The organism is Arthrobacter sp. 'calajunan' (genome assembly GCF_046940185.1).
Lineage (GTDB): Bacteria > Actinomycetota > Actinomycetes > Actinomycetales > Micrococcaceae > Glutamicibacter > Glutamicibacter soli.
The window spans coordinates 226,906-340,205 of sequence record NZ_JBKZDY010000002.1; the positions used below are offsets into that span (position 1 = coordinate 226,906).

Genomic DNA, 113,300 nt, shown 5'->3' on the forward strand with positions numbered 1-113,300 from the left:
TCGAAGGGGCCTGCCGGCACCTCGCCCTCCTGCGCCTTGCGGCCGAAGCGGTGCTCCAGCTCCGCCTCGGAACGGTAGGTCAGGTGGGCCAGCCGGCGGGCCAGTCCCAGCCCCTCGTCCGGGCGCGCCTGGTTCAGGTAGTAGTCTCCCCCGGCGAAATGCGGATCAAGCCGGATGGATTGGGTCTGCACCTGCGCGAACGCTATCTGTTCTGCGCTGGCTTGGCCGGTGGAAGCCATGACCACCAGGTTCGCGACCTGCTCAGGGAATTCAACCGCGTATTCCAGGGCCCGGGCTCCGCCCATGGACCCGCCGAGCACGGTATGCCAGCGCTCAATTCCCAGCTGCGTAGCCAGCCTTTGCTCCAGCCGTACCGAATCCTTGATGGTGACGAACGGGAAACGCGAACCCCACGGCACACCTTGCTCATCCAGCGATGCGGGGCCGGTGGATCCATTGCAACCGCCGACCATGTTCACCGAGACCACGAAGAAGCGGTCGGTGTCCACTGTCAGGCCGGGGCCGACGAAGTCCTCCCACCAGCCGTCGGTCTGCGAATCGCCCCGGGAGACGTGGGCGTCTCCGGTCAGGGCGTGCATCACCAGCACTGCGTTGCTGCGCTCGGCATTCAGCTCCCCCCAGGTTTCGTAGGCCAGGGCCACCTGCGGCAGGTAGCCGCCGAACTCGAAGGAGTACTCGCCCACGGACGCACGGCGCAAAATGCCGTGGGTCCCTTCGGCGAGCTCTTCGGTGCCGATGGTGTCTTCGGTAGTCACAATGGATGCCATGCCTAGCGGGTTTCCTGCAGTTCCTTGCCCTCAAGGGCTGCGACCGCCTGGAACCCAAGCTCGAGGTCGGCCAGGATGTCGTTGATGTTCTCCAGCCCGACGCTCAGGCGCACCAGTCCCGGGCGCACCCCGGCGGCCAGGCGCTCCGCGTCGGAGAGCTGGGCGTGGGTGGTGGAGGCCGGGTGGATGACCAGCGAGCGGACGTCACCCAGGTTCGCCACATGGGAGTGCAGCTGCAATGCGTCCACAAAAGCCTTGCCGGCTTCGACTCCACCGGGCAGGTCGAAGGCCAGCACCGAGCCGGCGCCCTTCGGGCTGTACTTGCGTCCGCGCTCGAACCACGGCGAGGATTCCAAGCCGGCGTAGGCCACAGCTTCCACATCCGCGCGGGCTTCGAGCCAGTTCGCGACAGCGGAGGCGTTCTCCACATGGCGTTCGATGCGCAGGGACAGGGTCTCCAGACCCTGGGCGATCAAGAACGCGTTGAACGGCGCCGGGGCCGAACCCAGGTCGCGCAGCAGCTGTACGCGGGCCTTGAGGATGTAGGCCAGGTTGGCGCCGAGGATGCCGTTGACGCCCAAGTCGCGGGCGTAGACCAGGCCGTTGTAGGACTCGTCCGGGGTGTTGAAGCTCGGGAAGCGCTCGGGATCCTTGGAGAAGTCGAAGTTGCCCGAATCCACGATCACGCCGGCGATCGCGGTGCCGTGGCCGCCGAGGAACTTGGTGGCCGAATGGATCACGATGTCCGCACCCCATTCGATGGGACGGATCAGGTACGGGGTGGCCAGGGTGCTGTCAACCAGCAGCGGCACGCCGACCTCGTGGGCGATCGCGGAAATGCCCTCGATGTCCAGCACATCCTGGCGCGGATTGGAGATGGTCTCGCCGAAGAACGCCTTGGTGTTCGGCTGGACGGCGTCGCGCCATTCCTGCAGGTTGTCCGGGTCGGAAACGAAAGTGACCTCGACGCCCAGCTTCTTCAGCGTGTGCTTGAGCAGGTTCTGGGTTCCGCCGTAGAGGCTCGGGCTGGCCACCAGGTGGTCGCCGGCCTCGGCGATGTTCAGGATCGCGAAGGTGGTTGCCGCCTGGCCAGAGGACAGCAGCAGTGCGCCCACGCCGCCTTCGAGGTCGGCGATGCGCGTTTCCACGGCCTCGGTGGTCGGGTTGCCGATGCGGGTGTAGATCGGCTCCAGCTCCTGCAGGGCGAAGCGCGCTGCGGCGCTTTCGGCGCTCGGGAAGACGAAGGACGTGGTCTGGAAGATCGGCAGGGAGCGAGCACCGGTAACCGGGTCAGGGCTCTGTCCTGCGTGGATCTGACGGGTTTCAAACGACCAATTGTTGCTCATGGCAGCCTCCAAAAGTTCTGTAACTATGGGGGTACACCACTGAACACACACCACCGGGAAGAACCTCAACGAGGTGCTGCCAGAGGGGTAACCCGCGCTTGTCCTTGACGCCGAGCGGCTCAAGGGCCAGGTCTTCACCCGGGGCACCCCACCGCGGTTGGAGGGTTGCCGCCCAGTAAGCCGGGGCTTGTTACTGGGACTCATGACCTGCGTCCAGTGTGCCCGAAAATCGAATATCTTGGCAACCCGAGGCCGGATCCAGAGTCTCAATCGGTCATATTCGCGTCCGAGCGACGTCTTATTGCACAGAATTCGACAAGAGTCCAGATCTTAGGATCACCTAAGTAGAGACTGGGATCACATTGTTGTCATGATTGGCACATGATGAGGCTAGATCACGTTACGTACGCATGCGGCCCGGATGGGCTGATGCCAACCGCTGAAAGAATTGCAGAGTCCCTGGGCCTGGAATTCGTCAAGGGAGGCGTGCATCCACGGTTTGGAACTCGCAATGTAATTTTCCCGCTGAAGCACAACCAGTACCTTGAGGTCGTCGAGGTACTGAACCATCCGGCCAGCCTCAAGGCACCTTTCGGACAGGCCGTGCGCGCGCGCTCCGAGCTGGGCGGCGGCTGGATGGGTTGGTGCGTGTCATTGGACGACCTGAGCGGAGCGGAAGAACGCCTGGAACGCAAGGCAGTTCCCGGGAACCGCAAGTTCCCCGACGGCCGCGAACTGACCTGGCAGCAGATCGGCATCAAGGGCCTGATCGCGGATCCGCAGGTGCCCTACCTGCTGCGCTGGGACGATGGCACCGAGGACCTGCATCCGTCGCGCGCGCTGGAGCCTACCGGTGAAATCAGCGAGATCAACATTGCAGGATCCCGCGAGCGCGTGCTTGAATGGCTGGGGCAGCCGGAGAACGTGAATCTCGGACCGGTGACCACCAAGTACCAGGCTCCCAACGGGACGCCGGGCATCCTGTCGGTAACTTTCAATACCGCCAAGGGCACGGTCGTTCTCTAGGAACATCGAGGAGCACAGCACAAGGTAGGCGGGGACAATGGAGTCTCCACCTACCTTTGCTTGTTAATTGGACGGTTGGTGCAGCCCTAGGATCCGGGTAGCGGCACCAGCTGGCAGTTTTCGACTCCCGCGGCCGCCCGCTTTACCCAGCTGATTTGGGACTGCTCGTCCAGCGCGTTCAACGCGTCGAGCTGCTCAGACTCGGCCGAGTCGAAAAAGTCCCGGTCTGCCTTTGTAGTCCACCATTGGTACAGCAGGTTGGACTGCGCCCACATGTGCTGCTGCGCTTCGGTTTCGGCACTCGAGGTGCCAACAATGCCGTGGCTCGCCGCAAGGCTGCCCAAACATTGCTCAGTGGGGTTGACCGACATTTTCATGGCCAGGTCCCACTTGACGGTTTCCGGGGAATAACGGTCCTCGAAGCCCAGCAGCAGACCGCCGGTTGCCTCGGCATGGGCCTTGCTGCTGGTGATGATGCGCGGCTGCTGGATTCCTGTGGCCTGTTCCAACTGGCCGACACCCGCGGTGATGTTAGACCTCCACTCGTTCCAGTGCTCCGCTTCCCCGGGCCAGAAACAGTACTCGTGCCCGTCGCCGGGTTCTTCGCAGCGCAGCTCGGAGGTGCGGCTGAGCTGCTGCTCTTCGCCGGCATCCTGCGCCGCCAGCGCCCCGCCGCCCCAGAGCACTGTCAGCGACAATGCTCCGGCCACGGCCAGCGCGCGACGCGCAATTCGGTTCATGTTCTGCGCCTTGACGCAGATGGCCAGCACGCCCAACATCGACCAGCCCAGATAGCACAGGGCGACTGCCTGGATGACTATGGGATTCGGTGCCGAATCCCGGGTGCAGCACCCTGAAAGCCCTGCCATGTTGCTCAGCATGGGGCCAGGGGCCACCAGGGAAAGCAGTTGCAGTCCGGAGAACAACACGATGCTCAGCCCGATGGCCAGCTTCGGGGCGAACAGCAGTCCCAGCCCCAAACCGCCCAGGCACAGGCCCAGCATCATGAGCATGGAGAGCAGGAATAGTCCGGGGTCGGGGACGAACACTTCGCCCATCCGGTACATAACCGTCGCGTAGCCCAGCAGGTAGGCGCTGGCACCGACAACCAGCGGGGGCGCCAGCAGCTGCAGGGCGGTTGCCGCGATGCGGTGCGGTCCGCGTACCCGGCGCAGGGCCGCGATGCCGAAGCGGCCGCCCACCCATGCGGCGTAGGTGCCCAGCACGACGCCGCAGAAGAGCATGCCGAAGGAGGAGGCGACGCTCAGGCCTTCCCTGCTGGTATGTTCGGTCTCCACCGGAACCAGCAGCGCCAAGAGCTCGGTGAGGATCAGCATCGCCATCAGCGCGAGGCAGGCCCGCGACTTGCTCCAGAGTTCGGCGAACTGCATGTTTTCCCTTCGAGTTCCCGACGGATGCTCTCATCAGGAAGGCTTTCATCAGATTGGCGGATATTTTGTACCGGAGTAACTTTATCCGCTTTTTCTGGACGTCCGCTTCAAATACCCTGCTGGTTAGGGAACCAGCCGTTTGCCCAGCACTGCGACGTCCAGGCGTTCGAAACCGAGTTTTTCGTAGAACTGCGTAACCGAGTCATTGCCGGCGCGGACCATCAGCTGGACCTTGACGGTTCCCCGGGCGCGCAGCCATTCTGCCGCCGCTTCGACGATGCGCCGCCCGCAGCCTTGGTCCTGCAAGTCGGGGTCGACGGCGACGTAGTAAAGCCAGCCGCGATGCCCGTCATCTCCGGCCATGGCGGTGGCGGCCAGCCGCTCCCCCTGGACGAGCGCCAGGATGGTGGACTCAGGGCCCGCAAGGGCCTTGCGGGCGTCGGCGTGCGGATCGTTCCACGGCCGGGTCAGCCCGGTGTGTTCCCACAGCGCGACGGCGCGCTCGACCCAGGCCTCGGAAAGTTCGATTAATTCCATGTCAGAAGGCTATGGGAAGGCTACGCGCCGATGCCAATCGCCGGTCCGAGCAGCAGGTAGCCGACGAAGCCGATGGCATCGAGCAGGAAGTGCGCGATCACCAGGGGCATGACTCGGCCGTAGCGGTGGTAGACCCAGCCGAACACCACACCCATGACCACGTTGCCGATCATCGGCCCGATGCCTTGGTAGAGGTGGTAGCTGCCGCGGATCAGCGCCGAAGCGAGGATCGTGGTCCACAGTCCCAGCTTGAGTTTGCGGGCGTAGGTGAACAGGAAGCCGAGCATGATCACTTCCTCCAGCACCGCGTGGCGTGCGGCCGAGAGCATGAGCACCGGGACGCTCCACCAGTAGTCCCCGAGGTTCGCGGTGGACAGCGCCGTGGTGATGCCCAGGGCCCTGCCCGCAGCGTAGACTCCGAGGGTTCCCAGCCCCATGGCCAGGAACAGCCCGGCACCCAGTAGGGTGTCCCGTCCTGGTTTGCGCAAGTCGAAGCCGATCATCGACGCGGTGGTGCCGGTGCTGTGTTTCATGAGATACAAGGCCAGCAGCACCGGGACCAAGGCGAAAACGATGTCCAGCAGCTGGTAGGTGAGGTCGAAGTACTCGCGCGTATTCAGCGGATTGTTCATCGAGGTCGTTTGCTCGGACAGCGGAGCCTTGGTGACCTTGTCGGCGAAGCTGATGATCGAGTACACCGCGCTCTGGCCCAGGCACAGAGCCATCACCAGCGCGATCTCGATCTTCAGCGTGCGCCGGTCCGCGGTCTGGGTGCTGGTCTGTGCATTCACGTCTTTGATCATAGACCGCGCATGCTGTGCGGACGCCCAGCGAACGGCCGCCGTGCGATAGCCTGAAGAGGCTGTTTTCCCTGATCCGCGAAGCGAGTTGCCTGTGTCCCGTCCCGCCACCGAAGCCGAGATGAACCTGGGCACGATGCTGCGCCCGGACCTGCTATGGGAAGGAGGGGTCGTCAACGAGGGTGGACAGTTCCACACCGTGCTGCTGGCCAACGAGCAAGCTGTCATCCGCATGGCCCGTACACCCCAAGCCAGTTCCCAGATGCCGCGCAGCGTCCGGCTCCACCGGCTCCTTGCCGAGCAGCTGGATTACCTGCTTCCCACTGACTGCAGCGACATCCTGTCCATCGACGGGCTATCTTCGGTGGCCACCGTATTCGTACCGGGGAGCGCCCACGAACCGCATAGCGGAGACCCTGCGCCACTTCGCCGCTTGGTTCGGGAGCTGGCCGAGGTGCACCTGCAGCCGCTGGAAGATGAACTGGCCGAGCCCTTTGCATTTCGAGGTCCGTGGACGCCGGCGCGCCAGCAGAAATGCTTCGATGCGCTTCCGGAAGAGCTCCGCTCGGCGTCCGCGCTCCTGTGGGATCAGTTGGATTACCTGGCGCAAAGCCCAACCGGCTTGGTCCACGGCGATCTCGCTGGCCACAACATGCACTGGGTGGACGGGAAGCTGGTCGGAATCCTGGACTGGGATCTTGCCTGCGCCTGGGACCCTGCGTTGAATACGGCCTACCTGTCCTTGTGGCATGGGCAGGACCTGATCGAGCAGATTGCCCCGGATGCCGAGCAGGCCCGCAGGGCCAGGATCTGGCTGGGCCTGATGAGCCTTGAACGGCTCTCCGACACGCTCACGCGCAGCGACAGTCCCCGGCTGGACAAGCTCATGCGCAAGATCGGCCCGCGCATCCTGTCCGCGGCCGAGGCGGCGGGCTCCCGCCCGCGTTAATCTGCCGGGCTTCCGGTCGGGTCCTGCCGTGCGGGTGCGGCTAGCCGAGGACAGGCATGCCCCCGGCGGCCAGGGCCTTGCGTTGGGCCGCGGTGATTTTGGCGTCGGTGATGATCCCGGTGAGGTGTTCGGTGTCCAGGATGACAAACGAGCGTTGGCCGATCTTGGATGAATCCACCACCACGAAGCTGCGGGCGGACTGCCGGATCAGCTGTTCGTTGACCGCCGCTTCCATCTCGTCGCCGACCATCGGGCCGGTGTCCGCATCCAGTCCATTGACCCCCACGAAGGACAGGTCGAGGGTGATCTTCGCGAGCGAGGACTGCGCCATGGGGCCGACCAGCTCGTAGGAGCGGTCGTTGAGCACCCCGCCGGTGACCATGACCCGGATGTGCGGGCGCACCGCCAGCAGCGAGGCGATGTTCACGGCGTTGGTGACCACTGTCAGGGTGACCCGCCCCGGCTCCCCCACCAGTTCCTGGCGCAAGCCCAGCTCGGTGGCGATGGCCTTGGTGGTGGTACCTCCGGACAAGCCGACCACCATGTCCTTGCGCACCAGCGCGGCGGCGGCCTTGGCCACCTGCGCCTTCTCTTCGTCGTGCTCCTCGCGCTGGTAGCGCGAGGGCAGCTCGTAGGCCACGGAGTTGGAGACCGCTCCGCCGTGGGTGCGGGTCAGCAGCGAGGCCGCGGCCAGTGAATCCAGGTCCCGGCGGGCGGTTGCCGGGCTGGTGTCCAGCTGCTGCACGATCTCATCGACGTCGATCTGGCCGCGGCTGGCCAGCAGGTCGAGGATGTGGTTAAGCCGCTCCTCGCGTTTCATGGATCCTGCCCCTTACTTGGTCAGTGCGTTCAGCGTGCTGCGCAGCTGGCGCACCTGTTGCTCCGACACCCTGATGGTGCCGGCATAGTGTGTCTTGGCGGAGAAATGCACGGCAGCCGCACCGGCGCCGCGCGCCGGGCCGATGTCCTGCGCCCTCATGCCGCCGCCGGCCATGATCTGGATCCTGCCGTCGGCCGCCTGCGCCATCCGGGCAATGACCTCCAGGCCCTCGCCGGCGGCGTCTCGTCCTCCACTAGTCAACACTCGGTGGATGCCAAGTGCCAAAAGCTGTGTCACGGAAGCCACCGGATCCGTGCTGGCGTCGATGGCCCGGTGCATGGTGATTTCAAGCTCCGGATTCACCTCCAGGCCGGCCGCGGCCATCCGTGCCACGGCTTCCAGGTCCACCGCGCCTCCGGCGTCCAGCGCCCCGAGCACCAGCCCGTCCACGCCGGAGCGGGCCAGCCGCCTCGCCTGCCGTTCCATGACCCGCAACTCCGCATCCTCGTAGTGGAAGTCGCCGGGCCGGCTGCGCAGCAGCGCGTGCACCCCCAGCGCCGGGCGGTGTTCCAGGATGTCGTCCAGGACTTCGGGTCCCGGGGTGATGCCGCCCAGTTCCAGGGCTTCGCAGGCCTCGATGCGGTCAGCCCCGGCGGCCGTGGCCGTCCGGGAGCACCGCCCGCTGGTGGCGACGATTTCCAGGGCCGTGCTCGGTTCCATTACTTCACCGCTCCGGCGGCCAGGCCGCCGATCAGGCGCTTCTCGATGAGCGCGAAGAGGACGATGACCGGGACGATGGCCACGATGGAGACGCCGAAGACGTACTGCCAGGCGGTGGCGTACTGGCCGACGAACTTGGTCAGCGCCACGCTCAGCGGCTGGTTCTCGGCGGTGGACAGGATCACCAGCGAGGCGGCGAATTCATTCCAGCAGGACACGAAGGTGAAGATCACCGCGGTGACGATGCCCGGCCAGACCAGCGGCAGGTTGATGGTGAACAGCACACGCAGCTTGCCGGCGCCGTCGATCTGCGCCGCCTCGTCGATGCTGCGCGGCACCCCGGCGAAGAAGGAGTGCATGATCCACACCGCGAAGGCCAGGTTGAAGGCCGCGTTGATCAGAATCATGGCCAGCCAGGTGTCGTTCAGGTCCCAGGCCAGCATCTGCTTGAACAGGCCGGCGGTGAGCACCGCCGGCTGCAGCATCTGGGTGACGATCACCAGGAACATGAACACCATCTTGCCCGGGAACTTGAAGCGCGCGGTGAAGTAGGCGGCCGGGGTGGCCACCAGCAGCACCAGCAGGGTTGCGAACACGGAGATCACGATGGTGGAGATGAGGTTGTAGGGCACCGGGGTTTCCGGGGTGTCCCACATGCTGACGTAGTTGGACCACTGCAGCCCGTCCTGCGGCATGAAGCTCGGCGGGATCTGCAGGATTTCGGCTTGGGTCTTCAGCGAGCCGATCATCATGGTGCCGTACGGGATCAGGAAGACGATAACGACCACCAGGCCGATGATCATGCGGCCGATTACTGTCTTGCGGCTGGCGCGGTCTTCGGTATCGAGGAAAGCCACGATCACACCTCCTGCATCGGCTTGACGGTTTTGACGTAGATGGCGACGATGACCAGCACAATCGCGAAGTTCACGACCGACAGGGCCGAGGACAAATCCAGCCGGCGGTCGAACTGCAGGACCTTGAAGATGTAGGTCATCAGCGTGTCGGCGCTGTTGCCCGGGATGGATCCGGTCATGACCTTCAGGATCGGCAGGTTGTTGAAGACGTTGATGATGTTGATCAGCACCGCCACCGCCAGCGCGGAGCGCAGCTGCGGCAGCACCACGAACAGGTAGGTCTTCCAGCGGCCGGCCCCGTCCATGCGGGCGGCTTCCAGGGTGTCGCCCGGCACGGCCTGCAGGCCTGCGAGCAGCGTGTAGGTCGTGAACGGGATCGAGACGAAGATTGCCACGACCACCGAGACCGCCATGGCCGGGATTGCGTTCTTGGTCCAGCCGAAGCCTTCGTCCATGAAGCCGATCTGCACGAAGAAGTGGTTGAAGATGCCGTAGTTCGGGTCCAGGCCATAGTAGAACACGGTGGTGGTCATGACGACGGAGGCGGCCCAGGGGACGATCACCGCCATGCGCACGATGGTGCGTCCGGGGAATGGCTTGGAGAGGAACTGCGCCAGCGCCAGGGAGATGACGACGGTGATCAGCACGACCGAGACCACCCAGAAGAAGGTGTTGGCCAGGATCCGCGGCAGCGCCGGATCGGCGAAGATCGTGGAGAAGTTGGCCAGGCCCACCGAGTGCAGGTCGGTGCCGACCGAGGAGATCTTCCGGGTGGAGTTGTAGATCATGTAGCCGGCTGGGAACACCACGATGGCCAAGATCAGCAACAGCGCCGGGCCGATCCACGGCAGCGAGGAGATGAATGACTGGGTATCGGTGCTGCGCCGGAGCTTGCGTCCGGCCGGTGCTTTGACTGGCACTGGGGAGCTCATGGAAGGCTCGCTTTCATTGCATGCTGTTCGGGAGGGGACCGGAAAATCATGTGCCGATCCAGCAGGAAAGGCCCGGCGTGGCGACGTCGGGCCTCCCCTGCGAACTAGGTCGCCTGCCGTTTACTTGGCGGCGTCGGCCTTCGCCTGGATTGCGTCCAGCACTTCCTGGGCGGACTTGCCGGTGGCGATTTCACCCATCAGCGACTTGAACGCGCCGTCGGTGGCGTTCCAGGCCGGGTTGGTGGTCGGGTAGAACACCGCGTTCGGCAGCAGGTCCAGGAACGGCTTGAGGGTTTCGTCCCCGGCCAGCTTCTCGGAACCCGACTTGGTGGTCGGCAGGAAGCCCTCGGTGGACACCCAGTCGGTGTAGACGTCGGCGGAGAAGAAGTAGTCGAAGAACTCCTTGACCGCGACCGACTTGCTGCCGTCGTTCTTGAAGGACATCAGGCGGTCGGCGACACCCAGCGTGGCCGGCGAGCCGGTCTTGGTGGCCACGGCGGCGATGCCGTAGTTCAGGTCCGGGTTTTCCTTCTTGATCTGGCCCACGGTCTGCGGCAGCGCGTAGGCGAAGCCGAGCTTGCCCTGGATGAAGGTGTTCAGCATCGGGGTGCGCTGGGTGGCTCCCGGGTCGTTCTGGGTGACGCCGTCGTCGATCATCTTCTTCATGAATTCGGCGGCTTCGAGGTTGGCCGGGGTGTTCACCGCGATCTTCTCCGCGTCGCCGAAGTTGCCGCCGTTGCCGGCGAACCAGATCAGGGACTCGCCCTGGGCTTCCTCGCTGCCCAGCGGCATGCCGTAGCCGTCGGCCTTGGTCTTGTCGCTGATGGCCTTGGAAGCGTCATGCAGCTGGTCCCAGGTGGTCGGGACGTTCTTGACCCCGGCTTCCTCCATCAGGTCCTTGTTGTAGAACAGGGCGCGGGCGGAGGCGATCAGCGGCAGGCCGTACTGGGTGTCCTGGTACTTCTCCGCGTCGGCGAAGGTGGTCTGGAAGTCGGCCAGGGTCTCGGCCGAGGCGACGTCGCTGGCAGGGGCCAGCAGGTCTTCCGCGGCGAATTCCGCGAAGGCGCCGCCGTTGTAGATGTCCGGCGCCTGGTTGCCCTGCAGCTTGGTCTTCAGGACGTTCTCGATGTTCTCCCACGACTGGACTTCGAGGTTCACCTTGATGTTCGGGTGCTCGGTCTCGAAGTCGTCGATGACGCCTTCCCACAGCGCCTTGGTGCCGGTGGAGTAGGTCGGGACGAGCATTTCCAAGGTCGTCTGTGCGCCTTCGGACTCGGCCGATCCGCCACTGTCATTGCCGCCGGAGAACCCGCAGCTGGTCAGGAGCAGTGCTGCTGCGGCCGAGAGAGCCAGTACCGCGGAGCGCTTGGTTCGTTTCATGGTGTTCCTCAGGGTTCGTGATGCCGCAGCACCAAAGCGAGTGATTCTTTTATGATTTTTTCGGGAACATTCAATCAAGAAAAATCATGTTCACCTCGAGTATGAAGTGCGCCACACCAGGCGTCAAGGGTGTGACTGATATTTTTCGACCAGGAAACAATCCAAGAAATCAGAAACGCTCACAGGCTGCCTGCTAGGCGCGGCTCCGTCCCGCGGAGGCGAACAACTCAAGCATCCGGGCGGCCTCTGCGGCCATGGCTGTGCGCCCCGCCCCCAGGTACTTGCGGGAGTCCACCGCCTGCTCATTAGCCGCCAGCCACTGGCGCACGGCGCGAGTGAAGAACCCGTTCAGGTGGGTGGAGACGTTGATCTTGCGCATGCCCGCCTCGATGCCCGCGACCAGGGTCGCATCCGGAACGCCCGAGGAGCCGTGCAGCACCAGCGGGACCTCCAGCGCCCGGTGCAGCCGGGAAATCAGGTCCAGGTCCAGCGATGCGCCGCGTTCCAGCATCGCGTGCGAGGAGCCCACCGCCACAGCCAGCGAATCGATGCCGGTCAACTCGACGAACTGCACGGCCTCGTCCGGGTCCGTGCGCACGCCAGGGGCGTGGGCTCCGTCCTTGCCGCCGATTTCGCCCAGCTCGGCTTCCACCGTGGCTGATGCGGCCCGTGCCGCGGCGACCACGCGCTGCGTGGCGGCCACGTTCTCTCCGAAGGGCAGTTTGGCCCCGTCGTACATGACCGAGCCGAAACCCAGGTCGAGGGCCCGGTACACCAGTTCCTCGTCCTCGGCGTGGTCCAGGTGCAGCGAGACCGGCACGCTGGCTTCCTCGGCCAACGCGAGCGAGGCGGCGGCGATGGGGCGCAGTCCCCCGTGGTACTTCACGCAGTTCTCGCTGATCTGCAGGATCACCGGCAATCCGGCCTGCTCGGCGCCGGACACCAGCGCCTGGGCGGTCTCCAGGTGGATGACGTTGAACGCCCCCTGGCCGTAGCCCCCGGCAACGGCGGCCTGCATGATCTGACTTGTTGGAACCAACGGCATGGGAGTCTTCTCCTTTAGATGTCCTCGCCCTCGGGCAGGATGCGGTAGGTAACGTCGGCGAGCAGCGCTTCGTGCTTCGGGGACAGCGCGCCGGCGGTGGGCATGAGCACCGTGGAGGCGGACCAGGCCACGGCCCGGCGCAAGGTGGACTCGCGGTCCAGCGACGCCACGCTGCTGGACAGCAGCGCGGCCACGGCCGAGTCCCCGGCGCCGGTGGGGTTGCCGGTCAGCTTGCGCGGCAGCTTGGCATGGGCCACCAGCGGGGTCTCCCCGGTGAAGTGGTACAGCCCGTTTTCGCCGGCGCTGAGATAGATTTCCGCCGCGCCCCGCTCCAGCAGGTCCGCGGCCCCTTCGGCCAGCGAGTTCGCGCCGGTGGCGGCGAGCAGTTCGTGGTGGTTGGGTTTGAGCACCGCGCCGCAGGCCGCGGCGTCCAGCAGCAGCGGGCCGCTGGTGTCCACCACGGTGTAGACCTCCCGTTGCACGGCGGCCTTGATCAGCGCGCGCATGGTTTCGCGTTCGGTCCCCGGAGGCCAGGATCCGCAGATCGCCACCGCCCGGGCGCGCTCCAGCAGCCCCTGGTAGGCCTGCGTCAGCGACTCCCATTCGGCGGCATCCAGGGCGGATCCGGCCTCGTTGAAGATGGTGGTGGTGTCGGCCTCCGGGTCCACGAAGGCCATGGAGCGCCGGGTCGCCCCAGCCACGGGGACCGCGGTGAATACGATGCCGGCGGCGGACAGCTCGGCGGTGAGCTCCCGGCCCGAGGCGCCTCCGGCGGGGAACAGCGCGTGGACGGCGAAGTCCTGCGAGTGCAGCACCCTGGCGACGTTCAGGCCCTTGCCTCCGGCCTGGCTGTGGCTGCGCACCACCTTGTGGCTGGAGTCCACCGCGACCCCGGGGGCGCTGTAGGTTTCATCGATGGCCGGGTTCGGCGTCAGCGTGAGGATCATAGGGCGATGCGGGTCGAGCGTCCGGCCGCGTCCCGGGCGAGGATCATCGCGCCCTGCAGGCCGGCGTCGGCGCCCAGGTGCGCGGGGATCAGCCGCGGTTCGCGGTGGAAGGACAGCCTGCGGTGCAGGGATTCGCGCAGTTCGGCGAAGAACGACGGCCCGGCCTGGGCCATCCCTCCGCCCAGCACGATGCCCTCCGGGGCGACCGAGGAGCACAGCTGCGCCATGGTGAAGGTCAGCGCCTCGATGGCATCGTGGATGATGCCGGCGGCGATCTCGTCCCCGGCGGCCCGGGCGGCGAACACTTCCCTTGCTCCCCCGCGCTTGCCGGTGGCGGCGAGGTAGCGCTTGGCGATGGCGCCGGCGGAGCCCAGGGTTTCCAGGCAGCCGGTGGCGCCGCAGGCGCACGGCAGCCCGCCGGGCACCTGGGCGTGGCCCAGTTCCCCGGCGTATCCCCCGGCGCTGACCAGCCGTCCGTCGACCATCAGCGCGGTGGCGATGCCGGTGCCGATGACCATGACCACGGCGTTGCGGCGCAGCGCCGCGTCCTTGGCCCCGCTGCCCAGTTCCAGCTCGGCGCGCGCGGCCATGGCCACGTCGTGCCCAAAGCCGACCGGGATGCCAAGCGCCTTGGAGGCCATCGCCTGCAGCGGCGCGTCGCGCCAGCCCAGGTTGGCGGAGAAGATGCCGGTGCCGGTCTCCGGGTCGACCAGGCCGCAGACGGCCAGGCCCGCGGAAACCGGGGTGGTGCCGGAGTCGGCCGTCAGGCGGCGCGAGATTTCGCCGAGCTGGGTGACCAGTTCGGCGGCGGATTCCTCCGGTGCTGTTTTGCGGGTTGGTTCGCGCAGCACCTGGAGGATTTCGCCGTTGGTGTTGGCCAGCCCCGCCTTGATGTCGGTGCCTCCGACGTCAAAGAGCAGGAAATGTTCACTCATGGCCTTTAGCCTTCCAGGATGACCGATCGGGTCAGGTTGCGTGGGCTATCCGGATCGAGATTGCGCGCGCGAGCCCGGTCCAGGGTCACCCGGTGGATGTATGCGAGGTCGGCCAGCGGATGGCGGTCCTCGTTCACGTAGATCGCGCCGGTGCGAGTCACGTCGGCGTCCAGGCCTTCGGGCTGGGCGCCAAGCATCCACGTTACCCGGTTTGGCGCGGCGATGGAGATCGGGCCGTGGCGGTAGTCCATGGCCGGGTAGGCCTCGGTCCAGCCCTGCACGGCTTCGCGCATCTTCAGCGCGGCCTCGTGGGCCAGTCCCACGGACAGCCCGCGGCCCAGGAAGGTGAACTGCTCGGCGTCCAGCAGTTCCTGCGGGGTGGCGGAGTTCACCAGCTGTTGCGCCTGCGCGATGGCCGGCTCCAGGTCCTCGCCGACGCTTGAAAGCAGGTAGGCCAGCGCGGTGGTGGCGAAGCGGGTCTGCACCACCGACTGCTCGTCCGCGTAGGGCAGCTCCACCACTGCGTCGACCTGCTGCACGATCGGCGAGCTGGTGTCGCCGATTACGGCGACGGTGCGGAGGCTGCCGTCCAGCTCGGTCAGCAGTTGCAGCACCTCGGAGGTGGTGCCGGAGCGGGTGATGGCCACCAGCACGTCGTAGTCGCGGGTGGCGATGCGCGCCTCGGAGGCGGCGAAGGAGTCGGTGATGCCGTGGCCGGCGGCTTCGCGGGCGGCGGCGTAGGCTTCGGCCATAAACCAGGAAGTGCCGCAGCCGACGACCGCGACCTTGGCGCCCTTGGTCGGAAGCAGGTCTTCGGACTGCTGCTGGGCGATGGCGCGGCGCCACATCTCTGGCTGGGAAACCAGCTCCCGCTCCATGTGCGCACCCAGGACTGACTGCTCGCTCATCGATAATCTCCCTTGCTCATTCACAGTGAAACCGTTTGACTACTCAGTGAAACGTGACTGATGTTTTGTGATTCTTTTTCGCTCATAACAATCATAAGCAATCTACAAAGAGTATAGGGATAGAAGTGCGTCTTGAGAATCCCCTGACGCAAAGTCGTTGGGGAATCTTGGACAGCGGGTCCGGGCGAATACAAAAATGGCGTCTTCGCCGACCACAGGTCGGCAAAGACGCCATTGGGCAATCACCTCAGCGGCGCACGGCCGCCGGCTGATTGCTAGTTCAGGACTGCGATAGCTGCATCGTAGTCAGGTTCGGTGGTGATCTCCGGGACCACCTGGGTGTAGATGACCTTGCCCGACTCGTCCAGCACGACAACCGAGCGTGCCAGCAGGCCGGCCAGCGGGCCGTCGATCTGGGTGACACCGTAGTCGGAGCCGAAGTCCGAGCGGAACACGGAGCCGGATACGACGTTCTCGATGCCTTCGGCACCGCAGAAGCGGGCCATGGCGAATGGCAGGTCGGCGGAGACGCACACCACGGTGGTGTTCTCCAGGCCGGCGGCTAGTTCATTGAAGCGGCGGACGCTGGCTGCGCACACACCGGTGTCAACCGATGGGAAGATGTTCAGCACCACGCGGCGGCCGGCCAGCGACTCGCTGGTGACGTCGGCCAAGCCGGTGTCGGTCAGGGTGAAGGCGGGAGCCTGCGAGCCTACGGCCGGCAGGTCGCCAATGGTCTGGACAGGGGTACCTTTGAATGCAGTGTTAGCCATACACCTTGTTTACCACGAAGGTGCCCGGCATCACTAGCTGGCGCGCTAGAACCTGCCCGAGGCAAGCTCGCCGGCGCGGAAAACCGGACCGGAGAGGTTCATGCCGGGGCGGTAGGCCAGGTGCGCCACGGACGGGGCGTTCAGCAGCTGGATGTCAGCCCGCTTGCCCACCTCCAGGCTTCCCACCCGGTCCTGCACGCCCAGCGCCAGCGCACCGCCGTAGGTGGCTGCCACGATGGCTTCCTCGATGCTCAGGTGCATCTGTAGCACCGCGGTGCTGACGCAGAAGGCCATGGATGAGGTGTAGGAGGTTCCCGGGTTGCAGTTCGACGCCAAGGCGATCTGCACCCCGGCGTCGATCAACTCGCGGCCCGGGGCGAAGGGCATACGCGTGGACAGGTCGCAGGCTGGCAGGCAGGTGGCCACGGTTCCCGCGGTACCGGCACGGGACTGGGCATCCCAGTCCGCCCAGGATCCGGCGAGCGCCGCGACGTCCTGTTCGTCCAGGAAGTTCACGTGGTCGACGCTGGCCGCGCCGAATTCAACGGCCAGCTTGGTACCGGGGCCCGGGCCCAGCTGGTTGCCGTGCACGCGCAGGCCGAGCCCGGCGTCCTTCCCGGCGGCGAGCACCTGGCGCGACTGGGCCTCGTTGAACGCGCCGCGTTCGCAGAACACGTCAGCGAACTGCACAAAGGGCAGCACGCGTTCCAGCATCTCTCCGCAGACCAGGTCCGTGTATTCCTGGGCATCCATGTCCGCGGGAACCAGGTGGGCGCCAAGGAATGTCACCTGGTCGACAACCGTGGAGGCGATACGCGCATGGCGCGCTTCCTCCTCGACGTTCAACCCGTAGCCGGTTTTGGTTTCCAGGTAGGTGGTGCCTCCGGCCAGGGCTTCGGCGGCCCGTCCCATGACCAGCCGGGTCAGGTCGTAGTCAGTGGTGGCGCGGGTTGCCTTGGTGGTCACCGCGATGCCGCCGGCGGCGTAGTCCTGGCCCGCCATGCGGGCCACGAACTCGCGGCTGCGGTCCCCGGCGAACACCAGGTGGCTGTGCGAATCCACCCAGCCCGGCAGCGCTGCGCGCTGACCGGCGTTGATGACGGTGTCGGCTTCCGGGGCCTGCCCGGCTTCGCCAATCCAGGCGATGTCCTGGCCCTCGATGAGGATGGCGGCGTTCTCGACCAGGGTGTGCGCCGCGTCCGAGATGAAGGCCTCGGAGATGTTGGTGATCAGTGTGCTGCTCATGAAAACTCCGGATACTTGTCGAAGAATGCCGCGTACAGGTCCGCCGGGTCCCCCAGCGTGGTGTGCAGGCCATTGCTGGCTACCAGCTTGCCATTGACGTGGACCTGCGCGATATCTGCGGCGGTGGCGCTCAGCGGCAGCTGGGCGGTGCGCGACCCGGAGGTGCGCATGGTGTCGGTGCGCACCACGAGGTGGTCCTCGTTCTCCGCCAGACCCAGTGAGCGCAGACCGCCCTCGCGGGCGGCGGCGGAGATTTCCGCCGGGGAGAAGCGCCCGCGTTGCCCGCTGCGCAGCCGCTCGCCGTGTTCAAGGGCGCGCTGCTCCAGATAGGGGTCCAGCACCGCGTGCTGGTCGCTGCCCAGTGAAATCACGGCGCCGGCGTCCGCCAGTTCGCGGGCCGGTCCGATCCCGTCGCCCAGGTCCGCCTCGGTGGTGGGGCACATGACGATGCCCGCGCCGGCGGCGCCCAGCGCGGCGATGTCCGCATCGCTCAGGTGGGTGGCGTGCACTGCCGAGAGCCGCGGGGCCAGCAGGCCGTGGCGTTCAAGCAGCCCGGTCGGGCTCAGCCCGAAGGCCGCCTGGCAGGACGCGTTCTCGGCCGGCTGCTCGGACAGGTGCACATGCAGCGGCAAGGCAGGGTCCAGCCCGGCGGCGATGGCTTCCAGCTGGGCCGGCGGCACCGCGCGCACCGAGTGGATGGCGGCTCCCAGGCTCAGCAGCCCTTCCCCTGCGTCCAGCTCGGCCAGGGCCTCGCGCAGCCGCGCGTGGCGGGCCAGCCAGCCGGCGGCGTCCCCGTCGGTGAAGCGCCGCTGGGTTTTGTTCAGCTCGATGGCGTTGCCCAGGGCGTCCAGCCCGCCCTGCAGGTAGCAGGTGTCCAGCAGGACCAGGCGGATGCCCGCGGCCTTCGCCGCGCGGCCCAGCGCGAGCTCCATGCCGTGCTCATCTGTCCCGGCGTAGGGTGCACCGGTCGCGTCGTGGTGCAGGTAGTGGAACTCCCCCACCGCGCTGTAGCCGTTGACGACCATTTCCGCGAAGACCGCGGTGGCCAGCTGCTCGTAGCCGGCCGGGGTGAGCCCGGCGGCGGCGGCGTACATCTGTTCGCGCCAGGTCCAGAAGTTCCCGGCTCCGCCGTTTTCCCCCTGGTGGGTGCGGCCGCGCAGGATCCGGTGGAAGGCGTGCGAGTGCGCGTTGACCGGCGCCGGAACGGTAGTGGTTTTTCCGCTCACAGCAGGTCCTCCAGGGCATCGGCCAGGGCCAGCACGCCGGCCTCGGCATCGGCGTCTTCCACGTATTCTTCCGGCGAGTGGCTGATGCCCGAAGGGTTGCGCACGTACAGCATGCCGGTGGGCAGGTAGGCGGCCAGCACGCCGGCGTCGTGGCCGGCGCCGGTGGGCAGCGCCGGGGCGTCGGGGACCAGTCGGTGCACGGAGCGTTCCAGCGAGGCGCTCAGCGCGGCGTCGAAGTGCACGGTGCCGGAGAGCGATTCCTCGGTCAGCACCACGGAGCAGCCCTCGAAGGCGGCGATCTTCTGCGCCTGGCCGTGGATCTTCTCCACCAGCAGGGCGGTGACCGCGTCGTCCGGGTGGCGCACGTCCAGCCAGATGTCCACGCGGGAGGCGATCACGTTGGTGCCGCCGGGCACCGGCTCCAGCCGGCCCACCGTGGCGCGGGCGTCGGGCTGCGCCGTGGCGATCTCACGGACCTTCAGCACCAGCTGGGCTGCGGCCACCATCGGATCGGCGCGGTCGATCATCAAGGTGGTGCCGGCGTGGTTGCCCTGGCCGCTGAAGCTCAGCCGCCAGCGGCCGTGGCCAAGGATGGAGCTGCCCACCGCGACGGCCGGCCCGCGGCCGGCGGCGTCGGTGTATTGTTCGGTGTTCAGCCCGCGGCCCTGCTCCACATGCAGCTCGATGAAGTCGCCGATCCGGGCCAGGGCCTTCTCGTCGCGGCCCATGCGCGCCGGGTCCAGCCCGTTGGCGGCGGCGATGTCAGCGAAGGTATTGCCCTCCGCGTCGCGCAGGTTCAGTGCCTTCACCGGGTCGATGGCGCCGCTGAGCAGCCGGGAACCCAGGCAGGCCACTCCGAAGCGCGAGCCTTCCTCCTCCGGGAAGACGGCCAGCGCCAGGGCACGGTTTCGCACCAGTTCGCCGGAGGCTTCCCGGTCGGCCAGCACGTCATAGGCGGCCAGCGCGCTGGCCACGCCCAGCGGGCCGTCGAAGGCGCCGCCGCCGGGCACGGAGTCCAGGTGGGAGCCGGTGACCAGCGAACCCTTGCGCGAGGCGTCGTCCCCGGCGGACCCAGGAAGATCCCACCAAGCCCAGATGATGCCGTTGGCATCCGTGGACACCTCCAGCCCACGCACGGAGGCTTCGGCAATGAACCACTGGCGCAGCGTAATCTCGGCGTCCGAGTAGACTGGGCGCGAGTAGCCGCCGCGCTTGGCGTCGCGGCCCTCGCCGCTGATCGCGGCTAGCAGGGAATTTACGCCGTGTGTAGGCATCGTCATGGTCCTATCTGCCCACCATCAGGTAGGCGATCGGGGTGGTGATCAGCAGGGTCAGGGCGACACGCTGCGCCCAGATGACCAGCAGATGCCATACCTTGATGGGAATGCGGGTTGCGAGGATGCAGGGCACCAGGGCGGAGAAGAAAATGATCGCCGACACGCAGACTACCGCAATGACCAGGCGCAGCGCGTCGGATTCGTGCCCGGCGACGATGGTCGCCGGAAGGAACATCTCCGCGATGCCCACCGAGGAGGCCTTGGCCGCCAGCAGCGGGTCGGGCAGGCCCAGCGCCCAGGTGATCGGCAGGAACAGGTAGCCCAGCCAGTCGAAAACCGGGGTGAAGCGGGCCAGCACCAGGCCGATCAGGCCCACGGAGAGGATGGAGGGAAGGATGGCCATGGCCATCAGGATCCCGTCCTTGAAATTCTCGCGGATGTTCGCCCCGAGTTTCGGGGCGTTGCCCAGCATGCCCATCGCTTCCTTCCACGCCGTGGCGAAGCGCCGGCTGGTGACCTTGGCTTCCGGCTGCGGCGTGGATACCGGGAAGTACTCATCCGGGATGCGGCTGAGCGGCGGGATGCGCACGGCAATCGCGGTCACCAGGAAGGTGACTCCGAAGGCCAGGAAGAAGTACGGCAGCCACAGGTGCATGATGTCCAGGGTCTTGGCCACGATCACCATGAATGTCACCGAGACGGTGGAGAAGCCCGTGGCGATGATGGCCGCCTCGCGCCCGGTGTACCGGCCGGCCTGGTACATGCGGTCGGTGATCAGCAGGCCCAGCGAATAGCTGCCTACGAAGGAGGCCACCGCGTCGATGGCCGAGCGGCCCGGGGTCCGCCAGACGGGGCGCATGACCGGTTGTACCAGCACCCCAACGAACTCCATCAGGCCGTAGCCCACCAGCAGGGCCAGGAAGACGGCGCCGATTGGAACGATCATCCCTACCGGGATCACCAGCTTGTTGAACAGGAAGGGTCCCATGTCCGGGTCGAAGAGCCAGGCCGGGCCCACGTTGAACACCAACGCGATGCCCGTGGCCAGTCCCAGCACGTTCAGGAACGCGAACAGCGTCTTGAGCCGTGATTCCTTCCACCGTCCGGTCGCGAAGGGATAGATGGTCCCTGCGAGGATCACTCCCAGGATCAGGTACTTCACGGCCGGACCCAGCAGGCCGGTAATCCAGCCCACCAGGTGGTCCAGCGGAATGGTCTCCTTGCCCCCGATATTCACGGGGATGAAGAACATGAAGATCCCGATCAGGGAGTAGACGAAGAATCGCCAGGCTCCGCGCGGGCCCCCGTCCTTGCGTTCGCGTTCTACAAGCCGTCCAATGGCGCCGTCGTTCGACATGTCGCTACTCCGCCATCGGGATGCGCACGCCGCGCTCGTTGGCAACCTCGACCGCGCGCTCGTAGCCTGCATCCACGTGCCGGATGACACCCATGCCCGGGTCGTTGGTCAGCAGCGCTTCGAGCTTGGCCGCTGCCAGCTCGGTGCCATCGGCCACCGAGACCTGGCCGGCGTGGATGGAGCGGCCAATGCCGACTCCGCCGCCGTGGTGCAGCGAAACCCAGCTGGCGCCGGAGGACACCGCGGTCATGGCGTTGAGCAGCGGCCAGTCGGCAATCGCGTCTGAGCCGTCCTTCATGGCTTCGGTTTCGCGGTACGGGGAGGCTACCGAACCGGAATCCAGATGGTCGCGGCCGATCACGATCGGTGCGGAGATTTTGCCCTCGGCGACCAGCTTGTTGAACAGCAGGCCGGCCTTGTGGCGCTCGCCGTAGCCCAGCCAGCAGATGCGGGCGGGAAGACCCTCGAATTCAACGTGCTCGGCGGCCGCATCGAGCCAGCGGCGCAGGTGCTCGTTCTGGGGGAAGAGCTCCTTGAGCGCCTCGTCGGTGACGCGGATATCCTCCGGATCGCCGGACAGGGCCACCCAGCGGAACGGGCCAAGGCCCTCGCAGAACAGCGGGCGGATGTAAGCCGGAACGAAGCCCGGGAATTCGAAGGCCCGCATGTAGCCGCCCTTGCGTGCCTCGTCGCGGATCGAGTTGCCGTAGTCGAAGACCTCGGCGCCGATGTCCTGGAAGCCGACCATGGCTTCGACTTGGGCGGCCATGGCGGCCTGGGCCTTCTTGGTGAAGCCGATTTCGTCGGCCTTCGCCTCGGCGTCCCACTGCTCCACGGTGTATTCCACCGGAAGGTAGGACAGCGGGTCGTGGGCCGAGGTCTGGTCGGTGACGATGTCGATGGAGATCTCGTCGGCCTTCTGGCGGCGCAGCAGTTCAGGGAAGACCTCGGCGGCGTTGCCGACGTAGCCCACGGACAGTGCGCGGCCTTCGTTCTTGGCTGCGGTGACCTTGGCGACGGCCGCGTCCAGGTCCAGCTCCACGTCGTCCAGGTAGCGCTTGCCCATGCGGCGGCGCAGGCGGTCCTCGGAGACGTCAACGATCAGGCAGGCGCCGCCGTTGAGGGTGACGGCCAGCGGCTGGGCGCCGCCCATGCCGCCGCAGCCGCCGGTCAGGGTCAAGGTGCCGGCCAGGGTGCCGTTGAATCGCTTGACACCGATGGCGGCGAAGGTCTCGTAGGTGCCTTGCAGGATGCCCTGGGTGCCGATGTAGATCCAGGAACCGGCGGTCATCTGGCCGTACATCATCAGGCCCTCGGCCTCGAGCTTGCGGAACTCGGGCCAGGTGGCCCAGTCGCCCACCAGGTTCGAGTTGGCGATCAGCACGCGCGGCGCCCACTTGTTGGTCTTGAACACGCCGACCGGCTTGCCGGACTGGACCAGCAGGGTCTCATCCTCTTCAAGATCGGTCAGGGTCTTGATAATGGCGTCGTAGGCTTCCCAGGAGCGGGCGGCGCGGCCGGTGCCGCCGTAGACCACTAGGTCTTCGGGACGCTCGGCGACCTCCGGGTCGAGGTTGTTCATCAGCATGCGCAGCGGGGCTTCGGTGGCCCAGGACTTGGCGGTGAGGGTGGTGCCGCGAGGTGCGCGGATGACCCGTGACGGGTCGTGCTGGGTGAAGCTCATCGAAATTCCTTCGTTCGTAATAATGAAGACGCAGGTTGGTGTTCTGCGGCCCGTTGCTTGATTTCCATCCAAGCATTCATACGAGCGGAAATGTGCCCTGAGGCACACTAATCAGTCTGGGATACGAGACTTTGATGCGATGTGGGCAGGAATCTTCTGATTTGCCGGACGGGGCGGTCCTTGCGCGGGGCGTCACCGCTGACAAGTTCGTCTTAACTGGCCGGACGTAGGCGGCGGGAAATTTCGGTTGCTGTTCTGGTCACCTCGGGAAGCCACTGGGACACCAGGTCTTCCAAGTGCACCGTTCTCTCTGCCGCGAGCCCGGGCGATGCGCTGCGGGCCGAAACCGCTTTGCCGGCTTTCGCCCTGTTGGCGATGGTCAGAGTCACGCTGGCAACTGCGTGCCCCGCGTGGTCCTTTACGGGGACGGCGATGGACGAGAACCCTTCGGTCACTTCGTCCTGTTCCCAGGAGTAACCCACCTCGCGAATTTGGGCCAGAAGTTCTTTGAGCGCTTCGACGGAATGAACTCCGGTCTCGTATCTCGTGGGAAAGGCTTCCGGGCCCGGGTACAGGGCCGCCAGCTGATCCGCAGAAAATGTCGCCAGCATGGCTCGCCCGCTGGCGGTGAGATGGGCCGGCAGCCTCACCCCGGGGTTGGTGACAAGTTCAGCTTGTCTTTTGGCACGCTCCTCAATGACGTAGATGACGTCGCGGCCGTGCATGATGGCCAGGTGCGCCGTGCGCTTGGTCCGTTCAACAAGCCGCTGCATCGGGAACCGCGCGATCCGTTGCAATGGTGCTTGCCTGGAATACCCCGTACCCAGTTCATGGGCGGTCACACCCAGCGCGTATTTGCGTTCCTCGGGCAGGTGGACTACAAATCCGTCATCGATTAATGCGGCCAGCAGGTGGTAGGTCGTCGACCGGGGCAATCCGACATCCCTGATGATCGTGCCCGCGCCGACAGGGCCCGCCTGTGCCGCGATATAACGCAGCACCGAGAGAACATTTTTTGCGGCCGGCACCTGCGGATGGTTGTTTTTCCCCATGCGCTGATCCTATGCGCATAGAAGGGGCTCCGCGCCTCCCCTGGCCTTGGGGCCCACCGGCGAGCGGCTCGGCGTCCCATTGGTTGTTCCAGTTGGTTCCAGCGGCGGCAGCGCACGGTGTTGCTCCCGTGCACGGCAAATTGTAGCTAGCTCAATAAGTGTCAGGGCCCGCATTCACGAGTCCGGACGATTAGGCTCGAACCATGAGCCAAAGCAATGCCTCGCTGTCCACCGGAACTCAGATCCAGCTTTCTTCAAGCCCCAAGAAACCGTGGGGAGCAGCCCAGGGGCAGATCCGGGAAATCGCCAAGGGCATCCTGGCCGATGACGGATCACTGGCCACTGCTCCGGAAGGCGGTTGGGACTGGCGGATTTCGGTCGCATCCATCGAGAAAGCCGGGGACTTCACGCCCTACGACGGTTGCGAACGCACCCTCACGGTCATCGCCGGGGAGCTGCTTGAACTCACCGTCGACGACGCCTCGCAGGCGCTGGAGATCTACCGTCCCTTCAAGTTCCCCGGCGCGGCGGCCACCTCCGCGGCGCTGCCCACCGGGGAGATCCTGGCGCTGAACCTCATCACCCGCAACGGCAAGGTACGCGGCAACGTGCGCATCGTGGAGCTGTCGAAGAAACGTGAACAGCACCTGTTCGGCTCCCAGTTCGGGGTGCTGCTGCAGGGCAAGGCCAGCGTCCTGCGCGAGAACTCCGAGTCGGCGCTGGAGCTTCGCGACACCGTGATCGGCGGCGAAGAGGATTCGCCGCGCATCAGCGGCCGCGGCTTCATGGCGGTCATCTCACTGGATCTCACAGATGAATAAGTCCTCATACCCCGGACCTGAGCAAAGCCCCTTGAGCAGAACAAAAATCTGGTCGCGGGGCCTTTTAAAGCTTGGATCAAAAAAAGAGCACCGGTCTGATTTGTCCCCCAAAGTTGGAACGAGCACCGTGAAAACAAACCGATGAGGGAACAAACCGGGTAGACGAGATGACTTGGCAGAGACCCCGGCACTCCGACCGGGGTGAATGGCTTGGAATCGAAGCCGGTCCCATGGCCATCTTTGGAGCCCCGACCCGCGACGAGGCCCTAGCTGTGGTCAAAGCCCGGGCATTGGCGAAGCTGCACAAAACTCGGGACTGCCGCGAAGGATCCCACCGGTCCTCGAATCTTCACGTACGTTCATTCGCGAAATCGCCCGGGGAAACCTGGCCATTGCAGCCGCAGGAGACTTCATGGGTTTTGCCTTCTGATCCCTGCGGTTCCGGGCAGACCCATGCCCACTGACAAATCAGAATGCGAAGTTCACCGTTACCGAGCTAGCTGGTTTTCGATCGGGTCAATGCAAGGCCACCAGTCCCGTAGTACTTTCCGGACAAACGCCTCGCGGCTTCCGCGGCGTGATCCGCACCGAGTGCCAGGCGCTAGCAAGAATCGGGCAATGTGGTGAGGCGAGTCGGCACTGGAATCACGCAGTTTCCCAGAACAGTTCCGATTGCGTCGTCAATCAGAAGCTACGCGTTATTCGGAAAGCGCATCCATTGTCAGATCCTGCTGCGCTCCGGGATTCCAGACGCAGCTTGCCAGCATCCGGCTAATTGACCAATGCCTAGCTCCCCGGGCAAATGCCAAATGCATCGGGGAGCCGAGGGCCGAGTGCGCTGATGCAATCCACGTTGTCTCAACCCTTGGTGGCGCCAGCCAACAATCCGCGCACGAAGAACCGCTGCAGCGCGAAGAAAACGGCCAGCGGAATGATCATCGAGATGAAAGCGCCTGCGGTGAGCAGCTCCCATGATTGCCCGTAGGTACCCGAGAGGTCCTGGAGCGCCTTGGTAATCGGCAATTCTCCACCCGAGGTGAAGACCGTTGCCACCAGCAGGTCATTCCATACCCAGAGGAACTGGAATATTCCGAAGGAAGCTATGGCCGGCATCGACAAGGGCAGGACGATTTTCGAGAAGATCTTCCCGTGCCCGGCGCCGTCTACGCGCGCGGCCTCGATAACCTCATCCGGGATCTCCGAAATGAAGTTGTGCAACATGAAGATCGCCAAAGGCAAGGCGAAGATCGTGTGGGCGATCCAGACCTTGGCGTAGGCGCCGTCCAATCCGTTGACTCCCAAACCGGGCAGGATGTATAGCCCGCCAATTTTCACGCCGTCCGAGAAGAGCTGGAGCAGCGGAACCAGCGCCATCTGGATTGGAACGATCTGCAGTGCGAAAACCAGCACGAAGAGCGTATTGCGTCCCTTGAAGTTGATCCAGGCAAAAGCGTAGGCTGCCAAGCTGGCAATCAGGATCGGCACAATGGCCGCCGGGATGGTGATGACCAGCGAATTCAGGAAGGCCTTGGACAGCGGAAGGCTGTCACCGGAGGCAAAGGCCTGCGCGTAGTTATCCAGCGTGAACGACGGGTTGGACAGGGCCGTCCACCAGCCCGAGGTCTTGATGTCGTCAGCCTGCCTGAAGGAGGAGACGAACAGCCCAAAGGTGGGGACGGTCCACACTGCGGCAATGATGAACGCCGCAATCGTGGCTCCGCGGGAGGTGGTGGCTTTACGCAGTTTCCCGCTGGTTCTCTCGGTGGCAGCCATCAGGCGCCGAGAGGATTCGCCCACGGTGCTCATCGCATTACCCCTTGCTTCCTATGCTGTCGGACGTTGTAGATGATGATCGGCAGTACCAAGATGAACAGGATGACGGCCAGGGCCGAGCTGTATCCGGTGCGTGCCCCAAGCTGGAACTGGCGCACCATTTCGTAGGCCAGGACGGTCGTATCCGAGCGGCCGCCGGTCATCGATGAGACGATGTCGAAGACCTTGAGCGAGGCAATGGAAATGGTGGTCAATACGACGATAACCGTGGAACGAATCCCCGGCAGGGTGACATTGGCGAAGCGCTGCCATGGGCTGGCTCCGTCAAGGGCCGCTGCTTCCAATTGCTCAGCGGGCACGCCCTTGATGGCCGCGGACAGGATGACCATGGCGAATCCCGCCTGTGTCCAGATCAAGATGACCACCAGGAACAACGTGTTCCACGGTTCAAGCCCGAGCCAGTCGACCGGCTTGGCGCCGAATGCCGTGATGATCGCGTTGAGCACGCCGATTTGATCGCCCTGGCGAACGTCGTAGAAGAATTTGAAGATAATCGAAGCGCCCACGAAGGAAATCGCCATGGGCATGAATACCAGAAGCTTGAAGTACTTCTCGCCGCGGCTCTTGTCGATGAAGACCGCATAGGCCAATCCGATGATGGTGGAGACCACGGGCGCCACCAGAACCCAGATCAGGGTGTTGAGCAGTGCGGTCAGGCCATCGGGGCTGGTGAACACCCAGCGGAAATTGCCCAGGCCCACGAAGCCCGACCCGTCATTGGCCATGAAGGCGCTGATGGCGGTGCGGATCGTGGGGTAGATCAATCCGATCGCGAGCAGCAGCATGGCCGGAGCCAGGAAGCCGGACAGCTGCAGCAGCGAGCCGGCTCCGGATCGCGAGCGCCGGTCCACGAAGAACAGCACCGCGCCGAGCACCGCGGCCAGCGCGGCCACCCACATCACCGAGTTGTACAGGCCCAGTACCAGCAGGATCGCCACAGGAACCACGACCGCGGCGAGAAAACGCACCACGGTAAATGCTCGTCCGCCATTGGTCGCTACCTCGACAAAGCCGAGGATCGCCCCGATCAGGATCGCGAAGGCAAGCAGCACCACCGGCACCTGGATCAGCGGCGGGACGCCGGCAAGCCATTGGAAGAATTCGGACATGGCCTCAGGCTCCTGTAATCTCGCCAACGGCCGGGGTTCCCGGCCGTTGGCGGCTGGCAAGGTGGTGACTAGGAGTCATAACCGGACTGGATGTTTTCAAGCACTTCCTTGGTCGGTTTGCCGTCGATCCAGTCCACCAGGCCCTTCCAGAAGGAGTCGGAGCCGACGCTCTTGGGCATCAGATCAGAACCGTCGAAGCGGAAGGTGGTGTTCGGATCCTGTAGCAGTTCAACGGCGGAGCGCAGCAGGTCGCTGCTGGCGTTCGCTGGATCAAGTCCGGAGTTGGCGGAGATCACGCCGCCGAGTGAGACTCGGCTATTGGCCCAATCCGCGCTGGCCAAGTATTCCTGGACCTTGGCGGTCTCTTCATCGTTGGAGAAGGCTGCCACGAATTCGCCGCCGCCGACGATGGATACCGGGTCATCGGCCTTGACTGGCGGGGCGACGAAGGCCCAGACATCTCCGTCAGGTGCCACGGTGGCCTTCTCGCCATCGGCGTTCTTGGAATCCAGTACATATCCTTCCAGGAAGGAGGCCTGGTGGGTCAGCGGGCAGGTTCCCTTGGCCACTGCAGTACCGACATCGCCGAAGGCGGTGGCGTTGATCGACTTCACATCGCCATATCCGGCGTTGACCTGCTCGGGGTCAAGCAGGATCTTTCCAACGGAATCGAAGGCGCTGGCAATTTCTGGCGAGGTGAATTCCAGCTCGCCGGCTACCCACTTGTCATAGGCCTCGGGTCCGGACTGGCGCAGCACCGCGTCTTCAATCCAGTCGGTGCCCGGCCATCCCGATGCCTCGCCCGAAGCGAATCCGGCGCACCAGGCCGGCTCATCGGTCTTCTTTGAGATTTCGGCGCCCAGTGCGGTCATCTCATCCCAGGTCTGAGGCACGCTCACACCCCACTGCTCGAACTGCTTGGGCGAGTACCAGATGTAGCCCTTGACGCTGGCCATCAGCGGCACGCCGTACTGCACACCATCGACCTTGCCGTAGTTCTGCCAATCCTCGGACCAGTTGTTCTGCAGCTGGGACTGCACTGCTTCGGGCAGCTGCTGCACCTTGCCCTGGGCCACGGTGGCCTGCAGCAGGCCGGGCTGCGGGAAGACTGCCAAATCCGGGGTGTCGCCGCCTTGGACCTTGATCCCGATCTGGGATTCGAAGTTCTTGTCGCCGGTGTAGCGGATCTTGATGCCGTTCTCCTCGGACCACTTGGCCCACGACTTTTCCAGCAATTCCGCTTCAAGGCCGGTGACCGGACCATAGATGTCGACGACCCCGTCGGCTTGGCCCACCTGGGCGGCCGCGCCGCCGGAGGCGTTGGGGTCATTGGGGTCTGCTCCGCCCGAGCAACCGGCCAGGAGCATGCCGATGGCTGCCATCGAGATAACCGGCGCGAGCTTCAGCCTGCGTTGTGCTTTCTTCATGATGCCCTCCACGTTGACTAGTACCTTGCCGAGTGAAGCGGCCTGGCACGAATGATCCCCTCAATAGTGACGCAGGTCATCGACGCGCGTCAACACCTATGCGGGAACAGCGTGGAGAATTTGGCGTGGAACTGTCAGCGCGGTGCCGGGCCGGTGCTGTCGCGGACCGTCATCAGCGGCGCGATGAGCTGTTGCACGGTGCCCTGGGAACTGCCTTCGATTTTCTGCACCAGTGCGTCGACCGCCGCATGGGAAACGACCTCCCCCGGCGGTGCCACCGTGGTCAGTGCCGGGGCAACCATTTCGGCCGATCGATCACCGACACCCAGTGCAATCACCGAGAGGTTTTCGGGGATGCGCAACGATGCCATGCCCGCGGCGTTGACGAATCCAGCGGTGGCGAATTCCTTGAGCGCCAGCACCGCAGTAGGGCGCGGGTGCAGGTCCAGATAGGCGTCCAGCGCCGCGCGGCCGCCGCGCGCGTTGTTTTCCACCGGCACCTCCCGCATCGACATGCCTTGGACGCGCACGGCATCCGAGATGGCACGGGCCGTGCGGATGGCCGGGCCGTTGCCGGCGTCCTGGTCTTCCACGGAGACGTTGATGTACATGATGGATTGGTGGCCGAGGCCTGCCAGGTAGTCCACCGCCATGCGCCCGGCCTCGGCAAAATCATTATCGACATAGGACAGGTCAGCGCTGTCATCGGGCCGGCCAATGGAAGCGAAAGGTATGCCCGCGCGCCGCAAGACATCGAAGCGCGGGTCATTGATCGACACTTCCATGAGCAGCACCCCGGCCACCAGCTTCTGCCCGACCAAGCTTTCCAATCCCATGACATCGGTCATCGGATTGGACCACAACAGCATGTGGTAGCCCAGCGCGCGGGCACGCTCCATGGCGGCGGTGACGTATTCGAACTCGGTGGAAGAATAGCCGTCCACGCTGGTAGGAAAGTGCAGGGCAAGGATCCCCCGGCGCGACCCGGCCAGGCCCTGGGCAAAGGCATCCGGGGTGTAGCTCAGCTCCCGCATGGCCGCCAGGACCCTGGCCTTGGTCGCCTCGGAAATGGTGCGCCGGCCGCTGATCACGTAGGACACGGTACTGGGAGATACGCCGGCCAAGCGCGCCACCTCATCCCTGGTAGCCATGAGCCCTCCGCCTTTGGTTATGCCAACTCGTCATCCCTATTGAAACACGGCGCCGGGCCAACCGAGCTGGTCAGCGGCTGGCGACGAAGGCCTGCACGCAAGCCTCGATGTCCTCGGCCGAGTGGGCGGCGGAGAGCTGCACGCGGATGCGCGCTGCGCCCTTCGGAACCACCGGGAAGCTGAAGGCGGTCACGTAGACGCCGTGCTCCAGCATCTTGCCTGCCACCTCTGCGGCCTTGACCGCATCCCCGAACATGACCGGGACGATGGCGTGCTCCCCGTCCAGCAGGTCGAAGCCTTCCTCGCTCATGCGGCGGCGGAAGAGCGCTGCGTTGGCGAAGAGCTTCTCGCGCAGCTCGCCGGAGCCCTCCACGAGCTCCAGCGCCTTCAACGTCGCCGCCACGATGGCCGGGGCCAGCGAGTTGGAGAACAGGTACGGGCGGGCCTTCTGGCGCAGCATCGCAACGATTTCGCCGCGGCCGGACACGTAGCCGCCCGAGGCGCCGCCCAGCGCCTTGCCGAAGGTGCCTGTGTAGATGTCCACGCGGTCCGAAACCCCGGCATGCTCCGGGGTGCCGGCGCCGGTGGCGCCCATGAAGCCCACGGCGTGCGAGTCGTCCACCATGACCAGCGCGTTGTACTGCTCGGCCAAGTCGCAGATGGCTTCCAGCGGGGCGATGTAGCCGTCCATGGAGAAGATGCCGTCGGTGACGATGATGGTGCGCCGTGCCCCGGCCCCGTCGTTCATGGCGGCCGCGGCCTGCAGCTGGACTTCCAGGTCTGCCATGTCCTGGTTGGCGTAGCGGAAGCGGGCGGCCTTGGACAGGCGGATGCCGTCAATGATCGAGGCGTGGTTCAGCGCATCGGAGATAATGGCGTCTTCCGGGCCGAACAGCGACTCGAAGACGCCGCCGTTGGCGTCGAAGCAGCTGGAGAACAAGATGGTGTCCTCGGTGCCCAGGAATTTGGAGACGGCGGACTCCAGTTCCAGGTGCAGGTCCTGGGTGCCGCAGATGAAGCGGACCGAAGCCATGCCGAAGCCGCGCTCGTCCATGGCCTGCTTGGCGGCCTCGATGATGCGCGGGTCGTCGGCCAGCCCCAGGTAGTTGTTGGCGCAGAAGTTCAGCACCTTGCGGGAGTCCTGGCCCAGCGAGCCGGCCAGGATGGACGCGGACTGCGCCGAGTCGATGTGGCGTTCGGCCTTGAACAGGCCCGCGGTGCGCAGCTCATCCAGTTCCCCGGCAAGCTGTTCCTTGAGGTCGGTATACATTCCCAATTACTCCTTGTTGATCCGAGCGATTCTTAGCTGCTGAAGACTGTCCAGTCCAGCACGACCTTGCCTCCGTGGCCGCCACGGGCTGCCTCGAAGCCCTGCCGCCATTCGCTGGCCGGCAGGAAATCGGTGACGACCGAGGAGATGCGCTCGCGCATCAGCTCGGAGCTGGTGAGCATGGCGCTCATGGCATACCAGGTTTCGAACATTTCGCGGCCGTAGATGCCGCGCAGGGTCAGCATGTGGGTGACGACCTTGCCCCAGTTGATGTCGATGGACTCGCTGGGCAGGCCGAGCATGCAGATCTTGCCGCCGTGGTTCATGTTCTCGATCATTTCCGGCAGCGCGGTCTTGTGACCGGACATCTCCATGCCGTAGTCGAAGCCTTCGATCATGCCCAGCTCGCCCTGGGCGTCCTTGATACGCTGCTTGGCGACGTTGACCGCCAGGTCCACGCCCATGGTCTTGGCCAGCTCCAGACGCTGCTCGGAGATGTCGGTGATGGCGATCTTGCGGGCGCCGATGTGGCGGGCCACTGCGGCGGCCATCAGGCCGATCGGTCCGGCGCCGGTGATCAGTACGTCTTCGCCGACCATCGGGAACTGCAAGGCGGTGTGCACGGCATTGCCGAAGGGGTCGAAGATGGCGCCCAGCAGCGGGGTGATGCGTTCGTCGCGGTGCACGTAGACGTTGCTCTCCGGGATGGAGACGAATTCTGCGAAGGCGCCGTCGCGCTGCACGCCGACGGAGCTGACGTTGATGCACATGTGCTTGCGGCCGGCGCGGCAGTTGCGGCAAAGCCCGCACACCACGTGGCCTTCGCCGGAGACGCGGTCCCCGACCTTGACGTTATGCACGAAGTCGCCCACCTCGACAACCTCGCCGTAGAACTCGTGGCCCGGGACCAGCGGGGTGTTGATCATGGCCTTGGCGGCTTCGTCATAGGCTTCGATGTGCAGGTCGGTGCCGCAGATGCCGGTGGTCATGACGCGGATCTTGACGTCGTGGACGCCTACTTCCGGCTCCGGACGTTCAACGAGTTCCAAACCGGCGTGTGGTCCGGACTTGTACAAGGCTTTCATCAGGGATTCCTTTGATCAAGAAGCTGCGTCATGAGCACGAATGGTGGGATCAGTTCAAGTGTCGCACCGACCAAGCACGGATGACACCTTAGTTGATCATCGAAATACTGATCTGACGATTTAGTATTTACTTCATGGAATTACATCAGCTGAGAATCCTGCGCGAATTGGAGGACCTGGGAAGCGTCAACGCCGTAGCCAAGGCACTCTACGTCTCCCCCTCGGCCGTTTCCCAGCATCTGGCCCAGCTCCAGCGCAATTTCGCGGCACCATTGACCATGAAGGACGGCCGGCGCCTGGTTCTGACCGCCGAAGGCAGGCTGCTGGCTTCGGCCGCGGCGCAGGTCGCCTCGACCCTGGCCGAGGCTTCGGCGAAGATCCAGGCGCAGGATCAGGACCGGCAGACCCCCGTCAAGGTCGCAGGATTCCATTCCATCGGCCAGACGATCTTCGCCCCGCTGCTGACGTGGACGGAGCGCTCGCTGCCACCCCTGAGGTTTTCCGACGAAGATGTCTCGCAACAGGACTTCCCTGCGCTGACATCCGCCTACGACCTGGTGCTGGCGCACCGCATGCCCCACACCGCGCCGTGGCCGCAAAACCATGTGGCAGTCATCCCGCTGGCCTTCGAGCCCTTGGATATCGCGCTGCACCGGGATCACCCGCTGGCAGCGTTCGAAGAGCTCTCTCCGGAACAGGTGATCGGCGAGCGCTGGGTTGTGTCGAGATCCGGCTACTCCCCTGCCGACGTCTTGGAAACGATTGCCGCCCTGGCCGGCCGTGCACCGACGGTCGAGCATCGGGTCAACGACTACGCCACCGCAGGGTCGCTGATCGAGGCCAGCGGCTGCCTCGGGATCCTGCCTCGCTATACCGCGCGGAAATCCCTGGACGACACGGTGACTTTACGACCAATCAAAGACCTTTCAGCAGGTCGACAAATCGACGTCTTGATCCGCGCGGAGCATCTTTATCGAGAGCCCGTCGTGGCTGTCGTTGAAGCGATCCGGCAGACCATCCAAGAGCTTGTCGGAGGATAGCTTCACGCGTACATGCAGCCCGAGGTGAATGCACATGTTCAAGAGCTCCTCGCGCTCTGGATTCGACGAATTCAGCGCGCGCTGGGGGCTCTGAGGAAATCCACTGCGACGGACCTGCTTGGCGAACGCCGCCGATGGCCCGTGCCACGCCGATTTCCTTCGCGTAACGTGCCAAGAATTCATCCGTTTCCTCTCGTCCACGCCAATCCACCATGGTTACGCTGGGTGCGTGGTTGATCAGAAGGGCGGATTGGGTCCGCTGTACTTGGCGGGATTCACGACGGCATTCGGCGCCCACGGCGTTGCTGCTGCGCTGGGCACCGAAACGGAGAATCTCGGGCTGGCCTTTGCCACGCTCGGCTTGATCCTGGCGACATATGACATCGCCGAGGTGATCCTGAAACCCGTCTTCGGCACGCTAAGCGACCGGGTCGGCGTGAAGCCGGTAATCGTGGGAGGACTGCTGGTTTTCGCGGCGGCCTCGCTGCTCGGCGTCTTCGCCGCATCACCGTTGCTGCTCGCCCTAGCGAGGCTGGCCCAAGGTGCGGCCGCCGCAGGCTTCTCCCCCGCTTCTTCCTCGGCCGTTGCCCGGCTGGTGGGGCCTTTTCTCGCTGGACGCTACTTTGGCAAATACGGTTCGTGGAAGGGGCTCGGGTATGCCGGCGGCCCGCTGCTCGGAGCGGCCCTCATCACGTGGGCGGGCTTGCCGGCACTGTTCCTGGTGCTGGCTGGGCTCTCACTGGTCGCATCCCTGTGGACGGCCATCTCAATGCCTTCCGTGCCGGTCCTGCCGAAACACTGTTCCACGCTGGCAGATATTGTGAAACAATCCACGGCGCCGGCATTCCTCGGACCAGTACTCCTGTTGGCCGTTGCCACCGCGGTTTTGGGCGTCGCGGTGGGTTTCATCCCGTTGCTAGCAGCCCGACTCGGTGCTGACCCGATCATCGGCATGGGCGCTGTCAGCATCCTCGCCGTCATATCTGCCCTCGTGCAACCTCTGACCGGACGGATCCACGATTCTGCCCCGCAACGGGTCAATACCCTGATATCCGCCGGCGCAGCACTGCTGCTTGCCGCAGTAGCTCTGCTCGCGGTGGTCCCGTCCCTGCCGGTGATTCTGCTTGGCGCCGCGGCAATCGGCCTCGGGGTCGGGCTGATTACGCCACTAGGATTTGCCCGACTCGCCGCAACCACGCCGCCAGAACGCATGGGGCGCACCATGGGCAGCGCCGAGCTCGGGCGGGAGGTCGGAGATGCCGGGGGCCCGATCCTCGTGGGGCTGGTGGCCGGGGCGGCGACGCTGCCCTTGGGCCTGGGCGCACTAGCAGTCGCCTGCGCGGTGGCGGCGGCAGGCGGGGCAATAATGATGCGCTCACCGGCTTCGTCTGCGGATCATCCGAAGGGCACCGAATGAACCGGTCCCCGGTCCGGCGTTTGCCTTCCGCCCGGGAGAACGTAGACGCGCAGGGGTGCCGCAGAGATTTCTCAGCACGTACAGTATTCGCATGAAAATCCTTGACCCCGTCACCCTGCGCGGCACCCATGTCACCCTCGAGCCGCTGTCCATGGACCACCATGACGATCTGGTACAGGCAGCCAGCGACGGCGAACTGTGGAACCTCTGGTATACCTCGGTACCGCGTCCCGGAGACATGCGCGAAGAAATCCGCAAGCGCCTGGCGAGGCAGTCGGAAGGCTCAATGCTGGCCTTCACCACCCGACTCAATGATCCCGCTACCGGATTGCCCGGCAGGATTATAGGCATGACCACCTACTGCGGCATCGACCTCGGACTGCCCCGCGTGGAGATCGGCTACACCTGGAACGCCGCCAGCACCCACGGTTCAGGGGCCAATGCCGAGAGCAAGCGCCTGTTGCTGGGCTACGCCTTTGAAACGCTGGGCTGCGAAGTCGTGGTGTTCTGCACGCACTGGATGAATTTCCAGTCGCGCATGGCCATCAGCCGCTTGGGCGCCAAGCAGGACGGAGTGTTGCGGGCCCATTGTCGGATGCCGGACGGATCGCTGCGCGACACCGTGGTCTTCTCGATCTTGAAGACGGAGTGGCCGCAGGTGCGCAACGAACTGGACCGCCGAATCGCCGCCTATTCGTAAGGTTCCGCTCCATCCATCGCAGGCCGGAACAAAACAGCGGCCGGAGCGGAGGCAAGTGGGCTGGCGCTGATGGAACAGCGTGGTGCCCGGGAACAAACTAATCTTGTTCTAGGCGGCGGCGAATGCCCGCTGCCCCAGTGTTGCTCCTGCAATCCGCGGTCAAACACTCTCCACGTCTTCTAATCGAATGGGAATCCCACGCCTTGCAGCAGAAATTCTCCGCCGTCCTCTTCGACTGCGACGGGGTCCTGGTGGACTCCGAGCTCATCACCAACTCCGTCCTGCGGGACATCCTGCGGGAAAACTGCTGGGAGATCAGCATGGAAGAGAGCATCAAGATCTTCATCGGCAAGGCGCTGAAGGACCAGTGGGAACCGATCTACCAGCACACAGGGGTACGCATCGACGATGCCTGGCTGGCGCAGTTCCGGGCCCGGCGCGACCAGGCGCTGCGCACGCAGCTGCGCCCGGTGGAAGGGTCCGCCCAGGCCGTGGCGGCGGTCGCCAGCGTCTACGGCTCGAAGATCGCCTGCGTCACCGGCGCGGACCGCGCCAAGGTGGAAATGCAGCTGGAACTGACCGGGCTCGACCAGTATTTCGGCGACCGGGTGTTCAGCGGCATGGAGTTCCCGCGCAGCAAGCCGGCCCCGGACGTGTACCTCGCGGCCGCCACAGCGCTGGGCATAGATCCCCGAGAGGCGCTGGTCATCGAGGACACCGCCACGGGCGTGACTGCCGGAGTCGGCGCCGGGGCGACGGTCTACGGATATTCCTCCGGCGGTCCGACCAGCACCGACCCCGAGTCACTGCGCCAGGCCGGTGCCAGCAGGATCTTCACCCACATGGACCAGCTGGCGGAACTGGCCATAGAGGTCGAGTAGCACGACGGGCCAAAACGACAACGCAGGGCTCGGTGAACCGTCCGGTTCACCGAGCCCTGCGGTCATTTTCCGGCTATTTGACTGCTTCGGCCTGCTGGCCGGCTTCGAAGTAGCGCACCACGTCCTGGTCCGGGGAAGGGATCTGCAGCGTCTGCCCCTGATCGCGCAGCGAGCGGGCGCCCAGGTCCCCCACGGCCACCGCTGCGCGGGCCGCCAGCGGTGAGGTCTCGGTGGCTCCCCCTTCACGGGCGAAACGCAGGAATTCGGCGATCAGGTTCGGGTCCGCGCCGCCGTGCCCTTCCTCGTCGCCGTGAATTTCCACCTTCACATCCGGTTCGGCGAAACCGTGGGTGGTGCGGGTGTTCCAGACATGGATGAAGTCTCCCGGTCCGTCGCCGAAATTCTCCAGCCGCCCCTCGGTGCCGATCACCGTGTAGTTGCGCCAGTAGTCGGGGGTGAAGTGGCACTGCTGGTAGGAGGCGAGCACTCCGTTGTCCAGCTTCATTTGCACCATGGATAGGTCTTCAACGTCCAGGTTCGGGTTCAGGTCGCGCTGTTCGGCAGGAGGCCAGTTCTCCAGGGAGAACCAGTCGCGCATGCGCCGGTCGGCATTGTCCCGGCGGTCCTGTACCCCGCCGTAGACGGCAAGTGCCCCGACTCCGGAGACCTGGGTGCTGTAGCCCCCGGCCAGCCAGTGGATCACGTCGATGTCATGGGCGCCCTTCTGCAGCAGCAGGGTGTTGGCGTAGCGGCGTTCGGCGTGCCAGTCCTTGAAGTAGTAGTCCCCGCCGTTGCCCACGAAGTGCCGGCACCACACGGCCTTGACCTCGCCGATGGCACCCGAGTCGATCAGCTGCTTCATCTGCCAGATCACGGGCATGTGGCGCATGTTGTGGCCCACGTACAACCGGGTTCCGGTGCGCTGCGCGGTGGCCAGGATGTCATCTGCCGCCTCCAACGTGATGTCCAGCGGCTTTTCCACGAAGGTGGGGATGCCCGCCTCCAGGGTGCGGACCGCCACCTCGCGGTGCGTGAAATCAGGGGTGAGCACCAGGACCGCGTCGAGGTCAGCTGCCAGCAGCTCGTCCAGCTCGGCGGTGATCAGCGCCTCGGGCAGGGCCTGCGCGGCATCGGCACGGCCGCGTTCGCTGATGTCGCACACCATGCTCACCACGCTGCCCTCGCCGGGGCGCTGCAGATAGCGGTGCAGGGAAGCACGCAGGCCGAAGCCTACGATTCCAACTTTAAGATCCATGGGAATTCTCCTTGTCGTCACCTGTCGGTGCGCTCTGACTAATTGTTGGTCGGGCCAATAGGCCCGGGGAAAAAGCACCGTGCCGCATGGCCCTCGCCCACCGGGTCGAGGCCCGGCTCGGCGGTGGCGCAGGATGGGCGGGCCACGGGGCAGCGGGTGTGGAAACGGCAGCCGCTGGGCGGATCGATCGGAGACGGCGGGTCGCCCTGCAGCATGATCAGCTGCCGGGACTTGCCTGGCTCCTGGCGAAGCTCCGGCGCGGCGGACAGCAGCGCCTGCGTGTAGGGGTGCGCGCTGCGGTCGTAGACCTGGTCGTAGGTGCCGGTTTCAATGACGCGTCCCAGGTACATGGCGGCCACCGTGTCGGAAATATGCCGCACGATCTGCAGGTCATGGGCGATGAACACGTAGCTCAACCCCAGTTCCTGCTGCAGCGAGGCCAGCAGGTTCACCACCTGCGCGCGCACCGAAACGTCCAGGGCGGAGACCGCCTCGTCGCAGATGAGCACCTTGGGATTCAGCGCGATGCCGCGGGCGATGCCGATGCGTTGCTGCTGCCCGCCGGAAAAGTTGTGCGGATAGCGTTCCAGATGGTCAGGATTCAGCCCCACCAGTTCCATCAGTTCGGCGATCTTGGCCCGCCTCCCGGACCGCGGCACGGCGTCGGGGTGGATTTCGAAGGGTTCCATGAGGATCTGCTCGATCGTCATGCGCGGATTGAGCGAGGCGTAGGGGTCCTGGAAGATCAGCTGGATGTTCCGGCGCATCTGCGCCCGTTCAGCTCCGTGCAGGGTGTTGATGTCCTGGCCTTCGAACAGGACCTGTCCCTCGGTGGGCTTCTCCAGTCCACTCAGCACGCGGGCCAGCGTGGACTTGCCGCAGCCGCTTTCCCCGATGATGCCAAGGGTTTCGCCCTGCCGGATTTCCAGGTCCACCCCGTCCAGGGCCTTGACGGTCTTGCGCGGGCCGAAGGGCATCGCCCGGGCCACCGGGTAGTGCATCTTGACGCCGCGAAGCTCCATGAGCGGGCCTTGGACTGAATCCTTCGGCTGTTGTTCAAGCTGGGTATTAAGCATGGACCAGCACCTCCTCGGATTTGAAGCACGCGGTGTCGCGCTGCAGCGCAACTGGCTGCAGGACGGGAATCGTGGCCGTGCATGCCTGGTCGGCCAGCGGACAGCGGGCGGCGAAGGAGCAGCCCTGCGGAAGGCGCAGCAGATCCGGCGGGCTGCCCGGGATGGCAGGCAGCTGCTGCCCCTTGAGCTCTTCGCTAGCGATGGACGCGGCCAGGCCCCGGGTGTAGGGGTGCGCCGGATGCGCCAGCACCTCGGCGGTCGGGCCACGCTCGATGATGCGTCCTGCATACATGACTGCCACCTCGTCGGTCACCTCGCGGACCACCGAAATGTCGTGGGTGATCAGGATCAGCCCCATGTTGTTTTCCGATTGCTGTTCCTTGAGCAGTTCAAGGATCTGTGCCTGGACCGTGACGTCCAGCGCGGTGGTCGGCTCGTCGGCGATCAGCAGTTCCGGATCCAGGGCCAAGGCCATGGCGATCACGATGCGCTGGCGCATGCCGCCGGAGAACTGGTGCGGATAGTCGTTCACGCGCTTGGCCGCGGCCGGGATGCGCACGCGGTCCATCATCTCGATGGCCGCCCGCTTGGCCGCCGCCCGGCTGTAGCCACGATGCACCCGGTACAGCTCGCCGATCTGGCGTCCCACCGGATGCACCGGGTTCAGCGCGCTGAGCGCATCCTGGAACACCATGGCCACGCTGGCGCCGTTCAGGCTGCGCCGGCGCTTGGCGCTGACCGCCAACAGGTCTTCCCCGTTGAGCAGGATCTGCCCATGGGTCACCCGCGCCGGAGGAGTATCCAGCAGGCCCATGATGGTTCGGGCGGTCACCGACTTGCCGGAACCCGACTCGCCCAGGATTCCCAGCGAGCGCCCGCGCTGCAGCGAGAGGTTGACCCCGTTGATCGCGGTCGCCACCCCCTGGCGGGTTGCGAATTCCACCCGGAGGTCCTTGATCTCCAGCAATGACGGTGCTGCTTCATGCGGCTTGTTCATCACTTGCCCTTCGGGTCGAATTCATCGCGCATGGCCTCGCCGAAGAGGACGAAACCGAGCACGGTAATGGTCAGGAAGATCGCCGGGAACATCAGCAGGTGCGGCGCCGCATCGATATACTCACGGGCTGCCGCCAGCTGCAGGCCCCAGGAGACCGCCGGCGGGGTCAGGCCGATGCCGATGAAGGTCAGACCGGCCTCGGCGGAAATCATGCCGCCCACACCAAGGGTCTGCAACACCAGCAGCGGGGTGATCGCGTTGGGCACAATGTGCTTGCGCAGGATACGGCCGTTGCCGGCGCCGAGCAGGCGGGCGGCCTGCACGTATTCGCGGTTGCGCACCTCCAGCACGGAAGAGCGCATGAAGCGCACGCCGCCGGGCCAGCTGAACAGGGCAAGCGCGAAAATCACGGTCCAGACATTGCGTTCGCCGAACAGCTGCAGCACCACGATGGCGGCGAGGATGAAGGGCAGGCCGAAGGCCATGTCGCAGATGCGGGAAATCACCGCATCCACCCAGCCGCCGAAGTAGCCGGCCAGGGCGCCAACGAGGGCGGCGATGCCGAAGGCGATGGCCGAGACCACGATGCCCACCAGGATCGAGGCGCGGGCGCCGTAGATGACGTTGGTGTAGTAGTCGCAGCCCTGGATGTCTATGCCGAACAGGTGCTCGGCACTGGGTGGCTGGTTGGACTTGAGGATGTCGCAGTTCTCGGTTGGACCCGGACCGAATCCGGTGAACAGCTGAGGGAACGCGGCCATCACGATCATCAGCAGCACGATGGCGCCCGAAATGACGAAGCGCGGTTTCAGCCACCAGCGTCGGTGGGCGCCGCGCACCTTGTCCGGGGCGCGGTCCACTGCCTTGGCGCCGTCGAGGGGATTAACCGTTGTTGTCGTGCTCATATTCTCACCCGTGGGTCGATCAAGCCGTAGGTCAGGTCAACCAGCAGGTTGAAGACCAGGTACACCAGCACCAGCAGGGTGGCGATGCCGACCACGATGGTGCCTTCCTTGTTGTTGATGGAACTGACCATCAGTCCCCCGATGCCCGGGATGTTGAAGATCGCCTCGATGATCACCGCGCCGCCGAGCATTCCGGCCAGGCTCAAGCCCAGGTAGGTGACCACCGGGATCATCGCGTTGCGCAGGGCATGGCCCCAGATGATGCGCTTGGGCGAAAGGCCCTTGGCCTTGGCGGTGCGCAGGTATTCGGCCCGCAGCACGTCCACCAGCGAGGTGCGCGTGAGCCGGGCCAGGCCGGCGGCCGCTTCCAGGGCCATGACCAGCGCCGGCAGGATGAAGGCCATGGGCCAGCCCGCGCGGATGCCGGCCGGATCCACCCAGCCAAGGTGCACCCCGAAGTAGGTCTGCGCGCCCAGGGCGATCACGAACCCGGGAACACCCATGAACAGCACCGTGAATACCAAAGCGAAATGGTCTCCTGCCTGGCCGCGGCGCAGTCCGCCGTAGACTCCGATGATCAGGCCGACGAACAGCTTGAGCACCCAGGCGGTCATGGCCAAGGCGAAGGTCGCGGGGAGGCGTTCGAGGATCAGGTCGAGCACCGGACGGCCGAAGAAGTCGATGCCGAAGTCTCCGCGGAAGACGCCCAGGATGTAGTTTCCGTACTGGATGATGAACGGGTCATCCAGGTGGTAGGCCTGGCGGATCTGCGCCACCGTGGCCTCCGGCAGCGGGCGCTCGCCGGTCAGCGCGGAAATCGGATCGCCGGGCATCAAGAATGTCAGTGCGTAGATGATGAAGGTGGCGCCCAGCAGCACCGGGATCATCTGCAGGATGCGCCGTACGGTATAACCCAGCATTGGGTACCCCTTTTGTCTGTGTGTTTCCGGCAAGCCGGGCGCCGGAAAATCATTTCCGGCGCCCGGCTTCCTGTCACGGTTCGTGCTAGCAGCCGTAGCCGGCGCGGTAGTACTGTAGGTCGCCCTGGACGTCGTTGAGCACGGCGCACTTGGACTGCAGTCCGTAGTCGGTAGGGATGAACAGCGGGATGGCCGGCAGGTCCTTGATGATGATCGCTTCGGCCTGTTTGAACAGCTCGGCCGACTTGGCGTCGTCCATTTCGGCGCGGGCTGCCTGGAGCAGCTTGTCGACCTTCGGGTTGGAGTAGGCGGTGGCGAGGTTTCCGTCGCCGCCGGTTTCATACTGGCTCAGGTACTGGTCCGAAGACTTGTAGGACCAGCCCCACAAACCGAAGGCGGCGCCTTCGAGCTTCTGGCTGTTGCGGCGCTCCGAGAGCTCGGTGCCGAGCATCGGCTTCATCTGCACGCTGATGCCCAGGTTGTCCTGGATCTGTTTGGCGATGGCCTGGACCAGCTGCTGGTCCGAAGCGGAGTTGCTTTCGATGACCAGGGTGCCGTCGAATCCGCCGTCATCGGCCAGGATCTTCTTGGCCTTCTCAGGATCGAAGGTGCAGGCGTCGCAGGAGCCTTCAACGTAGGAGTCCAGCGCCGGAGGCACCAGCGAATCCGATGGCTGGGCATGGCCCTTGAGCAGCGAGGTCGCGATGGCCTCCCGGTCGATGGACATCGACACGGCGTCGCGCAGCGCCTTCGAGGACAGCTCGTCGACATAGGCCGGGATCTGCAGGGTCTGTTGCTTGGAGCCGATCTTGACCTCGAACAGCGATTCCTCGCCCAGCTGGCTCTTGGCCTTGTCGACCATGGTGGCAGGCACGTTGCGGATCATGTCCAGGTTGCCGGCGGTCATGTCGGTGTAGGCGGGGTCGATCGAGGTGTAGATTTTTCCGACCAGCTGCTGCGCGCCGCCGGAGAAGCCGGCAGCGCCCTTGAATCCGTCCCACTTCTCCATGACGACCTGCTGGTTGTGGTCCCAGGAAACGAACTTGTACGGGCCGTTGGAAACCGGCGCCTCATCGTAGGCTGCCTCGTCGTCGAAGGCGCTTTCAGGCATCGGGCAGGTCGGGTTGGTGCTCAGGATTGCCGGGAAATCACGGTTCGGGGCCTTGAGGGTCACTGTCAGGTGGGTGTCGTCCACGACCTTCACGCCGGACAGTTCGGTGGCCTTCGCCGTGGAGCCGTCCAGCGGGTTCAGCTCGTCATAGCCCGCGAAGGAGACGAAGGTTCCGTTGCCCTGCCAGGCGTTAGCGCCGGTGGCGGTGGCGTTCCAGGCGTCGGCGAAGGAGTTCGCGGTGACCGGCGTTCCGTCATGGAAGGTCCACCCGTCCTGCAGTTCGATGTCCCAGACCTTGGCGTCATCGCTGGACACGGACTTGGCGGCCAGCGGTTCGAGCTCCTGGCTCTCGACATTGACTTCCATCAGGTTGGCGCACAGCGCCATGCCGATCTGGCTTCCCGGATCCTTCTGCGGAACGATGCTCTTCGGCTCGCTGGTCATGAACGACAAGGTCGCGATGTCCGAGCCGTTGCCAGACGCGGCCTGGCTGCCGGAGCCCGAGCAGGCGGTCGCGGCGAGCATCAGCGATGCGGCGCCGGCGACAAGCGCCAATTTCCTGGATTGCTTCATCCTGTTTCCTCCTACATGCGGCATTCCAGGCCTGTTCGCCGAGGTGTTGCTGCCGTCACATTTATTTATTTTATGAAATAAAGTAAACATGACAGGGGTGTGATGTCAAGAACAGGAAAAAAATTACTTAGCGCTAACCAGCTGCTGCAGGTTCTCGATGAACGCCAAAGGACTGCTCAACACCTCGTTGACCATAATGCTCGCGGCAAAAATCGACAGCGAAAGCTCGTGGTCGCTGGAGTACACCACACGCTGCCCGGCAACTCCTTGCTGCACGGACTTCTCGGTAACAGTCCGCTGCACGTGCGCCAGGGTTTCCGGCCGCTCGGCAGGCGTTCCCGCGATCACCAGCAGCCCCGGGTCCAGCAGGTCGAACAGCAGGGCGGCGGCCGTGGCGACATAGCCGTCGCGCTGTGCCACGAGCTGCCGAATCTGGGCATCCCCGGCATCATAAAGCCGGTCGATGTCTCCGTAGTTAATGACGTCGGTGCGATTGAGATCATGGGCACGGCGCACGGTCGCTTCATCGGTGGCCATGACCTGCAGGCAGCCTCGCCGGCCGCAGGCGCAGGGATAGCCAGCTGCGTCAACCTGGATGTGGGCGATGTTTCCCGCATGCTGGGAACGCCCGGCCCGGATCTGGCCGTCGCTGACCAGTACGGCCCCGAGGTCGGAGGTAATCACCATCAGCAGGAAGTCGGATTCCTTGGCGCCTTGCCCGTAGAACAACTCGGACTGGGCTGCGGCGCGGGCGTTGTTATCCAGGACCAGCGGTTGGGGAAGGGCTTCGAGCATCCGCTGCGCAGGAACCTGCGACCATCCGGCTCCGGCGTTCTCGACGATCAGCCCTTGCTCCCGATCTACGATGCCTCCGGTAGCCACCCCGGTGCCCAAGACCGGCCGTCCGTCGGCATGGTCCGCGACCAGTGTCTCTGCCTGGGCGATCACCAGTTCAAAGGCCTCTGCTGCGGTCATCCCCGAGTGCGGGACGAGCACGGAGGCTTTGGCAACTCCGTCCAGCCCGGTCAGCACGATACCCGTGACTCGCGGGCCGAGGTGGATCCCCATAACCAGGTTCGAGTCGGTGTCAACGCTCAGCGGAACCCTCGGACGGCCCTGCCCCGCGGCGACCGGGGCAGATTCGCTGATCAGCCGATGTTCCAGAAGGCTGGCGGCAATGCTGGTCACCGAGGCGGCGCTGATGCCGATGGCATTCGCGATGTCCTTGCGCGAGCGCCCGGGCTCCGCGAAGATTTCCTGGAGCACCGACGCGAAATTCCTGGCACGAGCCGGATCTGACCTGCGGGTCATGGCAAGGGCACCTTTCTCTCTGACCTCGCACTCTGGCAAAGGAAGACTCTCATCATTCTGTCATCTGCGATGCTTTCTTTCGCAATGCGCCGGGCGACTAGTTAGTGTCGAAGCAGCCCCCGCAGAGTTTCCAGGCCGATTCTTCCCAGCGGGTCATCGGGTCCCAGCGGTGAGGTGAGCATGGCGTAGCGCAGGGCCCAAGCCCGGGACCGCAGCCACGTGTCACTGCCTTTGAGGACCCCGTACTCGGCCAGCGCGCTGTCGCGGCTATCCGCGCTGAAGTGCAGCCACAGCATGCCCAGATCCGACGAGGGATCGCCCGCGCACAGATCGCCGAAGTCCACCAGCGCAGCTAGTTCGAAACCGTCCGGCCCGTTCTGGACGATGGTGTTGTGCGGGTGCGGATCACCGTGGAGCCAGTGTGCCGGTCCGTTGTATTCGGCGGCCTTCAGCCCGGCTTCCCAGATGGACTGGGCTGCTGGCCGTTGCGCGGTGGGCAGCAGCTCAATGCGTCCGCGGGTTGCATCGTCCAGCTCCCGCAACGGCCTTCCGCGGAAGGCGCTGCGCGGCGCCTCTGGCGGGGCCACTGCGTGCAGGGAGCGCAGGTATCCCGTAAATTGCCGCGCATAGTGGTCACGTTGGACACGGGAAATGCCGGCTGCACTCACTCCGGGAACATAACGGCAGATGGAGAAGCTCCAGGGATATTCCGCGGTCGGCATCCCGGAAAACAGCGGCGCACTCAGATCCAGTCCGCTGTCGGCCGCGGCCCGGTCCAACCATAGCCGTTCGCGCTCGGCCAGCTGCGCGGCCAAGGCCCGGCGGGGCACGCGCACCAGCAGCCGCTCCCCCAGCCGATAGACCTCATTGTCCCATCCCGTGGCCAGGTAGGAGATGGGAAGCCGCACCCACTGCTTCGGCGCCTGGCTAGCGACCAGCCGCTCCACGAGGGCCAGATCGATGGACGTTTCAGCCTCGGGAAAACCCGAAAGTGGTTGGGCGGTGGTCATCCAGCAATCCTAATGCAGACCTGGTGATGACCCGATCCGCTGGGGCCAAATGGTCGGAGCGGACGGGCTTACCGGGTGATTTGCAGCAGCTTGATCGGGATGACGCAGGAAGTACGGTCAAGATCATCCGTGGTTTTCAGCCGATTGTTCGTCCCAGTGTCATCGCACCCGACCACGTCGGCGGGAATTGCGATGACTTCCAAGGTGCCCGGAGGCAATTGCTGCGGGACAGCGAACCCACCGATACGTTGACCTACCGGTATTCGTTCATCTTCGATTCGGCCACGGGACATTTGAACGCTTTCGAAGAAGTCGCGGTCAATGTCGACGGATTCGTCCAGGGCGGAACGCTCAACAGCATTACTGTCGCGCCCCTCTGATCCGATTCAACAAACGAGGCTCCCATTTCCGTCAGCGACGGAAACGGGAGCCTCAGTTGTTTGAGCAGCGAACCTTAGAGGCCCAGCTTCTCCATTACGATCTCGCGGACGCGACCGGCGTCGGCCTGGCCGCGGGTGGCCTTCATGACCGGGCCCATCAGCGCACCGATGGCCTGCATCTTGCCGCCCTTGATCTTCTCGACCACGTCAGGCATGGCCGCGATGGCGTCATCCACGGCCTTGCCCAGCGCGTCGTCGTCGTTCACGACTGCCAGCGAGCGCTTCTCGACGATCTCCGCCGGGGAGCCCTCCCCTGCCAGCACGAATTCCAGGACCTGGCGGGCGATCTTGTCATTGATCTTCTTCGCTTCGATCAGCGAGTTCAGCTCAACGATGGTCTGCGGCGTGACACCCAGATCCGCGATCTCCTTCTCGGCGGCCTTGGCCAGACGGGCGATCTCGCCCATCCACCACTTGCGGGCCACGGCGGCGGAGGTACCGGCGGCGATGGTCGCCTCAATCTCGTCCAGCACGCCGGCGTTCACGACGTCGCGGAACTCCTTGTCCGCGTAGCCCCACTCGGCCTTCAGCCGCTTGCGGCGGTCTGCCGGGGGCTCCGGCAGGCGGGAGCGCAGCTCCTCGACCCATTCGGCGGTGGTGACGATCGGCACCAGGTCCGGCTCCGGGAAGTAGCGGTAGTCATCCGCATCCGACTTCGGACGGCCCGAGGTGGTGGAGCGGGTGTCCTCATGCCAGTGGCGGGTTTCCTGGACGATCTTGTTCCCGGAATCCAGCACTGCCGCGTGGCGCTCGATCTCGAAACGCACGGCGTGCTCCACCGCGCGCAGCGAGTTCACGTTCTTGGTCTCGGTTCGGGTGCCGAACTTCTCGGCGTCCTTCGGCATCAGCGAAACGTTGGCATCGCAGCGCACGTTGCCGCGTTCCATCTTCGCGTCCGAGACACCCAGGTTCTTCACGATCTCGCGGATCGCTGCCACGTAGGCGCGGGCCAGCTCCGGGGCGCGCTTGCCGGCGCCCACGATCGGCTTGGTCACGATCTCCACCAGCGGCACGCCGGCGCGGTTGTAGTCGACCAGCGAGTAGTCGGCGCCCTGGATGCGGCCTGCGGCGCCGCCCATGTGGGTCAGCTTGCCGGCGTCCTCCTCCATGTGGGCGCGCTCGATCTCCACGCGGAAGACCTCGCCGTCCTCCAGCTCGATGTCCAGCCAGCCGTCATGGGCGATCGGGTCATCGTACTGGGAGGTCTGGAAGTTCTTCGGGGTGTCCGGGTAGAAATAGTTCTTTCGGGCGAAACCGCACTTTTCGGCGATCTGGCAGTTCAGCGCCAGGCCGATCAGGATGGAGTACTCCACGGCGGTCTTGTTGACCACCGGCAGCACGCCTGGCAGGCCCAGGTCCACCGGGGTGACGTTGGTGTTCGGGGCGTCGCCGAAGGCGTTCGGGGCGTCGGAGAACATCTTGGTTTTGGTGTTCAGCTCCACGTGGACTTCGAAGCCCAGCACCGGATCATAGCGATCCAGGGCCTCGTCGAAATCGACTAGTTCATCGGTGTAGTTGCTCATGATTCCCTAGGCCTCCTGCGCGATCGAAGCGGTGTCAATGGCTGGTGCCTGCGAGATGAGGGTGTGGCCCCACTGCTTTTCCAGCAGGGTCTCCAGTGCGGCACCGGCACGGTACAGGCGGGCATCCTCGTAGGCCGGAGCCAGGAACTGGATGCCCACCGGCAGGCCCTCGGACAGGCCGCCGGGCACGGTGATGCCCGGGACGCCGGCGAGGTTTGCCGGGATGGTGGCCACGTCGTTGAGGTACATGGCAACCGGGTCGTTGTCGTTCGCGCCGAGCTCGAAAGCCACGGTCGGAGCGGTCGGGGAGATCAGCACGTCGGCCTGCTCGAACGCGGCGTCGAAGTCGCGCTGGATCAGGGTGCGGACCTTCTGGGCCGAACCGTAGTAGGCGTCGTAGTAGCCGGCGCTCAGGGCGTAGGTGCCCAGGATGATGCGGCGCTTGACCTCGTCGCCGAAGCCGGCGGCGCGGGTGGCGCCCATGACGCGCTCAATGGTGAGCGGGCCCTCGGTCGGCAGCACACGCTGGCCGAAGCGCACGCCGTCGAACTTGGCGAGGTTCGAGGAGACCTCGGAAGGCATGATCAGGTAGTAGGCGCCCAGCGCGTACTTGAAGTTCGGGCAGGAAACCTCAACGATTTCCGCGCCGGCGTTCTTGAGCAGCTCAAGGGACTCGTTGAAGCGCGCCTGCACGCCCTTCTGGTAGCCCTCGCCCTGCAATTCCTTGATGACGCCAACACGCACACCGGACAGGTCGCCGGCGGCGCCGGTCTGCGCGGCGGCCACCAGGCCTTCGAGGTCCTGCGGCAGCGAGGTGGAGTCCTTCGGGTCGTGCCCGCCGATCAGTTCCTGCAGCAGCGCCGAGTCCAGCACAGTGCGGGACACCGGGCCGATCTGGTCCAGCGAGGAGGCCATGGCGATGGCGCCGTAGCGCGAGACCGCGCCGTAGGTCGGCTTCACGCCCACGGTGCCGGTGACCGCGCCCGGCTGGCGGATGGAGCCGCCGGTGTCGGTGCCCAGGGCCAGCGGAGCTTCGAAGGCCGCCACGGCCGCTGCCGAGCCGCCGCCGGAGCCGCCCGGGATGCGGCCCAGGTCCCACGGGTTGCGGGTCACGCCGTAGGCCGAGTGCTCGGTGGAGGAACCCATCGCGAACTCGTCGAGGTTGGTCTTGCCCAGCATCGGGAGCTTCGCGGCGCGGATCTTCTCAATCACCGTCGCGTCGTATGGGCTCATCCAGCCCTCGAGCATCTTGGATGCGGCGGTGGTCGGCTGGCCCTTGGTGACGATCAGGTCCTTGATGGCGATCGGCACGCCGGCCAGCGGGTGCAGCGCTTCGGCTTCGGCGCCGCCGGCGGCGCGGATGGCGTCCACCTCTGCGGCCACGGCGAGCGCTTCCTCGGCGTTAACGTGCAGGAAGGCGTTCAGGGTGCCGTCGACCTCGGCGATGCGGTCCAGGTGCGCCTGGACGGCTTCCACGGAGGTGGTTTCGCCGGCGCGCAGCTTGGCTGCCAGTTCGGCGGCGGAGAGCTTAATCAGTTCGTTCACGTGGATTATTCACCATCCAAAATTGCCGGGACCTTGAAGCGATCCGAGTCCGAATCCGGCGCGTTGAGCAGCACGTCGTCAATGCTCAGCGTCTGGCCCACCACGTCCTCGCGCAGGACGTTGGTCAGCGGGATCGGGTGGCTGGTTGCTGGAATGTCGGAGGAGGCGACTTCGCTGACAGACGCGATGGCACCGACGATAGCGTCGAGTTCACCGGTCATCTTGTCCAGCTCTGCGTCGCTCATCTCGATGTGGGCCAACTGTGCCAGGTGCACAAGGTCCTCACGGCTGATGGCAGACATATATCTCCCTAGAATGGGCGGATGGGTTTCATAGACAAGTCTATCCCGTGCCGGACTGCCATCAGGCCGTAATGTGGCGCATCAGCTACGCTGTGCGCAATACCAAACCGGTCAGGTCCTGCCCCAGGGCGTTCTCCCAATATCCCACGACCCCGGACTGGGCTCCGGCCAAGCGCACCGGACGGCGGATGATCTGCAGCTTCTTTCCGGCGGCGTCCTTGGTCAGGGCGACCCGCGGTTCGTCCATGAAGGATTCGGTGTGGTGCTGCGGGACGGCCTTGCCGTCGGCGAACGCCTGCAGCTGCGCGGTGAAGACCGGGTCTCCTTCGGCGTCGTAGATGTAGCGGGTGCCGAGGATGCCATGCTCGCTGGTACCCAGTAGGTACTTCTGGGCCCCGGGCAACGGCGCGTCCCGGTAGGTCAGCGGTACGTGGTAGATGACGTCGCTCAGATCGGCGTTATCCGCAAAAAGACGGAACTCGATGCCGACCTCCCCGGCAGGGTCTTCCAGCCGGAACCCCCCGACGTGGATGAGCTGCGGCTTCTTCTTGCCGGTGAAGAAATCCTGGCGGACCAGCCAGTCTTCAACCAGCTCGTTTTTGCTCGGCTTCATCGTCGTGTTGTAGATGATTCCCATGCGCATCGACTTTCAGGTGGGTTGTTTTGGCACAAGCACTGCACCAAATGATTAGGAGCCAGGACGTTTATGCCTAGCATAGACTGCATGGAAACTAACTGCGAGTGGACCACCGGGCAGCAAGCCCAGGACTACGGGACAACGCTGCTGGAAGACGATGCAGTGGTACTGCGCGAGTCCGAACCGGAGGACTTCGAGGTGCTAGCACCGTGGTGGAACGATCCGCGGTGGGCCGTGTTGCAGCAAAGGGTCATCAAGCCCCGCCCATCCCAGCATCTGGCGGACATGTTTGCGTCCTGGTGCGTTAATCGGCCGGAGAGCGGCGAGGCAGGCTTCAGCATTTTCGAGACAGCCACCGGTGCCCTGGTGGGTCATGTGACGTTGTACGGCGGCACGCTCCCCCATCGCGCCGCCGACCTGTCCATCATGATCGGCCCGGAATACGTGGACAAGGGATTGGGAACCCGCGCGGTGAAACTCATGTGCGGTTATGGTTTCAAGGAATTGGGTCTGCACCGAGTCGCCCTGAAGGTCGCTGCGTTCAACTCGCGCGCCAAGCGCGCCTACGAGAAGTCGGGCTTCATTTTGGAAGGCCGGGAGCGTGGAGCGTACTTCCACGATGGGAAGTTCCACGACCAGCTGGTGTACGGCCTGCTGGCCGATGAGTATTTCTCCACTGGCGCCTGAGGAACCGGAACGGTGGCGCTGCAGTTCGACACACGGTACACGCCCGCTACGCAGTTCTACCACCGACCCAGCATAGGCTTGCAACATCTGGTCAACTCCGGTTTTACATCCCAAGGACATACGCACATGGCACTGAAATTCAAAGCTTCTGCAGGCATTCTCGCTACCGCGCTGGTGGCTCTGACGACGGTGGCAGTAGCGCCGGCCAACGCCGTGTTGCAGCAGGAGAACAACAAGCACAGCGTTGCCCAATGGCTGGGGCTGGAGCCAACCACGAGTTCTGACCCCGTTGGACACACTAGCGTGCCAAATGACTATCTCCGCGTTCTAATCGATACAGGCAAAATTGATGATTTCGATTCGGTGATCGTGCAGGATGTCGAAACCGGCGAGATCCTTAGCTATGCCCTGAACGACAGGAACTAGCTTTCATCCGGGTCCGAGCGAATTCCCACTTCATGGAAGCGAAACTTCGCTCGCGCGGCACGCCGTCACGGCCCGCCGCTTAGGCAGGATTCCTCCGAAGCCGCGCATTCTTGCCCTGCATGCACTTCGCATCATCGACTGCGTTGGTTCGCATTGCTCGGCTACGCAAAAACCCTCGGCTATGCCGAGGGTTTTTGACTTCTTGTTGGCCTGCGGTTGATCCCCAGCGTATCCGCGCTGGATGATTTCATCCATCCGGACCTATTCCTTGCTCGCGGCCTTGAGCATGTCCTTCACCAGCGGACCTGCGGTCTGCGCTCCGCCGTTGCCGTCCTCGACGAAGGCGGCAATAGCGATGTCGCCCTGGGCGGCAATGGCCCAGGCGTGGGCGTTGCGCTCGCTGTCGTATTCGGCGGTGCCGCTCTTGCCAATGATCTTCCCGGTGCCGGTGCCCTTCAGGTCCTTGAGCGTTCCGTGGTCGACGACGGCGGCCATCATCGTGGCCAGCTCGCTGGCTTCCTTCTCGGTGAGCTTGGACTTTGCGGCTTCGGGCGCCTTGGGTTCCGGTGAGATCACCAGCGTGGGTGACACGGTTTGTTTGGCCTGGACGGAGGCTGCGACAGTCGCCATGCCCAGCGGCGAGGCTTCCACCACACCCTGGCCGATCATGTTCGCCGCCTGCTCGGTTCCGGTGGAATCGGTGGGCACCGAACCGAGGACCGCGCCGGCTCCGGTGCCGTCCTCACCGGTCAGCCCCAGGGCCGCCGCGGCCTCGGCCAGCTTGGTTCCGCCGATCTTTTCGCCTTCGTCGACGAAGACCGTGTTGCAGGACTGGGCGATGGCCTCGGACAGCGGGATTTTGCCCAGTGCCGAGGCCGGGTAGCCGTCGAAGTTCTTGAAGGTCTTGCCGTCAATCACGGTGGTGGCCTTGCAGTCGAATTTGGTGCTGGCGCTCGCGCCGTCACGGAGCATTGCCAGGGCGCTGATGACCTTGAAGGATGAGCCCGGGGCATATTTCCCCTGCATTGAGGTGTTCAGTCCCGAGGACACCGGGCCGGAGGATGCGGCAAGCACCGCGCCGTCGGACGGCCGGATGACCACGATGGCCGAGTTGGATTCGGCCTCCTGCAGCAGATCGTCGGCTTCTTTCTGCAGGTCCTGGTCCAGCGTCAGCTGCACGTCCTTGCCGTCCACCGGGTTGCTGGAGAACAGCTCTGACTGGGCTTCCTGGGCCGCGTTGTAGCGTGAGATGGTTACCCCTGCGGTGCCCGAGAGGGTGTCGTTGTAGGTTGCCTGCAAGCCGGAGAGGCCTACCTGGTCCCCTGCATGGATCTTGCCCTCGGACTTCTCGACGATTTCCGCGGTGGCTTCGCCGACCGAGCCGAGCAGCGGCCGGGCGAAGGAGCGGGTAGGAGCGAGCGGGATCTGGTCGGCCTGCCCGACGGCTCCCGGGATTTTGGCGATCTGTTCGTCGGTGACCTCGCGGGTTGCGTCATCGCGCAGGACGATGGCCTGCACCCAGGCTTTCTCGCCGGCGGCCTTGACCTTGGCCACGAAGGCGTCTTCGTCGATGTCCACGAGCTTGGCCAGCGCCTTTGCCGAGGATGCCCATTCATCGCTGGTCGCCCGGGTCTTGTCGATGCCGACATTGATCACCGGACGCTCGGTGACAATGTTCTTGTCTTCACCGTCAGTGATGTTGCCGCGCTGGCCTGGCTCGAATCTGGCCGCCAGGAAGTCGCCTTCGGCCATGTCCGGCGCGAGGATCGAGGGGTCGAAGCGCAGCTGCCAGCTCTTGCCTTCGTCGTCGTATTGCCAGACAGCCTGGGTCTGGTAGCTCAGATCCGTCTCGGTCTCATCCACATCCCAGACGGTCTGGATGGTAGCGGTAGCGGTGGTGACCCCGTCCTGCTTCTGGTCATCCGTGGCCACCGAACTGACGGTGCTGGTGCGCTTGATGTCATCTAGTTTGCCGAATGCCGTGTCCAGCGTCGCCGCGGCCGCGGCCGCATCAGAGTTGCTGAACGCGACACCCGAGAAGTCGCCGGAATTCAGCGCGGCGGCCAGCGCGTCTGCCGACGGAGCCGGGTCTGCAGGGGCTGAACTGCAGGCGCTCAGGGTGCCTGCAACAAGGCTCGCAACTGACAGGGCAATGACTTTTCGGCGAAGTGCACTCATGGCGCCATTCTATGGCCCGGCCCTGAGAACCAACAATGACATGACCGTTAACCGAGATCCATGGTGTAAACGACCAGCAGGATCTCGGTATTGGGCACGTACCAGTCGCGCTGCGCGCAGTGCGCAAATCCCAGGGATTCGTAAAGGGCCCGGGCCGCGGTCCAGTTTCCTCCGGTGGTCAGCGAGACCGTCTGCACCCCCGGAAGCTGCCGTGCGCGCTCGATCGCGGCAAGCACCATGGCCTTCCCTGCACCCGAACGCTGCGCCGCGGGATCCACGCTGAGCATGCGGATCTCCAGTTCGCCTGCGCGGGCGATGTCGGCATATTCGCTGCCGAAGGGAACCAGGGTCATGGAGGCAATGACCGCGCCCTCGCGACGGGCCACGTAGACTTCCGCCTTGGCCGCGCGGTCCGCGACCCTGCGGACGAACTGCATGTACTCGTGCTGGGGGTCGTCGAAGTGCCCGGCCGCCAGGTAGGCGTCAACGGTGAGGTTGCCGACTCGCTCAAAGTCGGCTGGCGCGGCTGGTTCGATAACCAGTCCGTCGCAGGTCACGCGAAATTTATCAATCAAAGACATGGTTCGTTAATAGTGCCACCGTTCGACTACCGGATCCCATGGGGTCGCTGTGCATCTACGGCGGCAATATCCAGGACACCCAACAGCTCTCCGCCCTCATGACCCAGATCCGCCAGGCGTCCCCCAACGCCATTCTGGCACTGGATGAAGAGGGCGGAGACGTCACCCGGCTGCACTACCGCGACGGCTCCAATCAGCCGGGCAACGCGGTGCTGGGCCGACTCGACGACCCGCAGCTGACCCGCGCCAGCGCCCGGGCCATCGCCAGGGAGATGCGCGCCTACGGTTTCAACCTGAACCTGGCGCCCGACGCGGACGTGAACACCAACGCGCAGAATCCGGTCATCGGGGTGCGCTCCTTCGGGATCAGCCCGCGCAAGGTGGCAATGCACACGGCCGCGTTCACCGTGGGGCTGCAGGGGGAAATGGTCGCCGCGTGCGCCAAGCACTTCCCCGGCCACGGTGACACCTCCACGGACTCGCACCTGTCGCTGCCGGTGGTCGCGGTGGATCCCTTCACCCTGGCCGAACGCGAGCTGGCCCCGTTCACCGCGGCGATCCAGACCGGCATCGCCGCCATCATGACCAGCCACATCATGGTCCCGGCGCTGGACGCGGAGAACCCCGCCACCTTCTCCAGTGCCATCTTGGGCAAGTTGCTGCGCGATGAACTGGGGTTCACCGGCGTGATCGTCACCGACGCCTTGGACATGGCCGGCGCCAGCGCGGAAACCGGAATCCCCGTGGCCGCCGTGCGTGCGCTGCGCGCCGGGGCCGACCTGCTGTGCCTGGGCACCGACATGAAACGCGAAGACTACGAACAGGTTGTCAACGCCATCCTCCACGCGGTGCACGAAGGCGCCTTGGATCCCCAGCGCCTGCGCGATGCGGCGGCCCGCAACACCGCCTTGGCCACCCACTACCGGGTGCAGGACGAGGCCTGCGAACCATGCGAGCTGGTGACCGGCGATTGGTCCAAGGCCTTCGAAACCTCCTCCGAGGTCGAAGGCTGGATCGCGGATCCTGCCGAAGTGCAGCTGGTCCAGGTGGACACCGACAGCAACATGGCCGTGGGACACGTGCCGTGGGGCCTGTCGAGCGTCGCTCCGACCGAGGCCGCGGAGGACCTGCGTCCCGGCGCCAAGGTGCTGCTCGCGGCCCGCGCCCTGTCCGAGACCCATGCCGTGCATGAGCTCGCCGCCCAGCTGCGCCAGGACGGACACCGCGTACTGGTGGTCAACTTCGGTTGGCCGGCCCCGCGCGCCGACATCACCACCTACGGCGCCTCACCGGTGCTGGCGCGCACCGTGATCGAGATGTTGCAGATTCCCGCGGCGCAAAAGTGCTAGCGACGCAGGAAACCTGCAAGAATAGTAATTTCACGGTCCTGCCCTTGCCCTGACTCCGGCTGGCCGCGGCGCCGCCCGGCGCACCCCGTTATTTGAAGATTGGATCCTCCTTCTATGCGCGTACTGATTGGTTCGAGCGCCGACCAGGTAGCTCGTATCGCCGCTGACAACGTCCTGGCCGGCCTGGCCGAGCACGGGAACGGCAAGCGGCAGGTGCTGGGCTTGGCTACCGGTTCATCCCCGTTGGGGCTGTACCGCGAACTGGGCAAAGCGGTCTCCGAATCACGCGCGGACTTCTCTGACACGCTCGGTTTCGCGCTGGACGAGTACATCGGCATCCCGGACACCCACGAGCAGTCCTACCGCCAGACCCTGGTCAACGAGGTTTGCCACGTCATCGGCCTGCGCCCGGAGAACCTCTGCGTGCCGCAGGGCACCGGCGACTCGGTAATCGCGGTCCAGGCAGCAGCGGATGCCTACGATGCCGCAATCAAGGCAGCCGGCGGCGTCCAGGTGCAGATCCTGGGCATCGGCGCCAATGGCCACCTGGGCTTCAACGAGCCAGGCAGCGCGCTGACCAGCCGCACCCGCATCAAGCGACTGGCATCCAAGACGCGCGAGGACAACGCCCGCTTCTTCGCAGGCATCGAGCACGTGCCGACCCACTGCGTCACCCAGGGCCTTGGCACCATCCTGGATGCCGGCCGCCTGGTTCTCGTGGCCACCGGCGCCGGCAAGGCCGACGCCATTGCCGCCGCGGTCGAAGGCCCGCTGTCCGCAGCATGCCCCGGCTCGGTGCTGCAGCTGCACCGCGACGCCGTTGTGGTGCTGGACGAGGCAGCTGCGTCCAAGCTGACCCAGCGCGAATACTACGACGATGCGGCAGCCGGAATTTCCGAAGAGAATCTGGTCGTCGTCTAGTCTGGCCTTATGGCCGTCTACTTCGAGTGCGTCTCCCGCACGTCCCAGAGCGTCCAGGCGCTGTGGGACAAATCCCTGAATATCGACGCTCACACGGAATCCATGAAGGATTCCGCAGAGCGGGCCGTCGCCGGTGTCACCACTGGAATGATCGGCCTCGGCGAGCAGGTGACTTGGCGGGCGACGCACTTTGGCGTTCCGATGCGCATGACCTCACGGATCACCGCGCTGGAGAAGCACACATCATTCACGGACGAGCAGCTGCGTGGCCCGTTCAAGCACTTCCGGCACGTCCACGAGTTCATCGACTGCGGCCATGAAACCGTGATGATCGACAAGATCAGCTTCGCCGCCCCGTGGGGCCCGCTGGGCTGGCTGGCGGAAAGACTCGTGCTGAGCTGGTACATGCCACGGCTGATCCGCAGCCGGAATAGTTTCCTTCTGGGAACCGTAGGCTGACTATTTCAAGACTTCAATGCGAGTATCCAGTTCATGGATCCATGCGGCACACGCGGCGTAGTCTTCGTCGCAGCCCGGAACGCCGACGTAGACCTTCACCACCAGCTGGCCGCTCGTGTTCCGCGGATCCACCGGCAGCATCGCTTGCATGGAGCCGTCCGCCGCCATCTGCGCCTGGCTCTGGCCCTCTTGCGGTACTGGGGCATCCGTCACCGAGAATTCAAGATAGATCAGCTGCCCATCGCGCAGGTCCAGGTCGCATCCAGCAGGATCCACCACCACTTCGAGGTCTTCCCCTGCAGCGCCCTTGCCGCCAACCAGATACGGCGTTTTCAGTTCGCAGGATTCATCTTGTCCTGTATCGGGTATGAGCATTGAGGCCACGATTCCAATTGCGGCAACTCCCACCAGCCCGGCCAGGATCAAGGCCGATCGTGTTACCCCACTGGCTATCTTGAGCATGCTGTCCCTCCCGCATCTCCTGCCACGCGTGGCCCGCCCGGTGGAGGCGGGATGCCTCCGCAAACTGCCGCGCCGGAGCGAAAACCCCGGTCCGCACTAGGCTTGGGAGCATACCAAAGATGACGACTTGCGAGGTACTACTTCATGCAGCTCACCGGGGATGCTCCCGCTGCCCAGAAAGTCCGACAGTTGGCACTCGTTTTTTCGCATGTGCTTTCACCGGCGGCCTTGGCGACCTTGCTGCTGCTCTCAACGCCGCTGCGCCGCGCGCAGGTGGGCTGGTCCGACGCGCTGGTCGCCGCCTTGTTCACCACGATCATCCCGTGGCTGGTGCTGCTGGCGGCGAAGCTGCGCGGCATGGTCACCGACATGCACGTGACGCAGCGGCGGCAGCGGCACCGGCTGTACGCGCTGGCTGCCGGGTCCATCCTCGGCGGCCTGCTGCTGCTCCAGGTCGTGAATGCCGGCGCAGCGATGTTCCGCGAAGTTCTGGCGATCTTGCTTGGCCTGCTTGTCGTGTCGGTGGTCAATTTGTGGTGGAAGGTCTCCGTGCACCTGTCGGTGGGAACCTATGTGGCATTGCAGGCCGCCGACGGCATGGGCGGGTACATGCCTGTGGTCGTCGCCGGCATCGCGGTGCTGTCCTGGGCGCGGATCCGCAGCGGAGAGCACACCGCCTCACAGGTGTGCGGCGGTGTGCTGGTCGGCGTGGCGATCCACTATGCGAGCAATCTGCTCGGCACGGTATTGAATTAGGCGGCTGGGACGTTCACGGCGCTTGCGCTCACTCGGGCATCGGCAGCTTGGAAGAGTCCACCAGTCCCGCGTACTGCCATCCCGGATAACCCACGGGCCGCCCGACCAGGGTTCCGGCTTCCTCGGCGATCAGCGCGCCGGCGGCCCAGTCGTATTCCCGGGTGCCGAATTCGGCGTAGGCATCCAGCGCGCCCTCGGCCACCAGGCACAAGTCCAGCGCCGCAGAGCCCAGCCGGCGCACGTTCACGTAGTCCCCGATAACCTCTTGCAGCACCGATGCCTGGAATTCCCGGCGTTCGGGGTCGTAGCCGAAACCGGTAGCGAGGATTCGGGCCTCGGTGTCGGCCGGTCCGTGCAGCTGGGTGATCTTGCCGGTGTGCAGGTCCTGCTTCCAGGCGCCCAGCCCGCGTCCGGCGAAGTACTCGACGTGCAGCGCCGGGGCCACAATGGCAGCGGCCACCCAGCGCTCGATCCCGTCCTCGGTCTTCTCGCAGGCCGCCACCGATGAGCAGTAGTAGGCGATATTGCGCACGAAGTTCGTGGTGCCGTCCAGCGGATCGATGCTCCAGCGCAGACCGCTGGGATTGGCCGGCCGGTCGCTGGGGTATTCCTCCCCGGTCAGCTCGTCATTCGGCCGGGTGGTCACGATGGTCGCCCGGATGGCTTCTTCCGCGGCGCGGTCGAAGTCGGTGACCCAGTCCCCCGCTGCGGACTTCTCATTGGTGTTGAACTTCGACTCGTCACGGCGGGCAAGGACCTCGGCGCCGGCTGCTGCCGCCCTGCGCGCCAGCAGCACCAGCGGATCGTGGGAAATGGCTCGATCCATGGCCTTATGCTCCTTCCGGTGCGGACAGCGCCGCTTCGCGGGCTGCATCCGGCCCCTGTTCGAGCAGGATGCCGAAACCGGCTTCATCGAGCACCGGCACCCCCAGCGACTGGGCCTTGTCCAGCTTGGATCCGGCGGCCTCGCCGGCCACCAGGAAATCGGTTTTCTTCGAGACGCTGCCGGTGGCCTTGCCGCCGCGCACGATGATCGCTTCCTTGGCGGTGTCGCGCGAGTAGTTCTCCAGTGTCCCGGTGACCACGATGGCCAGGCCTTCGAGGTTCTTGGTGATGTTCGCGTCGCGCTCGTCGACCATCTTCACCCCGGCCGCCTGCCAGGCGCTGACGATCTCGCGGTGCCAGTCGACCTTGAACCAATCGACCAGGGCCTCGGCGATGATGGAGCCCACCGAGTCGATCTGGCTCAGCTCCTCCACCGCGTTGCCGGCATCGATGACCTCAAGCAGCGCGTCCATGGAACCGTAGCGGGTGGCGATGGCGCGGGAGGCGTTGGGTCCGACATGGCGGATGGACAGCGCCACCAGCACCCGCCACAGCGGATTGCCCTTGGCCTTCTCCAGCTCGTCGAACAGCTTCTCGGTGCTCTTGGTCGGCACCGAGGGCTTCTTCGCGGTGGCCTTGGTGAAGAAGTAGGGCACCAGATCGAACCTGCCCGTTCCCTCCCCCTTGACCCGCTTTTCGCGCCAGACCTTGACCTCGGCCAGCTGATCCAGCTTGTCCTTCAGGTCGAAGAGCTCGGCTTCGTTGCGCAGCGGGCCCGGGCCCGCCGGCAGGATCAACCCGCCCTGGGTGGCCGGGTCCTCGCCCGGCCCGCTGGTGAGCGCGGCGGCGGCCTCGTAGCCCAGCGCCTCGATGTCCAGGGCGCTGCGTCCGCCCAGGTAGGCGACGCGTTCGGTGAGCTGCACCGGGCAGGATTCCGCGTTCAGGCAGCGGATGTCCACGTCGCCTTCCTTGGCCGGGGCCAGCGGCTGGCCGCAGGAGGGGCATTCGGTGGGCATGATGAAGTCGACTTCGGTGCCGTCGCGCAGCGCGAGCACCGGGCCGACGATCTCCGGGATCACATCTCCCGCCTTGCGCAGGATGACGGTGTCCCCGATCAACACGTTCTTGGCCTTGACGACCTCCTGGTTGTGCAGGGTCGCGCGGGCCACGGTGGACCCTGCCACCAGCACCGGTTCCATGACGCCGAAAGGGGTCACCCTGCCGGTGCGCCCGACCTGGACCTGGATGTCCAGCAGCTTGGTGTGCACTTCTTCCGGCGGGTACTTGTAGGCCACGGCCCAGCGCGGCACGCGCGAGGTGTAGCCCAGCTGCTCCTGGGTGGAGAGGTCGTCGACCTTCACCACGATGCCGTCGATGTCGTGGATCAGTTCATGGCGCTTCTCGCCGTGCTCGGCAATGAACTCCCTCACCTGGGCCAGCGACTCGACCACGCGGCCGTACGGGGACACCGGCAGTCCCCACTCGCGCATCAGCTCGTAGGCCTGGGACTGCTCGGTGATCGGGAAGTCGCGGCTGCGCCCCAGCCCGTGCACGAACATGCGCAGCGGGCGCTTGGCGGTCTGTTCCGGGTCCTTCTGGCGCAGCGAGCCGGCGGCGGCGTTGCGCGGGTTGGCCAGCGGCGCCTTGCCCTGCTCGATCAGCGCCTCGTTGTAGGCGTTGAAGTCGTCGGTGGCGATGAAGACCTCGCCGCGGACCTCGAATTCCGCTGGCCAGCCCGAACCGGAGAGCTGCTGCGGGATGTCGCTGATGGTCATGGCGTTGTGGGTGACGTCTTCGCCGGTAGTGCCGTCGCCGCGGGTGGCGGCGCGGACCAGCTTGCCGTCGCGGTAGGTGAGGTTCAGGGCCAGGCCGTCGATTTTCACCTCGCACAACCAGCGCACGGGAATCTGCGGGTGCAGGCGGTTGGCGTTGGCGCCGGCGCGTTCCAGCCAGGCATCCAATTCCTCCAGGGAGAACACGTCTTCCAGCGAGTACATGCGGCTGGCGTGGGTCACCGGGGCGAAGGCCGCGGACACCTCGCCGCCGACCTCCTGGGTGGGTGAATCCTGGCCCGCCAGGATGGGGTATTGGGCTTCGAGCAGTTCCAGCTCCTGGAACAACGCGTCGTATTCGGAGTCCGAGACCAGCGGGGCATCCTGCTGGTAGTAGGCTTCCCGATGCGTCCGGATTGCCTCGACAAGCTCGTCGTGTCGTTCACGCGCCGGTGCAGGCGGGGCGTTCGTGGTCTCAACTGGCGTTACGTCATTTTCACTCACGTATCCAATTGTGCCCCAGGGAGCCGACGGATTCACCACGCCCACACCACATTGCCAGAAGCCCTCCCCGGCCCGCCGACGTGGGCTTGCGGCGACTGGATCAGCGGCGGAGGGCGCGCCAGGGAACGGCGGCAGGAATCCAATGCACTGAACCAGCGGCAGCGTGCGCCCCTGGCCCAGGAGCCGCCACGACGCCGGCGGGCCTACAGCGCCGGAGCCTGGGTTGCGGTTCCAGGCGGCACGGGGGGCGCCAGCACGTCGATGACAATCACAGCGATGTTGTCCCGCCCTCCGGCTTCCAGCGCGGCACCGGTCAGCACCTCGGCGGCAACTTCGCGGTCCTTGTAGCTGACCAGCAGGCTCTGCAGCAGGTCCTCGGTCAGCTCGCCGCTCAGCCCGTCCGAGCACAGCAGATAGCGGTCCCCGATGCGCGGCTGCAGCACGGTGATGTCCGGATGGCTTTCGGCCCCGGCGCCCAGCGCGCGGGTGATCAGGTTGCGGTGCGGGTGGTTCCGCGCCTCCAGCTCGGTGATCTGGCCGGCATCAACCATTTCCTGCACGGCAGAGTGGTCGCGGGTCAGCTGCTGCAGGGCCCCGTCGCGCAGACGGTAGCCGCGCGAGTCGCCCACGTTGACCAGCGCCAGGTTCGGCACTTCCTCGATAACAGGCATCGCGGCGGTGGCCGGGTCCTGTCCGCGGCGGTGGGCCTCGAGCATTTCCGGGGTGATCTTCGAAATGACGTCGGTGGTGCCCTGGGCCGCGAAGCCCTGGGTCCACGGAGGGATGGCCACCGGCGCGGTGACCGAGTCGCGGCCCTGCCCGGAGGCCTTGATCAGCACCAGCGCGCACAGCGTGGTGCCGCCGCGGGACTCCAGCGCCTCGCGGATGCGGTCATCGGCCAGCTGCACCTGCCGCTGGACCTGCTGCACGGTGGGCAGGCTCGGCACGGAGGTCTTGGCCGCGCGGGTGCACAGCTCTTCCATGGTCTCCACGGCCAGCTGGCTGGCTACTTCGCCGGCCTCGTGGCCGCCCATGCCGTCCGCCACCGCATAGGCCACCTGGCCCAGCAGGATGCGGTCCTGGTTCTCGGTGCGCCGCCGGCCCACGTCGGTGCGCCCGGCCGCGGCGAGGACGAAGGGGACGGACTGGGCTTCTGCGTGCATCAGTCCACCACCAATCCGGTGCCCTCGCCATGGGACAGTTCAAAGGGCTGGATCTCCCCGAAGCCGCGCACCGCGGTGATTTCCTGGGCGGTGAGCACGAACCGCGGATCGTTTTTCAGCGTATTGGCGGTCAGCGCGTCGGTGAGCACCGTGCCGGGTTCAGCCAGCGAGGTCAGCCGGGCGGCCATGTTCACCGTCGGTCCGTAGATGTCTCCCAGCCGGGAGAGGATGCGTCCCCAGACCACCGCGCCGCGGGTCTGCGGCAGCATTTCATCGGCTTCGAACTCCTGCGACAGCGCCAGCGCGATCCGGGCGCCTGCCTGCGGGGTTTCGGCCACGTACAGCACTTCGTCGCCGATGGTCTTGACCAGCCGGCCGCCGCCCACGGAGATGATCTCCGCGCTCTTGGATTCGAAGCGCTGCACCATCTTGGCCAGCGTGCGTTCGTTCATGCGCCGTGACAGCGAGGTGTAGGAGACCAGGTCCGCGAAACCCACCGCGCGGGCCAATGGCAGCGGGGTGTCGTCGTCCCCGCCCCCGCCCTGGTTGTAGGCGGCCACGCCGGCCTCGGCGCGCAGCGCCATGCGGTGCACCGCGGAGTTCAGCTGGCGGCGCCACGAGTAGAGCAGCAGGTTCTCGATCTGCGGGATCAGGTCCGGCAGCATGTCGAACAGCTGGCGCCTGGCCTGGCGGTCGGACATGTTCTGGTTGGCGATCATGTCCTCCACGAGCGCCTCGATCTGCCAGACCACCATGCGGTCGGTCATCTGGCCCACCGAACGCATCAGGGAGATGGCGGTTTCCTCGGTCAGCTGCCCTTCGCGCACCATGCCGACCATCGTGGCCAGCGCTTCCTCGTCACGCTTGGTGAAGAAAACGTCGTCGTCGCTGAGTTCCGGGAAGCCGATCGCGCGCCAGAGCTTGCGGGCCGAATGCAAGGAGATGCCGGCGTCGGCCGCCACCTCGCGGCGGCGCAGCTCGCGTTGCCCGCCGATCAGCTGGCGTTCCAAAGCCGCGACGGTGTCGCGGATGGCGTCGGGGGTGTGGGCCGGGACCTGCAGCGGTTTCTCCATGGCCTGGGCGAGTTCCAGGATCGGATCCGCTTCGGGGGCGGTCTCCACCGGGGCGTGCTCGCGGGCCTGGTGGGCCGCGACGGAGGCGGACTGCGGAGTGTCGGCCCGTGGCGTATTGCTGTGCTCGGTGCTCATGGAGCCATGCCCTCACTCTTGGATGCCTCGGTCTGCACCGGGGACTGGTTGATGCGCAGGTTGGTTATCGCGTCGATGGCCAGGGACCTGAAGTACGGGACGGAGGGAACGTGGGCAATCCTGACGTAGCCATGGCCCAGCACGATATCCAAGGTGCCGGCGCGGGTCATGGCGTTCTGCTTCTTGGTGTGGGCAATCAGGTCGCGCACCGTATACAAACCCACCGACTGCAGCTTGCCGGAGGTGAAGGACGAGCGGAACAGGATCCGCTCGGTGGTCAGCACGATCCGGCTGCGCAGCCAGCGCACCCACGGGGCCACGCACCAGATCAGCGTCAGCGCCGCCCAGAGGACCAGCGTCACCACGACCCACACTCCGGCGTTCTCCGCCAGCCAGGGCGAAAGGTCGGTGCGGCTGAGGTAGCCGAGCAGGAACGTGCAGACCACGGTCAGCAGCAGGAAAACGACAATTGGTTGTCTCAGCACTTTGGAATGTTCACGCGTCTTGATGATCACGCGTTCCCTCTCATGCAGCGGCACCTTCATCGTCAGTATCCTCGTCCCTCCTGCCCTGGTTGGTCCTTGAAGCCTCAGTTCTACTAATACTAGTCCCGGTGCAGTTGCACTAGCAGGTTAGGCGTACTTTCCATCGGCGCGCCGCACATGGTGGACGTCCCCGGCCAGCACCCGGTGGGTGCGTGCGGCGCCGTCGCGCACCAGCAGCGCGCCGTCGGGTTCAAGGTCCACCGCTTGGCCTTCAAGCAGGCTCCCATCTGGGAATTCAACACGGACGTCGTGTCCGAGCGTAGCCAGCTTCGCGGCGACCATGCCAGCCAGGCTGGCCCCGGAGAAGCCATTCATCCCGGCCGCGGCATTGCCGCGGACTTCGCGGAAGGCGATATCCAGGGCGGCGAAGCGGCGCAGATAGCCGGTTAGCAGGGCGCTGCGCGACACCGGCGATCCGCTGGCCAGGCGCAGCGAGGTGGCGGTGGGGACCGGCAGCTCGGTGTCGTCCTGGTCCACGTTCATGCCGGTGCCGACCACCACGCCGAAGCCCTTCGGCGTGGAGACCAGCTGGGCCAGGATGCCGCAGATCTTCTTGTCCCCGGCCAGCACGTCGTTGGGCCACTTGATGCGGGCTGCCACCCCGGTGAGTTCTTCAACGGCCTGGCACCAGGCCAGGGCCGCGAGCATGGTGTACCAGGACAGCGAGTCGGTGGGCATGCTTTCTCCAGGCACCGCGAGCACGCTGACGGTGAGGGAGGACCCGGCCGGGGTGACCCAGTCGCGGCCCAGCCGCCCCTTGCCCTGCTGCTGGTGCTCGGTGAAGTACACGCTCAGGTTCCCGGCCTGCCCGGAGGCGGCCAGGTCCGCCAGCTCGGTGTTGGTCGAGCCGGAGGTTTCACGGATGCTGACCAGGCCCAGTCCCAGCTCGCCGGCCAGGGCGTCGAAGACGGCCGGATCCAGCGCGGCGCGGGCACAGTGCTTCTCAATGCTCATGAAAACCACCCTAAGCCACGCGGGCCTGTGCGGCAGCTGGCTTTACAGGAAGATGTCTTCCACCAGCGGAACCTCGGGATCCAGCGCATAGCCGCTCAAGTCGTCGACCCCGGCCAGCTTCAGCACCTGGCCGTCGGTGAAGAAATTGCCGCTGACTCCGGCAGGATCGCTGGAGAGGATCGCCATGGCGGCGTCCGCAACGATGTCCGCGCTGCGCGCGCCGTGGACCATCTGCTGGCCGCCTGGCAGGTTGCGGATCGCGGCGGTGTCGATCAGCGTCTCCGGCCACAGGGAGTTCACCGCGATGCCGGCGTCCTTGAGCTCTTCGGCCAGACCCAGCGTGGTCAGCGACATGCCGTACTTGGCCATGGTGTAGCCCAGGTGCATCCCTGCCCACTTGGGATCCAGGTTCAGCGGCGGGGAGAGCGTCAGGATGTGGGCGTGAGCGGACTCGCGCAGGTGCGGCAGCGCGGTCTTGGACAGCAGGAAGGTGCCGCGCACGTTGATGTCCTGCATGAGGTCGTAGCGTTTCATGTCCAGCTGGTCGGTTTTGGCCAGGTTGATCGCCGAGGCATTGTTCACCACGATGTCGATGCCGCCGAAGGCATCGATGGCTTGCTGCACCGCGCGCTGCACGTCCTCGTCCACCCGCACGTCGCCCACCACGGCCAGTCCTTTGCCACCGGCGTCGTTGATCTGCTGCACGGCGGTATGGATGGTGCCTTCCAGGCTTGGGTGCGGCGTGTCGGTTTTGGACAGCAGCACCACATTGGCACCCGCCCGGCCAGCGGCGGTCGCGATGGCCAGGCCGATGCCGCGGCTGCCGCCGCTCATCAGGATGGTGCGTCCGGCCAGCCGGGAATGCTCGGGGGCGATGAGGGTTCGCGATTCAATAGTCATGTGATCTAGGTTACGGCAGATGGGGCGCGCAAGCTACTGTTGAGTAACTTATTCTGGGGTGGGTCATGCTCAGGATTGCCCCAATTTGTAAGATTCCTACAAACAAACTGGCTGTTTTCCCAGTTAGACTGGCTTGGTTGGCAATTTTCTTGTGCCATTCCTACACATTGAGACCGATCCGAGGGAGACCAGGGCATGACGCAGGGCCGTACCGAGGCAGACGAAGCAATCGACCTGTCCACCACCGCCGGCAAGCTCGCTGAGTTCCGCCGCCGCCAAAAGCTCTCCGAAGCACCCAGTGGACAGGCAGCCGTCGAGAAGCAGCATGCGCGCGGCAAGCACACCGCCCGCGAGCGCATCGAGATGCTGCTGGACGAGGGTTCCTTCGTAGAATTCGATGCCCTGGCAGTCCACCGCTCGACCGCCTTCGGCATGGAGAAGAAGAAGCCGATGGGCGACGGCCTGGTCTCCGGCTACGGCACCGTGGACGGCCGCCAGGTCGCCGTCTACTCGCAGGACTTCACCGTCTACGGTGGTTCCCTCTCGCAGGTCAACGGCGAGAAGATCGTCAAGGTCCAGGAATTCGCGCTGCGCAATTCCTGCCCGGTCATCGGCATCCTGGACGGCGGCGGCGCCCGCATCCAGGAAGGCGTGGCCTCCCTGGCCATGTTCGCGGACATCTTCCGCAATAACGTGCACGCCTCCGGGGTGGTCCCGCAGATCTCGCTGATCATGGGCCCGAGCGCCGGCGGCGCCGCCTACTCCCCCGCGCTGACCGACTACGTGATCATGGTCGACAAGACCAGCCACATGTTCATCACCGGACCTGACGTCATCAAGACCGTCACCGGCGAGGAAATCGATATGGAGACCCTGGGCGGCGCGCGCCAGCACAACGCCAACACCGGCACCGCCACCTATCTGGCCGCCGATGAGGAAGACGCCATCGAGTTCTGCAAGGACCTGCTGGACTACCTGCCCTCCTCCAACCTCTCCGATGCGCTGATCGCCGAATTCGACGAAGAGCTGGAGGTCACCGAGGACGACCTGGAACTGGACACCCTGATCCCGGACTCGGCCAACCAGCCCTACGACATGCGCACCGTCATCGAGTCCGTGGTGGACGACGGGCAGTTCTTCGAGATGCAGGCGCTGTACGCGCCCAACGTGCTGATCGGCTACGCCCGCATCGAGGGCCGTACCGTAGGCCTGGTGGCCAACCAGCCGATGCAGTTCGCCGGCACCCTGGACATCAACGCCTCGGAGAAGGCGGCGCGCTTCGTGCGCCACTGCGACGCCTTCAACATCCCGATCGTGACCCTGGTGGACGTGCCAGGCTTCCTGCCCGGCAAGGACCAGGAATTCCAGGGCATCATCCGCCGCGGCGCCAAGCTGCTCTTCGCCTACGCCGAGGCCACCGTGCCGAAGCTGACCGTGATCACCCGCAAGGCCTACGGCGGAGCGTACATCGTGATGGGCTCCAAGAAGCTGGGCGCGGATCTGAACCTTGCCTGGCCTACCGCACAGATCGGCGTGATGGGCGCGCAGGGCGCGGTCAACATCCTGTACCGCCGCGACCTGGCGGCGGTGGAGGCCGAAGGCGGAGACGTCGAGGCGCGCCGCAAGCAGATCATCGACGACTACGAGGCCGAGCTGCTCAACCCGTACCAGGCCGCCGAGCTTGGCTACGTGGACGCGGTCATCGCCCCGAGCGAGACCCGCCTGCAGCTGGTACGCGGGCTGCGCGCGCTGCGCGAGAAGCATGCCACCCTGCCTCCGAAGAAGCACGGCAACATCCCGCTGTAAGGACCCAACGGCACACACCCTTCTTCCACGACGCACAAGGAGTTCTTCCATGGATCAGCAGGCCTACGCCTCCGCTGCCGCGCAGCTGACCGTCACCCGCGGCAACCCGACGCCCGAAGAGCTGGCCGCGGTGACCGCGTTGCTGATGGCGCTGGACTGCCAGGAGCAGCAGACCGCACGCGCCGTGCCGGCGGCCAAGCGCGTGACGCGCTTGCGCAAGCGCAATGCGCTGAGCACCCCGCGCCTGTCCTGGAACCTGGGACGCCGCTAAGCACGCCAGCGACAAGAATGCCGGAGCACCTCCCTTGGGATGCTCCGGCATTCTTGTTTGCACTATGACTGCATGGCCGCTTCGTGCCGGTGGCAATATTGCGTCACAGCGCCGCGGCGAACGTCCCCAGCATCCGGCGCATGGCATCGCGCCGCACCTCGAAGGTCTGCGGGGCGTTGTAGATCAACTCGACCTGCAGGCTGTCGACCACTCCGAGAAACGCCTCGGCCAGCAGAATCGCCCGGTCCTCCGCGAGGTTCGAGTCAAGGCCTTCCATAAAGGCCGCCCGAAGCTCGGACTCGTAGCCGCGGTACTTCTCGATGACCTGCTCGCGCAGGGCCACCGGCGGCGCGTAGACGGTCCGCAGCAGGAATTGGAAGTGCGGCGAACCGTCATAGCGCTCCTGGAGCCCGGAGATATAGCCGTCTCCCGGAACCTCCGAAGACCCGCCCCCTGCGGCCAGGGCCGCGCGGGCCACCACTTTCTCCTCGTCCAGCGCGGTTTCCAGCACCTGCAGGAACAACGCGTCCTTGCCGGCGAAGTGCGCATAAAGCGAGGGCTTGCGCATGCCCGCCCCCTCGGCGATGGCTGCCAGGGACGAGGCGTCGTAGCCGAACTGGGCGAAGTGCTTGACCGCGACGTCGCAGATCTTCTGGGCCGAGGGGGAAAGTGACATGGTGCGCTGAGTGCTCCGCTTGATCCGTGCTCGTGGTTCCTAGTGGCTTTCCAAATCGGTCAGCACCGGCGCCCGCTTGGCGCTGATACCCACAATAACAAGAGCCGCCGCCGCGCCTGCCATCAGGAATCCCAGCCAGGCAGGAACCCCGGCTTCGACCGCGAGGCCGGACAGCGGGGTGGCCGCCGAGGAAATGGTCAGCTGCAGGGCGCCGAGCAGGGCGGCGGTTGAACCCAGCGAAACGTCCTGCGAGCCCATGGCCAACGCCATCAGCGTCGACTCGGCAACCCCCAGGCCGAACAGGGAGAGGAACATGCCAGCCACGATGCCGCCCAGCCCCAGCCCGGCCGCATGCAGGGCGAAAGCCAGCACCGCCCCGCCCAGCACCAGCGCGGTGCCGATGAACGCGAGCTTGGCCGCGCCCCAGCGGGAAACCATCCGCCCGGTGACAATGGCGCCGAGCATCACTGCCAGCCCGGTGCAGCCGAAGAGCAGCCCGAACTGCCCTGCGTCCAGGCCGAACTCGCCCTGGTAGACGAACGGCGCGCCGCCGATGTAGCCGAACAGGAAAAAGAAGACCAAGGACAGCCCGAGCGTGGGCAGCAGGAAGGCAGGGTCCTTGGCGATGCGCGCGTAGGTGCGCAGGATTTCCCTCGGGCGAAGCTGGATCCGCGAGGACTTGGGAAGGGTTTCGGGCATGGTGAAGGTGGTGTTCACGGTGGCGATGGCGGTCAGGCCGGCCAGCACCAAAAACACCATGCGCCAGCCGAAGTGCTGGTCGATGAATCCGCCGGCGGTCGGTGCCAGCACCGGCAGCAAACCCTCGATGGTCATCAGCAGGGCGAACAGCTGCGCCGCCCGCACCCCTTGGGCTGCGTCGCGCACCATGCTCAGCGCCACCACCAAGGTGAGCGCCGCGGCCAGCCCCTGCAGGGCACGAGCTCCGAGCAGAACCTCGAGGCTCGGGCTGCCGGCCGCCCACAAGGAGGCTGCGAGGAAAGCGACCAGCGCCGCCAGCAGCGGCTTGCGCCGGCCAAAGGCATCGGTGAGCGGGCCGAAGACCAGCTGCCCGACACCCATGGCGAGCAGGTAGACCGTCAAGGTCAGTTGGCCCATGGATTCGGTGCCCTTCAGGTCCGCGACGATGTCAGGAAGGGACGCAAGGTACATATCGGTGCCGGCTGGCCCCAGGATGGTGACCAGAGCCAGCGAGATGGCGAACCAGGCACCGACCTTGGCGGCGGTCTGGGTTGTGGGCATCTGCTTCTCCTCAAAAAGGTTGACGCGAGGTGATTCTCGATTCCTACCTATCGATAGGTAGGCAATAGTTAACCACCATAGCCCCGTTTCCTCCGAGGCGCCATTCAGACGCCGGTGGGCACCGCCGATTCATTTTCACTTCATCTCTTCAACATCTGTTTCAGATCAACTAGGCTTGCCGCATGAACAACGAGACATCACCTCGCGCCGCCACGGCCATCGACGCCGTAGCAGATGAACACTTCGAGCACACCCTGCGGATCTACCCGGACCTCGGGGCGGAACTCGGACTGCCCGGATACGAAAGCCTGTACGGCGACTACTCCCCCGAGGGAACCCGGCGCTACGCCGAGGCCGCCCGCAACACATTGGCCAAGCTCGGGGAGCTGCAGCCCGTGGACGACATCGACAAGGTCACCCTCGATGCCATGCAGGAACGCCTGGGGCTGGAGCTGGAGATCATTGCCACCGGCCGCACCGAACTGAACAACATCGCCTGCCCGGCCCAGGGGATCCGCGCCATCTTCGACCTCATGCCGCAGGACTCGGCCGAGGACTTCGGGCATATCGCCCGGCGACTGGCGAATCTGCCGGCCGCCATGGACGGCTACATCGAGTCCCTGCGCGACTCTGCTTCCAAGGGGCTGGTCGCCGCACGCCGCCAGGTGAAGATCGTCATGGAGCAGTCGACGGACTACGCCAAGGACGGCGGCTTCTTCGACGAGCTGGCGGCTGACGGCGCCAAGCTGGATGCCTCGCTGAGCGAAGCCCTGGCCTCCGGCGCCGACGCATCCAAGGCTGCCTACCGCAAACTAGCCTCGGTCCTGGAAGAGGAGCTGCTGCCCGCGGCCCCGGCCAAGGACGCCGTGGGACGCGAGCAGTATGCCCTCGCCTCGCGCGATTTCCTGGGCGCCGAAGTCGATCTCGAGGAGACCTACGCCTGGGGCGTCGAGGAGCTGGGCAGGATCATCGCCGAGCAGGAACGCGTGGCGCAGCAGATCAAGCCCGGTGCCTCCATCGCGGAGGCCAAGGAGATCCTGAACGCGGATCCGGAGCGCAAGCTGGCCGGTAAGGACGCGCTGCGCGAATGGATGCAGTCCAAGGCGGACGCCGCGGTCCGGGACCTGGCCGGAACACACTTCGACATCCCGGCGCCGATGGACCGCATCGAGTGCATGATCGCCCCGACCGAGGACGGCGGCATCTACTACACCGGCCCGTCCGAGGACTTCTCCCGCCCCGGACGCATGTGGTGGTCCATTCCGCCGGGCGAGGACGAGTTCACCACCTGGTCCGAACTCACCACGGTGTACCACGAGGGCGTTCCGGGCCACCACCTGCAGATCGGCACCGCGCAACTGCAGGCGGACACGCTGAACAAGTGGCGCCGCAACCTGTGCTGGGTTTCCGGACACGGCGAAGGCTGGGCCCTGTACTCGGAGCGGCTGATGCAGCAGCTGGGCTACCTGGACGACCCGGGAGACTACATGGGAATGCTCGGCGCGCAGCGGATGCGCGCGGCCCGCGTGGTCTTCGACATCGGTGTGCATCTCGAGCTGGAGATCCCCGCCGCATGGGGCGAAGGAATCTGGACCCCGGAGAAGGGCTACGACTTCCTGCGCGCCAACTTCGACGATTCCCCCGGACAGCTGGACTTCGAATTCACGCGCTACCTGGGCTGGCCGGGGCAGGCTCCGAGCTACAAGGTCGGGCAGCGCCTGTGGGAGCAGATCCGCGATGAGCTGGCCGCCCGCGAGGGCGAAAACTTCGATGTGCGGGCCTTCCACACCCGGGCGCTGAAGCTGGGTTCTGTCGGCCTGGACACGCTCAAGCGCGCACTGCTGGACGGCTGAGAAACCGCCGGAAAACTTATATGAATGCGACAGGGTTCCCTCGACCACGCGGTCGAGGGAACCCTGTCGCCGTTTGCGGACTGCCGCGAATTCAGTCCTTGTAGTTGGACAGCTGGATTAGGTTGCCGCAGGTGTCATCGAAGACCGCGGTGGTGACCGGACCCATTTCCGTGGGCGGCTGGGTGAAGACGACACCCAGGGCAAGCATCCGCTCGTATTCGGCGTTGACATCCTCCACGGCAAAGGACGTGAACGGGATGCCGTCGCTGACCAGTGCTTCGCGGAACGGAGCCACCGCCGGGTGGCCGGAGGGCTCCAGCAGCAGCTCGGGACCGGCGAGCGCATCCGGCGAGGTCAGCGTCAGCCAGCTGTCCTCCCCCACCGGGATGTCGTGCTTGACCACGAAACCCAGCACCTTGGTATAGAACTCGCGCGCCTTGGCTTGGTCGTCGACAAAGACGCTGGTGATATAGATCTTCATTGGTTCGTCCCTTGGTCGTTGGTATGGGTTTGCGGCCACCGTTCGGCGATCTCCCGCAGCGGAGCGGTATCCAGGTGGTGCAACTTATAGCGGCCCTCCCGGCGCGAGATGACCAGACCGGCTTCTTCCAGCACCGCCAGATGCTGCGAGACGGCCTGCCGGCTCATGGCCAGCTCGTGGATCATGGCCAGCCGCCCGCAGATTTCGAACAGGGTCTGGCCATCGCGCTGTGCGAGTTCGTCCATGATGATGCGCCGCGTGCTGTCTGCCAGAGCCTTGAATAGATCCGCCATGCAACGAGAATAGGCAAGCATTCACTTGCCTGTCAATGTTCGCGGCGAGGCTTTTACCGCTTAGCGGAGACCTGTTGGCCGGAGCGCCGCGTTGTCAACCACCACCCGCGTTTAGCGTGTAGCGCTCACGTTTCATGCCGTCTAATCCAGCCGTCATATTTCGAAATCCCGGCAGGAAATTCCCCACTTGGCAGTGATCCGCGGCTCAATCCCGCTTTCCATGGGCGTTACAAATCACAGGAAATCCGCATTCGTCATGTTGCGTAACAGAAACTGCGCGCCCCGGGAATTTAAGGCCTACGGTGTGTGACATGTCAAAAACCGCACCTTCTTCCCGACTACCACGTTGGATGACAAGCTTTGGGCCGCAGATCATCGCGGCTCTCATTGTCGGCCTGCTGCTCGGCCTGGCCGCCAAGTACACCGGCAGCACTGCCGAACAGCCCAACGGTCTGGGTGAAGCACTGCAGATCATTGGCTCAAGCTACGTGGCCCTTCTGCGCACGGCGGTCATACCGCTGATCTTCTTCGCTGTGGTCGCCTCGATTGCAAACCTCTCCAAGGTCACCAACGCGGCCCGACTGGCCTGGCAGACCCTGCTGTGGTTCGGCATCACCGCGCTGATCTCCGTGACCATCGGCATGGCCCTCGGACTGGTCTTCCAGCCGGGAGCCAACACCGGGCAAGGAACCCCGGAAGAGTACACCGGCAAGACCGGCGACTGGCTGGGCTTCCTCACTGGGTTGATCCCGTCGAACTTCCTGGGCCTGGGCGCCAGCACCCGTATGGAGGACGGCGTCGCCAGCACCTCGGTCAGCTTCAACGTGCTGCAGATCCTGGTGATCGCCATCGCCGTGGGCGTGGCGGCACTGAAGGTCGGCAAGGCCGCCGAGCCGTTCCTGAACTTCTCCGCATCGATCCTGGCCATCATCCAGAAGGTGCTGTGGTGGATCATCCGTCTCGCGCCAATCGGCACCGTGGGCCTGATCGGCAACGCCGTCGCCACCTACGGCTGGGACACCATCGGCGCGCTGGGCAAGTTCACCCTGGCGATCTACGTCGGCCTGGCCCTGGTGCTCTTCGCGCTCTACCCGGTCCTGGTCCGCCTGCACGGCCTGTCCATCAAGCAGTACTTCTCCGGCGTCTGGCCGGCGGTCCAGCTGGGCTTCGTCTCCCGCTCCTCGATCGGCACCCTGCCGCTGACCCAGCGCGTGACCGAGCGCAACCTCGGCGTGCCCTCGGGCTACGCTTCCTTCGCCGTGCCGCTGGGCGCCACCACCAAGATGGACGGCTGCGCGGCGATCTACCCGGCGATCTCCGCGATCTTCGTGGCCCAGTTCTTCCAGATCGACCTGACCCTGGCCGACTACCTGCTGATCGCCCTGGTTTCGGTTCTGGGCTCGGCGGCCACCGCTGGCACCACCGGCGCCATCGTGATGCTGACCCTGACGTTGTCAACCCTGGGCCTGCCGCTGGCCGGCGTCGGCCTGCTGCTGGCCGTGGATCCGATCGTGGACATGGGCCGCACCGCGGTCAACGTCGCCGGGCAGGCACTGGTCCCGACCATCGTCGCCAAGCGCGAGGACATCCTGGATCTGGATCTGTACAACGCGCCGCGCAACGGCAACCCGTTCGCCGACGAGGCTTCCTCCGAGGAGCTGGAGCCGGCCAAGGCCTAGCTACCGAATATTCGCCGTCGTTTGACCACCAAACCCTTCGGGGTTTGGTGGTCACTTCAGTTAAGCCCCCCCCCAGAGCTCTTGCCGGGAAATGGCAAAGCGATGTCAAGGCAATAAAAGTATCCAAATTGTTACAGGTCACACACGAAATCGACTATAAGATTCAGCTTGTGACGACCATCGAACAGAGCGAAGATCCGGTAGCTCCCGCGCATTCCCAGGCAAGCTTCCGAACCCGGCTGCAGAATTTTGGACGGCCCCCACGTGTCATGGGATTGGACCTGGCTCGCGGCTTGGCAATTCTGGGAATGGTCGTCGCGCACCTTGATATGCCCGAAGAAGTCGACTTGTTCGCACCGGGCACCTGGGGCGCGTTGGCCAACGGCCGGTCTTCTCTCCTTTTCGCCCTGCTGGCGGGCATCTCCATCAGCCTCATGACAGGAGGCAGGTCGCGCCCCTCGGCTGCTGAGCTCCCCCAGATCAGGCTTGCCATGTTGGGTCGAGGCGCCTTCATCTTTGCCATTGGCCTGGTCCTAGAATTGCTGAACACTCCCATCGCGGTGATCTTGACGATCTACGGAGTGCTTTACGTAGCGGCAATACCCTTTCTACGTTGGAGCGCAGGCAAACTATTGGTGTTGTCGGTTATTTGCGCTGTGCTGGGCCCCGCCACACGAGCAGTGTTGAAGACCGTCCTCTTGGAACCCTCCGCCCCCGGAGTCATGCTGACGTTCTTCGGCATCTACTCGGCCGCCGCCTGGCTGGCGCTGATCTTTGCGGGGATGGCCATTGGACAATTCCGACTTGCCTCAGCAGCCACGGCCGGCAAGCTCCTGGCCGCGGGAATGGTGCTGGCATTCATCGGCTATGGTGCAGCCCTCATCCCCGCGCCGGGATCCGTCACGCCATTCTTGGAAGAAAGCTTTGACGGTGAGGAGCTGATCGGTGATTCCAGCATGCCAATGCCCGAGTATGTGCCGGCAGAGAAACTCGATCTGGGCGGGATGTACTGTGAAGGCGAGCCCGGTTCCTACGTGAGCTGCGTGCCGCCGGAGGAGGTCCCCGAGCGGCAAAGCATGGATGAGCCGGGGCTTTCTTCAGACCAATGGCCCGATAGCTCCTCCTACGATGCTTCGTATTTCTCCGGCATGGGCTGGGCAGAGCTTGCGCAGACAATCAGCCCCGAAGAAATCGGGACCTCCGCATGGCTGGCGTTTTTCAGCCCAGAACCGCACTCCGGCGCCACTGCGGAAATTATCGGCTCGGGCGGGTTCGCCCTCATCGTTCTCGGCCTGTGTCTTCTGGTTGCTGCGCCGCTGCGCTGGATAGCTCTGCCCGTGGCCGCCATGGGCTCGATGCCGATGACCGCCTACTGCGCCCATCTGGTCAGCTATTTTATTGCTGCCGGGCCCGGGGGCATGCTCATGTCGGATACGGCCTTGCCCCTCACCATGATGGCGCTGTTGATCGGAAGCACCCTCTGGGCCATTTTCCTGGGACGCGGTCCGCTGGAGCGGCTGGCCGGCTTGTCAGCCCGTGCTATGGCTGGAGCCCCCAATCCAGTTCAGACCGGCAACCGCACCACGGAATAGCCGAAATCATCAGTGCCGCACTGCGCGTTGCACTCATTTTTGTTTTGCACAGGGTGCAACTTTGCACGTAGTGTAAGTATGTGACTTCCCTCAGCGTCGGCAATCGCCGCGAAAAAAACAAGCAAGCCACCCTGCAGGCGATCGTCGCCGCCGCATCGGGGCTTCTGCACGAAGGGCATGGCGCCGGCATCACCGCCACCCAGATCGCGGAGGCCGCCGGCATTTCCCGGCGCACGCTGTTCAATTATTTCCCCACGGTTGACGCCATCATGTCGTACCCGCTGCATGCGGTGCTGGAAACCATGGTCGAGTCCATCAACGAGCTGACCGATACCCTGCCGTTGATCGAGGCCATCGTGCTGGCGCTGAAATCCGACGAGGTCGCCAAGCTGCTGGGCCAGGTCGCCTTGTTCGGCGCCTACCTCAAAGCGGATTCCCCTACCGGCTGCTATCCGACCAATATGGACGAATGGCAGATCGCCACCACCGATGTCATCGAGCGGGTGGCCCGCCGCTATCCGCAGGCGGACAGCTTCTCCATCCGAGTCTTCACCCACGCGATCCTGGGTGCGGGGCAGGCAGCCTTCGATGAATGGATCGAACGGCTTCCCAATCCCAACGGATCGCCCATGGAACTGTCGGATCAGCAGATTGCCGAGTTCCACCACCTGATCACCCAGGCGATGAAGACCCTCGATGAGGGGTTCGCCGCCCTGCCCACCACCGCCGCGCTACCACTCCAGGAAGACTAATCCCATGGCTTCAATGCTTTACCGCCTCGCACGGTGGGCTCATCGGCACCACTACCGCGTCATCGCGATGTGGCTGGCCGCATTCATCTTCATCGGCGTCTCCGCCAGTCTCTTCATGGGGCAGCTGTCCAATAGCTTCACCATCCCGGGCACCGAAACCCAGCGCACGCTGGACCGGATGAAGGACGAGCTTCCGGATCTTGCCGGCGGCTCCGGTTCCATCGTGTTCCGTGAAAGCTCGGGCAAACCGCTGAACGAAGCGCAAAAGCAGTCGATTGCCGACTCCTTGGAACAGCTGGGCTTGCACCCGCAGGTCGTGGATGCCACGAGCCCGTTCAAGCTGCAGAAGCAACTCGATGACGCGCAGCCGGAACTGGACAAGGCGCAGCAGAAGCTGGTCGACGGCCAGAAGAAGCTGGATGACGGCAAGCAGCAGATCGCCGATGGCAAGCAGCAGCTGGAAGATGCCAAGCAGGGCATCACCGATGGCTGGGCCGAGTACAACAAGGGCCAGGAGCAGATCGCCGCGGGGCAGCCTCAGATCGATGCCGCAGCGGCGCAGCTTGCCAACGGACGCGCCGAATTGCAGCAGGCCGAAGCGCAGCTGACCAGCGGCCAGGCCCAGCTGGATGCCGGGCAGAAGAAGTACGACACCGGTCTCAAGGAATACAACGCCGGCCGCGCGCAGTACGACAAGGGTCTGGAGCAGTTCCAGGCAGGCGAAAAGAAACTCGACGCGGCGCAGGCCAAGATCGACTCCGGAGAGAAGGACTACGCCGCAGGGATGGAAGCCATCCTGCAGGGCCAGCCTCGCGACAAGGTCGAAGCGCAGCTCTCAGAAGGAAAGAAGCAGGCCACCGCCGGGCTGAAGCAGGCCGAACAAGGCCTGGCGGCTGCAGAAGCCGGGATCAAGCAGGCAGAGGCTGCCATAGCAGGGCTAAGCACCCAGATCGTCCAGACTCAGAAGCTGCTGGACCAGGCGAAGGCAGAGAACAATGAAGCCGATATCGCCAAGTACACCGGCATGTTGGAGCAGCTCACCGCCGGACGGGAGGAAGCGGAAGGCAAGAAGGCAGAAGCCGTTGCCGGACGTGACCAAGCAAAGGAAGGCATCGCCCAAGCCCAAGGGTCCCTTGACCAGGTCAATGCCGCCCAGGGCGGGCTGGCCAAGCTGGATGCCGCCCGCAAGCAGCTGGACTCCGGCGCCGCCGATCTGAAAACCGGCCAGGCAGAACTGGACAAGAACCGCGGCAAGCTGGTGTCCGCTAAGACCGAACTGACCGGTGCGAAGTCCCAGCTGGACGCCGCCAAGTCGGAGCTTGCCACCAACCGCGCCAAGCTGAATAGCGGATGGGCCGAGCTGCGTGCCGGCCAATCGAAGCTGAACGCCGGCCAGGCCGAATTCGACCAGAAAAAGGCGGAGTTCGAGGCAGGCAAGGCGGAATTAGCCGCGGCCAAGACCAAGCTTGAAGAAGGCGAAGCGACCATCAAGGAAAAATCCGCCGAGCTGGAGCAGGCGGAAAAGGACATTGCCACCGCTGGGAAGGACCTGGAATCGGGGCGGGCCGAACTAGAGTTCGCTTCCCGCCAGGTCAACTCCAGCAACGGCATGCGCTTCGTTTCCGAAGACGGCAGCACCGCCGTCGCGCAGGTGACCTTCAAGGTTCAGACCGATGCGCTGACCGCCTCCGAGCGCGACATGATCACCGCCATCGCCGCCGGCCCGCAGGCCAATGGCGTCGAGGTGCTGTTCTCCAAGGAGATCATCCAGGATATCTCCTCGATCTTCGGAGCAGCAGAAATCATCGGCGTGGTGATTGCGGCAATCGTGCTGCTGGTCATGCTCGGCACCTTGGTCGCCGCGGGGCTTCCGCTGCTGCTGGCCATCCTCGGGGTCGGCGCCGGCGTCGGCACCACCCTGGCGTTCTCCTCGCTGATCGACATGGCCTCGATTACCCCCGCGCTGGCGCTCATGCTGGGTCTCGCGGTGGGCATCGACTACGCGCTGTTCATCATCCACCGGCACCGGTCCCAGCTGCTGGGCGGCATGGACGTGGGCGAATCCATCGCGCGCGCCGTGGGCACCAGCGGCAACGCGGTGGTCTTCGCCGGCCTGACCGTGATCATCGCGCTGGCCGCGCTGACCGTGCCGGGCTTGCCGTTCCTGAGCGTGCTAGGCCTCTCGGCCGCGTTCACCGTGCTCTGCTCGGTGCTGCTGAACATCACCCTGCTGCCGGCGCTGCTGTCGCTGGCCGGCAACCGGCTGGTCTCCAAGCGGGCCCGCGCCAAGGCCGCCGCCGAAGCGGAGAACCCGACCATCAAGGAACCGATCTCCTCGCGCTGGGTGCGCACGGTGACCAAGGTGGCCATCCCGGCCGTCCTGCTGGTGGTTGTGGTGCTCGGCGCCATCGCCCTGCCCTCGGCCCAGATGCGCACCGCGCTGCCGGACGGCAGTGCCGAGCCGGCCGACTCGCAGGCCTTCCAGGCCTTCGAGCAGACCAGCGACAAGTTCGGCGCCGGCTACAACGGCCCGCTGCTGGTCCTCGCGGACTTGCCGGAAGGACTGTCGCAGCGCGACGCCGACACCATGTCGCTGGACGTGGCGGATATGCTGCGCGACTACGACGGAGTGGTGGCTGCCATCCCCGTGACCATGACCGAGGACCGCACGCTGTCAGCAATCCAGGTCATCCCGACCGACGGCCCGTCCTCGGAAGCCACCGAGGCGCTGGTACACCAGCTGCGCGCGGACTACTCGAAGGTCCATGACGCCACCGGCGCCACGATCTCGCTGACCGGCCAAGTGGCCGCCCAGATCGACGTGTCGGAGAAGGTCACCGAGGCGCTGATTCCGTACCTGGCCATCGTGGTGGGCCTGTCGCTGATCCTGTTGCTGCTCGTCTTCCGTTCAGTGGTGGTGCCGGTGCTGGCCACCGGCGGGTTCCTGCTGTCGCTGGCCGCGGCCTTCGGCGCCAGCGTCATGGTCTACCAGTTCGGCTGGATGCGCAGCGTCTTCGACGTGAACGTGCCCGGCCCGCTGCTCAGCTTCCTGCCGATCCTGCTGACGGGCATCCTCTTCGGGCTGGCCATGGACTACCAAGTCTTCCTGGTCTCCGCGATGCGGGAGCGCTTCGCCCATGGCGAGCCTGCCCGCGACGCGGTGCGCTCCGGATTCTCCATGGCCGCCCCGGTGGTCACAGCCGCCGCGCTGATCATGATCTCGGTGTTCGCAGGCTTCGTGTTCTCGCACCTGTCCATGATCCGCCCGCTGGGCTTCGCCCTGGCGGTGGGTGTGCTCTTCGACGCCTTCGTGGTGCGCATGACGCTGATCCCGGCGCTCATGCACCTGCTCGGCGACAAAGCCTGGTACCTTCCGAAGTGGCTGGACAAGATCCTGCCGGATGTAGACGTGGAAGGCTCCAAGCTGAACGCCATGCTTGAGGCCGAGGACAACAACAACCCGCATGGCGGCGCCGCCGGCGCCAAGGAGGATGTCACCGTATGAGTGAAGTCGTAGAGACTCCGGCGCGCTTGCTGCTCGCCTCCGCGTCCTGGGGCCGCAAGAAGGTGCTCACCGATGCAGGTCTGGCGTTCGATACCCAGGTGTCGAATGTCGATGAGGATGCAGTGCTCCAGTCCGCAGTGGACGAGCTCGGCCCGCGGACTCCGGCGCAAACAGCGTTGCTGCTGGCCAAGGCCAAGGCGGAGGATGTCGCAGCCGCTGACCACCGGGAAGGCACCCTGGTGCTCGGCTGCGATTCGGTGTTCGAGCTGGACGGCGTGGCCTACGGCAAACCGCACACTCCCGAGGTGGCGCGCGAGCGCTGGCAGCAGCTGAGCGGTTCGACCGGAGTCCTGCACTCGGGCCACTGGCTCATCGACACGGCCAACCCGGAGGCGGCCCAGGGCCGGATCTCCTCCACCGTGGTGCATTTTTCCAAGGTCAGCGAGGCGGAGATCGAAGCCTACGTGGCCAGCGGGGAGCCGCTGCCCTGCGCCGGGGCATTCACCATTGACGGACTGGCGGCTTCCTTCATCGAGTCAATCGAGGGAAATTTCCAGAACGTTGTGGGGCTGGACGTTTCCACGCTTCGCGCCCTGCTGGGCCAAGCGGGAGTGCAGATCATCGACCTCTGGAAGTAGCATCCAGCTAGATCACCACAAAGCGGAGCCTGCCACGAATTCTTCGTGGCAGGCTCCGCTTTGTGGTTCGGTCAGGGACCCTTGATGAAGATGTTCTCGTGGATTTGCTGCTATCCCTTGGACTCGTAATTGCGGATCTCGGCGTCATTGCGCACGAGTGCCGTGTGGCCCTCGGGCGTTGAAAATTCGACGATAAAATCTGTTCCGCCCAGCCCGCCGCATCCACCCATCGCCCCTTCACTGGGATCAGCGTGCTCGAATTTGAACAGGCATGCCATCTTTTGGTCTTCGGAGGTGGCGACGTAGTAGTCCAAGTCATTGTGGCTGGCCAGCAGCCTGGACGTGTCAACGGCCATGCCGCTGTCGGAAAGCAATGCCTGGTCGCCGGGCCAACGGTCTTCTTCCTGCGCCTGCTGGTGGATGGCGGGAATGCCCGAACCGCTTGCGCAGCCGGAGAGCATTGCGACGCTCATGCCGAGCAGCAGGGCCGGGCCAAGAAAACGGATTCTCACTAGGCATGCTCCTTAGTTCCCGTTGACCAGAGCCTATCGGAGAGCGTGAGGACAGCGTTTGATTGCTCGAAAACGAGTCAGAATCGTTACCTCGTTGGCGGCTGGTTGCTGGAACAATCACCGGGTATCCCCCGGCCGCAGGCAGCGGTTATCGGCTCCAGGTGTCGGCGTCTAGCTGCGGCCCGGTGTGAGCAGTCCCGGTAGTTGCGCGCGGCGGCAAGTGCTGTCATTGCACCGACCTGCTGCCTGAACTAGATAGCATGGCTGTAGGAATCCTATTCCCTTCAGAAAGTACCTAGATCTTGAACGTCCAACGACGATTCACCTTGCCAGCGGTAGCCACCGCTGCGGCGCTGGTGTTGACCAGCTGCGGCAGCGACTCCGGTTTCGAGTCCACCCCAGACCCCAGCACTGCGGCCGCAGAGGACACGGTGTACTGCGTGGATGAAGACAATGTCATTGTCGATGAGACCCAGTGCGATGACGCCCAGCAGACTTCCACGCAACACCACGGGCCCGGAATCGGCACCGCGCTGATGTTCTTCATGATCGGCCGCTACGTCGGCGGCCTGCGCCCGGGCACCAAGCTCGATCCGTCGCAGTCAACCCAGCGTTTCCGCTCCGATGATGCGGCCGCCCGCAGCAAGGCAGGCCTGTCCGGCACCGTGCGCAACGGCTACTCGGCGTCCACCGGCAAGCCGGCCGGATTCGGCTCGCCCTCCAAGCAGAACTCGACTTCCAAGCAGAACAGCGGCAGCGGCCATTCGGGCGGCTTCGGCGGCGGGTCTTCGGGAGGCTAAGCACGATGCAGCGCAAAATGACTACCGCCCGCCCGGACTACCTTGCCAAGGTCAATGCGGCCGGGCTGGTCTACACCCATGAGGATCGGGTGAGCACGTCTCCCGAGCTCTACCGCTATTGGCGCGATGACGCCTACTACGAGCTGTCGCCTAAGGAAATCGAGGTCCTGCACCGCGCCTCGGCATCGGTCTTCGCGATGCTGGAGGAGGCCGGGGACTACCTGCTCTCCCCCTCAGGCGCCGCCGACCTTGCACGATTCGGTATTCCCCGCCGCGCCATGCGCGCGATCATCGACAGCTGGAACGAGGAGCCTGCCTGCGGCTCGGTGTACGGACGCTTCGACTTCCGCTTCGGCGGACTGGACCATCCGGAAGCAGACCAGCGCATCCCGAAGCTCTACGAGTTCAACGCCGACACCCCGACCTCGCTGGTCGAATCCCTCGTGCAGTGGCAATGGTTCGAGGACAACCGCAACCTCGGCGCCACCCAGTGGACCAACATGTACGAGGACCTCGTTGTCGCCTGGCAGCGCAACCTGGAATTGATTACCCGCAAGATCGGCAGCATGCCCACGGTCTACTTCGCCTGCAGCGCGGAAGACACCTCCCACGAGGATGAGATGAATACGCTGGTGCTGCGCGACACCTGCGCCGCGGCCGGCTACCGTACCGAGACCATCTATATCGAGAACCTGTGGGTAGACGGCGAAGGGCGCTACCGCGCCGGGGAAGACGGACCGGCTATCCAGGTCATCTTCAAGCTCTACCCGTGGGAACACATGGTCCACAGCGAGCACGCCGATGCCCTGTTCAACGACATGCTTGATTCCGGGTTCAACGGCGCCTCCTACCAGGGCGGCACCATCTGGATCGAACCGCCCTACAAGATGCTGTGGAGCACCAAGGCCATCCTGCCGGTGTTGTGGAAGCTCTTCGGCAACGACCCGGACCGCTCGCAGTACCTGCTGCCTGCCTGGTTCGAGGGCCAGCAGCCGTCATATCTGGAACGCCTGGGCTACGTGCGCAAACCGCTGCTCAGCCGGGAAGGCGCGGACATCACCCTGCACAGCCCCAACGGGGAACTCACCCTGGGCGAGGTACAGGGCTACGGCGAGGAAGGGTTCATCCTCCAGGAACTCGCCCTGCCGCCGGTCTTCCACCGCGAGGACGAGCGCAAGGATGTCAGCACGGTGCTGGGCGTCTGGATGATCGACGGCGAGCCTTCGGGGCTGGCCATCCGCGAAAGCCACGGGCCGATCACCGACAACTTCGCGAATTTCATTCCGCACGTCGTGACGCGCTAGCAGGCCGGGGCGCCGGCGCGTCCCGTCGAGTTATAGACGCAATTCATGGCTGCCCATCGATAATTGCTGCGCAACTGGCCGCAGCTGCATGCGGCGGGTAACGCAAGCGCTGCATTGCGTGTAGACCACCTCGCCTTCGGAAGTCCAGTGCCGGGATTCGACTTCCCAGCTGTGCTCGTCGCATGCGCGGTGGTTCAAGGTTTCCGGCTGTTCTGCCTTGGCTGTGTTCGTCATGAGTTCAGCATGGTGTAATATCCTTATGCAACTCAACCCTTACGGAGAATACGCCGTCCTGCTCGCGTCTTCCCTGGCCAATCATTGGCCTTCGGACCGTGACGGCATCGAGGAACGCACCCGCGAGGTAGGCATGACTATGCCCTTCCCGCGGCTGCCCGACGACCATGCCCAGGTGCGTTCGGTGATTGACGATTGGCTTGCCGTGGTCGATGCACCCTCGGACCTGGAGCGCGGGCGGCTGCTCAACACCCAACTGGCTTCGGCCGCCGCCTATCCGCGCCTGGTCGACCACGACAACGAGGGCTGGCATCTGCACTACCGCGACGATGGCCAAAGCATGCCCCAAGTACTCAGATCGGTCATCTGCACCGGCACCGCGCTGCACCTGACCACGCGCGGCATGCATCGCCTGCACCGCTGCGAAGCTTCCCCGTGTACCAACGTCGTGGTAGACATGACCCGCAACGGACGCCAGCGCTATTGCTCAGTGCGCTGCGCGAATCGCGCTGCCGTGCGCCGCCACCGTGCCCGCGCCTGAATCGCAGGGACCGGGACGGGCGGAAACCTGTTGTAGGCGTCAATTAATCATTGACCGACGCTTTCTCCATCAGCAGGCACATTTTGTAGGAATCCTCCAAAGTTTCTGGCCAAACACCCGGGTTTGAGCGGTTAACTACATATAGTTCCCACAAAAACGATAGGCTCCTAGATGAGAAACCCCAATTTTTGAAGACAAGGTTCATGATGAATCCATTGACGAAGGTACTTATCGCCAACCGCGGCGAAATTGCAGTGCGCATTATCCGTGCCGCCCGCGATGAGGGAATCGAGTCGGTTGCCGTCTATGCAGACTCCGACCGCGATGCCCTGCACGTGCGCCTGGCCGACGAGGCCTATGCGCTGGGCGGCACCACCGCTGCTGAATCGTACCTTCGCATTGAGAAGATCCTTGATGCGGCAGAGCGCTCCGGCGCCGACGCAATCCACCCGGGCTACGGCTTCCTCTCGGAGAATGCCGAGTTCGCCCAGGCGGTCATCGATGCCGGCCTGACCTGGATCGGCCCATCGCCGGAGGCCATCGACAAGCTGGGCGACAAGGTCAAGGCGCGCCACATCGCGGAGAAAGTCGGCGCGCCGCTGGTCCCGGGCACCAAGGATCCTGTCGAGTCGGCCGAGGAAGTCTACGCCTTCGCCGACGAGCACGGCCTACCGCTGGCCATCAAGGCTGCCTACGGCGGCGGCGGACGCGGCATCAAGGTCGTGCGCAACCGCGAGGAAATCGGCGAGCTCTACGAATCCGCAGTCCGCGAGGCCGTGGCGGCCTTCGGCCGCGGCGAATGCTTCATCGAACGCTTCCTCGATGCCCCGCGCCACGTGGAAACCCAGTGCCTGGCCGATGTGCACGGCAACGTCGTGGTGGTGTCCACCCGCGACTGCTCGCTGCAGCGCCGCAACCAGAAGCTCGTGGAAGAGGCTCCGGCCCCCTACCTGAGCGAGGAGCAGATCACCCGCCTGTACGAGTCGTCCAAGGCCATCCTGCGCGAGGCCAACTACTCCGGCGCCGGCACCTGCGAATTCCTGGTGGGCCAGGACGGGGTCATCTCCTTCCTGGAGGTCAACACCCGTCTGCAGGTCGAGCACCCGGTTTCCGAAGAGGTCGCCGGCATGGACCTGGTGCGCGAGCAGTTCCGCATCGCCCGCGGCGAAGATCTGGGCTACGGCGACCCCGAGCTGCGCGGCCACTCCTTCGAGTTCCGCATCAACGGCGAGGACGCAGGCCGCGGCTTCATGCCAACCCCCGGCACCATCACCAAGATGACCCTCCCGTCGGGCCCCGGCGTGCGCGTCGACTCGGGCATCGAGCAGGGCGAGAGCGTCTCGGGCAACTTCGACTCGATGATCTCCAAGCTGATCATCACCGGCCCGACCCGCGAGATCGCCGCCGCCCGCGCCCGCCGCGCTCTGGAGGAATTCCAGATCGAGGGCATGGCCACCGTGCTGCCGTTCCACCGCGCCGTCATGAGCGACCAGGCCTTCGTTCCGGCCGAGGGCCCGTTCCGTGTGCACACGCGCTGGATCGAGACCGAATTCGACACCTTCATCGCCCCGCATCCGTTCCCGACCGAGCAGGCCGAGGAACAGGACACCGAGCGCACCTCGGTGACCGTCGAGGTGGGCGGCAAGCGCCTGGAGGTGACCCTGCCGGCATCGCTGGGCTCGGCATCCTCCAACGGCGCGGAGAAGAGCACCGCAGCCAAGAAGAAGCGCAAGCCGGGCCGCAAGGCCGCCGGCGCCGCCGGGGCCAACAGCGCCGAGCTGCGCTCCCCGATGCAGGGCACCATCGTGAAGGTTGCCGTGGAGAACGGCGCCGAGGTCTCCGAGGGCGACCTGATTGTGGTGCTGGAAGCCATGAAGATGGAACAGCCAATCACCGCGCACCGCGATGGCATCATCTCGGGTCTGGAAGTCACCCCGGGCGAAACCCTTTCGTCGGGCGCCGTGATCGCCACGATCAGCGACGAAAAGTAAAACGCTTGGCGCTGCCGGAGCTCCCGGCAGCTCACGCAACGGCCGCCGCCACCCGGTAACTTCGGGTCGCGGCGGCCGTTGCGTATCAACGGGATTCCAGATCTATGTCTTCCAGCTTCGGGTGCGCATCGCCCACCCAGCTGATCTCCACTGACTCGATGTAACCGCCCTCATGCCAGAGCAGGACGTCCACAGCCGTCGTCGCCTCCGCGGTTTCAGCTATGTCAAAGGACACCGGGCGGCCAACGCCTCGGGGCAAACGGACACTGCGATTGGCGGGTTTCAGCTTGAAGCATTCCGAGCAGTGTTCCTCCGGGGCTACCAAGGCTCCCTCGAACTGGCTCTGCAGGGCAGCGGCAAGTCCGGGTTCAGCCGCGGCGATGAGCTTGTCGAGCAAGGCGCGCTGCGTCTTGCTGGGCGTCATGTAGTCCATGAAGCCAGAGTAGTTGCCTGGCCACGAAACATTGTGTATCCCGGAAAGCCGCCCGCCATGGCGGACATGACACGTAGGGCGATATCAGGCCGAGAATCCCGGCGAGACGGAATGAAACCCAGCGGTACCTGATGGCAGCCGTTGCCGCTCCACAGCGGCCCTTTCAGGGACTGCAACGATAGCGCGTCGGCGACAAAGAACCTTGCCCGTTCACTCTCCCGCTAGACTGAAAAAATGCGAAGCGGCGTGGTTATTTTTGGTGTGCTCGTCATCTGCCTGCAAGCGCTTTTCGGCGCATTCTTGATGAATGATTGGGCTGTCACCGCAGCAAGTGAATTGCCGCTAGAGGAAACTGTCGCTGAAATGCGCCGGGCCGAGCAGAATTACTCGAAGAACGGAGGAATCGTCTTCGCGTCGTTGGGCGTGGTGTTGGCGATGGGCTGGGGATTCCTTGTTTCACAGCGCCGGTTCATTGCCTCAAACTGGGCCGCGCTGGCTTCCTGGGGAGCGATAATCGCGCTGGGAGCTCCGGCATACTTCTCCTTCTCTTTCGCAAACATGAACTCCGTCGGCGACACATTCTACGATTGGAACTCCGACGCCGCTTTCACCTTGGAAGAGCCCTTATACGTGGCCAGCGGGATTGCTGCACTTGTTGCTGTCATCGGACTGGTAGCGGTTCTTCGCCGACCTGCGATTCGTTAGTTCACCACCCACGCCTGCTATTGCCTGCCTAACCATTCGGTATAGGATTCGGTGCCCAGCCTGGCTCCAGGCCCCGGCAGGATCCCGCCGTCGCGCATGGCCTTGCCCATTGCGCCGGGCAAGGGCACCTCGATGATTTTCGGCGACTGGTTCTGCCTGGCCAAATACTGGGCGAAGAGCTGCGGCATCCATTCTTCCTTGGGGCCTGCCAGATCCTGCACGATTCCCGCCGCTGGCTGCACCGCCAGTTCAACCAGTGCCTGCGCCACCTCGCTACCGGCAATCGGCTGCAGGCGCATCTTGGGCGCCACCTGGACCGGTCCAGCCGACATTCTGTTGATGTTCTGTCCCACGAATTCATGGAACTGGGTGGTGCGCAGCAAGGTGTAGCCGCCGGGCAGGACGCGCAGCATCCGCTCCTGCGCCGCCTTGCCCGCATAGTATCCGGCGTCGATCTGAGCCGCGCCGACGATGGACAGCGCCACATGGTTTTCCACTCCGGACTCGCGGCCGACGATCAGGAGGTTGGCGGTGGACTGCGTGAAATAGCGCATGGAGGCCGAGGCGCTGGTGGTTGACGATCCCGAAACATCGATCACCGCGGAGCAGTCGACAAGCCATTGCCGCACTGAGTGCTCATTGGTCAGGTCGCAACCCGCTGAACGCGACAACACAACCGGTTCGTGCCCTGCCGCAAGAACCTGCTCGACAACTTGTTTCCCGATAACGCCGGTCCCTCCGGCCACTGCGATTCTCATGCTGGATCCTCACCTCTGGATGTTTGGCGCGACACTGCCATGCTTCCACGTTCGAACGTCGTTTGTAAGGGCTGCCGGCCCGAGGCCTTGTCCCAGAGAAAATACCGCTGTGTGCATGGAACCGAGTTACAGGGTGGGCATTGCCTGCTTAAGCGGGCGAAAGGCCCGCATCAACCCCAACGGGTTGACGCGAGCCTTTCGATTGTTTTATCAGGCGGAGCCGCGACGAATTACTCGACGAACTCTTCCATGTCCACGTCCGAGGTATCCCGGGTCATGAACAGCGCGATCAAGGTCAGGACTGCACCGATGGCCAGGTAGATGCCCACGCCCACGGTGTTGCCGCCACCGGCGTTCCACAGTGCGATGGCCACGAAGGAGGCCGGGGCCGCGCCGATCACGGAGGACATGTTGTAGGCGATGGCCGACCCGGTGTAGCGGACGTTCGACGGGAACAGCTCCGGCAGGTAGGCGGCCATCGGGCCGAAGGTCAGGCCCATCAGGGTGAAGCCGACAATCAGGCCCACCATGGCGGCGCCCTGGCCCGGTCCGAAGAACAGCGTCCAGCCGGCTCCGAAGATCAGGATGGCCACGGTGACCCAGATCAGGAACTTGCGGCGGCCGAACTTCTCGGCCAGCGGGCCGGAGGCCACGGTGAAGATGCCGAAGAACACTACGCCGATGATCAGCATCGTCAGGAAGACCGGACGGTCGATGCCGAGGCCCGGAACGAATCCTGCCGCGTCGAAGACCTTGCCCTTGGCCTCGGCCGCGGCACGGGCCGCTTCCTCGGTGGCCGGGGCGGTGCCGTAGGTCAGGGTGAAGGAAGTCATCAGGTAGAACAGCACGTAGGTGGCCACCATGATGAAGGTGCCGGCGACAACCGGGCGCCAATGGTGCTTCATGGTCGCCTTGAACGGCGACTTAAGGACCTTGTCCTGGGAAACCACCTTCTGGAAGGACAGCGATTCAACCAGCTTCAGACGGACCCACAGGCCGATGATGACCATGACTGCGGAGAAGTAGAACGGAATGCGCCAGCCCCAGGCCATGAACTGCTCTGGCGTCAGCGAGGTCTGCAGGAAAACGAACATCAGGTTGGCGATGATGAAGCCGACTGGGGCTCCCAGCTGCGGGAAGGTGCCGTAGACGGCGCGCTTGTTCTTCGGGGCGTTCTCGGTGGCCAGCAGCGCGGCGCCCGACCATTCACCGCCCAGCGCCAGGCCCTGGGCGAAGCGCAGCAGCACCAGCGCCAGCGGGGCCAGCACTGTCCACATGCCCTGGGCCGGCGGCAGGAAGCCGATCAGGAAGGTGGAGATGCCCATCAGCAGCAGGGACGCGACCAGGGTGCCCTTGCGGCCCAGCTTGTCGCCATAGTGGCCGAAGACGACCGAGCCCAGCGGGCGGGCCAGGAAGGCCACGCCGAAGATGGCGAACGAGGAGAGGATCGCATTGATCGTCGTGGCATTCGGGAAGAACAGGGCCGGGAAAACCAGCACAGATGCAGTGGCATACGCGTAGAAGTCGAAGAACTCGACCGTGGTGCCGATCATGCTGGCGAACAGCACCCGGCCACGGGTATTCTCCTTAGGCGCTACCGCGGGGTTGGCCTTCGACATGGAGGCGTCTCCTTAGTGATGAGCGAGAATCGAATGTAACAATCCTATGCCCGGGTGCTCAGCATACGGATATCCATGTCCAGCATTTGGACAACTCATTCGATTGCGTCAATCTCTAACCCTTTATTCGACATCCCACTTGCGAAAATACGCATACCCTCGAATCCGGCACGATTTGTAATGTATTCGCATACTCCAATATCAGAGCAATGGCGTCTTAGGAAGAGCCTGGCAACAAGTCAGTTTTAGTCGAGGTCACAAACGAGAAGAGCCGCCGCTCGTCCGGAAGTCGGAAGAACGGCGGCTCTGCGCATGCGGCGCTTAGCTGTGGCGATGCAGGCGGCGTGCCGCCTCGGCCAACGAGCCGGAGAGCGACGGGTAGACCGTGAAGGTCTCAGCCACGTCATCCACATGCAGCGAATTCTGCACGGCGAGAGCCAAAGAGAAGATCAGTTCGCTGGCGCGCGGCGCCACGACCACGCCGCCGATGACGGTTCCGGACCCCTTGCGGGAAACGATCTTGACGAAGCCCTGGTCCACGTTCATCATCTTCGCGCGGGCATTGGTGTTCAGGTCGACCTTGATGATGTTGGCCTGGTACTTGCCTTCGGCCACGGCCCGCTGGGTCACGCCGACGGTGGCGATCTCCGGGGAGGTGAAGATGTTGGAGGCCACCAGGTCGAGGTTCAGCGGCTTGACCGAGTCGCCCAGCAGGTGGGCGACGGCGATGCGTCCCTGCATGGCGGAGACGGAAGCCAGCGCGAACACACCGGTGCAGTCGCCGGCGGCGTAGATGTTGGTGGCGGTGGTACGGGATACGCCGTCAACCTGGATGTGTCCCGACTTGGTCAGCTGCACGCCGGCCTCTTCCAGGCCCAGGCCTTCGGTGTTGGGAATGGAACCCACTGCGACCAGGCAGTGGCTGCCTTCCAGCACGCGGCCGTCGGCCAGGGTCACGAAGACCTTGTCGCCCTTGCGCTCCACGCCTTCGGCGCGGGCCTGGGCCACGACGTTCACGCCATTGGACTTGAACACGTCCTCCAGCACGCCGGCCGCGTCCGCGTCCTCGCCTGGAAGCACGCGGTCGCGCGAGGAGACCAAGGTCACCTTGGCGCCCAGCAGGTTGTAGGCGGAGGCGAACTCGGCACCGGTGACACCGGAACCGATGACGATCAGGTGCTCGGGCACCTCGTTCATGTTGTAGATCTGGGTCCAGTTGAAGATGCGCTCCCCGTCCGGCTTCGCGGTCGGAAGCTCACGCGGATGGGCGCCGACCGACAGCAGGATCGCGTCGGCTTCGACGGTCTGCTCGGATCCGTCGGGGCGGGAAACCTGGACGGTGCGGTTGTCCACCAGGCGGCCTTCGCCAATGATGATGCGCACGCCGGCACGTTCGAGGGTGGTGCGGATATCACCGGACTGCTCCTTGGCAAGGGCCAGCAACCGGTGGTTGACCACCGAAAAGTCGGTTACTGCCGAATCCAGTCCGTCCACGTGGACGCCGAAGGTCTCCGCGTGCTTGACGCGGCGCACCGCGTCCGCGGTGGCGATCAGGGTCTTCGACGGCACAACGTCGGTCAGCACGGCTGAACCACCCATGCCCGCACGTTCCACCACGGTGACATTGGCTCCCAGCTGGGCCGCGCCCATGGCCGCTTCATAGCCGCCGGGACCGCCGCCGAGAATTACCAATCGGGTTGCTTCATTCCTACGTTCTGCGCTCACGCTTCCTATTGTTCACCATGGGCGGATATTGCGCACATCGCCGCCGTTGGCCGCCGGGCGTGATTTTGGTTGTGAAGCACTGGTTTCGCCTGACAAAGCGCCTTGTGGACGGTAGCGTATTTCACGTGACTGATATGCATAATGACCCACAAGTTCTCGCTGCCGAGGCTGCCCAGGCGATCGCCGAGCAGACCGGAGTAGCAAAGCATGACATCGCCCTGGTCCTGGGCTCCGGCTGGGGACAGGCCGCAGAGCTGGTCGGCGAAACCACCCACACGCTGGACGCCACCACGATTCCGGGCTTCCACGCCGCCGCGGTCCCAGGCCACAAGGGCACCATTTCCTCGATCCTGACCGAATCCGGCAAGCGCGTGCTGGTGCTCGGCGCCCGCACCCACTTCTACGAAGGCCGCGGCGTGCGCGCGGTGGTCCACCCGATCCGCACCGCGGCGGCTGCAGGCTGCACCCAGCTGGTGCTGACCAACGGCTGCGGCGGCCTGAACGAAAACTGGGCCCCGGGCACCCCGGTCATGATCTCCGACCACATCAACCTGACCGCTGCCTCCCCGCTGGAGGGCGCGACCTTCGTCGACCTGACCGACCTGTACTCCTCGCGCATCCGAGGCATCGCCCGCGAGGTCGATTCCACCCTGGACGAGGGCGTGTACGCCCAGTTCACCGGCCCGCACTACGAGACCCCTGCCGAGGTGCAGATGGCCAAGCGCATCGGCGCCGACCTGGTGGGCATGTCCACCGCGCTGGAAGCCATCGCCGCACGCCATGCAGGCATGGAGATCTTCGGCATGTCCCTGGTGACCAACCTGGCTGCCGGCATCAGCCCGGTGCCGCTGAGCCACGAGGAAGTCATCGAAGCCGGCCAGGCCGCCGGCCCGCGCATTTCCAAGCTCCTGGCGCAGATCATCGCCCGCCTCTAGGCCCGGGCCGGGGCGGCGGCCAACCGGTCGCCGCTTCGTAACGCGCGTGTGAGTAAGAACTAGGCAGGGAGAAGAATGGAAAACGTATCCGCACAGGGCCAGCTGCTTGAGACTGCGACCGCTTGGGCGGCCGCGGACCCGGACGAGGCGACCCGCACCGAGCTGCAGGAGCTGGTTTCCCGCGCGGGGACCGACGCCGCGGCAATGGAGGACCTGGCCGACCGCTTCAGCGGGGTGCTGGAATTCGGCACCGCCGGGCTGCGCGCCGAATTGGGCGCAGGACCCATGCGGATGAACCGCGTCGTGGTGCTGCGCACCGCAGCGGGCATCGCCCGCTTCCTTGAGCAGCAAGCCGACGGGGCCTACACCCCGAAAGTGGTCATCGGCTTCGATGCCCGCTACAACTCGGACGTATTCGCCCGGGATTCGGCCGCCGTATTCACCGCCGCGGGCTTCGAGGTGCTGCTGATGCCAGCGCCGCTGCCCACCCCGGTGCTGGCCTGGGCGGTACGCCGCTTTGCTGCGGAAGCCGGCGTCATGGTCACCGCAAGCCACAACCCTCCGCGCGACAACGGCTACAAGGTCTACGTCGGCGGCCGCGCCTCTAACGACGCCGGCCGCGGTGCGCAGATCGTCTCCCCCGTCGACGCCCGGATCGCGGAGCTGATCGACCACGAGCAGCCGGTCTCGCGGATCCCGCAGGCGGACTCCGGATGGCTGGTGCTGCCCGCCACGGGCGCCGAGGGCGATATCGAAGCCGAGTACCTGGCCGCCATCGGCCCGGTCATCGAAGCGCAGCCGGACCGCGACCAGCTGCGCGTGGTGGTCAGCGCCATGCACGGCGTGGGCGGGCACACCATGCGCCAAGCCCTGCTGAACGCCGGATTCAGCGACGTGCACATGGTCGCCGCGCAGGAGCATCCGGACCCCGAGTTCCCCACCGTGAAGTTCCCCAACCCCGAGGAGCCGGGCGCCATCGACCTGTCGCTGGAACTGGCTCGCGAAGTCGGGGCGGACCTGGTGATCGCCAACGACCCGGACGCCGACCGCTGCGCCGCGGCAGTGGAGGACCAGGGCGCCTGGCGCATGCTGCGCGGCGACGAAGTGGGCTGGCTGCTGGGCGACCACCTGGCCACCCGCCTGCCCGAGGGCCGCAAGCTGGGCAATTCCATCGTTTCCTCGCGCATGCTGGCTGCCATCGCCAAGGATGCAGGGCGCGAGCATGAGGAAACCCTGACCGGCTTCAAGTGGATCTCCCGCGTGGAGAACCTGGGCTTCGGCTACGAGGAGGCGCTGGGCTATTGCGTCGCCCCGGATCTGGTCCGCGACAAGGACGGCATCTCCGCCGGCGTGATGCTCGCAGACCTGGCCGCGCAGCTGAAGGCCGCCGGAAGCAGCATCCCGCAGCGGCTGGATGAGCTGGCAGCCCGCCACGGCGTGCACGTGACCGACCAGCTCTCCCTGCGCTTCACCGACCTAGCGCAGATTCCAGTGCTCATGGACAAGATCCGCACCAATCCCCCGGAGCATCTGGGCGGATCCGCGGTCAGCGAGGTCACCGACCTCTCCCAGGGCTCCGAGAAGCTCCCGGCCACCGATGCCATGGTGCTGCACACCTTCTCCGGTGCGCGGGTCATCATCCGCCCGTCGGGAACCGAGCCGAAGCTGAAGTGCTACCTGGAAACCATCGAGCCGGTGGATGACATCGAACAGGTCGCCCAGGCGCGCCTCGATGCCACGACCCAGGTCCTGGCCATCAAGGAACAACTGGCCGCGTACCTGAACGCCAATTAATACCTGCCGCCACAGAACGCGGCACCAACAATTCGAGGACATCATGACTGAACTAAGCGCCCGCGACATCGCCGGCTACATCGACCACACCCTGCTGGCGGCCAACGCCTCGCGCGAGCAGATCGTGGCGATCTGCGAGGAAGCCAAGAAGTACGAATTCAAGTCCGTGTGCGTGAACCCGGTGTGGACTTCGACTGTCGCCCGCGAGCTGGAGGGCTCGGACGTCCTGACCTGCACGGTGATCGGATTCCCCCTGGGCGCCTCCGCCACCGCCACCAAGGTGTTCGAAACCACCCAGGCCGTTGCCGACGGCGCGAACGAGATCGACATGGTCATCGACATCGCCGCCGCACTGCGCGGGGACCGCGACGCACTGGTCAATGAGATCTTCGCCATCGCCCAGGCCGCCCACGAGGGCGGAGCGATCCTGAAGGTCATCATCGAGACCTGCCTGCTGACCGAGGACGCGAAGGTCCTGGCCTGCGAAGCAGCCAAGGCCGCCGGTGCCGATTTCGTCAAGACCTCCACCGGTTTCTCCACCGGCGGCGCCACCGTGGAAGACGTGGCCCTGATGCGCCGCACTGTCGGCCCCGAGATGGGTGTGAAGGCTTCGGGCGGCGTGCGCAGCCTGGAAACCGCGCGTGCAATGATCGAAGCCGGTGCAACAAGGCTAGGTTCCAGCTCAGGAGTTGCTATCCTAGAGGGAGAGCAAAGCGGTTCCAGCTACTAGGCAGCCGCACCGAAAGCCAACAAGGAGCAAAAGTGTACTCGAACGGCAAGAACACTGCCCATTCCGGTGAAGGTCGCCTGGCAGGCAACCTGGTCGCCTTCGTTATCTTCTTCGCAGTCTTCGCAGGCGCGTTGTACTCGCTGTCGTTCTGGTCTTTTGAAAACGCCTGGATCCCGTCCATCCTCTGCTTCGGCCTGACCATCATCGCCTTCGCAGTGCCGATGCACATCATGGGCCGCGGCGACAAGGCCGAGGAACTGGTTGCCTCCGCTTCGGAGTTCCAGAAGTAAAAATGCTTCATCACAGCGGGGAGGCCTTCGGGCCTCCCCGCTGTTGCTTTAACCGGGGTTCGGCCCAGGTCCCAGGCGCTGGTTCCGGCGCGGCCGGCATCCCGGCCCGTAGTGTAGGATCCATGAATCCATTGATACCCAACGCGTTTGAAGTCATTGTCCTCTACATTGTCCCGCTGATTGTCACCGTGGTTCTGGCCGTCGTGGTCTACAAGCTCATCAAGGGTCCAGCGAAGGAAACGAACCGCCGCTGGATGTCCGAGGACCAGGATCCCGGCCAGGACTCCTAGGCGGATGAGAAAAGCTGTCTGATATTTCCGGCACGACTGGCCCGTTGAACTTCATCCACGAACTTATCCCGGCTCCGTACCGGCCATCGTTGCTATGGTGAGATCATTCGGTTCACAGGCGCTGACCAGTCGATAGGGAGACATCGTGAAGCTGGGACAACAGATTCGACGCTATCCGCTGTTGGCCGTTGCGGTCATCGCCCTGCTGGCCACCGGTGCCACGGCCCTGGCCGGCATGGACACCGCCAGCCGGTGGATCGCATGGACTGCCATCGCAGTCGCCGTGCTGTGGATCGGCACGGGAATGGTCAAGGATCTGCTGCGCGGCCGCTACGGGCTGGATATCCTGGCGCTGGTGGCGATCATCGCCTGCCTGCTGGTCGGTGAGTACCTGGCCTCCCTGATCATCGTGCTGATGCTTTCCGGCGGCGAAGCCCTGGAGGACTTCGCCCAGCGCCGGGCCACCGGCGAGCTCTCCGCGCTGCTTGACCGCTCTCCCCTGCAGGCCCACCTCGCTGCCGACGAATCCGGCCAGGATGTCACCGACGTCCCGGTGGAGCAGGTGGAAGTCGGGGACCTGCTGCTGGTGCGCCCCGGCGAGCTGGTGCCGGTTGACGGCCTGATGCGTTCCGAGGCTGGAAGCTTCGACGAATCCTCGCTGACCGGAGAACCGGTTCCGGTGGTCCATGCCAGGGGTTCCGAGGTGATGTCGGGTTCGGTCAACGGGTCGCAGGCCGTGTACCTGCAGGCGCTGCGGCGCAGCGGCGACAGCCAGTACCAGCAGATCATCGCGCTGGTGCGGCAGGCTCAGGATTCCAAGGCGCCGGTGGTGCGCTTGGCCGACAAGTTCGCGGTTCCCTTCACCCTGCTTTCATTGCTGATTGCCGGGATCGCCTGGGCGGTGTCCGGGGATCCGGTGCGTTTCGCCCAGGTCCTGGTGCTCGCCACCCCCTGTCCCCTGCTGATTGCCGTGCCGGTCGCCTTCCTGGGCGGCATGTCCCGTGCATCCACAGAGGGTGTGGTGGTCAAGGGCGGCGCCGTGCTTGAGCAGCTCGCCAAGGTACGCAGCGCCGCCTTCGACAAGACCGGTACCCTGACTGCGGGCCGCCCTGCGCTGGTGGGCATCCAGACCCAGCATGACCCCGACGAACTGCTGCAGCTCGTGGCTTCCGCCGAGCAGTTCTCTACCCACGTCATGGCCGCAGGCCTGATTGCGGCGCTCACCGACCGCGGGCTGCCGCTGCTCCCGGCGGAAGACGCGCAGGAAGTCGCCACCAACGGCGTCAGCGCCCTGGTGGACGGACGCCGGGTGGCCGTGGGCAAGCCGTCGTTCATCGCCGCCTTGGACCCGTCCCTGCAGCGGGTCGAGCTTGAACCCGGGCAGTCAGCAGCCTACGTCGCGGTGGACAACAGCTTCGCCGGCGTGATCCTGATGGCTGACGCGCCGCGCCCGGAGGCCTCCGCGGTGCTGCGCTGGATGCGCGACCACGGCGTGGAGAACCAGGTCATGCTCACTGGCGACGTGGAGCAGACCGCGCAGGCAGTTGCCTCCCAGGTGGGCATCGGCAAGATCGAAGCGGAGCTTCGCCCGGGACAGAAGGTGCAGCTGCTCAAGGACATGCAGCCCCGGCCGGTGCTCATGCTGGGCGACGGCACCAACGACGCCCCGGCGCTGGCCGCCGCGGACATCGGCATGGCGATGGGTTCGCGCGGTTCCACCGCTGCCGGGCAGGCCGCCGACGCGGTGGTCCTGCGTGATTCGCTGGAACCCGTGGCCCAGGTGATGGCCATCAGCCGCTACACCCTGAGTGTCGCGCACAGCGCCATCTGGATCGGCATCGGTCTGAGCGTGGGGCTGATGCTGGTCGCCACCACGGGCGTGATCCCGGCCGTGACCGGAGCCCTGCTGCAGGAAGTCGTGGATCTGGTGGTCATCGTCTATGCGCTGCGCACGCTGCGCGGACCCCGCCCCGCCAACTTCCACGGCGCGCTGCCGGCCCCCTCGACCGTCGCCTTGGCGCAGCATGTGCGCAGCAGGGACTGAGTTGATCATGGATTCTTGGCAACAACGGCTTGATGACTTTTGGCAAGCAGCCCCGAGCAGGGATGCCATGACGCTGGGTGTGGAGCTGGAGCTCCTTGTGGAGTCCGGGATTCCTGCCGGGCATGCGGCATTCGAGCGGGCCAGCCTGCACGACTACCTCGGCGAGGAGGAACAAGCGATACCGCTGTACCGGATGGCTCTGGAAAGCGGGACGCTGAGCCCTGCCAAATGCAGCGAGGCAAGAATCCAGCTCGCCAGCAGCCTGAGGAATATCGGTGAACCCGGACCGGCGGCCGCAGTGCTCCAGGACATCGGGCCCGACGACCCGCTGCATGCCGATGCGCAGGCGTTCCTGGCGCTCGCGCTGTTCGACGCCGCAGAAGCGTCGGAGGCGTTGAAAACCGCTCTGACGGCGCTCGCACCGGCCCTGCAACTTTATGCTGGACCGGTGCGCCGCTACGCGCAGGAGCTAGGGAACAGGCATCTGCCCGAAACTCGCTAGCCCTTGGCCGCAGCTGCCGGGGTCGGCTCGAAGATCGCGTAGACCAGGTTCTCCGCCCAGTCCAGCATGGCTTCGTCCGCCAGGTCCCGGCCGCCGACCGGCGAGGTCTTGGGCTTGGGAATGAAGATGGAGTTCAGCGCCGGCTTGTTCGCCGACCCCGGGTACAAGCGTTCCAGGCGCACCTGGCGACTGGCTGGCAGGTCCTCGATCTTCGCCGGCGACAGCTTGATGTGGTTACCGACCTGCTGGATGTCGTGAAGCCCCACCGCGCGGGCGCGGATGCGCAGGGCCGCAACGCGCAGCAGATTCTCCACCGGCAGCGGGAGCTTGCCGTAGCGGTCTTCGAGCTCCTCGCGGACCTCGGCCAGCGCCTCGCTGGTTTCCGCGGAGGCGATGTTCCGGTAGGCCTCCAGGCGCAAGCGCTCCCCCGGCACGTAGTCGTGCGGCAGGTGCGCGTTGACCGGCAGGTCGATCTTCATCTCCGTGGCTTCTTCCTCGCCCTCGCCCTTGTAGTCGGCAACCGCCTCGCCGACCAGGCGCAGGTACAGGTCGAAGCCCACCCCGGCGATGTGGCCCGACTGCTCGCCGCCGAGCAGGTTGCCGGCGCCGCGAAGCTCCAGGTCCTTCATGGCCAGCTGGTAGCCCGAGCCCAGCTCGTTGTGCGCGGCCACGGCCTTCAGGCGTTCCAGGGCCACCTCGCCCAGCGGCTTCTCCGCGTCCCACAGGAAGTAGGCGTAGGCGCGTTCGCGGCCGCGGCCCACGCGTCCGCGCAGCTGGTGCAGCTGCGAGAGCCCGTAGTTGTTCGCTCGGTCGACAATCAGCGTATTGGCGTTGGAGATGTCCAGGCCGGTTTCGATGATGGTGGTGGAGACCAGCACGTCGAACTTCTTCTCCCAGAAGTCCTGGATGATCCGTTCAAGCCGCGACTCGCTCATCTTGCCGTGGGCCACCTCTACGCGCGCCTCGGGAACCAGCTCGCGCAGTTCCGCGGCGACCCGGTCGATGGAGGAGACGCGGTTGTGCACGAAGAACACCTGGCCGTCGCGCATCAGCTCGCGCTTGATCGCGGCGCTGATCTGCTTGTCGCTGCGCGGACCCACATAGGTGAGCACCGGGTGGCGCTCCTCCGGCGGGGTGGCCAGGGTGGAGGTTTCGCGGATGCCGGTCAGGGACATCTCCAAGGTGCGCGGGATCGGGGTGGCGCTCATGGCCAGCACGTCCACGTTGGTGCGCATCTTCTTGAGCTCTTCCTTGTGCTCCACGCCGAAACGCTGCTCCTCATCGATGATCACCAGGCCGAGGTTCTTGAACTCCACGGTCTTGGACAGCAGGCGGTGGGTGCCGATCACGATATCCACGCTGCCGTCCTTGAGCCCGGCCAGGATTTCCTTGGATTCCTTGGCGGTCTGGAAGCGGGAGAGCGTCTTCACGCGGACCGGGAAGCCCGAGTAGCGTTCGGTGAACGTCTGGTAGTGCTGGGAGGCCAGCAGCGTGGTGGGCACCAGCACGGCGACCTGCTTGGAGTCCTGCACGGCCTTGAACGCTGCGCGCACCGCGATTTCGGTTTTGCCGAAGCCCACGTCGCCGGAGATCAGCCGGTCCATCGGGATTTCCTTCTCCATGTCCGCCTTCACCTCGTTGATGGCGGTGAGCTGGTCGGGGGTCTCGATGAACGCGAAGGCCTCCTCCAGTTCGCCCTGCCACGGGGTGTCGCTGGCGAATGCGTGGCCGCGGCTGGCCATGCGCGCGGAGTACAGCTTGATCAGGTCTCCGGCGATCTCCTTGACCGCCTTGCGGGCCTTGGACTTGGTGCTGGCCCAGTCGGAACCGCCCATCTTGGAGAGCGTCGGGGCCTCGCCGCCCACGTAGCGGGTGATCATGTGCAGCTGGTCCATCGGGACGAAAAGCCGGTCCCCTGGCGCGCCGCGCTTGGAGGAGGCGTATTCGACCACCAGGTATTCGCGCTTGGCGTCCTTGCCGGCGCCGTTGACCTTGCGGGACACCAGTTCCACGAACTTGCCGATGCCGTGCTGCTCGTGGACGATGAAGTCCCCGGCCTGCAGGCTCAAGGGGTCCACGGCATTGCGCTTGCGCTTGACCGTGAGCTTGCGGGACTTGCGGTTCGGGTAGGCGCTGGAGCGTCCCAGCAGGTCCGCCTCGGTCAGCAAACCGGTTTTAAGCTCCTCGAACACGAACCCGCGACCGGCGGCGGCCTGGGTGATTTCGATCAGCCCTGCGGTGGGCTCGGCCGAGAGGTCTTCCACGCGGTGGGCAGGGATCTTGTATTCGCCGAACAGCTCGGACAGGCGCGCGGCCGGGCCGGGGCCTTCGGTGGCAACCACCAGGCGCCAGCCGTCCGCCACCCGGGAGGCGATGAATTCCATCATCGCTTCGATATCGCCCTGGTAGCCGTGCGGTTCGCGGGCCGGGACGCGGATGGTCGCAGCGCCCAGGTCCAGTTCCTCGTCGGAGCCCAGCGAGGTGACCGCCCACCAGGAGACCTTGGCCTGGCGCGCGTGCTCGACGGTCTGGGCGAGCGAAGCGAAATCGCCGGTTTCGAGCTTGCGCCCGGCTTCGGCCGTGCTCAAATCCAGCGGGGCGCTGGCTCCGTCCGAGGCCGAGGCCCAGGCCGCGGCCAGGAACTCGGCGTTGGTTTCGTTCAGGTCGTGGGCGCGGGCGCGCACGCGTTCGGGCTCCATGACCAGTGCGATGGAGGATTCGGGGAGCAGGGAGAGCAGCGGCACCATCTTGTCCACCAGCAGCGGGGCCAGGGACTCCATGCCTTCCACCGCGATGCCTCCGGCGATCTTGGTGAGCATTTCAGTGGCGGCCGGGAAGCTGGCCTTGAGGTTCGCCGCGCGGCTCATCACCTTGGGGGTGATGAGCATTTCACGGCACGGGGTCGCGGTGATCGATCTCGGCCCGGCCCCGTCGTGGGAGCGCTGGTCTGCGATGGAGAAGTAGCGCATCGTGTCGATCTGGTCGCCGAAGAAGTCCACGCGCACCGGATGCTCCAGGGTGGGTGGGAAGACATCGATGATGCCGCCGCGCACTGCGAATTCGCCGCGGTGGGTCACCATGTCCACCCGGGCGTAGGCCGCCGCGGCCAGGTCCCGGATCACGGTGTCGAAGCCGGGCTCGGCATCCAGTTCAAGGGTGACCGGGCGCAGCTCGCCCAGGCCCGCCACCAGCGGCTGCAGCACGGCGCGGATCGGCGCAATGATGATCTTCAGGTCCGGGTCCCCGTCATGCAGCCGGCGCAGTACCTCCAGGCGACGGCCCACGGTGTCGCTGCGCGGGGAGAGCCGTTCGTGGGGCAGGGTTTCCCAGGAAGGGAATTCGGCAACGTGCTTGGACGGGAGGTAGGCGGCCAGCGACGCGGAGATGTCCTCGGCCTCTCGGCCGGTCGCGGTGACGATCAGCGTGACCGCGCGCTCGTGTCCTTCGGACAGGCCCTGGCTGACGTGGGCTCCGAGAATCGGGCGCATGCCCTGCGGCGCCGCGATCTCCAGCTCTTCGCTGCGGGTCGAAAAGCTTTGTGATGCACCTTGGCGGATACGGCGGAATGACGATTCCTCGCGCAGGAAATCATGAAGTCCAACTAGGCTCATGCGGCTTTCGTGTCCTCTCGGGCAGGTTAGGGGCCAACGCGCACGAGGCGTTCAGCCCGGTATGACACCACGAACACCGACCGCAAAACGATTCCGCGGCCGGCTAAATGCCAATATGTTGTTTTGATGCCTTCCTAGCCTACCTAATCGAGGTGAACAGATAGGGTTAATGGTGTCCAGTACCCGGGACCGGCAGCTGCCGGTTCTCCCGGCCGCCCAGATTTCTAGATTGGGATACCCATTCATGGCATTGAACGCAAGCACGCAGATCGCCCATCCGGCCGACCAGGTCATCGCCACGCTGGCTGACCGCGGCTTCGCTGAGCACCTGACCTCGCTGGCCAACGGCACCCTGCAGGACTTCACCGTCAGCGGCGACACCGCAGGAGCTTTCACCCTGACCACCGTTCGCGCCATGCCTACCGACCGTGTGCCGGACATCGCCCGCAAGTTCGTCGGCGCCTCGATCCAGGTCACCCAGGTCGAGCAGTGGAGCGCCCCGGATGCCGCAGGCAACCGCTCGGCCAGCGTGAAGATCGATGTCGCCGGTGTGCCGGTGTCGGTGTCGGGCAGCGAGAAGCTTACCGCCCAGGGCGACACCACCGAATTCGCGATTGAGGGAAAAGTCTCCTCATCGATTCCGTTCATCGGCGGCAAGCTCGCCTCGGCAGCCGAGCCGTACCTCGGCAAGGCCCTGAACCTGCAGGCTTCGCAGGTTAACGCCTGGCTTTCGAAGTAGCCTCGACGGCGTCGATTATGACGCCCGACACAGACGCCCGGACCTGCGATTTTTCGCCAGGCCTCCGGGCGTCTGCGTTTTGGGACGTGAATTACGTTAGGGTTGAATACGGTGTGCCGGGAAGTCTGGTCGGCGTGAAATGTTCATTTAACGAAGTAAGCGAGTACAACGCATGACCAACACTCCCTCTTCGGGTTCCCCAAAGAACCTATTTTCCCGGCCGAGCTATAGCGAATCCGTGCGTATCGGCGACATCCTGCGCAAGGAGACCGTCGGCGGCCTGGTCCTGATTGTCGGCGCGGTGCTGGCACTGATCTGGGCCAACACCCCAATGCGCGATTCCTACTTCGCGTTGCGCGACTTCCATTTCGGCCCCACCCTCTTCGGGGTCGACCTGAATCTTTCCATCGGCCACTGGGCGGCCGATGCCCTCTTGGCAGTGTTCTTCTTCCTCACCGGTCTGGAGCTGAAGAAGGAATTCGTCATCGGCGACCTGCGCAACGTCAAGACCGCCGCGGTTCCCGTGGCGGCGGCGTTTGGCGGCGTGGCCGTCCCGGCCATCATCTTCGTGATCGTGGCTGCAGCCTCCGGAGGCTTCGGCAGCGAGCTGATGCAGGGCTGGGCGATTCCCACGGCAACCGACATCGCCTTTGCGGTGGCGGTGCTGGCGGTCATTGGTTCTTCCCTGCCGACCGCGCTGCGCATTTTCCTGCTGACCCTTGCAGTGGTTGACGACTTGATCGCCATCGTGATCATCGCGTTCGTCTTCACCGACGATCTGAAGCCGACCTACTTGGCCTTGGCCCTGATTCCGATCATCCTGTTCACCGTCCTGGCCCGCACCTTGGCGAAGTTCTTCGCCACCCGCCTGTGGGCCGCCTGGGTCATCCTGCTGCCGCTGGGCATCGTCACCTGGATCTTCGTCTTCGGATCCGGCATCCACGCCACTATCGCCGGCGTGATCCTGGGCTTCTGCGTCCCGGTCAAGCGCACCGACGGACGCGAAGGCATCGGCCTGGCCGAGCAGTTCGAGCACCGTTTCCGTCCGCTGTCCTCTGGCTTCTGCATCCCGGTCTTCGCGTTCTTCGCCGCCGGCGTGACCGTGATTTCCCCGGAATCAGGCAGCGGCGGGCTGCTGACCGACCCGGTCTTCTGGGGCATCGTACTAGGCCTGGTGCTGGGCAAGCCGATCGGCATCATGGGCTCGACCTGGGTGCTGACCAAATTCACCAAGGCATCCTTGGACAAGGACGCCAAGTGGGGCGACCTGTTCGGCGTGACGCTGCTGGCAGGTATCGGCTTCACCGTCTCACTGCTGGTCTCCGAGCTGTCCTTCGGCCTGGAGTCGGCGCACTACGAGCACGCTAAGGTCGCCATCTTGGCCGGTTCGTTCATCGCCGCCATCCTCGGCGCCCTGTGGCTGATTCCGCGCAACCGCCGCTACAAGGAGATCGCGGCGCGCGAGTCCCGCGACGACAACAAGGACGGCATCCCGGATGTCTACCAGCAGGGTGAGGACAACTAGTCCCTGACTGGATCGCAACGCGAAAAATCTCTGGTTCCGCCTTCGGGCGGAACCAGAGATTTTTTTTGGCTCAGCGTGTTGTTATGCTGCTTCCAGCATGGCGACCTCTGCCGCCACCCAGGCCAGCATGGCGCACTTGACGCGGGCAGGGAACTTGGACACCCCGGCAAAGGCCACCGCATCCTCCAGGACCTCCTCATCAGGGGTCATGGTTCCCTTGGAGCGCATCATTTCCCGGAAGAGATCCAGCTTGTCCAGGAACTCTTCGCGGGTCAGCTCCGGGAGCATTTCGCTGAGCACGGAGGCTGAGGCCATGGAGATGGAACAGCCGTCGCCTTCCCAGCTCATGGCGGTGAACTTCTCGCCTTCCAGCTCCACGCGCACGCGGATCTGGTCCCCGCAGATCGGGTTGTGCTGGTGCGATTCACCGTGGCGGTGGCCGCCCTCCGGTTCCACGAGCGGGGAACCGATGCGGCGCTTTGAATGGTCGAGGATGACCTGCTGGTACAGCTGATCGAGTTCGTTCATTTTAGACTCCAAAATACTCACGCACCGAAGCGACTGCCTCAATCAGGGCCTTGATGTCTTCTTCGGTGTTGTACAGATAAGTGCTGGCGCGGGTGGTCGCGGTGACACCTAGGGCGCGGTGCAGCGGCTGCGCGCAGTGGTGGCCAACGCGCACGGCGATGCCGCGCGAGTCCAGGAACTGGCCTACGTCGTGCGGGTGCACTCCGATGACCTCGAAGGGAACGGTGCCGATCCGCTTGGCATCGGCCGGGCCGAAGACCCGCACGCCTTCCAGGGCTGACAGGCCCTGGTACAGCAGCTCACCCAAGTGCTCTTCCCAGTCCGCGATGCGGTCCATGCCGATCTCGTCGAGGTAGCTGGCGGCCGTGGCGAGGCCATGGACCTGGGAGATGCGCTGGGTTCCGGCTTCGAAGCGCTGCGGAGCTGGAAGGTATTCCGCGTGCTCCATGTCCACCACCGTGATCATGGATCCACCGGTGAGGAACGGCGGCATGGCGTTGAGCAGCTCTTCACGGCCATAGAGGCCGCCGATGCCGGTCGGGCCGAGCATCTTGTGCCCGGAGAAGGCCATGAAGTCCACGTCCAGGGACTTGACGTCCACCGGAAGGTGCGGAACGGACTGGCAGCCGTCCAGCACCGTCAGGGCGCCGACTTTCCGGGCGGCGTCCACGAAGCGACGGGTATCGGTAATGGTGCCCAAGACGTTCGAAACATGGGTGAAGGCCACCAGCTTGGTGCGTTCGGTGACCAGCGCATCGATCAGGTCGTAGCGCAGCGAGCCATCCTCTGCGATCGGCACGTAGCGCAGGGTCGCGCCGGTGCGGAAGGCGAGCTCCTGCCACGGGATCAGGTTCGCGTGATGCTCAAGTTCAGTAGTGAGAATCTCGTCGCCCGGGCCGAGTCGGAACCGCGCGGCGGCTTCTCCCCCGTGTCCCAGCGAGGCGTTGGACATCGAGTAGCTGATCAGGTTCAGCGCTTCGGTGGCATTCGAGGTCCAGACCAGTTCGTTGGTCTTGGCGCCAATGAACTTCGCCACGGTTTCGCGGCCCTGCTCGAAAAGGTCGGTAGCCTCCACGGCAAGGGTGTGCGCACCGCGGTGCACCGCCGCGTTGGCGTTTTCGTAGTAGTGCTGTTCAGCCTCGTAAACGCAGCGCGGCTTCTGGCTCGTGGCGCCTGAGTCGAGGTACACGATATCGGCACCGTTGACCTGGTGCTCAAGGATCTCGAAGTCCGCCTTGATGCGTGCCACCTCGTTGGCGGTAAGCGCCTCGGCCGTTCCAGTCTGACCAGTCATGGTGTGCACGGGTCCTCCGAATTCTCGTCATGAATCGCCGCGCACTCCGCCGTCCGATCCGGCTGCAATGCGATTAGGCAATAGGTACATTAGGTAATTATTCCACTCCGGACCCCGTTGCACACCTAAGTTAGTCCTTAGTAAGTTTCGCCTCAAAGACGTGCCAGTTGAAGTCTCGAAGGGCCCTAGCCATAACGAAGGCGGAATCCGCGCCAGTCGCCCGAGAGACCCGAATTCGCCCGGATGCCGGAGCTACCTCGCGCCGTGCTTGCGCTGATACATCATGCGATCCGCCGTGGACAAGCAGTCCGCGAGGCTGGCCAGTCCCGGCTCCGCCGCGGCGAAACCGCAGGATGCAGCGATGCCGGCGGACTCGAGCGCCGCGTCGAAGGTCTCGAAGAATGTTGCGGCTTGTGACGGAACAACCCCGTTGGCCAGGATCGTGAACTCGTCCCCGCCATATCGGGCTACATGGCAGGCGGTCGTGCCTGCTTCCCTCAAGGTCCGGGCGGCACGCACGATCAGGTCATCGCCTGCAGCGTGCCCCAGGGTGTCATTAACCTGCTTCAGTCCGTCGAGGTCGACAATGGCGACTGCCACGGCATCGCCGAAGCTCTCCAGCCGCTCTTGGGCATCGGCAACGATGGCGTCCCATCCACGGCGGTTGAGCAGGCCGGTCAACGCGTCCGTGTTCGCCAGCGCCTCGGACATCTCGATCCGTCGCCGTTCCCGGTCGATGCCTCGCGCCAGCTCCAGCTGCGTGGACAGCAGCTCGCTGAGCAGGTTCAACAGCTGCTCGTCGAGCTGCTCGTCATCGGACAGCGGTTCGGGCCGGACTCCGCACAGCACGCCGAACATCTCGCCGCGGTCGTCGCTGATGGTATAGCCCGCATAGGCCCCCACATATTCGGAGGCGCCGAGGTCCGAGTAATCCGGGTCGGCGCGGGAATCGCGCACCACATGAGCGGCACCGGATGCCATGCGGCTGCAGAACGACTCGTTCCAGTCGATTCGCGCCCCGGTACTCAGCAGTTGTTCTTGATGGACATGCACGTGGACCTGCTCCCCGTGCACCACGCGCGACACCGACCAGTCGGCCAGCGGGGTATGCGCGTTGAGGTAGGCGACGACTCGCTCCGAGGACTCGCTGAAGGCCTGGGCGCCGTTCAGCGGCAAGCCGTTCTCGCCCCGCGGCAGCCCACCGTTGTTCCGACGCTCGAGCTGCAGAGACTGGTCTTGAGGGGTGTGGTGTGAGGGCACCGGTATCACTCGCTTTGCTTGATAACTTCCTGCTGGTCAGCGAAGACTAATATGCTCAAAAACAATAACAGGGAAACGGAGAAGAATTCTCCTCATTCACGGCATGTGCCCCCGCCGCGCTGAATTACGCTGGGCTGCAGCGGATATGGAAAACTCCGGACCGGTTGGTCCGGAGCATTCCCGAAAGTTTTCAGGCCGTGTGGAACTTGCCCTGGGCTGCTTCCAGCCCCTGCGACATCAACAACTCCACCGCGTCGGCCGCGTTGTCGATCAAGAATGGCAGCACCTGCTTTTCGGACTTCGAGAAGTCCTGCAGGACCCAGTCGGCGGTGTCCATGCGTCCGGGCGGGCGGCCCACTCCGGTGCGCACGCGCAAGTAGTCCTTGGAGCCCATGGCCTTGGAGATGTCGCGCAGGCCGTTGTGGCCTCCTTCTCCCCCGCCGCGCTTGAGCTTGATGGTATCGAACGGAATATCGATCTCATCGTGAACCACGATCAAGTTCTCAACCCCGATGCCGAAGAACTTCGCCAGATTGCCCACGGGGCCGCCGGAGAGGTTCATGTAGGTCATCGGCTTGGCCAAGACCACGCGAGGACCGCCCACGCCCATGCGGCCCTGGACGATCTGGGCGCGCGATGCGTGGGTCTTGAATTTCGAGCCGGCGCGGTTGGCCAGCTCGTCGAGCACCATCTGCCCGATATTGTGCCTATTGCCAGCGTAGCCGGGCCCGGGATTCCCGAGCCCGGCTACGAGCCAAGTGTCATTGCTCATGATGCTTAGCTAGATGCCTTATCGCAATGCTTAGGCAGCGACCAGCAGGTCCAGGTGATCAACGGTGCGGTTCAGCGCGTGGATCTGGATGTCCTTGATGGTGGTCTTCACTTCGGTGCCCTCGATGTTCAGGACCAGCTCAACGCCGCGGTCGCGAACGGCCAGGGTGGTGGCCTGTGCTGGCAGCAGAACGTGCTGCGGCTCGGAGCCTGCACCGTAAACGACTGCTGGGATCTGGCCTGCGCGGCGGGCCTGGCGGGCAGCGCCCTTGCCGAAATCGGTGCGTACAACGGCGTCAAGGTTGACAGATGCCATGATGATTCTCCTTAGGAAATGATTGCTTCGTTTAGGCCCTTGCGTGGACTCGGGAAGCAACCAACATCTAGGAGATGAAAGAGCTTTTCCGGCCTTGTCGATAACGGTCACACCATCGCTGGTGGTTCCCTCGCCTGGGCACAGTGAATAATTCTAGCAGTCGGGGGCGCGTGTACGAAAATCTGTCGCCCAGAACACTGTCGGTTGCGGAGCTTGCAGGTAGCGTTGAGTCAGTTCTCCGCAACCAGCTGCAGCCGCCCTACGGTGCAGGAAGGAATCCCATGGCCACCAAGCAGCCCGCAATGTCCCCTTCCGATCTTCCGGTCGCCTCGGTGCTGGACCGGGCAACCGGTCCCCGGCGCGCCGAGGCAGATGAGCTGCTTGCGCTGTTCAAGGAGATCTCCGGCGCCGAGCCGGTGGTCTGGGCAGGACGAATCCTGGGTTTCGGCCAGTACGAGTACCGCTACGACTCGGGGCACGGAGGCATCGCCCCGCTGCTGGCATTCGCACCGGGGCCGAGCAACCACACCATCTATCTGGTTTCCGGCTTCGCCGAACGTTGGCCGGAGCTGCTGGAGAAGCTCGGCAAGCACCGAAGCAGCAAAGCTTGCCTTTATCTGACCCGGCTTTCGTCGTTGGATCAGGGGATCCTGCGCGAATTGATCGAGAAATCGTTGCAGGAAACGCTGTCCGATGACTCGACCCTGGGCTGAGACCAGCGCTCCATGAGTCTGTTAGCTCGGTTTTAACGGCTTTCGGCCGGCACCCCCGAAGGGTGCCGGCCGAAAGCTTGCGAAACGAGGGCTGCTAGGCGCGGCCGTCGAAGAGGTTCGTGACCGAACCGTCGTGGAAGACCTCGGAGATCGCGCGAGCGAGCAGCGGGGCGATCGATAGAACGGTAAGGTTCTCGAAGCGCTTCTCTTCAGGGATCGGCAGGGTGTTGGTGACAACAACCTCGGTGGCCCCGCACTCGGCCAGGCGCTGCGCGGCTGGATCCGAGAAGACTGCGTGGGTTGCGGCGATGATGACGTCCTTGGCGCCGGCTTCCTTCAGCACGCGCACTGCGCCTGCGATGGTTCCGCCGGTGTCGATCATGTCGTCGATCAGGATCGCGGTGCGGCCCTTGACCTGGCCCACCACGGTCTTGGACTCGGCCTGGTTCGGCACGGTCAAGTCACGCGACTTGTGCACGAACGCCAGCGGGGCACCGCCCAGGCGCTCTGCCCACTGCTCGGCGACGCGCACGCGGCCGGTATCAGGGGAAACCACGGTCACGTTGGCCACATCGACCTTGGACTTGATGTAGTCGGCCAGCAGCGGGAAGGCGAACAGGTGGTCCACCGGGCCGTCGAAGAAGCCCTGGATCTGCGCGGTGTGCAGGTCGCAGGAGATCACGCGGTCGGCGCCTGCGGTCTTGAACAAGTCGGCAACCAGACGTGCCGAAATCGGCTCACGGCCGCGGCCCTTCTTGTCCTGGCGGGCGTACGGGTAGAACGGCGCCACGACGGTGATGCGACGGGCGGAAGCGCGCTTCATCGAATCGATCATGATCAACTGTTCCATCAGCCAGTTGTTCAACGGGGCCGGGTAGGACTGCAGCAGGAACACGTCCTTGCCGCGGACCGATTCGTCCGAACGCACGTAGATCTCGCCATTGGCGAAGTCATAGGCATTTAGTGGCAGCTTCTCGATATCGAGGGCCTTGGCCACCTCGTCAGCTAGTTCCGGGTGCGCACGTCCGCTGGCAAGCACCAGCTCTTTGTTGACGTTATGGCGGATTTCACTCATTGTTATGCTTTCTCGCTCGCTTCGCTATCACGTATGAGGTGTACTGAGGAAATAAAATCCGTCGCGGAACTACTCGGAGGCCGAGGTGTTCAGCGAGGACTTGAACGCGGCGTCTGCCGAAGAGGTACCCGGACGCTTTTCCAACGTCCATCCCTCGGTGTTGCGCTGCGGGGCCACGGACAGCGCCAGGGCACCGGCCGGGACATTCTTGCGGACGACTGCACCGGCACCGGTGTAGGCGCCGTCCCCGATTTCAACCGGGGCGACGAACACGGTATTCGAGCTGGTGCGCACGTGCGAACCGATCTTGGTCCGGTGCTTCTTTTCGCCGTCGTAGTTGGCGGTGATGTTGCCACAACCGATGTTGGTGAACTCACCGATTTCAGCATCCCCGGCATAGCCAAGGTGCGAGAGCTTGGAGCCGCGACCAATGGTCACGTTCTTGGTTTCGTAGAAGGCGCCGATCTTGCCGTCGGCCCCCAGGTCGGTGCCCGGACGCAGGTAGGCGAATGGTCCCACGGACGCGCCGTCGGCGATACGCGAGTCGGTCGCGTCGCTGCGCTTGACGGTTGCGCCCTGGCCAACCACGACGTTGGTCAAGGTGGTGTCCGGGCCGACCGTCGCATTAGCGCCGATGATGGTTTCGCCGTGCAGCTGGGTTCCCGGCTTGAGGGTGGCATCCTGGCCGATCATGACCTCGGCGTCGATCCAGGTGGTGGCAGGGTCAACGATGGTGACACCCTGGCGCATCCAGAATTCGTTCTTGCGCTGGTTGTAGATGCGGGCCAGGTTGGAGACCTGCACGCGGTCGTTGGCGCCCTCGATCTGCCAGCGGTCCTCGATTCGGGAGGAGGCCACGCGGCCGCCGTGGGAGCGGGCGATGGCCAGCACGTCGGTCAGGTACATTTCGCCCTGCGCGTTGTCGGTGGTGACTTCGGTCAGTGCCGAACGCAGCATCTGCGCGTCGAAGGCGTAGATGCCGGAGTTGATTTCCTTGACCGCCAGTTCCTCAGGCGAGGCGTCCTTCTGCTCGCGGATGCCGGAGACGTCCCCGTTCGCGTCGCGCAGGATGCGGCCGTAGCCGGAAGGATCGTCCAGCTCGGTGGTCAGCACGGTTACCGAGTTGCCGTTGGACTCATGGGTGGCGACCAGTTCCTGCAGCACCTCGCTGGTGAGCAATGGCACATCGCCGTAGGTCACCACGACGGTGCCCTCAAGTTGCGGGTCGATGGCTTCGAGGCCCTGCTGCACTGCGCGGCCGGTGCCCGGCACGTCGTCCTGGTCCGCGATGGTGATGTTCGGGAACTGGTTCAGGATGTGCTCGGCGACCAGATCGCGCTGGTGGCGGACAACCGCAACGAGGTTCAGGGGTTCGAGCGCAGAGGCCGCATGCAACGCATGGGAAACCATGGAGCGACCTGCGATTTCATGCATGATTTTCGGCTTCGCCGATTTCATTCGGGTGCCTGCGCCGGCGGCGAGGACGATAACGGCTACTGGTGCGTTGACCTGATCGCTCAAGTTGCTTTTCTCCTGCGGGTCGCTTCGGGGTTTTGGGCAGTGAAGAAAAACCCCTGATCCAGTCTATCGCGCAGATTGGGGGCAACCGAACTTTGATACCAAGAAAGCGCCGCGGCGGCGGCGCTTGGAAAGTTGTTCCGCCCCTAGGATTCGAACCTAGAATGCACAGCTCCAAAGGCTGGCGTGTTGCCATTACACCAGGGCGGAAAATGTGGTCAGCAGGTAAACCAGCCAAGCACGCTATGTATTCTGCCATGTCCTGCGGTGCTGTGTGAAATCGCAAAACACCGTATTGAGACTCACTTTTATTCTCTGCTTTATTCCGCACGCGGTGCGGAGGCAACTTTGGAATATGGCTGTTCCCCCACAGTTTGGCGTCTCGATTTGCCCCGGAAAGTAAACTGGAGACGTGGCACATTTACTCGGGGGCGAAGCCCTGCATCTGGAATATCCAACCCACGTCGTTTTTGACTCGGTGACCATCGGCATTTCCGACGGCGACCGCATCGGACTCGTTGGACGCAACGGCGAAGGCAAGTCCTCGCTGCTTGGCATGCTCTCGGGCAAGATCGAGCCTAATTCAGGACGCGTGACCCAGCGCAACGGCCTGCGCGTGGGAGTCCTGGACCAGAGCGACACCCTGGACTCGGACTCGACCATCCATTACGCCGTAGTGGGCGACATGGCCGACCATGAATGGGCCGGCGACGCCCGTACCCGCGACATCATCTCCGGCCTGGTCGCAGACCTGGACTGGGAAGCAACAGTGGGCACGCTCTCCGGCGGCCAGCGCCGCCGCGTGGCTTTGGCAGCCCTGCTGGTGCAGGACTGGGACGTTGTGATCCTCGACGAGCCGACCAACCACCTGGACGTCGAAGGCATCTCCTGGCTGGCCGAGCACATCAACAACCGCTGGTCCAAGAACTCCGGCGGGCTGATGGTCGTCACCCACGACCGCTGGTTCCTCGACGCGGTCTGCACCACCACCTGGGAGGTGCATGACGGCATCGTCGAGCCCTTCGAAGGCGGCTACGCTGCCTACGTGCTGCAGCGTGTGGAACGCGACCGCATCGCAGCGGTCACCGAATCCAAGCGCCAGAACATGATGAAGAAGGAACTGGCTTGGCTGCGCCGCGGCGCACCGGCCCGTACTTCCAAGCCGAAGTTCCGCATCGAGGCCGCCAACCAGCTCATCGCCGACGTACCTCCGGTGCGCAACCCGCTGGAACTCAAGCGCATGGCCACCAGCCGGTTGGGCAAGGACGTCATCGACCTGCTGGACACCTCGGTATCCTTCGGCCCGAAGCAGATCCTCAAGCCCTTCACCTGGCGCATCGGCCCCGGCGAGCGCACCGGCCTGCTGGGCGCCAATGGCGCGGGCAAGTCGACCCTGCTGGGCCTGATCGCCGGCACCGTGGAGCCCTCCAGCGGCAAGATCAAGCGCGGCAAGACCGTGAAGCTGGCAGTGCTGGACCAGCAGTTCCGCGAACTGGACCAGATCGGCGAGGACCTGGTCCGCGAGGTGCTCGGCCGCTTCCGCACCACCTTCAACGTGGACGGCAAGGACCTGACCCCTGCCCAGCTGCTTGAACGCCTGGGATTCTCCTCCGCGCACCTGTCCACCAAGGTCCGCGAGCTCTCCGGCGGCCAGCGCCGCCGACTGCAGCTGCTGATGATCCTTATGGACGAGCCGAATGTCATGATCCTCGATGAGCCGACCAACGACGTCGACACCGACATGCTCGCCGCATTGGAAGACCTGCTGGACTCCTGGCCGGGCACGCTGATCGTGGTTTCCCACGACCGCTACCTGCTGGAGCGCGTCACCGACCAGCAGTACGCGATCCTGGACGGGAACTTCCGTCATGTTCCGGGCGGCGTGGACGAGTACCTGGCACTGCGCAGCGCAC

105 protein-coding genes, 1 tRNA gene, 1 pseudogene and 1 riboswitch (2 of these 108 only partly in view) are annotated in these 113,300 nt (G+C 64.9%); of the genes and pseudogenes, 38 read left to right on the top strand and 69 right to left on the bottom strand.

Going from position 1 to position 113,300, the window contains the following annotated elements; all coding sequences use genetic code 11:
• Positions 1-788 carry the 5' portion of a homoserine O-acetyltransferase MetX gene (metX, locus tag RF641_RS03575; protein ID WP_082123830.1) on the bottom strand. Its footprint begins 361 nt before the window's first position, so 788 of the gene's 1,149 nt are visible here — the first part of the coding sequence; its start codon is at positions 786-788; its stop codon lies beyond the left edge, outside the window.
• Between the two features lie 2 nt (positions 789-790).
• Positions 791-2,134, bottom strand: coding sequence for a bifunctional o-acetylhomoserine/o-acetylserine sulfhydrylase (locus tag RF641_RS03580; RefSeq protein WP_047118565.1), 1,344 nt, complete (start codon positions 2,132-2,134; stop codon positions 791-793).
• 89 nt (positions 2,135-2,223) lie between these two features.
• Positions 2,224-2,342: riboswitch (SAM riboswitch) on the bottom strand.
• A 173-nt stretch (positions 2,343-2,515) separates the two neighbouring features.
• On the opposite strand from RF641_RS03580, the gene RF641_RS03585 reads away from it, so the two are divergent.
• Positions 2,516-3,160, top strand: coding sequence for a VOC family protein (locus tag RF641_RS03585; RefSeq protein WP_047118564.1), 645 nt, complete (start codon positions 2,516-2,518; stop codon positions 3,158-3,160).
• 86 nt (positions 3,161-3,246) lie between these two features.
• Here the strand turns inward: RF641_RS03585 and RF641_RS03590 are convergent, their stop codons facing one another.
• From RF641_RS03590 to RF641_RS03600, 3 genes are all read right to left on the bottom strand, one after another.
• Positions 3,247-4,551: a hypothetical protein gene (locus tag RF641_RS03590; protein ID WP_424572504.1), complete on the bottom strand. Its 1,305-nt coding sequence runs from the start codon at positions 4,549-4,551 to the stop codon at positions 3,247-3,249.
• A 123-nt stretch (positions 4,552-4,674) separates the two neighbouring features.
• Positions 4,675-5,088, bottom strand: coding sequence for a GNAT family acetyltransferase (locus RF641_RS03595; protein WP_053797596.1), 414 nt, complete (start codon positions 5,086-5,088; stop codon positions 4,675-4,677).
• Between the two features lie 20 nt (positions 5,089-5,108).
• Positions 5,109-5,891, bottom strand: coding sequence for a CPBP family intramembrane glutamic endopeptidase (locus RF641_RS03600; protein ID WP_424572505.1), 783 nt, complete (start codon positions 5,889-5,891; stop codon positions 5,109-5,111).
• A 91-nt stretch (positions 5,892-5,982) separates the two neighbouring features.
• Between RF641_RS03600 and RF641_RS03605 the strand changes: the two genes are divergently transcribed.
• A complete protein-coding gene (locus RF641_RS03605; protein WP_424572506.1) occupies positions 5,983-6,837 on the top strand; it encodes a phosphotransferase family protein in 855 nt (284 codons plus the stop codon).
• 40 nt (positions 6,838-6,877) lie between these two features.
• Here RF641_RS03605 and RF641_RS03610 read toward each other — a convergent pair whose 3' ends face one another.
• From RF641_RS03610 to RF641_RS03685, 16 genes are all read right to left on the bottom strand, one after another.
• A complete protein-coding gene (locus RF641_RS03610) occupies positions 6,878-7,657 on the bottom strand; it encodes a DeoR/GlpR family DNA-binding transcription regulator (RefSeq protein ID WP_047118560.1) in 780 nt (259 codons plus the stop codon).
• Between the two features lie 12 nt (positions 7,658-7,669).
• Positions 7,670-8,377 (bottom strand): copper homeostasis protein CutC, encoded by a 708-nt coding sequence (locus tag RF641_RS03615; protein ID WP_424572507.1) that lies wholly within the window; start codon positions 8,375-8,377, stop codon positions 7,670-7,672.
• Positions 8,377-9,234, bottom strand: coding sequence for a carbohydrate ABC transporter permease (locus RF641_RS03620; protein WP_231735983.1), 858 nt, complete (start codon positions 9,232-9,234; stop codon positions 8,377-8,379). Before RF641_RS03620 ends, RF641_RS03615 begins: the two co-directional genes overlap by 1 nt.
• Before the next feature lie 2 nt (positions 9,235-9,236).
• Positions 9,237-10,154, bottom strand: a complete 918-nt coding sequence (locus RF641_RS03625; protein WP_424572508.1) for a carbohydrate ABC transporter permease — start codon at positions 10,152-10,154, stop codon at positions 9,237-9,239.
• 132 nt (positions 10,155-10,286) lie between these two features.
• On the bottom strand, positions 10,287-11,546 hold the full coding sequence (locus RF641_RS03630; protein WP_424572509.1) for an extracellular solute-binding protein: 1,260 nt from the start codon (positions 11,544-11,546) through the stop codon (positions 10,287-10,289).
• A 193-nt stretch (positions 11,547-11,739) separates the two neighbouring features.
• On the bottom strand, positions 11,740-12,591 hold the full coding sequence (locus RF641_RS03635) for a class II fructose-bisphosphate aldolase (protein ID WP_424572510.1): 852 nt from the start codon (positions 12,589-12,591) through the stop codon (positions 11,740-11,742).
• Positions 12,592-12,605: 14 nt separating this feature from the next.
• Positions 12,606-13,538 carry a 1-phosphofructokinase family hexose kinase gene (locus RF641_RS03640; protein ID WP_113606708.1) on the bottom strand — a complete coding sequence of 311 codons (933 nt, stop codon included), beginning with the start codon at positions 13,536-13,538 and terminating at the stop codon, positions 12,606-12,608.
• Positions 13,535-14,473, bottom strand: coding sequence for an ROK family protein (locus tag RF641_RS03645; RefSeq protein ID WP_424572511.1), 939 nt, complete (start codon positions 14,471-14,473; stop codon positions 13,535-13,537). Before RF641_RS03645 ends, RF641_RS03640 begins: the two co-directional genes overlap by 4 nt.
• 5 nt (positions 14,474-14,478) lie before the next feature.
• Positions 14,479-15,381 carry an SIS domain-containing protein gene (locus RF641_RS03650; protein WP_424572512.1) on the bottom strand — a complete coding sequence of 301 codons (903 nt, stop codon included), beginning with the start codon at positions 15,379-15,381 and terminating at the stop codon, positions 14,479-14,481.
• A 275-nt stretch (positions 15,382-15,656) separates the two neighbouring features.
• Entirely contained in the window at positions 15,657-16,154 is a 498-nt protein-coding gene (gene tpx / locus RF641_RS03655; protein WP_047118554.1) for a thiol peroxidase, read from the bottom strand.
• 45 nt (positions 16,155-16,199) lie between these two features.
• Positions 16,200-17,399, bottom strand: coding sequence for an imidazolonepropionase (gene hutI / locus RF641_RS03660; protein ID WP_053797588.1), 1,200 nt, complete (start codon positions 17,397-17,399; stop codon positions 16,200-16,202).
• Positions 17,396-18,625: a formimidoylglutamate deiminase gene (locus RF641_RS03665; RefSeq protein WP_424572513.1), complete on the bottom strand. Its 1,230-nt coding sequence runs from the start codon at positions 18,623-18,625 to the stop codon at positions 17,396-17,398. Before RF641_RS03665 ends, hutI begins: the two co-directional genes overlap by 4 nt.
• Entirely contained in the window at positions 18,622-19,905 is a 1,284-nt protein-coding gene (locus RF641_RS03670; protein WP_424572514.1) for an allantoate amidohydrolase, read from the bottom strand. The genes RF641_RS03665 and RF641_RS03670 overlap by 4 nt, the downstream gene beginning before the upstream one ends.
• Positions 19,906-19,909: 4 nt before the next feature.
• The gene (locus RF641_RS03675) at positions 19,910-21,259 is read right to left on the bottom strand and encodes a YjiH family protein (RefSeq protein WP_424572515.1); all 1,350 of its coding nucleotides are present in this window, start codon (positions 21,257-21,259) and stop codon (positions 19,910-19,912) included.
• A 4-nt stretch (positions 21,260-21,263) separates the two neighbouring features.
• Entirely contained in the window at positions 21,264-22,943 is a 1,680-nt protein-coding gene (hutU, locus tag RF641_RS03680) for a urocanate hydratase (protein ID WP_424572516.1), read from the bottom strand.
• A gap of 212 nt (positions 22,944-23,155) precedes the next feature.
• The gene (locus tag RF641_RS03685) at positions 23,156-23,995 is read right to left on the bottom strand and encodes an IclR family transcriptional regulator (RefSeq protein ID WP_424572517.1); all 840 of its coding nucleotides are present in this window, start codon (positions 23,993-23,995) and stop codon (positions 23,156-23,158) included.
• Positions 23,996-24,198: 203 nt separating this feature from the next.
• On the opposite strand from RF641_RS03685, the gene RF641_RS03690 reads away from it, so the two are divergent.
• Complete coding sequence (locus RF641_RS03690) at positions 24,199-24,816, top strand: HutD/Ves family protein (protein ID WP_082123826.1); 618 nt, start codon at positions 24,199-24,201, stop codon at positions 24,814-24,816.
• Positions 24,817-25,674: 858 nt separating this feature from the next.
• Here the strand turns inward: RF641_RS03690 and RF641_RS03695 are convergent.
• The 6 genes from RF641_RS03695 to tdh form a co-directional block, all read right to left on the bottom strand.
• Positions 25,675-26,622: a carbohydrate ABC transporter permease gene (locus tag RF641_RS03695; protein WP_424572518.1), complete on the bottom strand. Its 948-nt coding sequence runs from the start codon at positions 26,620-26,622 to the stop codon at positions 25,675-25,677.
• A complete protein-coding gene (locus RF641_RS03700) occupies positions 26,619-27,758 on the bottom strand; it encodes a carbohydrate ABC transporter permease (RefSeq protein ID WP_424572519.1) in 1,140 nt (379 codons plus the stop codon). The genes RF641_RS03695 and RF641_RS03700 overlap by 4 nt, the downstream gene beginning before the upstream one ends.
• A 68-nt stretch (positions 27,759-27,826) precedes the next feature.
• The gene (locus RF641_RS03705) at positions 27,827-29,185 is read right to left on the bottom strand and encodes an ABC transporter substrate-binding protein (RefSeq protein WP_047118546.1); all 1,359 of its coding nucleotides are present in this window, start codon (positions 29,183-29,185) and stop codon (positions 27,827-27,829) included.
• A gap of 134 nt (positions 29,186-29,319) precedes the next feature.
• The gene (locus RF641_RS03710; protein ID WP_424572520.1) at positions 29,320-30,336 is read right to left on the bottom strand and encodes a LacI family DNA-binding transcriptional regulator; all 1,017 of its coding nucleotides are present in this window, start codon (positions 30,334-30,336) and stop codon (positions 29,320-29,322) included.
• Between the two features lie 70 nt (positions 30,337-30,406).
• On the bottom strand, positions 30,407-31,606 hold the full coding sequence (locus RF641_RS03715; protein ID WP_424572521.1) for a glycine C-acetyltransferase: 1,200 nt from the start codon (positions 31,604-31,606) through the stop codon (positions 30,407-30,409).
• A 32-nt stretch (positions 31,607-31,638) separates the two neighbouring features.
• On the bottom strand, positions 31,639-32,691 hold the full coding sequence (tdh, locus tag RF641_RS03720; RefSeq protein WP_424572522.1) for an L-threonine 3-dehydrogenase: 1,053 nt from the start codon (positions 32,689-32,691) through the stop codon (positions 31,639-31,641).
• Positions 32,692-32,825: 134 nt separating this feature from the next.
• On the opposite strand from tdh, the gene RF641_RS03725 reads away from it, so the two are divergent.
• The 4 genes from RF641_RS03725 to RF641_RS03740 all read left to right on the top strand — a co-directional run bounded on the left by RF641_RS03725 (position 32,826) and on the right by RF641_RS03740 (position 36,729).
• Complete coding sequence (locus RF641_RS03725) at positions 32,826-33,731, top strand: LysR family transcriptional regulator (RefSeq protein ID WP_424572523.1); 906 nt, start codon at positions 32,826-32,828, stop codon at positions 33,729-33,731.
• Between the two features lie 229 nt (positions 33,732-33,960).
• Entirely contained in the window at positions 33,961-35,148 is a 1,188-nt protein-coding gene (locus tag RF641_RS03730; protein WP_424572524.1) for an MFS transporter, read from the top strand.
• Positions 35,149-35,239: 91 nt separating this feature from the next.
• Positions 35,240-35,848: a GNAT family N-acetyltransferase gene (locus tag RF641_RS03735; RefSeq protein ID WP_047118541.1), complete on the top strand. Its 609-nt coding sequence runs from the start codon at positions 35,240-35,242 to the stop codon at positions 35,846-35,848.
• A gap of 203 nt (positions 35,849-36,051) precedes the next feature.
• Positions 36,052-36,729 (top strand): HAD family hydrolase, encoded by a 678-nt coding sequence (locus RF641_RS03740; RefSeq protein ID WP_047118540.1) that lies wholly within the window; start codon positions 36,052-36,054, stop codon positions 36,727-36,729.
• Between the two features lie 73 nt (positions 36,730-36,802).
• Here RF641_RS03740 and RF641_RS03745 read toward each other — a convergent pair whose 3' ends face one another.
• The 8 genes from RF641_RS03745 to RF641_RS03780 all read right to left on the bottom strand — a co-directional run bounded on the left by RF641_RS03745 (position 36,803) and on the right by RF641_RS03780 (position 45,887).
• Positions 36,803-37,984, bottom strand: coding sequence for a Gfo/Idh/MocA family protein (locus RF641_RS03745; RefSeq protein WP_424572525.1), 1,182 nt, complete (start codon positions 37,982-37,984; stop codon positions 36,803-36,805).
• 38 nt (positions 37,985-38,022) lie between these two features.
• Positions 38,023-39,060 carry an ABC transporter ATP-binding protein gene (locus RF641_RS03750; RefSeq protein ID WP_047118538.1) on the bottom strand — a complete coding sequence of 346 codons (1,038 nt, stop codon included), beginning with the start codon at positions 39,058-39,060 and terminating at the stop codon, positions 38,023-38,025.
• Positions 39,053-40,057 (bottom strand): ABC transporter ATP-binding protein, encoded by a 1,005-nt coding sequence (locus RF641_RS03755; RefSeq protein WP_047118537.1) that lies wholly within the window; start codon positions 40,055-40,057, stop codon positions 39,053-39,055. Before RF641_RS03755 ends, RF641_RS03750 begins: the two co-directional genes overlap by 8 nt.
• Positions 40,057-40,962 carry an ABC transporter permease gene (locus RF641_RS03760; RefSeq protein WP_052772282.1) on the bottom strand — a complete coding sequence of 302 codons (906 nt, stop codon included), beginning with the start codon at positions 40,960-40,962 and terminating at the stop codon, positions 40,057-40,059. The genes RF641_RS03755 and RF641_RS03760 overlap by 1 nt, the downstream gene beginning before the upstream one ends.
• Entirely contained in the window at positions 40,959-41,882 is a 924-nt protein-coding gene (locus RF641_RS03765; RefSeq protein ID WP_047118535.1) for an ABC transporter permease, read from the bottom strand. The genes RF641_RS03760 and RF641_RS03765 overlap by 4 nt, the downstream gene beginning before the upstream one ends.
• Positions 41,883-41,967: 85 nt before the next feature.
• Positions 41,968-43,566 (bottom strand): peptide ABC transporter substrate-binding protein, encoded by a 1,599-nt coding sequence (locus RF641_RS03770; RefSeq protein ID WP_047118534.1) that lies wholly within the window; start codon positions 43,564-43,566, stop codon positions 41,968-41,970.
• A 123-nt stretch (positions 43,567-43,689) separates the two neighbouring features.
• A complete protein-coding gene (locus tag RF641_RS03775; RefSeq protein WP_082123823.1) occupies positions 43,690-44,877 on the bottom strand; it encodes an ROK family protein in 1,188 nt (395 codons plus the stop codon).
• A 101-nt stretch (positions 44,878-44,978) separates the two neighbouring features.
• Positions 44,979-45,887, bottom strand: coding sequence for an aminoglycoside phosphotransferase family protein (locus tag RF641_RS03780; protein ID WP_052772281.1), 909 nt, complete (start codon positions 45,885-45,887; stop codon positions 44,979-44,981).
• Positions 45,888-45,910: 23 nt separating this feature from the next.
• On the opposite strand from RF641_RS03780, the gene RF641_RS03785 reads away from it, so the two are divergent.
• A complete protein-coding gene (locus tag RF641_RS03785; RefSeq protein WP_424572526.1) occupies positions 45,911-46,267 on the top strand; it encodes a hypothetical protein in 357 nt (118 codons plus the stop codon).
• Positions 46,268-46,341: 74 nt separating this feature from the next.
• On the opposite strand, the gene gatB is transcribed toward RF641_RS03785, so the two are convergent.
• From gatB to RF641_RS03805, 4 genes are all read right to left on the bottom strand, one after another.
• A complete protein-coding gene (gatB, locus tag RF641_RS03790) occupies positions 46,342-47,850 on the bottom strand; it encodes an Asp-tRNA(Asn)/Glu-tRNA(Gln) amidotransferase subunit GatB (RefSeq protein WP_047118531.1) in 1,509 nt (502 codons plus the stop codon).
• A gap of 6 nt (positions 47,851-47,856) precedes the next feature.
• On the bottom strand, positions 47,857-49,395 hold the full coding sequence (gene gatA, locus RF641_RS03795) for an Asp-tRNA(Asn)/Glu-tRNA(Gln) amidotransferase subunit GatA (RefSeq protein WP_424572527.1): 1,539 nt from the start codon (positions 49,393-49,395) through the stop codon (positions 47,857-47,859).
• Between the two features lie 5 nt (positions 49,396-49,400).
• The gene (gene gatC, locus RF641_RS03800; RefSeq protein ID WP_047118529.1) at positions 49,401-49,697 is read right to left on the bottom strand and encodes an Asp-tRNA(Asn)/Glu-tRNA(Gln) amidotransferase subunit GatC; all 297 of its coding nucleotides are present in this window, start codon (positions 49,695-49,697) and stop codon (positions 49,401-49,403) included.
• Between the two features lie 85 nt (positions 49,698-49,782).
• Positions 49,783-50,310: a maltokinase N-terminal cap-like domain-containing protein gene (locus tag RF641_RS03805; protein WP_424572528.1), complete on the bottom strand. Its 528-nt coding sequence runs from the start codon at positions 50,308-50,310 to the stop codon at positions 49,783-49,785.
• 111 nt (positions 50,311-50,421) lie between these two features.
• On the opposite strand from RF641_RS03805, the gene RF641_RS03810 reads away from it, so the two are divergent.
• Both RF641_RS03810 and RF641_RS03815 read left to right on the top strand, forming a co-directional pair.
• On the top strand, positions 50,422-51,021 hold the full coding sequence (locus tag RF641_RS03810; protein ID WP_424572529.1) for a GNAT family N-acetyltransferase: 600 nt from the start codon (positions 50,422-50,424) through the stop codon (positions 51,019-51,021).
• A gap of 126 nt (positions 51,022-51,147) precedes the next feature.
• Positions 51,148-51,447 carry a hypothetical protein gene (locus RF641_RS03815; protein WP_424572530.1) on the top strand — a complete coding sequence of 100 codons (300 nt, stop codon included), beginning with the start codon at positions 51,148-51,150 and terminating at the stop codon, positions 51,445-51,447.
• A 30-nt stretch (positions 51,448-51,477) separates the two neighbouring features.
• On the opposite strand, the gene RF641_RS03820 is transcribed toward RF641_RS03815, so the two are convergent.
• The 3 genes from RF641_RS03820 to RF641_RS03830 are packed head-to-tail and all read right to left on the bottom strand — an operon-like array spanning position 51,478 to position 54,206.
• Positions 51,478-51,702 (bottom strand): hypothetical protein, encoded by a 225-nt coding sequence (locus RF641_RS03820; RefSeq protein WP_424572531.1) that lies wholly within the window; start codon positions 51,700-51,702, stop codon positions 51,478-51,480.
• Between the two features lie 6 nt (positions 51,703-51,708).
• Positions 51,709-53,625 carry a penicillin-binding transpeptidase domain-containing protein gene (locus RF641_RS03825; RefSeq protein WP_424572532.1) on the bottom strand — a complete coding sequence of 639 codons (1,917 nt, stop codon included), beginning with the start codon at positions 53,623-53,625 and terminating at the stop codon, positions 51,709-51,711.
• Between the two features lie 47 nt (positions 53,626-53,672).
• A complete protein-coding gene (locus RF641_RS03830) occupies positions 53,673-54,206 on the bottom strand; it encodes a GNAT family N-acetyltransferase (protein ID WP_424572533.1) in 534 nt (177 codons plus the stop codon).
• Positions 54,207-54,244: 38 nt separating this feature from the next.
• On the opposite strand from RF641_RS03830, the gene RF641_RS03835 reads away from it, so the two are divergent.
• The 3 genes from RF641_RS03835 to RF641_RS03845 all read left to right on the top strand — a co-directional run bounded on the left by RF641_RS03835 (position 54,245) and on the right by RF641_RS03845 (position 56,935).
• On the top strand, positions 54,245-55,555 hold the full coding sequence (locus tag RF641_RS03835) for a glycoside hydrolase family 3 protein (protein WP_424572534.1): 1,311 nt from the start codon (positions 54,245-54,247) through the stop codon (positions 55,553-55,555).
• Between the two features lie 114 nt (positions 55,556-55,669).
• A complete protein-coding gene (locus RF641_RS03840; protein WP_113606727.1) occupies positions 55,670-56,476 on the top strand; it encodes a glucosamine-6-phosphate deaminase in 807 nt (268 codons plus the stop codon).
• A 9-nt stretch (positions 56,477-56,485) separates the two neighbouring features.
• Complete coding sequence (locus RF641_RS03845; RefSeq protein WP_113606728.1) at positions 56,486-56,935, top strand: SRPBCC family protein; 450 nt, start codon at positions 56,486-56,488, stop codon at positions 56,933-56,935.
• Here RF641_RS03845 and RF641_RS03850 read toward each other — a convergent pair whose 3' ends face one another.
• Positions 56,936-57,397: a hypothetical protein gene (locus tag RF641_RS03850; protein WP_424572535.1), complete on the bottom strand. Its 462-nt coding sequence runs from the start codon at positions 57,395-57,397 to the stop codon at positions 56,936-56,938. It abuts the gene before it with no gap.
• Between the two features lie 189 nt (positions 57,398-57,586).
• Between RF641_RS03850 and RF641_RS03855 the strand changes: the two genes are divergently transcribed.
• Positions 57,587-58,153: a hypothetical protein gene (locus tag RF641_RS03855; protein ID WP_424572536.1), complete on the top strand. Its 567-nt coding sequence runs from the start codon at positions 57,587-57,589 to the stop codon at positions 58,151-58,153.
• Positions 58,154-58,181: 28 nt separating this feature from the next.
• Here the strand turns inward: RF641_RS03855 and RF641_RS03860 are convergent, their stop codons facing one another.
• The 7 genes from RF641_RS03860 to RF641_RS03890 form a co-directional block, all read right to left on the bottom strand.
• Entirely contained in the window at positions 58,182-58,979 is a 798-nt protein-coding gene (locus RF641_RS03860) for an inositol monophosphatase family protein (RefSeq protein ID WP_047118519.1), read from the bottom strand.
• Between the two features lie 4 nt (positions 58,980-58,983).
• Complete coding sequence (gene ligA, locus RF641_RS03865; protein ID WP_424572537.1) at positions 58,984-61,254, bottom strand: NAD-dependent DNA ligase LigA; 2,271 nt, start codon at positions 61,252-61,254, stop codon at positions 58,984-58,986.
• 203 nt (positions 61,255-61,457) lie between these two features.
• Positions 61,458-62,417, bottom strand: a complete 960-nt coding sequence (locus RF641_RS03870; RefSeq protein WP_047118517.1) for a PP2C family protein-serine/threonine phosphatase — start codon at positions 62,415-62,417, stop codon at positions 61,458-61,460.
• The gene (locus RF641_RS03875) at positions 62,417-63,625 is read right to left on the bottom strand and encodes an adenylate/guanylate cyclase domain-containing protein (protein ID WP_047118516.1); all 1,209 of its coding nucleotides are present in this window, start codon (positions 63,623-63,625) and stop codon (positions 62,417-62,419) included. The genes RF641_RS03870 and RF641_RS03875 overlap by 1 nt, the downstream gene beginning before the upstream one ends.
• Positions 63,622-64,110 carry a hypothetical protein gene (locus RF641_RS03880; protein ID WP_424572538.1) on the bottom strand — a complete coding sequence of 163 codons (489 nt, stop codon included), beginning with the start codon at positions 64,108-64,110 and terminating at the stop codon, positions 63,622-63,624. Before RF641_RS03880 ends, RF641_RS03875 begins: the two co-directional genes overlap by 4 nt.
• Positions 64,111-64,257: 147 nt before the next feature.
• Positions 64,258-65,124, bottom strand: coding sequence for a biotin--[acetyl-CoA-carboxylase] ligase (locus RF641_RS03885; protein ID WP_424572539.1), 867 nt, complete (start codon positions 65,122-65,124; stop codon positions 64,258-64,260).
• A 42-nt stretch (positions 65,125-65,166) separates the two neighbouring features.
• A complete protein-coding gene (locus RF641_RS03890) occupies positions 65,167-66,024 on the bottom strand; it encodes an SDR family oxidoreductase (protein ID WP_047118514.1) in 858 nt (285 codons plus the stop codon).
• A gap of 195 nt (positions 66,025-66,219) precedes the next feature.
• Here RF641_RS03890 and RF641_RS03895 point away from each other — a divergent pair, with 195 nt between their 5' ends.
• Positions 66,220-67,830 carry an acyl-CoA carboxylase subunit beta gene (locus tag RF641_RS03895; RefSeq protein WP_113606733.1) on the top strand — a complete coding sequence of 537 codons (1,611 nt, stop codon included), beginning with the start codon at positions 66,220-66,222 and terminating at the stop codon, positions 67,828-67,830.
• Positions 67,831-67,879: 49 nt separating this feature from the next.
• Positions 67,880-68,101 (top strand): acyl-CoA carboxylase subunit epsilon, encoded by a 222-nt coding sequence (locus RF641_RS03900; protein ID WP_286163513.1) that lies wholly within the window; start codon positions 67,880-67,882, stop codon positions 68,099-68,101.
• 103 nt (positions 68,102-68,204) lie between these two features.
• On the opposite strand, the gene RF641_RS03905 is transcribed toward RF641_RS03900, so the two are convergent.
• Together RF641_RS03905 and RF641_RS03910 are read right to left on the bottom strand one after the other, a co-directional pair.
• A complete protein-coding gene (locus RF641_RS03905; RefSeq protein WP_120989866.1) occupies positions 68,205-68,777 on the bottom strand; it encodes a TetR/AcrR family transcriptional regulator in 573 nt (190 codons plus the stop codon).
• Between the two features lie 39 nt (positions 68,778-68,816).
• Positions 68,817-70,037: a multidrug effflux MFS transporter gene (locus tag RF641_RS03910; RefSeq protein ID WP_120989867.1), complete on the bottom strand. Its 1,221-nt coding sequence runs from the start codon at positions 70,035-70,037 to the stop codon at positions 68,817-68,819.
• Between the two features lie 182 nt (positions 70,038-70,219).
• Between RF641_RS03910 and RF641_RS03915 the strand changes: the two genes are divergently transcribed.
• Positions 70,220-71,890, top strand: coding sequence for a DUF885 domain-containing protein (locus RF641_RS03915; protein ID WP_424572540.1), 1,671 nt, complete (start codon positions 70,220-70,222; stop codon positions 71,888-71,890).
• Positions 71,891-71,981: 91 nt separating this feature from the next.
• On the opposite strand, the gene RF641_RS03920 is transcribed toward RF641_RS03915, so the two are convergent.
• Both RF641_RS03920 and RF641_RS03925 read right to left on the bottom strand, forming a co-directional pair.
• Entirely contained in the window at positions 71,982-72,371 is a 390-nt protein-coding gene (locus tag RF641_RS03920; RefSeq protein ID WP_053797553.1) for a VOC family protein, read from the bottom strand.
• On the bottom strand, positions 72,368-72,664 hold the full coding sequence (locus RF641_RS03925) for an ArsR/SmtB family transcription factor (protein ID WP_053797552.1): 297 nt from the start codon (positions 72,662-72,664) through the stop codon (positions 72,368-72,370). Before RF641_RS03925 ends, RF641_RS03920 begins: the two co-directional genes overlap by 4 nt.
• Before the next feature lie 350 nt (positions 72,665-73,014).
• On the opposite strand from RF641_RS03925, the gene RF641_RS03930 reads away from it, so the two are divergent.
• The 5 genes from RF641_RS03930 to RF641_RS03950 all read left to right on the top strand — a co-directional run bounded on the left by RF641_RS03930 (position 73,015) and on the right by RF641_RS03950 (position 80,830).
• Positions 73,015-74,343, top strand: a complete 1,329-nt coding sequence (locus RF641_RS03930) for a dicarboxylate/amino acid:cation symporter (protein ID WP_424572541.1) — start codon at positions 73,015-73,017, stop codon at positions 74,341-74,343.
• 170 nt (positions 74,344-74,513) lie between these two features.
• Complete coding sequence (locus tag RF641_RS03935; RefSeq protein ID WP_424572542.1) at positions 74,514-75,935, top strand: heparan-alpha-glucosaminide N-acetyltransferase domain-containing protein; 1,422 nt, start codon at positions 74,514-74,516, stop codon at positions 75,933-75,935.
• An 80-nt stretch (positions 75,936-76,015) separates the two neighbouring features.
• Positions 76,016-76,687 carry a TetR family transcriptional regulator gene (locus RF641_RS03940; RefSeq protein WP_204676787.1) on the top strand — a complete coding sequence of 224 codons (672 nt, stop codon included), beginning with the start codon at positions 76,016-76,018 and terminating at the stop codon, positions 76,685-76,687.
• A gap of 4 nt (positions 76,688-76,691) precedes the next feature.
• The gene (locus RF641_RS03945; RefSeq protein WP_424572543.1) at positions 76,692-80,192 is read left to right on the top strand and encodes an MMPL family transporter; all 3,501 of its coding nucleotides are present in this window, start codon (positions 76,692-76,694) and stop codon (positions 80,190-80,192) included.
• Positions 80,189-80,830: a Maf family protein gene (locus RF641_RS03950; RefSeq protein ID WP_113606741.1), complete on the top strand. Its 642-nt coding sequence runs from the start codon at positions 80,189-80,191 to the stop codon at positions 80,828-80,830. The genes RF641_RS03945 and RF641_RS03950 overlap by 4 nt, the downstream gene beginning before the upstream one ends.
• A 110-nt stretch (positions 80,831-80,940) precedes the next feature.
• On the opposite strand, the gene RF641_RS03955 is transcribed toward RF641_RS03950, so the two are convergent.
• Positions 80,941-81,342, bottom strand: a complete 402-nt coding sequence (locus RF641_RS03955) for a hypothetical protein (protein WP_424572544.1) — start codon at positions 81,340-81,342, stop codon at positions 80,941-80,943.
• 302 nt (positions 81,343-81,644) lie between these two features.
• On the opposite strand from RF641_RS03955, the gene RF641_RS03960 reads away from it, so the two are divergent.
• Together RF641_RS03960 and RF641_RS03965 are read left to right on the top strand one after the other, a co-directional pair.
• Positions 81,645-82,142: a hypothetical protein gene (locus RF641_RS03960; protein ID WP_147407217.1), complete on the top strand. Its 498-nt coding sequence runs from the start codon at positions 81,645-81,647 to the stop codon at positions 82,140-82,142.
• A gap of 17 nt (positions 82,143-82,159) precedes the next feature.
• A complete protein-coding gene (locus RF641_RS03965; protein WP_183043123.1) occupies positions 82,160-83,446 on the top strand; it encodes a glutathionylspermidine synthase family protein in 1,287 nt (428 codons plus the stop codon).
• Between the two features lie 30 nt (positions 83,447-83,476).
• Here the strand turns inward: RF641_RS03965 and RF641_RS03970 are convergent, their stop codons facing one another.
• Positions 83,477-83,680: a hypothetical protein gene (locus RF641_RS03970; protein WP_113606745.1), complete on the bottom strand. Its 204-nt coding sequence runs from the start codon at positions 83,678-83,680 to the stop codon at positions 83,477-83,479.
• Between the two features lie 25 nt (positions 83,681-83,705).
• Between RF641_RS03970 and RF641_RS03975 the strand changes: the two genes are divergently transcribed.
• The gene (locus tag RF641_RS03975; RefSeq protein ID WP_424572545.1) at positions 83,706-84,221 is read left to right on the top strand and encodes a CGNR zinc finger domain-containing protein; all 516 of its coding nucleotides are present in this window, start codon (positions 83,706-83,708) and stop codon (positions 84,219-84,221) included.
• Positions 84,222-84,424: 203 nt separating this feature from the next.
• The gene (locus RF641_RS03980) at positions 84,425-86,212 is read left to right on the top strand and encodes an acetyl/propionyl/methylcrotonyl-CoA carboxylase subunit alpha (RefSeq protein ID WP_424572546.1); all 1,788 of its coding nucleotides are present in this window, start codon (positions 84,425-84,427) and stop codon (positions 86,210-86,212) included.
• A gap of 85 nt (positions 86,213-86,297) precedes the next feature.
• Here RF641_RS03980 and RF641_RS03985 read toward each other — a convergent pair whose 3' ends face one another.
• The gene (locus tag RF641_RS03985; RefSeq protein ID WP_047118499.1) at positions 86,298-86,645 is read right to left on the bottom strand and encodes a hypothetical protein; all 348 of its coding nucleotides are present in this window, start codon (positions 86,643-86,645) and stop codon (positions 86,298-86,300) included.
• A 234-nt stretch (positions 86,646-86,879) separates the two neighbouring features.
• Between RF641_RS03985 and RF641_RS03990 the strand changes: the two genes are divergently transcribed.
• A complete protein-coding gene (locus RF641_RS03990) occupies positions 86,880-87,350 on the top strand; it encodes a hypothetical protein (RefSeq protein WP_424572547.1) in 471 nt (156 codons plus the stop codon).
• A gap of 17 nt (positions 87,351-87,367) precedes the next feature.
• Here the strand turns inward: RF641_RS03990 and RF641_RS03995 are convergent, their stop codons facing one another.
• The 3 genes from RF641_RS03995 to RF641_RS04005 form a co-directional block, all read right to left on the bottom strand.
• Complete coding sequence (locus tag RF641_RS03995) at positions 87,368-88,108, bottom strand: SDR family oxidoreductase (RefSeq protein ID WP_424572548.1); 741 nt, start codon at positions 88,106-88,108, stop codon at positions 87,368-87,370.
• A gap of 230 nt (positions 88,109-88,338) precedes the next feature.
• Positions 88,339-89,727 (bottom strand): MFS transporter, encoded by a 1,389-nt coding sequence (locus RF641_RS04000; RefSeq protein ID WP_047118495.1) that lies wholly within the window; start codon positions 89,725-89,727, stop codon positions 88,339-88,341.
• Positions 89,728-90,048: 321 nt separating this feature from the next.
• On the bottom strand, positions 90,049-91,452 hold the full coding sequence (locus tag RF641_RS04005) for an NAD(P)H-quinone dehydrogenase (protein ID WP_047118494.1): 1,404 nt from the start codon (positions 91,450-91,452) through the stop codon (positions 90,049-90,051).
• 134 nt (positions 91,453-91,586) lie between these two features.
• Here RF641_RS04005 and RF641_RS04010 point away from each other — a divergent pair, with 134 nt between their 5' ends.
• The 7 genes from RF641_RS04010 (at position 91,587) to RF641_RS04040 (ending at position 98,037) form a co-directional block, all read left to right on the top strand.
• A complete protein-coding gene (locus RF641_RS04010; RefSeq protein ID WP_047118493.1) occupies positions 91,587-92,387 on the top strand; it encodes a purine-nucleoside phosphorylase in 801 nt (266 codons plus the stop codon).
• 75 nt (positions 92,388-92,462) lie between these two features.
• The gene (locus RF641_RS04015; RefSeq protein ID WP_424572549.1) at positions 92,463-94,181 is read left to right on the top strand and encodes a phospho-sugar mutase; all 1,719 of its coding nucleotides are present in this window, start codon (positions 92,463-92,465) and stop codon (positions 94,179-94,181) included.
• A 43-nt stretch (positions 94,182-94,224) separates the two neighbouring features.
• Positions 94,225-94,911 carry a deoxyribose-phosphate aldolase gene (gene deoC, locus RF641_RS04020; protein ID WP_120989897.1) on the top strand — a complete coding sequence of 229 codons (687 nt, stop codon included), beginning with the start codon at positions 94,225-94,227 and terminating at the stop codon, positions 94,909-94,911.
• A 32-nt stretch (positions 94,912-94,943) separates the two neighbouring features.
• Positions 94,944-95,201, top strand: coding sequence for a hypothetical protein (locus RF641_RS04025; RefSeq protein WP_053797537.1), 258 nt, complete (start codon positions 94,944-94,946; stop codon positions 95,199-95,201).
• Positions 95,202-95,323: 122 nt separating this feature from the next.
• The gene (locus tag RF641_RS04030; RefSeq protein WP_424572550.1) at positions 95,324-95,491 is read left to right on the top strand and encodes a hypothetical protein; all 168 of its coding nucleotides are present in this window, start codon (positions 95,324-95,326) and stop codon (positions 95,489-95,491) included.
• Positions 95,492-95,636: 145 nt separating this feature from the next.
• Positions 95,637-97,535 (top strand): heavy metal translocating P-type ATPase, encoded by a 1,899-nt coding sequence (locus tag RF641_RS04035; protein ID WP_424572551.1) that lies wholly within the window; start codon positions 95,637-95,639, stop codon positions 97,533-97,535.
• A gap of 7 nt (positions 97,536-97,542) precedes the next feature.
• Positions 97,543-98,037: a tetratricopeptide repeat protein gene (locus RF641_RS04040; protein WP_424572552.1), complete on the top strand. Its 495-nt coding sequence runs from the start codon at positions 97,543-97,545 to the stop codon at positions 98,035-98,037.
• Here the strand turns inward: RF641_RS04040 and mfd are convergent.
• Positions 98,034-101,648, bottom strand: a complete 3,615-nt coding sequence (mfd, locus tag RF641_RS04045) for a transcription-repair coupling factor (RefSeq protein ID WP_424572553.1) — start codon at positions 101,646-101,648, stop codon at positions 98,034-98,036. The genes RF641_RS04040 and mfd overlap by 4 nt on opposite strands.
• Positions 101,649-101,892: 244 nt before the next feature.
• Between mfd and RF641_RS04050 the strand changes: the two genes are divergently transcribed.
• Together RF641_RS04050 and nhaA are read left to right on the top strand one after the other, a co-directional pair.
• Entirely contained in the window at positions 101,893-102,387 is a 495-nt protein-coding gene (locus RF641_RS04050; protein WP_047118488.1) for a DUF2505 domain-containing protein, read from the top strand.
• A 172-nt stretch (positions 102,388-102,559) separates the two neighbouring features.
• On the top strand, positions 102,560-103,912 hold the full coding sequence (nhaA, locus tag RF641_RS04055) for a Na+/H+ antiporter NhaA (RefSeq protein WP_047118487.1): 1,353 nt from the start codon (positions 102,560-102,562) through the stop codon (positions 103,910-103,912).
• A gap of 81 nt (positions 103,913-103,993) precedes the next feature.
• Here nhaA and sufU read toward each other — a convergent pair whose 3' ends face one another.
• The 5 genes and pseudogenes from sufU to RF641_RS04080 form a co-directional block, all read right to left on the bottom strand.
• Positions 103,994-104,440, bottom strand: a complete 447-nt coding sequence (gene sufU, locus RF641_RS04060) for a Fe-S cluster assembly sulfur transfer protein SufU (RefSeq protein WP_047118486.1) — start codon at positions 104,438-104,440, stop codon at positions 103,994-103,996.
• Between the two features lies 1 nt (position 104,441).
• On the bottom strand, positions 104,442-105,734 hold the full coding sequence (locus tag RF641_RS04065; RefSeq protein ID WP_424572554.1) for a SufS family cysteine desulfurase: 1,293 nt from the start codon (positions 105,732-105,734) through the stop codon (positions 104,442-104,444).
• Between the two features lie 252 nt (positions 105,735-105,986).
• Positions 105,987-106,994: a GGDEF domain-containing protein gene (locus tag RF641_RS04070; protein ID WP_147407218.1), complete on the bottom strand. Its 1,008-nt coding sequence runs from the start codon at positions 106,992-106,994 to the stop codon at positions 105,987-105,989.
• 190 nt (positions 106,995-107,184) lie between these two features.
• Entirely contained in the window at positions 107,185-107,766 is a 582-nt protein-coding gene (gene pth / locus RF641_RS04075) for an aminoacyl-tRNA hydrolase (RefSeq protein WP_047118485.1), read from the bottom strand.
• 42 nt (positions 107,767-107,808) lie between these two features.
• Positions 107,809-108,084, bottom strand: a pseudogene (locus tag RF641_RS04080) (50S ribosomal protein L25); the annotation flags it as partial.
• A 278-nt stretch (positions 108,085-108,362) separates the two neighbouring features.
• Here RF641_RS04080 and RF641_RS04085 point away from each other — a divergent pair.
• Positions 108,363-108,794, top strand: a complete 432-nt coding sequence (locus RF641_RS04085; RefSeq protein ID WP_424572555.1) for a DUF1801 domain-containing protein — start codon at positions 108,363-108,365, stop codon at positions 108,792-108,794.
• Between the two features lie 94 nt (positions 108,795-108,888).
• Here the strand turns inward: RF641_RS04085 and RF641_RS04090 are convergent, their stop codons facing one another.
• The 3 genes from RF641_RS04090 to RF641_RS04100 all read right to left on the bottom strand — a co-directional run bounded on the left by RF641_RS04090 (position 108,889) and on the right by RF641_RS04100 (position 111,597).
• The gene (locus RF641_RS04090) at positions 108,889-109,869 is read right to left on the bottom strand and encodes a ribose-phosphate diphosphokinase (RefSeq protein ID WP_047118482.1); all 981 of its coding nucleotides are present in this window, start codon (positions 109,867-109,869) and stop codon (positions 108,889-108,891) included.
• A gap of 69 nt (positions 109,870-109,938) precedes the next feature.
• Complete coding sequence (gene glmU, locus RF641_RS04095) at positions 109,939-111,390, bottom strand: bifunctional UDP-N-acetylglucosamine diphosphorylase/glucosamine-1-phosphate N-acetyltransferase GlmU (RefSeq protein WP_120989912.1); 1,452 nt, start codon at positions 111,388-111,390, stop codon at positions 109,939-109,941.
• Positions 111,391-111,525: 135 nt separating this feature from the next.
• Positions 111,526-111,597 (bottom strand) — tRNA-Gln (locus tag RF641_RS04100).
• 202 nt (positions 111,598-111,799) lie between these two features.
• Between RF641_RS04100 and RF641_RS04105 the strand changes: the two genes are divergently transcribed.
• Positions 111,800-113,300: the 5' portion of an ABC-F family ATP-binding cassette domain-containing protein gene (locus RF641_RS04105; protein ID WP_424572556.1), read on the top strand. It continues 290 nt past the right edge of the window; 1,501 of the gene's 1,791 nt are visible here — the first part of the coding sequence; the start codon lies at positions 111,800-111,802; the stop codon falls past the right edge of the window.

Excerpts from the sequence above, each read along its gene's own strand:
- RF641_RS03580 (WP_047118565.1), bottom strand. The coding sequence starts at position 2,134 with ATGAGCAACAATTGGTCGTTTGAAACCCGTCAGATCCACGCAGGACAG.
- hutU (WP_424572516.1), bottom strand. The coding sequence starts at position 22,943 with ATGAGCTTCACCCAGCACGACCCGTCACGGGTCATCCGCGCACCTCGC.
- RF641_RS04050 (WP_047118488.1), top strand. The coding sequence starts at position 101,893 with ATGGCATTGAACGCAAGCACGCAGATCGCCCATCCGGCCGACCAGGTC.
- RF641_RS03810 (WP_424572529.1), top strand. The coding sequence starts at position 50,422 with ATGGAAACTAACTGCGAGTGGACCACCGGGCAGCAAGCCCAGGACTAC.
- RF641_RS03825 (WP_424572532.1), bottom strand. The coding sequence starts at position 53,625 with ATGAGTGCACTTCGCCGAAAAGTCATTGCCCTGTCAGTTGCGAGCCTT.
- RF641_RS03930 (WP_424572541.1), top strand. The coding sequence starts at position 73,015 with ATGACAAGCTTTGGGCCGCAGATCATCGCGGCTCTCATTGTCGGCCTG.
- RF641_RS03990 (WP_424572547.1), top strand. The coding sequence starts at position 86,880 with ATGCGAAGCGGCGTGGTTATTTTTGGTGTGCTCGTCATCTGCCTGCAA.
- RF641_RS03830 (WP_424572533.1), bottom strand. The coding sequence starts at position 54,206 with ATGTCTTTGATTGATAAATTTCGCGTGACCTGCGACGGACTGGTTATC.
- RF641_RS03595 (WP_053797596.1), bottom strand. The coding sequence starts at position 5,088 with ATGGAATTAATCGAACTTTCCGAGGCCTGGGTCGAGCGCGCCGTCGCG.
- RF641_RS03905 (WP_120989866.1), bottom strand. The coding sequence starts at position 68,777 with ATGTCACTTTCCCCCTCGGCCCAGAAGATCTGCGACGTCGCGGTCAAG.
- tdh (WP_424572522.1), bottom strand. The coding sequence starts at position 32,691 with ATGAAAGCCTTGTACAAGTCCGGACCACACGCCGGTTTGGAACTCGTT.
- RF641_RS04010 (WP_047118493.1), top strand. The coding sequence starts at position 91,587 with ATGCATAATGACCCACAAGTTCTCGCTGCCGAGGCTGCCCAGGCGATC.
- RF641_RS03690 (WP_082123826.1), top strand. The coding sequence starts at position 24,199 with ATGAGCCAAAGCAATGCCTCGCTGTCCACCGGAACTCAGATCCAGCTT.
- RF641_RS03675 (WP_424572515.1), bottom strand. The coding sequence starts at position 21,259 with ATGTCGAACGACGGCGCCATTGGACGGCTTGTAGAACGCGAACGCAAG.
- RF641_RS03840 (WP_113606727.1), top strand. The coding sequence starts at position 55,670 with ATGCGCGTACTGATTGGTTCGAGCGCCGACCAGGTAGCTCGTATCGCC.
- sufU (WP_047118486.1), bottom strand. The coding sequence starts at position 104,440 with ATGAACGAACTCGATCAGCTGTACCAGCAGGTCATCCTCGACCATTCA.
- RF641_RS03915 (WP_424572540.1), top strand. The coding sequence starts at position 70,220 with ATGAACAACGAGACATCACCTCGCGCCGCCACGGCCATCGACGCCGTA.
- pth (WP_047118485.1), bottom strand. The coding sequence starts at position 107,766 with ATGAGCAATGACACTTGGCTCGTAGCCGGGCTCGGGAATCCCGGGCCC.
- nhaA (WP_047118487.1), top strand. The coding sequence starts at position 102,560 with ATGACCAACACTCCCTCTTCGGGTTCCCCAAAGAACCTATTTTCCCGG.
- RF641_RS03910 (WP_120989867.1), bottom strand. The coding sequence starts at position 70,037 with ATGCCCACAACCCAGACCGCCGCCAAGGTCGGTGCCTGGTTCGCCATC.
- RF641_RS03780 (WP_052772281.1), bottom strand. The coding sequence starts at position 45,887 with ATGACCACCGCCCAACCACTTTCGGGTTTTCCCGAGGCTGAAACGTCC.
- RF641_RS03835 (WP_424572534.1), top strand. The coding sequence starts at position 54,245 with ATGGGGTCGCTGTGCATCTACGGCGGCAATATCCAGGACACCCAACAG.
- RF641_RS03995 (WP_424572548.1), bottom strand. The coding sequence starts at position 88,108 with ATGAGAATCGCAGTGGCCGGAGGGACCGGCGTTATCGGGAAACAAGTT.
- RF641_RS03845 (WP_113606728.1), top strand. The coding sequence starts at position 56,486 with ATGGCCGTCTACTTCGAGTGCGTCTCCCGCACGTCCCAGAGCGTCCAG.
- RF641_RS03650 (WP_424572512.1), bottom strand. The coding sequence starts at position 15,381 with ATGAGCGAGCAGTCAGTCCTGGGTGCGCACATGGAGCGGGAGCTGGTT.
- RF641_RS03965 (WP_183043123.1), top strand. The coding sequence starts at position 82,160 with ATGACTACCGCCCGCCCGGACTACCTTGCCAAGGTCAATGCGGCCGGG.
- RF641_RS03635 (WP_424572510.1), bottom strand. The coding sequence starts at position 12,591 with ATGCCGTTGGTTCCAACAAGTCAGATCATGCAGGCCGCCGTTGCCGGG.
- RF641_RS03895 (WP_113606733.1), top strand. The coding sequence starts at position 66,220 with ATGACGCAGGGCCGTACCGAGGCAGACGAAGCAATCGACCTGTCCACC.
- RF641_RS03860 (WP_047118519.1), bottom strand. The coding sequence starts at position 58,979 with ATGGATCGAGCCATTTCCCACGATCCGCTGGTGCTGCTGGCGCGCAGG.
- deoC (WP_120989897.1), top strand. The coding sequence starts at position 94,225 with ATGACTGAACTAAGCGCCCGCGACATCGCCGGCTACATCGACCACACC.
- hutI (WP_053797588.1), bottom strand. The coding sequence starts at position 17,399 with ATGAGCAGCACACTGATCACCAACATCTCCGAGGCCTTCATCTCGGAC.
- RF641_RS04030 (WP_424572550.1), top strand. The coding sequence starts at position 95,324 with ATGAATCCATTGATACCCAACGCGTTTGAAGTCATTGTCCTCTACATT.
- RF641_RS03770 (WP_047118534.1), bottom strand. The coding sequence starts at position 43,566 with ATGAAGCAATCCAGGAAATTGGCGCTTGTCGCCGGCGCCGCATCGCTG.
- RF641_RS03755 (WP_047118537.1), bottom strand. The coding sequence starts at position 40,057 with ATGAACAAGCCGCATGAAGCAGCACCGTCATTGCTGGAGATCAAGGAC.
- RF641_RS03870 (WP_047118517.1), bottom strand. The coding sequence starts at position 62,417 with ATGCACGCAGAAGCCCAGTCCGTCCCCTTCGTCCTCGCCGCGGCCGGG.
- RF641_RS03725 (WP_424572523.1), top strand. The coding sequence starts at position 32,826 with ATGGAATTACATCAGCTGAGAATCCTGCGCGAATTGGAGGACCTGGGA.
- RF641_RS03765 (WP_047118535.1), bottom strand. The coding sequence starts at position 41,882 with ATGCTGGGTTATACCGTACGGCGCATCCTGCAGATGATCCCGGTGCTG.
- RF641_RS03945 (WP_424572543.1), top strand. The coding sequence starts at position 76,692 with ATGGCTTCAATGCTTTACCGCCTCGCACGGTGGGCTCATCGGCACCAC.
- RF641_RS03815 (WP_424572530.1), top strand. The coding sequence starts at position 51,148 with ATGGCACTGAAATTCAAAGCTTCTGCAGGCATTCTCGCTACCGCGCTG.
- RF641_RS04000 (WP_047118495.1), bottom strand. The coding sequence starts at position 89,727 with ATGTCGAAGGCCAACCCCGCGGTAGCGCCTAAGGAGAATACCCGTGGC.
- gatB (WP_047118531.1), bottom strand. The coding sequence starts at position 47,850 with ATGAGCAACTACACCGATGAACTAGTCGATTTCGACGAGGCCCTGGAT.
- RF641_RS03695 (WP_424572518.1), bottom strand. The coding sequence starts at position 26,622 with ATGAGCACCGTGGGCGAATCCTCTCGGCGCCTGATGGCTGCCACCGAG.
- gatC (WP_047118529.1), bottom strand. The coding sequence starts at position 49,697 with ATGTCTGCCATCAGCCGTGAGGACCTTGTGCACCTGGCACAGTTGGCC.
- RF641_RS03615 (WP_424572507.1), bottom strand. The coding sequence starts at position 8,377 with ATGGAACCGAGCACGGCCCTGGAAATCGTCGCCACCAGCGGGCGGTGC.
- RF641_RS04085 (WP_424572555.1), top strand. The coding sequence starts at position 108,363 with ATGGCCACCAAGCAGCCCGCAATGTCCCCTTCCGATCTTCCGGTCGCC.
- RF641_RS03590 (WP_424572504.1), bottom strand. The coding sequence starts at position 4,551 with ATGCAGTTCGCCGAACTCTGGAGCAAGTCGCGGGCCTGCCTCGCGCTG.
- RF641_RS03925 (WP_053797552.1), bottom strand. The coding sequence starts at position 72,664 with ATGGCGGATCTATTCAAGGCTCTGGCAGACAGCACGCGGCGCATCATC.
- RF641_RS03705 (WP_047118546.1), bottom strand. The coding sequence starts at position 29,185 with ATGAAGAAAGCACAACGCAGGCTGAAGCTCGCGCCGGTTATCTCGATG.
- RF641_RS03715 (WP_424572521.1), bottom strand. The coding sequence starts at position 31,606 with ATGTATACCGACCTCAAGGAACAGCTTGCCGGGGAACTGGATGAGCTG.
- RF641_RS03630 (WP_424572509.1), bottom strand. The coding sequence starts at position 11,546 with ATGAAACGAACCAAGCGCTCCGCGGTACTGGCTCTCTCGGCCGCAGCA.
- RF641_RS03875 (WP_047118516.1), bottom strand. The coding sequence starts at position 63,625 with ATGAGCACCGAGCACAGCAATACGCCACGGGCCGACACTCCGCAGTCC.
- RF641_RS03975 (WP_424572545.1), top strand. The coding sequence starts at position 83,706 with ATGCAACTCAACCCTTACGGAGAATACGCCGTCCTGCTCGCGTCTTCC.
- RF641_RS03645 (WP_424572511.1), bottom strand. The coding sequence starts at position 14,473 with ATGAGTGAACATTTCCTGCTCTTTGACGTCGGAGGCACCGACATCAAG.
- mfd (WP_424572553.1), bottom strand. The coding sequence starts at position 101,648 with ATGAGCCTAGTTGGACTTCATGATTTCCTGCGCGAGGAATCGTCATTC.
- RF641_RS03760 (WP_052772282.1), bottom strand. The coding sequence starts at position 40,962 with ATGAGCACGACAACAACGGTTAATCCCCTCGACGGCGCCAAGGCAGTG.
- RF641_RS04090 (WP_047118482.1), bottom strand. The coding sequence starts at position 109,869 with ATGAGTGAAATCCGCCATAACGTCAACAAAGAGCTGGTGCTTGCCAGC.
- RF641_RS03670 (WP_424572514.1), bottom strand. The coding sequence starts at position 19,905 with ATGACGATGCCTACACACGGCGTAAATTCCCTGCTAGCCGCGATCAGC.
- RF641_RS03745 (WP_424572525.1), bottom strand. The coding sequence starts at position 37,984 with ATGGATCTTAAAGTTGGAATCGTAGGCTTCGGCCTGCGTGCTTCCCTG.
- RF641_RS03585 (WP_047118564.1), top strand. The coding sequence starts at position 2,516 with ATGATGAGGCTAGATCACGTTACGTACGCATGCGGCCCGGATGGGCTG.
- RF641_RS03950 (WP_113606741.1), top strand. The coding sequence starts at position 80,189 with ATGAGTGAAGTCGTAGAGACTCCGGCGCGCTTGCTGCTCGCCTCCGCG.
- RF641_RS03685 (WP_424572517.1), bottom strand. The coding sequence starts at position 23,995 with ATGGGGAAAAACAACCATCCGCAGGTGCCGGCCGCAAAAAATGTTCTC.
- RF641_RS03970 (WP_113606745.1), bottom strand. The coding sequence starts at position 83,680 with ATGACGAACACAGCCAAGGCAGAACAGCCGGAAACCTTGAACCACCGC.
- RF641_RS03700 (WP_424572519.1), bottom strand. The coding sequence starts at position 27,758 with ATGTCCGAATTCTTCCAATGGCTTGCCGGCGTCCCGCCGCTGATCCAG.
- RF641_RS03850 (WP_424572535.1), bottom strand. The coding sequence starts at position 57,397 with ATGCTCAAGATAGCCAGTGGGGTAACACGATCGGCCTTGATCCTGGCC.
- RF641_RS03985 (WP_047118499.1), bottom strand. The coding sequence starts at position 86,645 with ATGGACTACATGACGCCCAGCAAGACGCAGCGCGCCTTGCTCGACAAG.
- RF641_RS03890 (WP_047118514.1), bottom strand. The coding sequence starts at position 66,024 with ATGACTATTGAATCGCGAACCCTCATCGCCCCCGAGCATTCCCGGCTG.
- RF641_RS03750 (WP_047118538.1), bottom strand. The coding sequence starts at position 39,060 with ATGCTTAATACCCAGCTTGAACAACAGCCGAAGGATTCAGTCCAAGGC.
- RF641_RS03710 (WP_424572520.1), bottom strand. The coding sequence starts at position 30,336 with ATGGCTACCAGGGATGAGGTGGCGCGCTTGGCCGGCGTATCTCCCAGT.
- RF641_RS03735 (WP_047118541.1), top strand. The coding sequence starts at position 35,240 with ATGAAAATCCTTGACCCCGTCACCCTGCGCGGCACCCATGTCACCCTC.
- RF641_RS03805 (WP_424572528.1), bottom strand. The coding sequence starts at position 50,310 with ATGAAGCCGAGCAAAAACGAGCTGGTTGAAGACTGGCTGGTCCGCCAG.
- RF641_RS03640 (WP_113606708.1), bottom strand. The coding sequence starts at position 13,538 with ATGATCCTCACGCTGACGCCGAACCCGGCCATCGATGAAACCTACAGC.
- RF641_RS03900 (WP_286163513.1), top strand. The coding sequence starts at position 67,880 with ATGGATCAGCAGGCCTACGCCTCCGCTGCCGCGCAGCTGACCGTCACC.
- RF641_RS03775 (WP_082123823.1), bottom strand. The coding sequence starts at position 44,877 with ATGACCCGCAGGTCAGATCCGGCTCGTGCCAGGAATTTCGCGTCGGTG.
- RF641_RS04015 (WP_424572549.1), top strand. The coding sequence starts at position 92,463 with ATGGAAAACGTATCCGCACAGGGCCAGCTGCTTGAGACTGCGACCGCT.
- RF641_RS04040 (WP_424572552.1), top strand. The coding sequence starts at position 97,543 with ATGGATTCTTGGCAACAACGGCTTGATGACTTTTGGCAAGCAGCCCCG.
- RF641_RS03600 (WP_424572505.1), bottom strand. The coding sequence starts at position 5,891 with ATGATCAAAGACGTGAATGCACAGACCAGCACCCAGACCGCGGACCGG.
- RF641_RS03980 (WP_424572546.1), top strand. The coding sequence starts at position 84,425 with ATGATGAATCCATTGACGAAGGTACTTATCGCCAACCGCGGCGAAATT.
- RF641_RS03820 (WP_424572531.1), bottom strand. The coding sequence starts at position 51,702 with ATGGATGAAATCATCCAGCGCGGATACGCTGGGGATCAACCGCAGGCC.
- tpx (WP_047118554.1), bottom strand. The coding sequence starts at position 16,154 with ATGGCTAACACTGCATTCAAAGGTACCCCTGTCCAGACCATTGGCGAC.
- RF641_RS03885 (WP_424572539.1), bottom strand. The coding sequence starts at position 65,124 with ATGAGCATTGAGAAGCACTGTGCCCGCGCCGCGCTGGATCCGGCCGTC.
- RF641_RS03920 (WP_053797553.1), bottom strand. The coding sequence starts at position 72,371 with ATGAAGATCTATATCACCAGCGTCTTTGTCGACGACCAAGCCAAGGCG.
- RF641_RS03610 (WP_047118560.1), bottom strand. The coding sequence starts at position 7,657 with ATGAAACGCGAGGAGCGGCTTAACCACATCCTCGACCTGCTGGCCAGC.
- RF641_RS04065 (WP_424572554.1), bottom strand. The coding sequence starts at position 105,734 with ATGACTGGTCAGACTGGAACGGCCGAGGCGCTTACCGCCAACGAGGTG.